The organism is Paenibacillus sp. BAC0078 (genome assembly GCF_054483875.1).
Genome location: NZ_JBTLRW010000017.1, coordinates 1 through 115,343, shown reverse-complemented (window position 1 = coordinate 115,343; position 115,343 = coordinate 1). Strand labels below are relative to the sequence as shown.

The following is a 115,343-nucleotide window of genomic DNA, read 5'->3' as shown; positions in this document are numbered from 1 at the left end:
GACCGGGGCCCCCAGCAGCCGTCGGCGCTTTCTGAAGAGCTGCAAATTACCACTGGCGGTATTACGGGTCTAACCAGCAAGCTTGTAAAGGAGGGTTATGCGAACCGGGTATTCAATGAGAAGGACCGGCGGACGGTCATTCTGGAAATTACAGACCTTGGCAGAGAGACTTTGAACCTAGCACTGCAATATAGAGATAAGATGACCGAAAATTTTCTGGCGGAGGTCCCCACATCGGATATACATGAGCTAAGAAGAATTCTCGAAGTGATTTTGTCGAAATGAGCATGAACCGCAAAGGAGACGATCAAATGAAGACGGTAATAGATGCTTCGTTGTATCCCAATATGCAGGAAGTAACGACTTGGCTCGAAGAGCTTAACGGCTTCGGTCCCAGATATACGGGCAATGCTGCACATAAGCAGTCTGTGGACTGGTTGCAAGCGGAGCTGGAGAAGCTGGGGCTGACGGTTAGCAGAGACCGGCATTATTTTACAAGATGGGAAGCGAAGAGCTGGGGCTTGTCCATCATGAATGAGGCTGGCAGCTTCGAAGATGTGCCTGTTACGTTCTATTATCCCTATTCCGGAGAAACCCCGGCAGATGGTGTAGTCGGAGAGCTGGTCTATTGCGGCAAAGGCTCGGCGAATGCTTTTCAGAAGGCTGCCGGCAAGATTGCTGTGGTTGAGGTTGCGAATCCGAAGCTTCCCTCCAGGCTTTTGTTCTCGACAAGATCATCTTATCCGGCTGCAGCCGCCAAATCTCCATCATTCATCATGAACCCTTTGCTGGGGGCGATACTGAGGGGGCCCAAGCTGGAGGAAGCGCACAAAGCCGGGGTACTGGGCGTAATATGCATCTGGAACAAGTTCTCGGAGCCCAATGCGAAGGGACAATATTTGCCTTTCACTACTGCCCATCAGCAATGTCCCGCACTTTGGGTTGGCAAAGACACCGGAAAGCAACTGAAGCAAGCGGCTCTGAACAAAGTTAAAGCAAGATTGATGCTGCAAGCCACGGTAACTCCCCACGATAGCAGCGATACGATCTATGCCGTTCTCCCCGGGACGAATAAGGAAGAGACCCTCCTTGTAAATACTCATACGGACGGGCCTAATGCCTGCGAGGAGAACGGCGGAGTGGGTCTGCTTGCGATGGCTAAGTACTTTTCCCGGCTCCCGCTTGAACGCCGCAACCGCAGTATTGTTTTTGTATTCGTGACCGGCCATTTTCAAATTCCCCAATTCGGTGTTCATGGACAGGCGACAACCCGTTGGCTGCAAGATCATCCTGAGCTGTGGAATGGTGAAGGAAACCACAAGCGTGCGGTAGCAGGAATCACACTGGAGCATCTTGGCTGCAAGGAATGGCGGGATGACCGCCTGCATGAGCACTACAGCTACACCGGCAATATCGAGCATGAATTTGTGTATACGGCGAACCCGGAAATGGACCGGATCTATCTGGACTGTGTAAAAGAACGCTCAAAGGTCCGGACCACCACACTCAGACCTAAAGGCTCACTTTATTTTGGCGAAGGGCAACCCCTGTATAACGCGAAAATTCCAACGATCTCGCTGATTCCGACACCCGATTATTTATGCGCGGAAGCAGAGGACGGGTTCATGGATATGCTGGATCTGGACCTGATGATGGAGCAAATTGAGACCTTTACGAAGGTGGCAGCGACCCTGGATGCTTCCCCTACTGAAGAATTAGGCGTAATAGAAGCTCCGGCCTTCAGTGTGCTGGAATTGTTCGTTAAAACAGAGTAGTAGCAGTTTTGTCCTGTTGGCTGCGGTTTGCTATACTCTCAGTTGCTTTTGCTCCTCAAGGGTGAAACCTTCCCGTTTCACCCCTCTAGCCCGCCCTTCTACCCTTTCTATATCACATCACTCATAATAGGCAAAAGGCTGATCTTCCCTATCCCTGCTCCCTGATTGGTTTATCCTAAATGTTCTGTGTCAATTTCGAATTTAATAGATTATAATGTCGATATATGGAAGGAAAGATACATTTTTGATGGGGGACAGCAACGTGTACTGTCATGCATGCGGAACCAAAAATACAACAGGGGCAAAAGTATGTACCCGTTGTGGCACAAAATTATTATCAAACGAAACACAGCGGGCGCCTGGTGCGCAGACCCGTGCTGAAACGGCAGCGGGACTTGAACCGAGAATGTCGCCGGGAGGACCGGCAAGAACACCCGCACCAGCGCCTAAGTCCAAGGGAGCAGGCCTTGCTTTTGCCATAATCATTCCGATGCTGCTGCTTGGCGTGGTCTTTGCCGGCCTTGCTCTTTTGTACAAATATGAAATGCAGATGAACCGCGATGTGGAGGCGCTGCAAGAGAAAGCCCAGACTGAAGCGCTGGAAGGCCGATATGCGGAGGCGCTCGCGCTGCTTAATTCTGCGGTTGCCAAGCGGCCGAATTATGAGGCGCTCACTCAGGACAGAGCAGTCACGGCTGAAGCTGCCGAATGGCAGGGAAAGCTTAAATCAGCAGCAGAGGGGCTGAAGAAGCAGAAGCTTCAGGCCAGCGAGGCTACAATCAATACCCTTGCGAAGGCGCTCGCTGCACGGAAGGAACCGGTATTTACTGCGCTGCGCAAGGAGCTGGCAGCCGATCAGACCTTGCTGGCAGTGATGAAGGTGAAGAGTGAGCTGGATAAGCTGAATACGGTGGATAAACTAGCTGCCAAGCTGGATTCAGTTGCAAAGCTGAAAGGTAACGAAGCCGAGGCTGTGAAGAAGCAGATTATCAGCAAGCTGGCAGGGCTCAGCTACAGTACAGCCGAGAAGCTGCTGAAGAAGAAGGATTTTGCCGGTGCACTGCAAGCTGTGGACAAAGGTCTATCCTACGCACCGGAGAATGAAAAATTAAGCACCTACCGCAAACGAATTCAGAGCGAGAAGCAGGCTTTTGAGCGGGCTGAGCAAGAACGCATCGAGCTTGCTGCGCAGCAGGCTGCCGCAGAGGATCTGAAGAACCGTACAGCAGCGGTTGAGGTAAAGGGGATCCATATCATTCTCGACGAATATGGGGACCTGCAAATCAGCGGGACCATCCGCAATAAAGCGACAAGAACGATCTATTCCGTTGATTTAACTCTGGGGATTTATGATGAATCCGGCGCTGCCTTGGGTCAGACATATGTGAGCGTGAATCCATATCGTATCGCACCCGGTGAGTCCGGCGATTTTACGACTACCTATTACGGAGTCTATGAGCAGGCACAGGTGTCTGTGGTCAATGCAACATGGTATTTGGAATAGGAGGCCGTAATTTATGTCTGCAAAAGTATGGGTAAGTATGCTCTCATGTTTATTTATTCTGGGGGCAGGAACAACAGGAGCGATGTACATACATAAGTCTGCCGAACAACAGTTGGATCGTGGACCGCTGCTTGCTGCAGCTCCGGCGAATGCCGCGGCCCCGAAGGCGACTACAACGTCCGTTCAGGACAAACAGCCCAAGACACGCAAAGAAATCATTGAAGCCAGCCAGAAACGGGTCGTCACCATTGAGAGCGGGGATTCGCTGGGCTCGGGATTCTTGTACAACAGCCAAGGGGATCTTTTGACAAATGCGCATGTGGTCGAAGGGGCAACCGAGGTTACCATCCGCACATTGAGTCATGAAGAATACCAGGGTACGGTGATTGGAGTCGGGGTGGATACGGATATTGCTGTAGTCCGTGTACCCAAAATGAAAGGCATGGTCCCCTTGACTATTGCCCGCACACATAAGGCGGAGATTGGGGATGAAATTCTGGCCCTGGGCAGTCCGTTAGGCTTAGAGAATACCGTAACCACCGGGATTGTCAGCGGGGTTGACCGCGATTTCGATATAGATCCTTATGTATACAGCAATATGATTCAGATTTCCGCACCCATTACCCACGGGAACAGCGGAGGACCGCTGGTGGATGCCATCACCGGAGAAGTACTTGGCATTAACTCCGCCACCGCTGGTGAAGGTCCGGGTATTGGCTTCAGTATTCCAATCTCCAGTGTGCTTAATCAGGTGGAGGAATGGTCCAAGAATCCGCTGACGGAAGCGGCTCGCTCAAGCAATGAAACAGCAACAAATTCAAATGCAGGCACAAATACCAATTCAAATACAGGTTCTGATGCAGGCACAGATGAAGATTATGATGAAGATTACTCTAATGCCGAGGAAGTGGTGCTCTATTTCTATGAGAGCCTGAATAATGGTGATTATGTAACAGCTTACTCTCTGCTCGGCAGCGGTTGGCAGAGCACAACAAGCTATGAAAATTTCCGCAATGGTTACCTGAAGACCAATTATGTAGCGGTCTATGGAATCGAGGCAGTTGAAGAAAACGAAGACAGCGCCACGGTGAATGCCTTCATTACAGCGGAAGAACGCCGTGACAGCGGAACCGTCAACCAGAAATATCAGCTCACCTACACGCTGGGAGTAGAGAACGGCGAAATGAAGATTTTGCATGGAAATGGCAAGAAGGTGAAGTGAAGATTTGAACTTAAAAAAATCATATAAAAGGTAGGAGTGCGGAGGGGAAGTTTGGAACTGGAGGAGCGATAGCGTCCGCCTTTGTCTGCGGATTTCCACCGCGAACAGCGGGTCAAATCAAGAAATCTGCAGACAACAGCGGCCGGAAGTCCAAACATTCCCCGGAGTCACGACCAGTACCCTAATAAGAAAATCAAAAGTTCAACTTATATGTGTGTTAATTATTCATTTATTTTCTTCTGGTATTTCAAAAAAATCATATAAACCCGGCATATCATGATGCCCTAAGGTTGTGCTTTTACCCTCTTGATCAATAAATCCATAATCAGCCTCTCCAATAGGTAAATACTGCTTGAAGAAGGTAATCCGGTTAGAAGTAATCGTCGGCTGCTTACCCACCTCTTCTGCAATGTTTGGGAGAAAAAATGGCCCTTTTATTGTTCCCTTTTCATCAAACCGTGCCACCCACTTTTGCTCCAATCGCCCATTTACTGCTTCAAGGTATTCTACTCCATTCCCCATAGTCATGAATACTTGGTCAGCCTTTCCTTCAGGAAAATAGTAATACAGAGTGTGACTTTCAATGCTTTGGGTTATTGTTTTAAGTAAACGTACAGTTGGAAGTTCTAAGGTCGCTTGACGGGCTTCTGCCAAATTGGCTGATTTCGTTTTTGCGATCATTTCTTGAGTTGGTTTCACTACATAAACATTACGTTCATAAGGATTCCAGGCAATATAGGCATCTGCTGCTTCAGCAATAAAGCGCAAAGGTACCATTACACTTCCATTTTTAATTAGAGAAGCCACAGGCAGGTTTACCTTATTTGAACCTATAGTTGCTGAATTCTGACCTGCAATAAGTGTAATTGTTTTATTATCATGAACAATGGTGACCGTTTTATTTGAGTTGTTCCATGTAACGCTAATACCAGGGATTTTTTTTATTACACTTAAAGGAGCTATAGTCGTCCCGTGGTCAATGTACGGGGATGCTTCCGTAACTACAAACTCGTTATTAACAAAGATAGAAATGATACCGGAACTACTTGCCGCCGCTGTTCCTGACACAGTTGCAAATACTAATATGGCGAGTAAGCACGTCTTTAAATATTTTCTCATTATTTTACTCCTCCTTCATAATATTGGTATACTTCATAGCCGTGATATATTATAAAATGGAAAGCAACGATTTGCTATTTTTCTTTAATTAAGTCAAATTAATGTAAAAACACCTTCAAGATTTTCTTCCTATCTAACGATAGGTTTCCATTCTCTTGAAGGTGTTTTGATTGTCTCACGTTACGGGGTCATTCCGGACGCAAAATATCAATATGTGCAAACTGAGAGAGGTCCTCTACAAAACCCGGATAGGATACGTCGATACAGCCGCAGTTGCGGATAATCGAAGGTTCATCCATGCTGCTGGCCAGCACAGCGGCGGTCATGGCGATCCGGTGATCACCGCAGCTCTCTACAATGGCAGGTGATGGACACTGGCCGCCATGAATGACCATTTCGTCTTCACTGCAGGAAGTTTCCACACCAAAATTGCCCAGCACCCCCGCAGTAGTCTGAATCCGGTTCGTATCCTTGTCTTTTAACTCCCGGCAATTCCTGATCACAGTATTTCCTTCCGCAAACGCCGCTACCGCAGCCAGCAAAGGCACCTCGTCGATCAAGCTCTGTATCCGCTCATTGCCTTCAGCCAGGACTGAGGACAGCCGGGTTCCAGGTGTACAATGGATATCGGCAATCGGCTCCCCGGACATCAGCTCCTCTTCCTTGTGCAGCGTCAAGCAAAGTCCCATCTCTCTGAGCAGGTGGATGAACCCGATCCGGGTCGGATTGACGCCCACTCGCTTAATCGTCAGGCTGCTCTTGCGCTCCATTCCCCGAATAGCATATGCGGTCAGCAGAAAAGCCGCTGAGGACAAGTCGCCCGGAACAATCACATCCTTGGCGGAAAAGGGACTGCCTCCCCTCAGGGAAGTAACATCGCCCTCCGTATGAATGTCTATCCCGAAATACTGCATTAAGCGTTCGGTATGATCCCTGCTCTGGCAGCTTTGCCGATAACGTGTGACTCCATCCGCGTACAATCCCGCGAACAGCAGGGCTGACTTTTCCTGCGCGCTGAATACAGTGGCTTCTACGTCTATGGGAGACAGTGGCGCTGCCCCTTGAATCCGCAACGGCAGACAGCCTTTTGTACCCAGATATTCAATAACAGCCCCCATGTCCGACAGCGGCTTCACCACCCAATCCATTGGTCTTGCCGAAAGCAATGCGTTCCCTCTAAGTTCTGCTGCAAAAGTCTGTCCTGCCAGAATAGACAATATCAGCCGGGCCGATGTGGCCGTATTTCCGATCTCGAGTCTGCCCTCCGGTTCCTGCAAGCCCCGCAGCCCTCTTCCATACACAGACAGGTCAGCACCATTCCATGCAAACGTTACACCTAATTGGCGCAAAATAGCGGTGCAGCTCTGAGTGTCACGGGAGCGCAGCACACCCCGCACGGTGCCTCTGCCTTCAGCGATAGCGTTCAGAACAATGGCCCGCTGGGAGATGGATTTGTCTCCGGGAACCGAATCGAACACCAGGGAGCCCACCTCACGCTTTGCTCTGATTCGCAAGTCACACTTGGCGGGTAGTTCGACTCTGCTCTGTACCAATTCCATTTCTGATCACCTCGTCATCCGAGAGTATTTGCGAGTAGTTCATATCTCTTCCGGGAGCCAGCGGAATCCGCCGGTCGCCCTTTGCCGCGTAGCTGCGGTAACGCTGTCTTTTGCGCTCCAGTCCAAGGTTGTTCTCAAACGTATAATCGGTAAGTTCAACCGCATTCCGGCGCAGCGCAAGCGCAAGCAGATCAGCGCCCGTCTTCGTACGCACCATTACCGTGGATGAAGCTTTGGCGGATACTCCGGCCTTGCTGGAATCAAAAATGTTGGGGTCTCCATCCGAAATGGAGATATCGGCAATGCCTGACCACCAATCCGGGCAAGCGAGGCAGCGGAACGTCTTGAACTTCTTGAATTCCTCCACCAGCCTGTAAAAGGGGAGAAAATGCTCCTCACCCTGCCGGGTTCTGACTACAAATTGCCCCGGATATTGCCCTTCCCGGTAACGCATAAAGACAACATCAGCCAGGTTGATGCCGAGAATCTCTGTAATCAGATGCTCGGTACCGCCAAGGGAGGTATTGGAGGCACAGCCAAGCTCAATCGTGAACGCTACCTTGTCTGCCAGTATAGAGGAAGGCAGATGCTCCGGAAGATTCAGCAGCCTGTTGATTCCTTGAATCTGGCAAGGCACACCGATAATGCCGATCTTATCGTATCTGCCATCCTTCAACAGATCCAGATTGGGCGTAATGCAGTAGCTAGTCTGCGCGCACTCGATAATCCGGTCCACCGAATCGGCAAGGTACGCCTTCGGCACCCAGGGGCGTTCCTGCTCCCTCCCCACAACAATCACCGCGTCGGCCACCTTCTCCTCCAGCGCCGTGATCGCCAGAATCGTCCCTGCCCCGCCGGCCGCCACTCGGCCAAGGATCGCCGGATCTGTTGCCGATAATTGATAGGTGGACAGGTAGATACCGGTCCAGCGTTCAACCTCGGACCGGTTGCGGCCGAAAATACGGCGCTCGGACTCCATCACGCCTGTATCATACCCCGGGCACACCTCTGAACAGAGGTTGCAGCTTCCGCAGGTGTCGGCCGCCTGGCTCTCCTGGCCCTGAAATACGGGAAGCGGAACGGAGTCCCCGTTCATCGAGAGCAGCCCTTGAGGGCATACTGCGGCGCATAATCCGCAGGAAGCACAGAGCGATAGATCAAGAATCTCTTCTTTGAGGGTTATAAAAGATGTCATCACAGCACCTTGCCTTCCTCATAATCTCACGCCGCTCAGCGCGGAATAAACTTCTCTGGTTCTGTCAGCAATAGGCTGCCAGTCATACCGCAGCCGGACTTCCCGCCGGGCTGCCTCCGCAAGATGCTCCCCCTCCTCAGGATCACGGAGCAGATATAGAATCCGGTCCGCAAGCATATGCGGATCTCCGGGAATGCTGGTGAGTCCGGTCCGTCCGTGCTCCACAATCTCGCCAAGTCCTCCTGCATCAGACACAATTACCGGTGTACCGCTTCCCATCGCTTCAAGCGCTACAATACCGAAAGGCTCGTACAAGCTGGGAAATACACAGACATCGGCGATGTCCAGCAGATAGCTTTTCTCCAGACTGTCCACGAAGCCTGTGAACCGTACGCTTGTACCCAGCTCAGCCGCACTGGCTTCCAGTTCGGCGTGCATAGGGCCCCGGCCTGCAATAATGCATGTACAATGTGGAAACTCCCGGAGCACCTCATGCATACTTTCGAGCAGCACCTGTACCCCTTTTTCCTTGACCAGCCTGCCAATGAACAAGACAATCTTCCCGCCCTCCTGCGCATATTGCTCTCTTCTGAAGGAATGGGCAGGCATAAGCTCCAGGGAACGAAGATCAATGCCGTTAGGAATCACCTCTGTCCTCTGCTTGTCCAGGGCATGCACGGCGCAGACCTCTGTCTGCATGTGCAGACTGCATACAATAACCTTGTCCGACGAAGAGACCAGTTCATGTTCAATGGAATGGATGTTATGCTGCTGCGGGGTGAACAACCCCTGATTTCTCCCATGCTCTGTAGCATGGATCGTCGTCACGAGCGGCAGCTTATAGCGCTGGCGCAGAAGAAGAGCCGCATAACCAACCAGCCAATCATGCGCGTGAATCAGATCGAACCGTATGTTCCCGCTTAGCTGGGCTGTAACGTAATCCACAATCGCCAGATTGAATTGAAGCACCCAATCCTCGAAGTCAGTCAGGTTCTCATAGGAATTCACACGGTGCACATGTACGCTGTTCTCCACCTCTAGAACAGGCCGCCCGGGCGCGGTATTGGTGACTACATGGACTGCCGTCTGCCCGACCTGCAAATGCCTGGACAATTCATAGACATGCGGGGCAATCCCTCCAATGACCAAAGGCGGATACTCCCAGGACAGGATTAAGACAGATACGCTTGATTGCATAGGTTGTCCCCTCCGAATCTCTCAGTGTGCCATAAGTGAATAACCCGTGAAATATTCCCACCACGTATTCTGCTCCAGCAGCGGAGGCGAGGAATGGTCTCTTTGGAAGGAGAGCCAGTCCAAAGACTTCGTTCTGCCATCGTCAAAAACATATAAAATATTCGACCTCGAAATTGGTACAAACGTTTGCACTTTTTTAATAATCCCCAAATCCGCGTAATAGTAGCGGTTTTCCGGCCAGGGAATTTGCATGTCCAGCGCTTGTCCAAGTGGGAGGTCCACCGGGAACAGGAACTGGGCAAATTTGTTGTCGGCGGAGAGAGCGGTAAGGCGGACAGCCTGCTGCAGCTCATGCCAGCCACTTTTAAAATGCCAGGCGATCATGCTCCTTGTGTCTTCGTCCAGCGCAGTCTGGAAGACCAGCCGCGCCCCATCGAACTGCAATCTCTCATCCATACGCAGCATCTCCTTTGGACAACTGGATGAATTACTCTCGGCCATCACTCCTGCCACTCCACAATCATTTCGGATACGCCTTCCGGAGGTGATTGGAAGCTATGAGCCATTCCCTGCTCCCAGCGCACAATCCCGGAATCACTTCTTAGCAGAAATTTGAATTCAATCCGGCAATCCGCCGGCAGGCTGATGTCACAGTACCAGGTGGGATACCGGTAGACAATATGGTTATAAAATGGCCCTGCGGCCCTGTCCGCCTCCCATTCTCCAAGCTCGTACACATTCCCTGACACAAAGACCTGTGAATCATAATCCGTGTGTATGTTCTTGACCACCAGCCTTACTGTAACCAGCTTACCTGTCCATACGGTCAGCTCTTCCGACAGCAGGAACTCCGTCTTCCCGCCTCTAAGCCCTTGTATCCGGTGTTTGCCTGCCGGTATCTCCGGAACTTTACATACGATCCCGCCGGTTTCCCATGAGAGGACATCTGCAGCATACCCGCCAACCGTCAGACTGCCTGTGTCCCCCAAATGTCTTCCCTGAATAATTAGCTCGCTCCCCGGCGACACCGCTTTGGGGTAGAAGTGCAAGGCTACCGGCTCCTCCGAGTCAGAATCAGACTCATACGCATAGACATAAGCAGACCGCGGAGCCAACACTGCATTCTGTATGTCCCCTTCGGCCCCTGCAGCCACTTCACGATCCGGGAAGACTTCTCTCAGGAGGCTGGAATATGCGCCTTTCGGAAGGGAAGTCGCCAGTGGCGGCAGGACATGTTCGCTCTCTTCCAGACTAATCAGGACCAGGACAGCAGCTCCCCTGTAGCCGCGCTCGAATACCAGCACCCTGTTGTTCACATACAGCAGCTTGGTACTGCCATAGCCAATCGCAAGATTACGTGCTCTTAGATTGTTAAGCTCAGCCAGAATCCGATAGGCAGGTGTCTCTCTGCTGAAGGAGCTCATCATGGGACGGTTATGCGGGTCATCCCCTCCGCTCATGTACTGTTCAGTTCCATAGTACACCACAGGCAGGCCCGCGGAAGTCAGCAGCAGTACAAGCGCCAAATCCGTAAGCGAAGGGTCCGCGTCCTGAGTGAACCGGCTCATATCATGATTATCCAGAAAAATAAGCTGGTCGAACAAATGCTTGTAGCTCCTGGAGGCTTCACTCAGCATGCCAGCGAAAGCTTCGAATCCCCGTTCGCCGTGAAAGCTCTCCCGTACGGAGTGTGTGAACATGAAATGCAGCAGGCTCATCCCGCTGCCATTGGCAAAAGCAGCATTATCCTGCGAGCTGCCGTGTGCCTCAAGGAACCATTCTCCGAAAACATAAGCCGGTTTCCTGGCATGAATGAATCCACTCAGCGATGTTAGCCAGCCTGGGGGGATATGTTTGGCGGCGTCAATCCGGACACCGTCAACCCCTTGATCCAGCCAGTAGGCAATTCCTTCGCGTAAAAGCTTATCTGCCTGCGGATTCATCTGATCCAGTCCGGCAAGGTCATACAAGTTGCGGTACAGCGAATCCTCAGCATTCAGGAAAGATGTGCCGCCGTTATGAAGGAACACCCGCTCCATATCTCCCGAGTACGCTGCCACAAGCTCTCCGGCGCGGTACAATGCGCCATTCTCCATGTAAGCAGGCTGCAGCTCCAGTGCCGGGGATGTATGATTGGGCGTAAAATCAATGATGACCTTCAGTCCATGCTCATGTGCAGTGTTCACCAGGGCTCTGAAGGTGTCCATTGAACCAAAATAAGGGTTGGGCCTGAGGAAATCCCTGGGCCAATAGCCATGATAGGAAGCCGTGCCTGCTTCATCGTCCATGCATACATGGATGTTCTCTGCCGGCTGTGAGATCAGAATCGCAGTGATGCCCATTCCCGTGAGATATCCGTCCTCAATTCTGGCGATAATTCCTTCCCAATCGCCGCCGAGGTATTTCCGCAGATTGCTTGAATCCGCACTGAATAGCTCAGCCGGTGGACGGATGCCAGGATTGCCTTCGCAGAACCGGTCGGTAACAATCTGATAAATGCATTCGCCCGGATTCAGCATATTTACGCACCAGAACCGGCCGGGATGGCACTCGCTGCCTGCAGCAGAAGGTCCAGCGTTTCTTCCGCCTGTTCGATAAAGAGTACATGAATTCGGAATTTCTGTTCCAGCTCAAGCTTGCGGGCTATTCGCTGTTCATGGGGATAGGACTCATAGTGCCCGTAAGAGGTCTCCAGCTTGTCCGGCAGCAGGAGGGCAAGCGGCCGCCTGGAGTAGATTCTCAGAATCTCAATCGCATCATGAATGTGCTCGTCATCGTCATAACCGGCAATCAGCAGTATAAAATCCGGGTCAAATGTCCGCAGCATCGCGTATCTCAGCGAGTTGAAGGCAATATTCATCGTCGGAAGGATTGAGCTTTGCCCCGCCATGATAATCCACTCGCTGCCGCTGCGCTCTGCCTGATGAATCACAGTGTCTATATAATACGGATACTGCTGAAGCGGACGATGCCCCAGAAACTTGAAAATATCACCTTCGGGCTGCCGGAAGAGAAAGCCGGTTGGTTCCGTGATGAAGGCTGTCGCCGGAATGCCCTGCACTCCAAATTGCCGGTAGAGATTCATTTGCACGGTAAACTTGCCGATGCAGCCCCGGGTGGCAAAAATCCCAACTCTCTTAATCGTTCTAGGGCGGGAGAACATCAGCGCCTCCTTCTGGAATTGTCCCAGATAGCTCTCTATTTCCGTGTCGCACGTACCGTAGCGCTCGTCCATCTCTTGAATAAGCTGCTCCCTTGGACTATGAACCACATCAATCTTGATTTGCTGCTCCGTCATCCAGTTCAGCGTATCCCGGTCATAAATTTCATGCACACTAACCACCCTTAGGCCCCGGTGAGATGCATACAAAACCAGCTGCCGCCATAATCCGGCCAGATCATGTTCAGCGAATACACCCTTGTTCCCGCCAAAAGTGGTGCCCGGATCATTCAAGATCAGGGTGTCCGCACCCTTCAGCCCGGCTTCCATTGACCTAAACATAAGTATCCCCGAGCGCTTCCCGTCCACTTGTTCTCCGGCATCCTGCCCGTTCTCCTGCACGAAGTCGATCACCGAGACAATCTCCACATCCAGCAGGTCACGAAAGCGAAGCAGCCCCTGCGTTATTTTATTGAATGGATACAGCACGACTCTCTGCATATTCACCGCCTCCGCCCGGTTCATAATTTGACAGTCTTCTTATACTGGGACAGCTTGGCGGCCAGTCTGCCAATGTCCAGCACAGATTCGACATGCTCAGCTTCAAAGCGGCTGCGGATCTCTTCCTTGCGGCGTTCTATTTCTTCAGGGCTCTTCAAGACGTATTCTCCAAAATCAACTTCGTATTTATCTGGAATCAGAATGGCGAACGGCCGGCTGGCATTGCCGTATATGCGAAGAATGTCGAGGCTGTCTCTGATCTGCTCATCATCATCATAACCTGCAATCAGGATTGCCAGATCCGGCTGGAAGGCGCGCAGATAAGAGACTTTGGTTGCAGCAATCACGAAGTTCTCATTCGGCAGCAGGGAGCCTTGGCCTGACAGCAGTACATAATCGCAGCCTTCGCTCTCCGCCTCACGGACGGCTGCATGAATGTAGTACGCGTATTGATTCAGCGGCCTGTGGGCGATAAATTTCATAATATCTCCGCCCGGCTGGTTGAACAGTGGAGCTGTAGGCTCGGTTATAATGGCCCGGACCTTCTCGCCTGCCTGCTTAAGCTCTCTGAATAACGACATTTGGGCGGTGAACTTACCCAGGCAGCCTCTTGTTGCGAATATCGCTACCTTGCAAATATTGTGGTTGTATGCGGCTATCTGTGCGTCTACATCAAAATAAGATAGATAAGTGGCTACTTCGTCTCCAGGGGAAGGAAATACATATTCTGCTTGAAGCCGGTGCTCCAGACTTGCGGGGATTTGCGGCTGAACCTCAATGGTAATTCCATGCTCGAACAGCCATTTCAGAGTAGAACTGTCAATAATCTCGTGCACACTGATGATCCGCAGCTTCCGCTCATGGGCCGCAATAACCAGCATTCTCCACAGCTGAGTGAGATTATGCTCGCCGTATACGCCTTCGTTATTGCCAAATGAAGTTCCCGGATCATTCAGAATCAAGGTATCGGCAGCCTCAAGCACCTCTTCAATATTGTCCGTGACCGGAATACCCGCCGCCCTGCCTTCAACCAGCTCTGCCGCATCTGCACCCTTATGCAGGACAAAATCGACAACCGCCCTTATCCTGAAATCCGTCAAATCCCTGAACCTGATCATCCCTTGCGTGATCTTATTGAAGGGATACAACACCACATTGTCCATGCATAACCGCCTCCCATGATAGAGTAGAGATAGACAACAACCGGTACACTTAACCGATTAAGCTGATACTACAATATTTTACCTATTAGATCAATACAAAGTAATAAAAGTATTTTTATCCCACATAACATCTATGATTGACTCCTGACCCGCCCAAATGTTAATCTTTAGAAAATTGACGGATAGGAGACTGGATTGTTGAAAAAGACGACTATGAAGGACATCGCCATGCGGGCCAATGTATCCGTTGCAACCGTGAGTTATGTGCTGAACCGTGTGGATAATCAGACCATTCCTGAGAAAACGCGGCGCCAGATCATAGAACTGGCCGAGGAGCTCCGCTATATTCCGAATCTCGCAGCCCGTTCTCTAGCAAACCAAAAAACCGGTCTGGTAGGCGTATTGGTCCACAAGTCCGAGCACATGCCCTACTGGAAGCTTCATGCCCAGCTCGCCTTCATCCATGCTCTGGAGCAGCGGCTTACAGCAGCCGGTTACCATACGTTACTCTACTCTTTGGATGCCGATAACCCTACGCTGGATATTATCGTCGAACGCAAGCTGGAAGCCGTGTTTCTCATTGATGTGCGGGATGCGTCCTTTTACTCGATTTCCAGACACTTTGTTGAGGGGATTCCCCTGATTCTGATCGACAGCATGATTGAGGATAAGCTGTTCAAGCAGGTGGTGTTCAATTACCGCCCGGCGCTTGAGAAAGCCCTGCCGGACGATCTGTCGCAGGTCTGTTTGATTATGGAGAGCTTCAACAATTCGCTGCTGACCCGTTATATCCGCAGCAGTGTTCCTTTGGCTGACGATGCGGTTTTCGAGATCCGCGAGCTTCACGATTTGCTTCCGGCAACAGATCACCGCCGCTTCAAGCAGGCGATTGTGATCAATGAATTCATTGGCAGCCACATCGAGAAGACCGCCCGCTTCGAGCACCTGACTGTAATCTGTACCTGTAATTCTCCGGAAATGCTGGGTGAGGGTGTGGAGAAGGTTCTTTTTCATGGGGATAAATCGGAAGTGGCATTTGATCTCATGCAGAAGTTATTGCATCATTCTGACTACTCCGAGCAAGACAATAACTGCTATTATGTTGATTAAATTTTTTTTGAGGATTAACTTAAACGCTTAAGTTGAAAGGAGAATCGCTATGTCCGATCCGGTTTTGGCCAGACAGGCGGCTTCTGCCGCCCCCTCCTACCCGGGGCTTTGGGCCAACAAAAAATTTCTGCTGCTGCTCTGTTCCTTTTCCATTTCTCTGTTCGGCAATACCTTTCACAGCATCGCCCTGAGCCTTTGGGTGCTCCAGACTACCGGCAGCGCCAAATTAATGGCTGTGCTGACGATCATTAACCTGTTGCTTAGCTCGCTTATCGGGTCAATTGGAGGAACGTTCGCGGACCGGATCAACCGGAGAACAATCATGCTGGTTACAGACCTGATCAGCTCCGCGCTGGTTGTGACGCTTGCCCTGGTTATCTCCGTTCCATCCTCTTCCTTCATTATCGTAGCCGTACTTACAGCGATGACTACCGTGTCGGCCCTCTTCCAGTCTCCTGCCTACCAGTCCTCCATTGTTACCGTTGTCGGCAAAGAGCATGTTCAGCAGGCCGTTGGAATGCTTAACCTGTCGGAAAATATTTGCCGTACAGTCGGCTTTTCGGCGGGAGGGATTTTTGTAGCGACCTTCGGTGCGGCGGACGCCATTTTATTCGATGCCTTCACGTTTGTTGTCTCCTTCCTGCTGGTTCTCGCCGTCCGTTCCCTGCCGATGCCAGCCCGCGTCGATCAAACACCTCAAGAGAAGAAGAATTTCATTCAGGATCTTGGAGAAGGCATGCGGTATATCTGGAAGTTTCCTTTTGCCAAGGCAGTTATCATTATGCTTCCGACGCTTACGTTATTCTTCATGCCTTCACTGATGCTGACCCAGGTCATGGCCGTCAAGATATGGAAGTCCAGCCCGTTCCAGTTCGGACTCATGGAAGCTTGCATTCCCCTCGGCTATATGATTGGCTCAGGCATGATCCTGCTGCTCGGCTCCAGAATCAGACGGCGGGGCTTATTGATTATGGGCAGCCTGCTCTGTCTGGGCCCGATGTACGTCCTGTTATCCTTCATCCCTTCTGCAGCCGCAGCCATTCCCATCATTCTGCTGATCGGATTCATCTTCTCGTTCTGCACTCTGCTGATCAACACCGTTCTCCGGCTGGAGGTTTCGGAAGAGCTCCAGGGCAGAGTCTTCGGTGTACTGGGTTCGATTATGAGTGTAGCTCCGTCGATTGGCCTGACCGTTGTCTCTTACCTCTCTGATCATTTCAGTCCCGGCCCGGTTATGGGCTCCATTGGATTGCTGCTGCTCCTGTTCGCCCTATATGCCTCCACCAGGCTCAAGGTCATTCGAAGCTATAGATAACACTTATGCGGGCGCACCTGCAAAAGAGATCAACGATAGTAACATCATTGATCTCTTTTGTTCATCTAATTATTCATTTTTAGCGCAATCACTGGCATCTATTATTTCACCTGGGCTAGAAGCTCAGACACTCCGATTTCGTAAGCAGGCTGGAAGTCTGCGGACTTCACATAGCTCAGCAAGCTGAACAGGAACTGTCTGCCTTCCGGTGTTGCGGCTGCCTGCTCGGTATCCAGCGGACATACCAGCAGATTTCCCGGGCCTACCTTGCATTCGAACAGCAAGCCAAGCTTATGGTTTCGTTCGAAATTGTCGATGGTCTGGACAATCGGACTCCATTCGCTGCCGGTTCCGTCCATGATGAGCGACCGTGAATGGGACACAATACTCCACCAGGGATAGGTAGAATATTCTTGGCACGGGAAGTGCTTGAATACCGGGTGCTCATTGCGGATCAGAAGTCCCATAGTGCCGACAGGTACCGGCCGGTTCATGCTCTCTGAGATCGAACGAAACATTGGATAACACCAGAAATCCGTACTGTAGAATCCTTCTATAGCATTGCTTATGCTTTCCGGCTTAGGCATTAGAACAACGTTCTCTCCTTGTTCCAATAGAGCAAGGGCTTCGCCGGACAGCTCCTCGAACCAATGGACACCAGTGGGGTCAACAGGTACATGATTAGGATAAATCCAGAGATCATACGTTTTGCGGATATCCGTATTTCCGATCCTCAGGGACAAGGCAACCTGCGTCATGGTGTCCACGGCAGGCATATCTATCGCCAGATCACAGATATCAATGTAATTCTCACCTTCAGGAACAGACACACTTGCTGTCCCATCCGCCAGCGTCTTCTGTCCATCACTGAGCTCCCAATACAGATCGGCCTGGCCAAGCGGCTTGCTCAGGTAGCAGATTAGCTCGATATGCGCATTGAAGATCTCCTCTGACACATAGTTATACTTCTCGAATCTGGCCATGAGCACAGCATTGCTGCAGAAGGTACGCCATTCTTCGGGTGTGATGAGTCCCTTGGAATCCATGAAAGCGTCAAGAATGCCAACCAGTGCTGTTCCCTGTCCGCTGAAATCCTGAAGATCAAGCAGCTGGAACCCTGCGAGCTTCCTGGACCGGAAAGCGGCTTCCAGCTCTTCCTTATAGCAGGCCACCGCCAGCTGTCCGGAACACTCGAAGTATTTGGCGGCCAGGTGGCCCAGCCCTTTTTGCTCCAGCCGCTCGCGGAATATTTTAAAATTCTCGGCCTTCAGCGGCCCTCTATACTTTTCAATTTCATCAAAATTAGGATAGGTCGCATATTGTCCGATCTCATGGGAGATGACTGGAATATGGGGAATCCATTCTGTCGCCGCATCACTTACCTTAACCGTCTTGGCCTCGGTCCCGAACTGGATTTGCACACTTCCATCGCCCTCTTCAGCCGCCTCTTCCCCACTATGGAAATCCGGAGGGATGATCTGCGCATCATAATCAGTCATGGTGCCTGGCACATCAGTCTGAACGTGGCCCAGCGGTGCATCACACATCGCATAAGAACCTCTGAAGAGCCGGTCTCTGGAAAAACGCACACCGCAGAAGAAATCATCATGCTCTTGAATAGAAGGCACCCATTGATGATTATTGGAGCCCTGAGTATACAAATGGCGATTGTCAAATGCCTTATAGTCTTTCAAAAAACCATCAATTCTGGACTTGCTGCCCCAAAGCTCGTTCCCCATCGACATCATCACAAACGAGGGATGGTTGCCGAATGCCTTAAGAATGGCATAACCTTCGCTGATCAGGTAATCCTGTTCCTCCTGATTATGCTGCTCGTCGGTCTCCTCGGTAATCGTTCCCCAGAACGGCAGCTCCGGCTCCATGTAGATGCCCAGCATGTCTGCAGCGGTAAAAGCGGCCTCCGGCGGACAGCAGGTATGGAATCTGTAATGATTGATGCCGTAGGATTTGGAGATGCCCAGAATTCTGAGCCACTCCTCCACCGTGGTTGGTGCATAACCGGTCAGCGGAAAGATCAAGCCGTCGTGCTTTCCACGGAGAAAGGTTCTGGTTCCGTTAATGGTGAACTTGTCCCCATCCGCACGGAAATCCCGCAAGCCCACCAGAATCTCATGACTATCCAGAACTTCTCCATTCTCATTCTTCAGATTAACTGTAAGCTTATACAAGTCAGGATTCTCATCACTCCAGAGTAATGCATCCTTCCCCATGGCATAGTCAATGGAGATATCCTTCCCGGAGAGCGCAAATTCCTGCTCCATCACTTCATGCACCGGCTGAGAGCCGCAGCTTCTTGCAGAGACGGCAACGACTCCTTTTCCCTCGCCTTCCAGCCTGGAAGTAATTCTAACCGACCGGTTCCTGATGTCCGTGTACACTTGTATATCCTTTAGGTAGGATTCCTTGAAGAACTGAAGCTCTATGCGGCCTGTGATTCCGTTCCAATTGGTCTGTGTATCGGGCGAGGTCAGATGTCCCCCTTTGGTCGGGTAACCGGTATTGTCTACGCGAATAGTTAAGGTATGTATACCGTGAACCAGTCCTTTCAGCTCATACAGGTGCGGCGTATTAAGACTGTTCTGTGTACCGACCTCTTGGCCATCCAGCCAGATTGTCGTCACGCGGGTTCTCTCCAGATATAGAAAACAGGTGGAGCCGGCCAAATGCCCGGAAATCTCCACTTCTCTTGAAAACCAGGCATATCCTTCAAAGTGATATTCATCCGTCAAAGCTTCCACCAGAATAGTCTCATTCTTCGTCCCCTTACGGGCGTATGAAGTGGTGCCTGGAAGTGTAATGGAATCTTGGAACGGCAAGGATAAACCCTGTTTCAGGGTATCCAGCTGCAGCTTCCAGACGCCTTCCAAATTCATTTTCGCGTACATGTTATCTATCACTCCTCGTATAGTAATAGTCTCTGAATTCCTGCGGCGTAGTGCCAACCAATTTCTTGAAGAGGAAGGTGAAGTAGGCAGCGGTCTGAAAGCCCACCTGCTCCGCCACTTCGTATACCCTGATATTCGGGTCCTGAAGGAGCTCCTTTGCCTTATTCATACGTGTCTCCTGTACAAAATCAGACAGGGTCCGGCCCATCTCTTTTTTGAATAGAACGCTTAAATAGCTTGAATTGAGATGAAACTGCTCGGCGAGCTGCTTTACCGTCACATTCTCCTGAAGATGCTCCTCCAGATACCGGGCGATATTTTGAATGAGATGATGCTGCTGTGCGGTTTGCTCTTTCTGCTTCAGACCGGCATATTGCGAAAGGTACTCTAAAACAACCCCCCGGACCCCTGCCGCATTCGTGCAATTAATTAGACTCTGCCAGATCAGGATGTTGCTTTGCGGATCGTCCGGTTCCCTGGTTCGTCTCAATTTGCGGGTCAATTCACTGATAAGTCCCATCCCAAAAGCCTGAATATATGAAAAGGACACTGGCTCCTGTGTGAGAAGCATATCAAAAGCGTTAGTAAAAAAGACAAGCGCCTGCTCACTATCCCCGTTTTCCAGCAGCTTGAGTATTTCGGGAATATACTCTTCACGCAGCCGGAAACTACAGTAATCCCTCATTTCCACCCGGTCAAAATAAAGGATTTGACCATAACCGGCCAGTCTGGCTCCCGCTATCATATGCTTTACTTCTTTATACAAGAGCGGAACTTCCCCCCATTCCCGGCATTCCCTGCTAATACCTACCATAACGGAAGCATTGAATTGTTCCTTCATTACATCTTTAATAAAAGAAAGCTGCTTTTCGAGCTTCGCCCGGTTGCTGGGAGAGGTATTCAGATGAATCACTGCCGCTTCATCCGCCCCTGTTTTACCGATATACGTGTTGGCAAAACCATTCAGGCCCACTTTGATGCTTTTCATCAGCCCTTCGCTGAACATAATCCGCTCCCTGGCATCGTTCGGGTTCGCCAGGAACAACCGGTCATAGCCAAACAGAAACAGACTGATTTGGCATGCTTCCGGGGGCAAATCCAGAAGCCGTTGCCAGGAATCAAGCAGTTCGTCACTATGTATCCATCCTTCGATCAGGTCATTGACGAACCGTTCCTGAAGAACATCGTAACTGCCCGTAACCTTTTCCTTCAGCTCGCTTGTTTCCTGTTCGATCTGGTTCTTCTTCTCGATGGATTCCCGGATCAAGGCAAGCTTTTCTTCCAGTTCTCCTGTCTTGATGGGTTTAAGCACATACGCTTTAGCGCCGAGATGAATGGCCTCCTGAACAAACTCAAACTCGTCGTACCCGCTGATCATCAGGGTGTGAAGAGACTGGAGCTGGGGATAATCCGACTTGCATCTGGCGAGCAATTCTATCCCTGTCATCCCGGGCATAGATACATCTGTGATGAGAACATCTACCTTGTCTACAGCTAAAATAGCAAGAGCCTCTTCACCTGATCGGGCGGTTAAAGGCCTAGTATACCCTAATTTGTTCCAATCTGTATGTTGAACAAGTCCTTGAATATGCATAGGCTCGTCATCTACAATTAACGCCTGAATCATGACCCATCACCTCTTTTGATTTCAGGAGACTCCTCGCAAACCGGAATCTGGATCGTTACGGTCGTCCACTCGTTCTCCATACTGTCAATTTCAAATTGGCCTTCTGAACCGAAATACAGGATCAACCTCTCCCGGATATTATTCATACCGAAACCGTTTCTTGTACCGGTGAAGCTGCCAGCACGTATTCGTTCCAGCTGCTCGCTGTTAATCCCTTTCCCGTTATCAAAAATTTGAAATTGAACCGCATCCGTTAATCTCTGAATTGAAATTTGAATGTACGCATTCTCTTTCTTCGTAATGCCGCCATGTAAATAGCTGTTCTCAACGATCGGCTGCAGCAGTAATTTGATGGTGTATAAATCGAGAACGCCTGGATCAACCTGCCACTCCACATGTACCTGATCCGGGTAACGCAGCTGCTGAATTTCTGCATAGGCCTTCACATGTTCAAGCTCATCGCGGATTCGCGTCACATTCATCCGGTTGTGGAGCGCAAGGCGATAGAAGGTCGTCAGGGCATCAATCGTACGCAGCTGCATCTCATCCTGCATGTCCATGGCCCGCCACCGAATTAAACTAAGTGAATTATAGATGAAATGCGGATTGATTTGCGCTTGCAGTGCTTTAAAAGACTGCTCACGCTCTTTGAGTATCACCTGCGTGTTCTCTTCAACCAGATTTCTCAAGCGGCCGGACATGGAATTGAACAGGACTTCGAGCTCTCCCAGCTCATCCTTGTCACGGTTTTTCACCTTTGCCTCGAAATAGCCCTTGGAAATATCGGTCATCCGGTTTCCTAATTTGCGTATCCGCCAAATGACATTTTTCAGTACAATCATAATCAGGAAGATCGACAACAGCAGAAAAAAAGCAATGCCCCCTACAATACAATATAATATCCGCGTCGATTGCTTCTCCATCCTGTCGAGGTGAACGAGCGCTGCGACCGTCCAGCCGGATTTCATTTTTTGCGTAATCAGTACCCTTCCGTCGATGGTCGTTTCCACCCCGCCCGAAGTACTCCAATACGGCCTTAAAGAAGATGCCTCCAGCCGGTTGCCGATCTCATCCGGCTGCGAAGAGGCGATAATCTGCTCATTCTGGTCTACGATATACATCTCGCCCGCCCCGTTAAAGGGATGATCGAACGATTCCGCAAAAACCTCATTATAATTCAGCAGCAAATAGACGATTCCATAGACATCTCCATAAGCATTCAATATTTTGTGGGAAATGACAAGCCCGTTTTTGTCGTCCAGGGCGTTGGACCAGGTCAGGTTATCCGGCAGTTGAACCCTCTGCTCGAACCATTCCCGTTCCCTAATGCCGGAGAGCATGCGGTCTTCCGGTTTCCATAAGAGCCCGCCATCCTGGACAAGTGTATCGTTGGTATGATAAATGCGAAAATTCATGATCCCCGGCAAATACTTGCTCGTAAACAGAAAGGAACGGTCCACGTATTCGACCGTACTCAGCTGTTCGGAAATATCTTCATAATCCCTTGATAATCTGGAGATCAGCTCACCATCGGTCGCCGTTCGGGTCGCCAGGAGATCATAACTCTGCTTGCGGAACTCAATACTAAGAGCACTTTGCCGAACCGCCTCTTTTATGGTAAGCATGTAATTGTCCCTTACGGTATGGAGCGTTAAATAGCCTGCGCCCATCGCAAGAAGAACCGTTGGAATAAATACAATTACTGCGTAGAAGAGCACGATTTTACTCCTCAGGTTCATGGAACGGGTCATACGAATGATCCATTTCTCTATTCGTTGTCTTAGCTGCATAATCTCCTCCATGAACCGGAAAGGGAGCCCCCCGCGCACAGCGGGGCAGCTCCATCAACCGTTATTACTCTCCGTTTGCTTTCAATTGTTCCTGATAAGATTCATTCCATTCCTGTTTCACTTCAGTCCAGTGACCGCGTTTTTCAAGGACTTCGCGGAAATTGTTCCACTCTTTTTCAAACCGGGCATCATCCTTGGCCATCAGCAGCTTCGCTCTGTATTCCTTCCGGATGTTCTCCAGCTCCGGCCAATATTTCTCCCAGACTCCGCCTTGCTTCGTCTCAACCAGATCGTAAGGCTCAGCGACCCTGATCGTGCCCATTTTTCCTATGGCTTCTGTGAATTGGATGGTTTTGGCTGCGCCTGCTTTTTCCCCATCAGCGGTGTTCCACCAAGGATACCACTTGTTGCTGTAAGAGGAAGCCATGTATAGTTCCGGTGTAACCTTAGCCTTTTGGGCTGAATCGCCCGAATTGCGGCTTTTCTTATACGTTTCATCAGTAAACTTCCATTTTCCCAGCGGCTGGTCAACCCAATCCCAGTACAATCCTGCAGGTCCTTCGTTGATAACCTGCTGCTGTTCCGGCTTCGGCTGCAGCGTATAGTCGAAGAACTTCAGGATGGCGTCCAGGTTTTTCGTACCTTTGCTGATGTAGACATCATAGCCCGGATTCGGATTAATCACCTGATTCACACCGACCTTGTCTACACCATTAACCTTGGGGAACGAAATGGCTTCATAATACCATCCGGGTCCCGTAGGACCATCAAGGGTTTCCCAAGCCCCGGAGGGAATATTCCAGAAGCTGCCCACATTCAAGGCAACACGGCCGGATTTATTTTTCTCATTGTACTGCTCTTTTTTGCTGGTAACCACTTCGGGATCAATCAATTTTTCACGGTACATTTTGTTCATCCATTGATAAGCAGCCTTGTAATTAGGGTCATCATAAGCAAATACAAATTCGTCGCCTTTTTTCTCAACACCATTGCTGGCTGTCGACACTCCGAAGGCAGTCAGTACAGTATTTTCATCGTTCCAGCTTAGCGAATCATTCGTATCCATCAGGAACGAGAGAGGAATCAGGGCTTTGCCCGTTTCATCCTTTACCCCTGCAGCCTTCTTTAAGAAGGCTTCAACGCCTTCGATTGTAGACAGATCAGCAGTAGTCATGCCTACCTTCTCCAGAACATCAGATCTGACCATCCAGGCTTGCGAGGCCCAGCCTGGCCACGGGTCATCCGGATTCTGGTCGAACCAGGTGGGAATCGACCAGATATGGCCATCCTTATCCTTCATCTTATCCAGATAGGCTTTCGGGATTGCCGCTAATCCGGGGTATTTGTCCGGCATATCAAAGTACTGTTCTACGGACAGAATCTGTTTGGAACGGTTCATGGCGCTTTTGACCGTTTCGTTCCGGCCGAAGATAGCCGCATCCTCAAATCCGCCCGTATTAATCTTAAGATTGAGCGCGGTCATCGCATCTCCCTGGGTTGTTTCCAGCGTTACTGCAACTCCCGGTTCCTTCTCCTTCCAATTCTTTTGGACCATACTATCATTATTGATTGTTGCCGTCCAACCCAGCCATAGATTGAATGAGTTGGAAGCGGCAGTGGACTGATTCTTCGTTGCTTGCTGTCCCTGGTTGGCAGTATTCGAAGCCTTATCCCCGCCCGAGCCGGAACACCCTGTGACTACAGCCAGCATTGCCGCGACCGTTAATGACGCCCACCGGATTCTCTTAGAATTCACTGAACATTTCCCCCTATTGTTGTAATGATGGTATATAGAAGTTGCCGTATACCCTGAAATCAGCCTTTTACCGAGCCTACCAGTACTCCCTTGACAAAATACTTCTGCAAAAACGGATACACACATAAGATCGGAAGCGCACTTACCATGACTACGGCCATCTTGATCGACATCAGCGTAACATTCTGAAGCTGGGAGCTTCTTGCCAATGCTTCCTGATTGGAGTTCGAGCCAAGTATGGCAGATAGATCCTGTGCCGCCAGAAGCTGCTGTAAAAACGTCTGAACCGGGATCAGATGCTGGTCGGTTACGTAGAAGGCGCCGGAAAACCAGTCATTCCAATGTCCGACAGCCGTGAACAGCCCTAATGCGGCAAGCATCGGCTTCGATAGCGGAATAATAATTTGCATCAGAATTCTAATAGGACCTGCGCCATCGAGCTCCGCTGATTCAACAAGCGCTTCGGGAATACCTTGGACAAACTTCAGCATGACGAACATATTCCAGACCGAGAACAGGCCAGGGAAGATGTATACCCAGAAGGTATTAAGCAGACCCAGGTTATTTAGCTGGATATAGAATGGGACCAGGCCGCCGCTGAACAGCATGGTTAACAGAATGTATACAAGGATTGAATTTCTGAACGGAAGGGCCCGATAAGACAATCCAAAAGCCACCAGCAGAGTTACGAACAGTCCGACAAGTGTACCGAGTACTGTTCTTGCGATCGTTATGAGATAAGCATTTCTGATGACCTCATTTCCAAGCACAATCTCATAATTGATAAGCGTGAAGTTTCTGGGCCACAAATATACGCCCCCCTTGGAGGCATCCGCTCCGTCATTAAGTGAAATTGCCAGCATGTACAAAAAAGGGTACAGTACCGACACGCATAACAAAGCGAGTAGTGTCACGATCAAGTATTGTGCGAATTTTTCAATTCCGCTCTGTTTCATAACCCATCACCATAACCCCTCGCCATTTATTTTTCGGGATAACTTATTTGTAGAAACAACCAGAATCAGGCTTAACAGAGAGAATAACAGCCCTACTGCAGTCGCCATGCCAAAGTATCCTTGTTGAAGACCACTGCGGAGGATATATATATCCAGCACATCTGCGACCTCTTGATTGGCTGAATTCAGGAGCGGGTAGATTTGATCCATACCCACGGTGATCAGACTCGGAATACTCAAGATCAGGACGATTGAAATCGTCGGCATCATCCCCGGTAGGGTAATATGTCTAATCTGTGCCAGCTTCCCGGCGCCTTCCACTTTTGCAGACTCATACAATTGCGGGTCGATGGTTGTGATCGCAGCCAGATAGAGAATAGTGTTCCACCCCGTCTCTTTCCATAAACTGCTGAATATAACAATGGGCCGGAACCATTCCGTAGAGCCTAAGAAGAATATCGGGTCTCCGCCTGATTTTTCTACGAGCTGGTTGACAAGGCCCCCATCAAGCGTCAGGAAGGATTGCAGGATGTAAGCGATAACAATCCATGAGAAAAAATGAGGCAGGTAACTGACCGATTGGACGAAGCGTTTGAATACCGAATGGGTCACTTCATTAATCAGCAGTGCCAGCAGAATGGGTGCCGGAAAACCAAAAATAAACTTCAGCACTGAAATATAAAGCGTATTCCGCACGACGTTAGAAAATTGGGGGTCCTGTAAAAACGAAAAGTTATCAAGCCCGACCCAAGGGCTGCTCCAAATGGAACTCCCAATTTGAAAATCCCGGAAAGCGACTTGTATCCCTGCCATCGGGATATAGCTGAATAGAAACAATAGAACGGCACCCGGTAAAATCATCAGATATTGCCAGCGATACTTGTGCAGCTTTGCATACATGTGCATTCCCCCTTGATATGTATATCATAATGTGGAATTACACATCGGACTATATAACAGCGGTTGGATATCTATCGTTCTCATTAGATTATAGAGCGCTTTCTTTAAGCGCACACAAAGAACCAGCCACCAATGTTCGGTGGCCGGTTCTTGCTGCACTTTAATCTTCGATTCTTCTTAACGTCATACTCAGCTTCCTATAGTGCTCCTACAACCGGATGCGGGACATACGGCTCTTCCAGGAACGTAATTTCTTCGGGTGTTAACTTAACCGACAGGGCGGCAAGCCCATCTTCGAGATGGGACATTTTCGTAGTCCCGATAATCGGAGAAGTCACCGGCTCCTTCTGCAGTAACCAGGCAAGCGCGATTTGGGCGCGGGGAACGCCGCGCTGTTCTGCGATTGAAGCCACTCTTTCCACAATTAATCGGTCAGCTTCTGCCATCGCATCATATTTGCTTTTCTGCACCTGATCGGTTTCAGAACGGCGGGTCGTTTCCTTCCAGTCCCTCGTCAATCTTCCGGATGCAAGCGGGCTGTAAGGAATGACGCCGATTTTCTCTTCCTTGCACAGCGGCATCATTTCCCGTTCCTCCTCACGGTAGATGAGGTTGTAATGATTCTGCATTGTTTTAAACCGTGTCCAGCCATGTTTCTCAGCTACGTGATTTGCCTTGAGAAACTGCCAGGCATACATTGCCGAAGCTCCGATGTACCTTACTTTTCCCGCTTTCACCACATCGTGGAGGGCTTCCATCGTTTCTTCAATCGGCGTATTATAGTCCCAGCGATGAATCTGGTAAAGGTCCACATAATCCGTTCCCAGCCGTTTGAGGCTTTTGTCGACCTCGCTTATGATCGCCTTCCGGGACAATCCCGCTCCGTTCGGACCTTCATGCATGCGGAAATATACCTTTGTCGCGATGACCACCTCATCCCGGTTAGCATAATCCTTAAGCGCCCTTCCGACGATCTCCTCGCTTGTCCCATCCGAATATACATTCGCCGTATCGAAAAAGTTGATGCCTGAATCAAGGGCCTTTTTGATGATAGACCGGCTCTGCTCCTCGTCCAGCACCCACGGATGAACCCAGCGCTCCGCAATGCCGAAGCTCATACAACCGATGCACAGCCGCGACACATCCACGCCGGTATTTCCGAGTTTCACATATTCCATTGTTAAGCACACTCCTCTTCAAGGGATAAGCTAAGACTACCCCCTGGAGTTCACTCCAAGTCAAGCGCAATTAAATATCAAATCTAGCGGAGCCTATTGATCTCACGATTGCAGGATCATTGTGTGAGAAGAACACGCTCTTCTTCGTATCCAGTGCGGCAATCTGCTCCATATCCTCACTGCTCAATTCAAAGTCAAAGACCTCGAAGTTTTCGATGATTCTTGCTTTATGGACAGACTTTGGAATGACAACAACATCTCTTTGGATCATCCAGCGCAAAATCACCTGAGCAACGGATTTCTTATGCTTCTCAGCCAGCGACACCAGAACCTCATTCTGGAACATGTTGTTTCTCCCTTCAGCAAAAGGCCCCCAGGACTCGATCTGAACATGGTTCTCTTTCATATAGCTGCCACTTTCAACCTGTTGGCAGAAAGGATGCGTCTCAACCTGGTTAACCGCTGGAACGACTTCATTATGAACCATCAAATCTGCCAAACGATCCATCTGGAAGTTGCTGACTCCGATTGCCCGGATTTTTCCTTCACGATACAGTTCCTCCATAGCACGCCAAGAGCCATGCACATCACCGAAAGGCTGATGAATTAAGTACAAATCCAAATAATCGAGCTGTAATCTCGCGAGCGATTTGGCAAAAGCTTTCTTGGTGCTCTCATAGCCGGCATCCTGTACCCAGAGTTTTGTAGTAATAAACAGCTCTTCTCTTGGCACGCCGCTGCGTTTGATTGCTCTGCCAACCGCTTCTTCATTCCGGTAAGCCGCAGCCGTATCAATTAGACGATAGCCTGCCATGATCGCGTCATAAACACATTGCTCACATTCATTGGCATCTGCAATCTGATACACGCCAAATCCGAGTATCGGCATCTCCAGGCCATTGTTCAAAATAACATTCTTCATATGAAACCCTCCTGTTACTAATATGATGATTCAAGTCACCCGTGTTTATCCCTTGCATGCAACTGTAAGTCTATCACCTTCGAGTAACACGAAGTCAAATGAAGTTTTTAGCTATGAATTTTCAAGAGTTCACTCAACAGATTTTAACGAGGTCCGTATTTAGAGACCCTCAATATAAATCTCATCCATTATGCTTCCAATGCGGTATGAGTGCCCAGGCAATTCAGATTCGATAAATGCCTTCACACCACTTTTTTCAACATCATACATAACCTCTATTTCTTTCGAAAAGAGAACCTGCCCTTTTTCCAGTACCTTTGACAAGCTTGATATCTTTTTAGGTTTAAGCTCATCTTTAATGATTTGCTGAAGCCCCTCTCTATAGGTTTCCAAGGTTCTGGCTCCAACAATTTTTACACCTTTATTTTCTTCATTGACCATAATAATGGTTGGGAATCCCCGCACACCAAGGCGGGAGGACATTTGGAAATCTTCTTCCAACCGATCCTGAGCTGACTCAAGAGCGGATTCCTGAACGATTGCTTTTCCATCCATGCCCAGTTTGTCAACGATATTTACCAGTACATCCTCTTCACCAATATTTTGATTGAATGCAAACACTGCTTCACGGGCGTATCTCAAGAATTCACTTTCTTTGCCCTCTTGTTTGCGTTGAATTACTTTAAATACTCTGGAAGGAGGATAGGATGAAAGGACCGGATTGGTATGCCACAATGATCCATCTATTGGCATACGGGAGTGTTCCCCCACTTCTCTCCAATGTTGGGCAACATCTGAAGGCTGCTGAATTCCGTTGCTACTATCCGAGAATCCCTTCCAGCTGGCCAGCAAACCTCCCATAATCGTTTTCACATGAAAGTACTGGCCGTATTCCCGGTTAAACCGGTTCAGGACAGGCTCTAAAGCCCAACAATGGGAACAAATCGGATCGGTAACGTAGTATAAAGTCACCTTTCTCTCTATTTGATTCAAGTCAATTTCTTGCACAGCATCTTCATCCCCGGGGCCGCATACCCCGGTCTCAAGATCGCACATCATATTTGGATCGCTCATGATTTCCCCCTGCCTTTCATATTGACCATAATTAGCAATTTAGTTCTTTGAATAGTATAATTATAAAATCCACACACTTTTAAACAAGTACTATTATTTTTAATACCTAGTATATAAAATGAACTATTGGAGGAACCAAGATGAAATATGAATTTAGCTTAGAGCAACGCTGTCCGGCAACCTTCGCATTTCATGTTATTGGAGGTAAATGGAATTTACCCATACTTGCTTTTTTAAGTGAAGAGGAATCTATCCGGTATAATGAATTAAAAAGAAAGCTTCATGGCATCACAGGAACGACGCTAACCAATTGTCTTAAAGATCTTATCGACAACGGAATTGTTCATAGAGAACAATACAATGAGGTGCCTCCGCGGGTTGAATACTCTCTTACCCAATCAGGAAAGGAATTAGTGCCCCTTATTGAAGAAATCGTTGCTTGGGGTGAACGAAACATACAAGTGATTTTGAAGAGGGGCGATTGTTATTAGTTGGTTAAGTGATCTCTATAAATTACAGAAGCGGGAGCCAAAAAAGGACACCGAACCCTCTTTGGTTAATGCCATCTTCCGGATGTATGACAGATTTCCCAGGATTGGACTTAGGGAGCGGATCGGTCAGCAGGATATGTCGCTGGATATCGCTGATGCCTATATCAATGGCCGAAACGCCATGATTGAAGCTGGGGTTGGAATCGGCAAGTCCTTTGGATACCTAATTCCCAGCCTGCTCATTAATCAGGCGTCGCGGCAGCCGGTCATTATTGCAACCTCCTCCATTCAGCTTTCAGAGCAGATACATAAAGACCTGAGAGTCATCGGAAGCCGGTTAGGATTTACAACGGTCCGTTCTGTAGTCGGAAAAGGCATGGGCCAATATGCCTGCCGCCACAGGGCAGCGGGCTTGTTCGGGCCTGATGATTCAGGCTCCCCCCTATCAACCCTTGCGCAGCGTATTTTGAATTTTGAGATTGATGAAAGAGCGGATATCAAGGGCGGGATTAGCGATGCCGAATGGTCTAACGTTTGCGTGAATGATTGCATATTTGAACGCTGCCATTATAAAAATGCCTGTTTGTTTTATGATATGAGAGCAAAAATTAATGCCAAGGCTTGCGATATTGATTTCATTATCGTGAACCAGGACCTGCTCATCCGGGATTTGATTAAGAAAAAAGAAGGCACAAGAGGCATAATTACAGACCTGCCGGCTCTGATCGTGATTGATGAAGCTCATAATCTGGAGGCAAAGGTCAGAGATGCAGGAACGCTTGAGTTTACTTTCCGGAGAACCTGCCGTATTCTGGATGATGCTTTGCAGATTCTCTTTAAGCAGTCTGGGGATAAGAGCCTTTTCTCACAATCCAAATTTTTAAAAAGCTGCGTTGAACGTATTTTTAGACAGATAGACGCTGATTTGCTCCTTGCAGCCAAGCAGGATAACGACCGTATAAAAGTATCGGAGGTTAAAGGTGTTCCGTTAAGCCGGGCGTCGCGTGATTTGAGAGACCTTAGTCTTAGCCTCTCAGTATTAACTTCCCGGCACGAGCGGGAGATAGATGATGTTTTTGAGGCAATGAACGGACTTATCAACCTCTTTGATGTCTTGGCTGGAGTAGAGGACAACTATCTCATATGGGCAAGCAATACCCTGCGTGAAGCGACGATGAGCATCTGCCCCAAAGCGATAAGCCAGTTTCTAAAATACACATTATTTAACGGCAAGACACCTGTTATCTTAACGTCAGCAACCATGTGTCAAGGCGGAGAAACGCTGGAGGAACAATACGCTTATTTGACGCAATCCCTCGGTTACACGGGTGATTATATGGATCGGCAAGCCTCACCCTTTGATTACAGCAGCCATGCCATGATGTACATCTCGGGCAACATTCCGTACTACCATCATGAAAAGCGGGAATTATATCTTGAAGCAGCCTATACAGAAATAATTAAGCTCTGTAATTTGACACAAGGAAGAACACTGGTCCTTTTTTCGGCCAAGGAGGATATGAAGTACATTCATAAGAAGCTGATTTCGGGTGCGGATGAGCTTAAATGGGCGTTGCATGTTCAAAAAGAGGGAGCTTCCCAGGACGGAGTGATCGCTGAATTCCGGCGCAGCAAAGGCGTACTCCTTAGTACCGGTGTATTCTGGGAAGGCGTGAATATCGAAGGCTCCGACCTGTCGCAGGTCATTATTTTCCGTCTGCCTTTCCCTGTTCCGGCTGATCCTATCTATGAATATAAGGCAGCTTTAGCTCAGAATCCTTTGAAGGAGGTTTTTGTCCCGGACATGCTTCTTCGGTTACGGCAAGGAACCGGACGTCTGATCCGCAGCGAAACTGACCTTGGTGTGCTCAGCATACTCGATTCCCGCCTCAGCGCCGCAGCCAAAAAGGATTACCGGGATAAGGTACTGGAAACTTTACCGTTTAAGAAGGTTACCGAGGATTTCTCGGTTCTGGAGAAGTTTGTTAAAGAAAAGGGAATAAAGCGTACTGTGTGAAAATGGAACAAGCCGATTACGAATCCAGCTTACCCCGAACAAACTAAGAAAAGCTTGGGATAGGAAAAGACAGCACCCCTGAAGTACCAGCGGTGCTGTTAACATAGGATATATACTAAACGTTATGCGTACAAAATTGTCTTAGAAATATTCAATATTTCCTGATGAAGTTCCTTACTGGCCGCAAGAATACTACTCCCTGACTGATATATATTTATCGGATCTCCGTTTAAACAAGTAAATTTACCGCCTGCCTCTTCGATTAACAATTTACCTGCCGCAAAATCCCACGGTTTCTGAAGTGAGCTAAAATACGCATTGAATCGTCCGCAAGCCACATAAGCCAGTTCCAGAGAGCCGCACCCAATCATACGGATTCCTCTGGACTCATTAGCTATATGATATACAAACCTTTCAAATCCAAGTTTCTGTTCTTCCTGATCATATCGAATATACGTAGAAATTAATGAATTGGTTAATGCCACTGATGTAGAATTAAGCAAAAGCCGTTTATTGTTCAGATATGCACCTGTACCTTTCTCTGCCCAAAAAAGTTCATCAGTAGAAGGATTATATATGGCCCCGCAAATCCCTTGACCATTCTGGTATAAAGCGATTGAGATCGCAAAACTTTCTTTTTGATGCAAATAGTTAGTTGTCCCATCAATCGGGTCAATAATCCAAATGAAGTCATCCGGCTCAAAAACTTCCCCTGTATAAGTTTCTTCTCCCATAATTTTGTGATGAGGAAAATCTTCCTTTATTCGTTGTACTACCATTTGCTCATTTTGGCGGTCTACGAATGTAACTAATTCTTTATGCGATGCTTTCGAACCTACACTAATGTGTCCTTCTATGTGCCGCAAACTGTTTTTTCCTGTCTCGATAACACATTCTTTGAGAACGTTAAGGTATTGTTTAGACATTTATATACCTCCGGAAAATATGGACATAATTGCTTGTTGTATGGCGTTACTTCAGCCTTTCTCCTTAATATAACCATATTTAGTGGAGTTACATTTTAATACATTCAGTTATTACGGAGACTCGCCATTATTATTTTCGGGAACAGCGTCTTTGCGGCTCCGAATCCATGCCGTTAGGGACAGTAGAAGACCGAGAGCAATGTTGCAGAAATCAAGAATAACATGGGTCGTTCCCAAATATGTTTCGAATTGTTCAACGCCGGAAGTTTGCCACATACTCAACACTAGCGTAAGCAAGCCTATTGGAAGTACAAGCTGGCGGTAGTTGTTGAGTCTTAGCCACTGGCTAGCCCCCAACGATGCTGTGTACAGATAGGTGGTTAACTGAATGAATGTTCCGGGGAGCCAAACGATTAGCAGCAAGGCGTCCACGTGCTGGATAAACTTACCTATTCCTATATACCGGACAACTTCAATAAACGGATAATTCAATGCGCTGACATGCTTGCCGAAGAGAAATACGGATACGAGCCCAGAGACAGACAATGTAACCATGAGAGTAAACCAGGTTAATAATACATACGCTGTCGTTTTCCTCTGATTCGACACGAACGGAAAATATATACCGAGCATCATATAACCAGAGAACCAACTGAACGGGATAATGGCCCCTTTAAGGGAAGGAACGATCCCTTCGCCCATAACGGGGAGGATATTGTTTACGTCCCATTCAGGAATTGATAAGATGATCAGCAGTCCAAACACCAGGAAAGTTAGCGGCAGGAACAGTTGTGCCAGCCTTCCTAGAACCTCCACCCCTCCTCTGACGGCGTAGGATATAAGTAAGACAATTCCGCAAACGGCAACAAAGGGTGGCGTTTTTTGTAAAAAGACAGCCGAAATAAAGTCGCCAAACTCCCTCAATATAACAGAAGTCAGATTGATACCGTAAAATATGACGGCAAGCCCCGCGGCTCTGCCGAGCCAAGGTCCAAGCAGCCGCTCGCTGTACTGAATGATGGTTTCCTTCGGAAACATACTGTTGAGTCGGAGCATCATAAGCACAAACAGCAATCCGGGCAGGTGAGCCCAGATCGGTGATATCCATAAATCGTGCCCGGCTTCCTTTCCCGTTATTTTCGGAATATACAGGATTCCGTCGTAGGCAGTTACCGAATAAAAAAGAAGACCTAGCTGCGCTGCGGAAATCTTCCCTTTCTCTATCATAAGTCAACTCTCCTCCCTTCAACCCGAAGTCAACCGCTTAAATATACTGTTATACATATCGATCGGTCCTGGCATATTGGGAAATAGAAGGATGAGCACAGCCATAAGCCATGCAACACCTGCAATGGCGATCAGCGACACCCGCTCTCTCTTTTGGTTGTTTCCCAGACAACGCCATTCGGCCCAAACCATTAAGGCGGTTGCAAACGTTGCTCCCGCCACCTTCACCCAAGTCACTTGGCTTCACACCTCTTTTCAGGATTCGCCGACAGGCACACTGTTCATCCCAATTTGTCTGATCTTCACCTTAACCTGCACGTCTGTTTGCATCGAAGGATAAATTTGCTTCCAGTGGTCATGTATATGTTTCCATTTCCGGGGATTGTGGCGGTCAATCGCATCGCCGAAGCCAAAAATATCGGCTCCCATTCTTTGGGCTTGCTTAATTGTTGCCTCCGTCTTATGGCGGATGTCTTCGACCGCCACCTCTTCAACATTGTGAATAAACTTCGAATCAGATGTTTTAAAGCGGGTCGTATTTTGAACAATGCTCATCTCGGCTTCGATCAAAATGTCCATATGCGGTATTTCTCCCTTAAGATTAGGAGCGAGCCGGGTGCTGGAAGAAAGGACTCCAAGCGAAATGAGCGAAGAGGAGGGCCGCTCCAGCTTCACCGTCTCAACGTCGCCTCTCATTTGTTCCAATATCCATTTAGCCCCGGAGTAAGACTCTCCTTGAATCAATCCGGCCATATGGTAACCAGAGAAGGCAGCATAACCTTTCACATATGGGACGTTTTCCTCGCCGTCATGCGTGGTATCAACGTAAGGTATAAATGCCTCATTTGAAATATTTCCGAGTTTCTGTACGAGGCTATTAAGCGTTATTGGTCTGCGGAAGAGACGCTCGGATTCACCTTCCAGAAAATCCGCTTTGGTCCGTTCGAGCGGAGAGGTGGAAGCGAGAAAATCGCGTGCTGTTCCCTTGCTGACGAATGGCTTAACCCGCAGACGAACATTGCTGTCGCGCACGAGATAATCCAACTGTTCCCTAAGCTGGCTATGAGACAACGCCTCTCCAACGACCAACATTTCAAGCTGCCCCCAATAGATAGTGCGGGACAGCTTAGTCTGCAGCTCGGAAGCAGCATCCGCCGCAGTTGCTCCTGAAGCGGTCCAAATCAAAGATGAACCGCTACTTTTTGAGTTATTCTTGCCCTTTTGTGTCTCACTCCCTCTCTCCTTAGGAATGACAATCTCCAGTGATAATTCAATCTTCCCATCTTCATTTAGGTCCAAACCGGCTGTAGTCACAATCGCCAGATCATTAACTTCCTCACGATCCCAGCAGCCCGTCACAAACAGCAAACCGGCTACCGCCATTACGAGCAATACTCTCCTACTTCTCTCCATAATCCGTCAGTTCCCGCCTCCTCTGTCTGAGCCCGGCTTCTGCCCTCGGGAAAGCCGCTGGAGGTTCCGCAAATTCGCAAAACCGGGACGCCTTGTCATTTTCCATCGGGGAGCCCGAATCATGAAATCCTTCATTTCACTTGCCACAAAAGGCGCTAAAGGAGACAAGTAGGGGACACCGTAAGAGCGAAGCATACACAAATGAATGGCAATAGCTATAATGCCAAACGTCACACCAAGCAAGCCTAGCGTCCCCCCAAGTATAATGAGTGGCAGTCTCAATAGACGAATGGCGAACTCAAGAGAATAATGAGGAGCCGTGAATCCCGCAATGCCCGTAAAAGCAATAATAATGACAATCGGGGCCGACACGAGCCCGGCCGATACAGCGGCTTCTCCTACGACCAGCGCACCGACGATTGTAACAGCGGAACCGATTTGCCTCGGAAGACGGAGCCCGGCTTCACGCAGCACCTCGAACGCGAGCTGCATCATTATAACTTCTACGAAAGTCGGAAACGGGATTTCCTCACGCGCTGAGGCAATGCTGGCCAACAGCTTACCCGGCACCATTTCATGATGAAAATTCAAAATCGCGACGTACACTGCCGGAAGTATCATGGACAAGAGGAGCGTCCAGTACCGCAAAAAACGCAAAAAGCTGGCGTATACTGTCCGGTTATAATAATCGTCAGCAGCCTGGAGAAGCGTAGCCAGCGTCGAAGGAACAATGAGCACATCCGGCGTGCCGTCGACCAGCAGAACGATACGGCCTTCGAGCAAGCCCGCTGCCGCCACATCAACCCGTTCCGTAAATTGCTGCTGCGGAAACGGCGAGTATGGATTGTCTTCCGTCAGTTCTTCTATGTACCCGGTCTCTAGTACGCTGTCAATATCGATGCGCCCGAGCCTGGTTTGTACCTCATGTAATAAGGAAGTCTTAGCCAAGCCGTCTATATAAGCAATGCAGACTTCAGTCCCTGTATAGCTGCCAATTCTGTGCGATTTTACTTGCAGCTTCACACTCTGGATCCTCCGCCGCAATAGCGAGAGATTGGTCTTGATCGATTCGGTGAAGCCTTCGCGCGGCCCTCGCAGCGATGTTTCAGTCTGAGGCTCTTCTATACTACGCTTCTCCCATTGATCGAGTCCCAACAGTAACGCACCGGTACAACCGTCAATAAAAAGCAAAGGATTTCCTTTAATCAATTGATCAGCGCATTCCTCAACAGTCGCAGCCTCATCAACAGAAATGACAGGTAAAAGGCGCATTTTGACGGATTGCAAATCGTTGCTTAATCCATCCCCCGATTGCATGAGAGGCCTCAAGACGCTATTGTCGATCTCCTGCCTATTCGACATGCTAGGAATATTGACGAGTTCAGCCCTGATTGTTCCACCAACCAAAAAAGAGCGAAACGAAACGTCATCAGCTTCACCTAGTATTCCTTTAAGCGCCTCTACATTGCGGTCTAATTCAGCAACGAAAAGAGTTCCGTCTTTTAATTCGCTGTTGCCGTGCGAAGCAGAAAATGTCTGCACCCCCACCTCCTCCTGTCGCTAATAATGGTTATGGCAGTTCAGGTTAAAGTACCGTTATTTTAACCATATAAGCGATTTATATCCTTTCAGGATTTGTAGCGATTTAACTAGTTCAAAATAGTCTAGTCAGCTTGCCGCCAGTTAGTTCCACAGGAACGCCGTCCATACTTACCCAAACGCTTTGAGCAGACGGATTATGGACCATGCGACAATCAGCAGAGAATCGAAGCCTTTTTAACGCTTGCATATACGAAACGATTTCAGCGTTCGTTGCATACCAAATATCCTGCTTTCCCGCGATGATTTCCCCTAACCGGTCCAGCAGCTCCCAGTTGCCCTCATCTTCAAATTCATAGCTATGGCCCCACACATAAAGTAATGCCATGCGGCTGGGCTTTTCCTCTAATGCAACAAATTGAGATGCGTACTCCATCGCCATATTATGATGGCAGGTTGGATGCCACCTGAGCAGATCCTTCGGCATATCAAACCTGCCGTGGCTTTCTATAGTCCGAGCATATTCTATTCCTAAAGCTGCCAATAACGATACCACTTGATAGGAATAGGTCCCAAATGGATAGCTCAGCCCACGTACAGGATAGCCTACAATATCTTCTAATCTTATCCTGTCCTCTACAATTTCTTGAATGATCTGTTCGGCCGGGGTTTGTTCAAGAAAAGGATGATGAACCGTATGGCATGACACTTCATGGCCTGCATATAACGCTGCAACTTCAGAAGTTGAAACGACCCCATCCGTTCCAAAACCGCCGCTGTTTAAATGAAACGTTCCTTTGAGACCATACTCATTCAACTTCTCTACCAGTCTTCTATCATAAATTCTACCGTCATCGTAACTAAGCGTCAGAGACTTATGTGTTCCACCTGGAAAACAATCATATTGAATTTGCATTTTTCTCCCCCTTTGCTTCACGAAAAAGGCTCTCGGATAGAGAGCCTTTTTCTAGTATCCACACGTCTACTCTAATTTTTTTACATTAGCTGCGATTTGATTATTTCTTTCTTCCACCAATTTATCGTAGCCATTATCCTTGCGGTATTGGACAAAATCGTTCATCGCCTGATCGATTTCGCTATCCGATTTGGCATCCAGGATCTTGGCGATCGTCTGCGACCAGTTCTGATCGATCTTCTCTTTATTTCTGGAGGATTCTTTAGATAAATGTACATCCAGACTCGCTAATTCAAATTGCGGCACCACGTAATCTTGAGTCCATTTCTTCGGTTGCTGCAGAGCCTTCGGGAACTGCGAAATTCCCATTTGCCGGGAGAGCAGAGCGCTATCCTGCAGCCACAGATGAGTGGTCAAGCCAACCTTCTTCTCGAAGCCGGCAGGATCGCTCTGCTTGAACTCGAGCAGATCTGCATTCAAGACAGGAATTCCGTCCTTGATGGTATAGGTTTCGCCCTCGCGTCCAAAGTCCATTACGTTGTTGCCGTACTCGCTGACCAGGTAAGTTAAGAGTTCCATCGCCTTTTGCGGATCCTTGGCATTCTTGGTAATAAAGGTCTGTGTCCAGCCTTCAATGGAAGTGCCCGGCAATGCGGTTTTATTTCCTACCGTAGAAGATGGTCCGTTAACGGCAATGTACTCTTTGTCCGGGTGCTCCTTCGCCCACACGGACAACGAATCTGGATCACCATTCAGGTCTGCAGCGAAATAGGCGAAGTAGCTGCCATTCGTTAGCCGCGCATTCTTGTCGTCTCCGGTCATCGTAATCATGTCCCGGTCTGTCAGCTCTTTCTGCCGGGCATGGACGATCACTTTAACCCATTTCTGATAATCTGCATCTGTATAACGGTCATAATATTTGCCGTCTTTCGTCAACACAGGGACCCCGATAAAATCAGCCAGCGTTTTACTGAAAATCCCGGTCGGATCAACGTTTTCTTTAAGGAAATTAGTCATCCCCAGCGGAATAACCGTTTTTCCCTGTTCATCCTTCACAGCCAGCTTCTGCGCGGCTTCCAATGCCGAAGTAAATCCTTCAGGCGTGGTCATATCAGGCTTGCCGAGCTGTTCATAAATATCCTTCCGCACCAGAAATGCCGAGTTGCCATAAACCCCGCCTTTCTCATAATCCGTTTTCGTGTTTGAGAAGTTAGGATATCCATAAATATGGCCGTCGTCCTGTGTGAAGAACTTGAGCGTTTCCGGCTTGGCTGCTTTATCCAGGAAATAAGGGTCATACTTCTCGGCCAGTACATCCAGCGGAGTCGCGAATTTAGCGGCATCCTTAACAAAAGGGCTGTCTCCTCTGATAGTAATGATGTCCGGCAGATCTCCGGAGGCCATCATCGTATTCAGCTTGTCGTCGCCGCCGCTTGAGTAAGTGATGTTCACTCCCGTATCCTCCGTAATATACTTGGTAGCCACATCATTGCCCCAGGTTTGGGCGAACCAATCGAAATTAATGTACCAGTTAAGATCAGCCTTTGCCTTGTCGTTCTTCCAGCTAGGCGTATCTTTGGTCACTTCAATCTTCGAGTCCGGCAAATTTTCACTTGTCTTCTTGTCGCCACAGGCAGTCAACGATACTGCTAATGCAACCAAAGTCAAAAGGGTGATCGATTTCTTCATAACATTCTCCCCCGCTTTTCTCATTATTCTTTAACTCCTCCAACCAGCATGCCGCTAATAAAGTATTTCTGGAGGAAAGGGTAAACCAGCATAATAGGCAAGGTCGTAACAATCATCGTAGCCTGCTGCAAAGATTGTGTCGTAAATGCCTTGGAAACATACACTCCCGCTTTGGCAGAGCTCGCAGCTCCTGCGCTTGTTAACAGCTGATATAAATAATATTGAATCGGATACAGCGATTTATCCGTAATATACAGCTTAGCCACGAAGAAATCATTCCACTGGTACACCCCGTGGAACAAGGCAATCGTCGCCAGCACCGGGAAAGAAAGCGGGACAATAATTTTGAAGAACACCTGAAATACACTGGCCCCGTCAATCTTAGCTGATTCTTCAATCGATTCCGGCAGGTTCCTGAAGAAGTTCATTAAGATGATCATGTCGTAAAAGCTGAATAGCACCGGGATAACGTACACCCAGAAGCTGTTCGCCAGGCCCAGCGACTTGGCTACCAGAAATGATGGAATCATCCCGCCGTAGAAGAACATCGTGATGACGCCCATACGGATGAATATCTTTCTTCCCAGCAAATAAGGCTTGCTCAGAGCATAGGCTGCGGCCCCTGTAATGACCAAATGCCCGATGACACCGATTACAGTTTTGGCTACCGTAACTCCAAACGCCGTGTAGATGGTCGAATCCTTCAATATGGTCTTATAGTTAACCAGCGTAAATTCTCTAGGGAACAGATAAATGCCCCCTTTCATCGCGTCATACCCGTCATTGAACGAGAGGGCGATGATATTGATTAACGGAAATACGATGATGCAAATGAAAAGCAGCATGAACAGCACGTTAAAAACGTTAAATATTTTCTCGCCTCTATCCAGCCCCATATAGTTTTTCCTCCTTTCTAAAAAATTGTGGTATCGCTAAGCTTCTTGGTTAAGAAATTGGCTATCAGCAACAGTGTGACCGATACGACGGACGAGAAGATTCCGACCGCAGTCGCGAATGAGAAGTCCCCTTGTGTCAGACCTAAATGATAAACATAAGAATCGATGACTTCACTGCGCAGCATGTTCGAAGAATTTTGCAGGACGAGCGTCTGATCCAGGTTCGCTCCCAGGATAGAACCTACACGCAGTAAGAACATCAGTACGATAATATTTTTGATACTGGGAATCGTGATATACCAAATTCTCTTCAGGATTTTCGCCCCGTCGACCTTCGCCGCCTCATATAGCGATGGATCAATTCCTGTAATGGCAGCGAGATAGAGAATTGTGCCCCAGCCAACCTCTTTCCAAATATCCGACAGCGTCGCTATCCACCAATAAGCATTCGAATTTGACAGGAAGGAGAGCGGTTCAGAGATGAGATGCGTCGACAACAGGAAGCTGTTCACCAGTCCCGACGAGCCGAGCCAGGATATAACCATGCCGCCAAGAATAACCCATGACAGGAAGTGCGGTAAATAAGATATTGTCTGCGTGAACTTCTTGAAGATTCCTAGTCTGATTTCATTGATTAATATAGCCAGGACGATCTCCAGCGGGAAACCGATCAACAACTTCATCAAGCTGATGCCTAGAGTGTTCGTCAGCACATTGTAGAAATCTTTATCCCCCAAAAAAGCTTTGAAATTATCCAAACCTACAAATTCCGAGCCTGTAAAACCGGATAACGGAGAATAATCCTGAAAGGCGATAATCAATCCGAGCATCGGGACAAAAGAGAAAACAATCATCAATATAATGCTCGGCCAGACCATTGCTTGAAGCTCCCACTGGGATAAAAATTTATATTTAAATTTGGACATCATCCGTATGCCTCCTCTCTCTTCAGGTACAGCATTGGCAGTTCTTTTTGAATCATGTAAGCGTATCCCAAAATCTGCTAGGCCCCCTCAAAAATTCTGAATTTGTGCATGAATAAATTTTACACAATTAATTAATTTAATTTAATAATTGAGCGAGCCTAGCGATTATTTCGGACAAATAGTTCTGATTCACGGGATTTTATTGATATTCTATGGTGAACACGGGATGGTCAAGATCATTGATAAAAATATTGAATTTTCCCGGTTCAACCGTTTGCTGCAGGCTGGTATCCAAATATTGAAGATCATCCAAGCTCAGAGTCATCTGTACGGTAACTGTCTGATGCTCTGGCACATCCACGATTTGATACTTCTTCATCTCGCGCACAGGACGTACTGCTTTGGAGACAAGATCTTCAATATATAGAATTGCGATTTCAGAATATCTATACCCGCTTGGATTGCTCACCTGAAAAGAGATGGTCAGCTCCTGATCGGCTGTCAGATGATGACGCGAAATTTGAAAATCAGAATACTGCGCACCGGTATAAGTCAGCCCGTGCCCGAACGGGAACAAAGGCCCGGCCTCACAATCCTGATACCTGCTGCTATAGCTTGTTTCATTAGCCGGACGGCCCGTGCTGTACTCATTGTAATAGATCGGCGCTTGCGCCGAATGACGCGGGAACGACATCGTCAGTTTCCCCGATGGGGTATCTTGGCCCATAATCAGCTCCGCAATCGCGCTGCCGGCCTGTGTACCCGGATACCAGCACCACAAGAGGGCGGGGATTTCATTGATAATGTTCTGCAGCGCGAGTGGCCGTCCTGAGTAACAGACACATGCAAACGGCTTGTTCGTCTGTTTGACTTCACGGATAAGCTGCTGCTGGCTGGCCTCCAGTTCGATGTTCACGCTGCTATGTCCTTCACCGCTTAATTCCCAGTGCTCTCCAACCGCCACAACAATATAATCGCATTGCTCCAGCTCAGCTTGAGGACAGTCCTTCAGGGATTCATAGACCTCAAGATCGAGTGAATCATCCACCCGCTTCATCCCTTCCGCTAAAGTAACTACGTCTTCAAAGCTTCCTTTGCACTGCCAATTGCCCAGCAATTGATTGCTGCCGGCAAACGGGCCGACAATGATGATCTTTTTACATTCCTTGCTTATAGGCAGCATTTGTTCATTTTTCAGCAGCACACAGCTTCTTTTGGCGGCGTCCTTAGCGTGCTCCAGAAAGCGCGAATTCAGAATGACTCCATGCTCACGAGCTTCGTCTGCATAAGGATTTTCAAATAAGCCCAGTTCATTTTTAAGCTGCAGGATTTTCAGAACGGCCGCATCTATATCCTGCATCAGCGAAGGATTCTCTTCTAGAATCTGTTCATAATGCTCAAGATACAACGTCGAGACCATTTCGATGTCAATGCCTGCTTTTAAAGCCAGTTCAGCAGCGTCCTTGCCATTGCCGGCAACGCGGTGGTTCTGCAGTTCGGTAACAGCGCCCCAATCTGAGATTACGATGTCGTCAAATTGATAGGCCCCTCTTAGGATTTCCTTCATCATCTGCTCACTCGCGGTTACAGGAACCCCGTTGAAAGTGTTGAATGAGCTCATCACAAATTTTGGCTTCTCTTGAAGCGCTATTTCATAGGGCTTGCCATAATAGGCGTAGAATTCTCTCCAGGACATATCGACAGCGTTATAGTCCTTACCTCCAATGGCGGCTCCATACGCGGCAAAATGCTTCAAACAGGCTGCTACTCCCGACTCGGCAATCTCTCCGTTCCCGCCTTTCTGATAGCCTCTGATCATCGCCCGGCCAAGATTGCCGGACAGCAGATGGTCCTCGCCAAAGGATTCCATGACTCTTCCCCATCTGGAGTCGCGCACAAGGTCGACCATCGGCGAGAAATTAACATGTATGCCCGCAGCCCGCAATTCCGAAGCGGTATCCGCCGCTGCCTGCTGCACGATTCCCTCATCCCAGGTACAGGAGAGTCCTAGGGGTATCGGAAAAATTGTCTTGTATCCATGTATCGCATCATGCATGAACAGCAGAGGTATTTTTAGCCGGGACTTCTGTAAATATTCACTTTGAATCAGGTTCGTAATCTTGGCGCTCGACGCGCCGATGATACTTCCTATCGTAAATAACGCGTCTCCCTCAAGCATTTGATCTGGAAATGCCGGACCAGTCTCAACCATTTCATTATCGATTTTGCCGACATAATGTTCCCCGGTTGTCTGAGAGAGCTGTCCGATCTTCTCGGCCAGCGTCATCTCCTGAAGCAGTTCGGTGATTTTCTTGTTGTCCATATAAACCCCTTATTTCCATTCTAGCTTAGGTAAAATATCTTGCTGCAATTTGCACATTTCGTCGATCATTGCTGAGGCCTGGTAATAAGTTGGAGACTGAGGATCTAACAGGATCGCCTGCAGCAGCTTCGTCTTGGATTGCTCCACAAAAGCCTCGAGCAACAATTTATGGATCGTGCCCTGAATATGAATCGTTCCGATAAGCGCAGTCGGCAGTTCTACCGTCATCGGCTTCAGCGTAATTCCTCTGCCGTTAACGATCGCCTGGGTCTCAACAACCATATCGTCAGGAAGTCCCTTAATCGCACCGTAGTTCGGTAAATTCACCGCGTTCAGTTCAATCTCATCATCGAAGAAAATTGCCTCAATGATCGGAACCGCATATTCATTGCTGCGGCAGACCTTCGACTTATCGAAGATATAGGCCTCTTCCACCCAGAGCTCCTGCGTCTGAACCTTCGAGAACAAGCCTTGATCCAGATTGTTGCCGCTTGCACTGTATACGAACTCAGGGGTTCTGGAATCCTTCTCCCACAGCTTCTCGCGAATTGGATCGTAGCGGTATTGCAGGGACAAGCCCGCATAGAAATCCTCTGCATAAGTGATATATTCACCTACATGGTTGGTGCCTGGATAAGGGTAATATCCATAAGTGCGGTACATCGTTCTGGATAGCGCGACATGCTCGAATTGCGCCAGACGGTTGGCCTTCCGCTCCTTCTCATCAAATAACGGATACAGATCCTCACCTGTTTTCTTGTTCCAGATCTTGGTGAAGAACCCGAAGTGGTTCAAGCCACCGCCTTCAATTCCGATATCTGCGATATCCATCTCCAGGAATTGGGACAGCTGCTCGATCCCCATATCCAGTCCATGGCATAGACCGACAACTTTGACCGAGGTAAGCTTCGAGATCGCCTCAACCAATTTCGCTTCAGGATTCGTATAGTTAATGAACCAGGCGTCCGGGCAGACACGTTCCATCATGCGGGCGATGTCGAGCATCGGGCCCAGATTTCGCAGTGTATGGAACATCGAGCCGGGACCGCCGTTCTCACCGTAAATTTGCTTGCTGCCGAAGTTGCGGGGAACATGGAAATCCTGCGACCAATAGAAGTAGCGGTTTACCTCGATTGCCACGATGACGAAATCGGCTGCCTGCAGAGCCGCTTCCAGGTTGGTCGTCTGCCAAATGTTCGCCGGATGCGAAAAGGCGGTAAACATATCTGTTGCATATTTATAGGTTCTTGCCACATTCTCTTCTTCAATGTCCATCAGGGCGATCTCAAGCTGGGCCTGAGTTTTCAAACGCTCGGACAACACCATATCCTGAAGTGCTCCCAAAGCAAAGGACACGCTGCCGGCTCCAATTAACGCAACTTTCATTTTTTTCATGTTGTTCATGCTCCTTTATTGTTTTTTATCGCCATGTACCCCGCCCCGATCACTCCTGCATCCGGGCCGAATTTAGGCAAGACTACCTTGACTTTGTCGCTTAAATGCTCAAATACTTTGGTTTTAGCGCTTTCAATGATTTTATCAATCAACCATTGGTTGTTGTGAATGACTGCTCCTCCAATGACAAATATACCCGGATCAATCGTCTGCATTAATGAAGCAATCGCGTTGGAGAAGTACTCGACCCAGGTATTCACTATACCTGCCGCCATCTCGTCATTCTGCTTATATTTCTCGAACAATAAATGCGCCGTAGCCTCGTTGCCGTACAGATTTCTGCTCTCTTTCTCCAGGGCTCTGCCGCTGCACAGAGCTTCGAGCGTACCGGGATGTAATGCCGAATGGCTCTTGACTTTATCAGATATAACCATGCTGCCAATCTCTCCGGCATAACCATGCGCTCCGTGGAGCACCTCGTTGTTCAGAACGATTCCGCCGCCGATCCCCGTACTGACCGTAATATAGATCGATTGATCATACGCCTGGGACGCGCCATGCTCCGATTCAAGCAGGGTCACGACATTTACATCATTCTCGAAATGAACTTCATAACCGGGAAAAAAGCGCTTTATAAAATCGGTATGAACCCCTTCCAGGCAGGGAACGTTCGTCGCATCGCATATAATCTCGGTTCGCTCTTTCCAGGGAACAGGCAAGGCAATCCCTATCTTGTCAGCCGTCTTGTGAGGATCCACTTTCCCGATCACCCGCTTGACATAGTTGAAAACTTCATCAGCAGTTTGGAACTCGCTAGTCAATGCCGTCTCTTTTCGAACCAGTTCCAGCTGCTCATTGACTAACCCGACCCGTATGTTCGTGCCTCCAATATCCACTCCAATGACACTGTTACTCATAATGTGTACTCCTCAGTTTTTATCGCTGTTTATATATTTCGCTGCCTCCGAATCCAGGAAGAAGTCAATATGTTCATAACCGAGCAGCTCCTGAGCAGGCAGCTTCGCTTCAGGATTTGAAAATATTTCTTTGACGATCCCGGCTTTGCGTTCACCGGTCACCGCTACAATCACCCGCTTACTGCCCGCCACCTGACTTAGTCCTAAGGTGATTCCTCTGTCCAATACCGTAGGCTGCCGGAAATATTTCTGGGCCACGGTCTTGGTCGTCTCCGACAAATCTACGACACTGCTATGATCCAGCACCGGACAACCTGGCTCATTCAAGCCGATATGGCCATTCATTCCAACCCCCATCAAACTGAAAGTTATGGGATTCTGACCGATAAAGCGGTCGATTCTCAGACATTCCTGCTCCAAATCCGGTGCTGTCCCATCAAAAAATTCGATCTGCCGGGGGTCCAAATGAACAAGCGAGAATAAATCCTGATTCAGCATTTGATAGCAGCTTCCCTCAGACTCTTTGCTTATTCCGACCCACTCGTCCAGGCTGACAATTTTCAGTTGCGGAATCCTTGCATGAATCCCGGCGTCCCCGGCAAATTTCAAGTAGCTCTTCTGGGGTGTGCTGCCCGACGCCAAGCAGAACACTGGATGCTGATGCGATAGATGCTCTTTCATCTCTCTGGCAATGGCGTCTGCAACTTCCTCTTCCGTCGCAAAAATTTTAATCATCACGTTCACTTCCTATCCGGAAATTACTTTTATCATCTCATGCTGAAGCGAGAGTACGGCAGCTCCGACAGCCGACGAATGATGCAAATCACTGTAAGTTATCGTTGGAGTACACTCCGCATACTGCCCGACATAATATCTTGTTCTCTCAAGAATCCGTTCAGGGAACAGTGCTGCCGTCTTGCCGCTAATAATAATCTGCTCGATGTCCAGCATGCTGATGATATTAACTATCGCCAGGGCAAGATGCTTGCCTACATAATCTGCGCACGCTTCAATGTCATCTTCAGAGCTAAGATCATAGTTGCTCAACAAATGCTGAATCCCCAGCCTGCTCTCCAGCCAGCCGACAGAGGACGGTGATCTTCTGTACTCCGGGTCAAAGCACATATACTCCAGCTCACCCGCGCTTGCATTGAATCCTCTATGCAGTTCCTTATTGATAATCAGGCCGCCGCCGATCCCATCCCCTACTGCGATATGGACCAGATCAGCCAGCGCTTTCCCGGAGTTCTCCAGATTGCGGAATTCAGCAACTGTAGAAGCGTTTACATCATTCTCAAGGAAAATTGGCAATTCAACCTGGTCAATCAGATTCTTGATGATCGGCTCATAATTGTAATCCTGCTCCTTATTGTCCTGAACCCTCATTCTGATCGTTTTCTTCCTTGTGTTTATCGCCCCGTCGACTCCGATACCGATGCCTAAGACAACGCTGTTTGTTTTCTTTGCTGCATCCTTCATACGCTCGATGATGTCTTCAAAAATCGAGATAAACTGCTCGTTATAAAATGGAATATCCGTCTCGATGGAGTACGAATCAATAATTCTGCTGGATAGATTGATAAGTAGAGCCGTGATTCTGTTGCCTATGATTTGAATTCCAACGGTTACATAGCTGTTCTCATTAAACCGGTATACCGTTCTTTTTCTTCCCAAGCCGCCGGAGCCTTCCCGGCTTTCTCCAGTAGCGGTCAGCAATCCGATTTCTTCAAAGAAATTGACGATCTTGCTTACGGTTACAAAGCTCATCGCTGTCTTCTCCGCGATTTCAACCTTCGCCAATTCCGGATTCTGCATCACAATATCAAAAATGATCTTTCTATTCTCATCTTTAATGTCATTCGGCAAAAACGACTTCATCCTGTCACTCCTTTCGATTTATTCAAGATAATTAATTAATGTTCTTAAATAATTGAGGAAAAGTATAAAGGCCGTTTCTGACCTTTATATGACAATATTATATGCGTACCATGCTCTTGTCAATGGATTTTTTTCTGAACTCCAACATTTTCTATTGTATACTGTTCGATCAACCGGGCGAATATGGCTCTAGCCTCGTTTGTTAGACGGTTCCCTGATATCCAACAGGCAGATGGGTTCAACCTTAACGAGCATTTGGCCGCTTCGGCCACCGGTCAGTCCTTGAAGAGTCTTACTATGTGCGATTATCAATTACCAATTGTTCTTCCGGCAATATTTAAAATCAATTTTGCCTCTTCTTCCGGTGACTTCAAGCAATCTGAGAGAATCCATTCTTTAAGAAGTCTTACTGTTCCATACTGAACATACGAAGCAATCGCCTTCTTTTCCTCCAAATCCAGGTTTTCTGGTAAGTGTTTAATGACCATATGATCAAATTGCGGTAGTGAGATTGTGATGTGGGAGATTAGGTCATAATTATCTAAATCTAATACAAGTTTTGTAAATTCGAGATTGTCTTTTATATATTGAAGAATCCCAGTCAGACTTTCAACGATATTTTTGCCTGCTGCAAGATCATTTATAACGGTAAATGAAGTGCTTTGTATGTACGTCTCAGCAATTTCATTTAATACATCATATTGACTTCCATAGTGATTATAGAATGTAGTACGGTTAATTCCTGCAACTTGGCATAATTCCCGTATGGATATTTTATTAATATTACATGTCTTTAACAATTTTAATAAAGCCTCACCAATCAAGCGTTTTGTTAACATAACCCTCTGGTTGACATTATTTTTTTCTGACATAGATCCTCCATTGCATTCGACATTTCCAAAGAATCTGTCGGTTGTAAAATAGACAGATGTTGATATCATTGTAAAGTACAAATGAAATAAGTCAACGAAACGGAGATGTGAAAATGAAAAAAAGCAGGAAAAAAATATTAACAGTACTCATTGGGTGCATTAGTCTCGTGATAATACTTATTGCTGGTTATGAATTCAAAGAAAATATCCGAATTAATAAAATTATGAAATCACACAAAATAGAGCAAAGCGCAGAACCAAACAATGTTGTAAGCAGCAATGATGAGAACCACTCTGGGCATATTACGACTGCAGTTCAACAGATTATGATAGGAACGATGAGCAATAATTATGATCATGCTTTGCAGACATTACTTAATATCAAAAACGCAGGATATGAATCCATCGAATTGAATGATTTTATGATTCACAAGTCTTCTATGCTTGTCAAACTAATGACAAAGTTCTCAGGAATGCCTATTGGCAATGGCGGCAAGCTTGATTGGCCTAAGCTGATTGAGGAAAGTGGACTAAAGGTCATAAGCTTACACAGTAATCTGGGGAGCATTGAGAAGGACGCGAAAGCGATCGCCGATGAAGCGAAAAAATTCGGGACCGATACTGTAGTTATTACTGGTATGTACAGATTTGATTACAGTAATTTAGATGACGTGAAAGAACTTGCTGGGCGTCTAAATAAGGCTGGAAAAGCTCTTTCGGAAGAAGGAATACGTCTTTTGTATCATAATCATAATGTTGAACTTCAAAAGGTAACCCCTGAAAAAAAGGCTTACGACATTATAATTGAAGAAACAGATCCTACATATGTCAATTTCGAGTTTGATAGTTACTGGATGGCCGATGGTGGTGCTAATGTTCCGGCTTTGATGGAAAAACTGGGCAGCCGAATGAAATTATGGCATATCAATGACCGTGGTCATACTAAATCAGGTCCTTATATGACACCAATACTGAAAGAAAATGCTACTGAATTGGGCAATGGGAATATGGATCTGGATACACTCTCAGCAATTGCTATAAAAAACGGAGTAGAAGGTGTTGTATTAGAAACTCATAAAAATTGGGTAGATAACGATCCCATTAAGAGTCTCCAGGTTAGTGCAAAATACATGCAGGAGAAGTTTGGTGACACCGAATCATTTTCAGAAAAATGATGATTAATTTGAAAGAGTTCACATGTCGTCTATGTGAACTCTTTTTATAGTACGCCCAGCATAGGCGTCATCTCTAAGGTGAAAGTCCCATTTCAGCGTCTTCTCATCGAGGTTTGACTTCTTTTCTGTCCGAAATGTGCTCCAATCAGGCCCTTCACCATAAACTGTGGCATTAAACTACTTTTTTTGAAACACAGCCTTCCGTGATACCTTTCTCATTAAAAGCATCCACTCTAACATAAAGGGACTGGTCTTTGACCAAGGCACCAATATCAACCTGATTCTTACCAAGAACCATATAGCTGTGATACAGTTTATCCGGTGCGAAACCCCAAAGCACATTGTATCCCACAGCATTTGTACTCTCCCATGATACCGAAAGGTCCAGCTCGCTTAAGAGTTTTGTAGTAACTCCAGTTATTTTGTCCGGCAGTTCACCTTTGCCAATCCCGAACACCCGGAGACCGGAAATGCAAGCATTCTGTTGATAAGGAAGTTCCTTAACGGTGCATCTGATAAACCGCGCTTTAACTCCAGCTTCTTTTACAACAAGATCATGCGGCAAATCGGAATCTGCTTCTGATTTATCTTCGATTACGAAATATTCGGTTCCGTCAACCGATCCTTCCAGGAGCCATCTGGTCACATGCTGCCGCTCGTCAATGTATCTTTTCGTTTTATGCAATTCTCCGTTTTCCATTGGAGTTACACCCTCAGGAATCGGGAGGTTCAACTGGTCATCCGCAAAATTAATTTGCACGGCATGTACATCACATACATGTTTCAGATCAACTTCAAGCCATTCTCCCGGCCCATTGGACGCCGCTTTCCACCAGCTCTGAATGTTTTCATCTGTAGCCTTCGAAGCATCTTTTCCTTCTTCACAGGAAGAAGCGCGCGCCGGCTTGCCATAGGAGAGCAGCAGCCACTCGGGATTGCTCCATGGGTTCATCGCTGCTTGTTCGATCTTCATAGGCCAATCGCCATATCGTTGATTGCAGAATAATTCCCCATCCTGGTCAAAGCCTGCCGGCCACAATCCCATACGTCTTTCAAAAGGGTGATTGACGCTGACTCTCATACTTGCGGCATGCCACCGGTTCCCAAACTTATCTTCGAGCGTGGAGCCATGGCCGGCTCCGGGTATAAATCCGCCCGGCTTGTATGAGTAAGGGTTATTGCGGGCTAGAGCGAACGGTCCCAGCGGTTTATCGGATACGTACACGCCATCGGAGTAAACATTAACTTCCGTTGCCGGGCTGGCATACTGCAAATAATACTTACCGTTATATTTGTCCAGCCACGGCCCCTCGATGTAAGGATCACTGCCGAGGGCAAGCCTGAGCAGCTTCAACCTTTCCTCGGGCACGTTTCCGCTTTTCGCATAGGCTTGAACCATTTCTTCAATTTGTCCGGGAGTTCTGCTGAAAACATGATGTTCACCATTTCTTTCATAACCATGCACTGTTGGCTTGCCAAAAATAAGTTCAACCGGCTCACCTATCGGTTTCATGTCTTCGGGATTTAGTTCAACTCCATAAATCGGCGTTACGTTGGAACAGCCCCAGTAGAAGTAAATCCGGCCATCATCATCAACGAACAGATTCGGGTCCCAAAAAGAAAAATCCCCCGGGATTTCTTCAAACTCCCCTTTCATTGGATCTTTTGTCCTGAAAAAGGAGCAGTTTTTACTCTTAGATGATGCGGAAAAATAAATGTATTCCCCGATTACCCGTACATCTGGAGCATAATCATAAATCGGCACGTCTTTCAGGGGATGAAAAACCCAATCTGCCAGATTATCACTTGTAAGAAATCCGGCCGTCATTGATGGGAATAGGTAGTACCTCCCTTTAAACATAATCAGCGATGGATCCGCTGCTTCTCTATAAATACTCATCTTGTCTAATTCTACAAACTGATATTTATATTCTATATTCATAGGGTTGCATACGTATTTCACCAGAGACTTCCCCCTTCACGTTGAGTATTGTTTCAAGGTTTGACAATTCAGTCACTCCATTTCCCTATAAATAAAATAATCAAAATCGGCATGCCTGCGGGTGCCCCCTAAATCCTGGACACACACTCCTACGAACGTGCCGGTGAACCGCAGAGCAGCCGAAGCCTCGTCTGAAAGATGCAGAATATTTATAGCCTCACCGACGGGACGCCAGCCGGCAGCATCGGTTGCATAGAAGAATTGCAGTGTTTCCCGATGAACTACAGCCTTAAGCTTGATCGCTCCCGATTGCGGCAGAATCAGGTCTGCGGCGAGCGGCTCATCGTATACTCCCTGAACCGTGTGGATAATTCCCAGTACTCTCCCATACTCCTCATGATGAGTAATCCGCAAATACACGTAATCCTCCGTGTCGTAATACAGGATCAGGCCCGCCATCTGCTGAAAGTTCTCAGGATCATAATCAATAAGCGTCTCCGCTTCGATATCAAAAGCTTGCTGGCGGCGGGCGACAAGGCTTTGCCGATGCAGGGAGCTCAGCGATTCCATGCCTCTTAAGCGCAGAAATCCCGGTCTCTCGTCAAGAGACAGCCAGCTTGAATCCGGCGGAATACGCAGCGTATTCCACTCGCTCCGCAGCTCAGGCCCGTCAAAGTCATCCCGCTGCGGTACAGGTTCAAAAGGATATTGCGGCAAGTCAGGCGCCTGTACTTCTAGCGAAGGCTGGTTTCCACCTCCCTCGAGACGGAGCCAGCCCTCCTTGTTCCAGCAGCACTTTTGCAGCGCCGTCTCTCTGCCCAGGGTGCAGTTGTTGTCCGCCGTCGGCCGCCCGGTCAAATGAGCGATATACCATTCCCCCGTCTGCGTCTCCACCAATGAGGCATGCCCCGATTTCTGCAGAACCAATTCAGGCTTGCCGCTGCTGGTCAGCATCGGATTCTGAGGGTCTACTTCGTAAGAGCCGAAAAGCGAAGCAGAGCGCGCAACCGTAACGGCGTGATCATAGCGGGTTCCGCCTTCTGCAGTAATCAGATAGTAGTACCCGTTGCGTTTGTATATATGCGGGCCTTCGGTGAAGCCGAGTTTCGTTCCCTTAAAAATAGTGGTAACAGGTCCAACCAGCTTGTTCTCGCCCGGCGAATACTCCTGAATGACAATGCCGCCGAATTTGTTTCTCCCTTTGCGGAAATCCCACAGCATATTGACCAGCCACTTGCGGCTGTCGTCATCGTGAAATAAGGAAGGATCGAACCCGCTGCTGTTCAGATATACCGGATCGGACCAGGGCCCTTCAATATCGGCGGCTGTCACCAAATAATTGTGGGTATCCTTAAAGGCACCCTTATGTGATTTGACATCGGTATAGATCAAATAAAACAGTCCGTTATCATAGCTTAAGCATGGTGCCCAAATGCCGTCCGAGTTCCCGTTGCCCAGCATGTTCAGTTGAGATTCCCGGTTCAAGGGGCGCGCGAGCAGACGCCAATGGACCAGATCCCTGGAATGATGAATCTGCACTCCCGGAAACCACTCGAAGGTAGAGGTGGCGATATAGTAGTCGTCCTCTACGCGAATAATGGATGGATCAGGATTAAATCCGCGCAAGACCGGGTTTGAAATGAACTTCATTTGCTGCTTCCCCCCATGCTGCTGATGTGAACCGGACCGATCAAGCCGCTCGGCTCCTGCTGGGAGAAGGCTGACAAAAAGTCGTGTTGGTCCTTAACCAGCGTATTGGTGACTTCAATGACAAGCTTGTTAATCCCCTCCCGGACTAAGCCGCCTACCTCCAGCCGATAAGGAGGACAAAGTCTCACCCCCGCTTGCTCTCCGTTCAGCCACACTTCAGCCGTTTCATAAACCTCACCCAATTCCAGCAGCACGCTGTCTGAGACTTTGTTCCATACGAATTCAGTTTCGTAGCGGAAAGTTCCGGAGAAGCGCGGCAGAACCTCCGGTGCGCTCATATTTTTGAGAGTGGCCAGCTTCCCCCACTCCTTAAATTGAGGATAATGTACCGCATCGGCAGTAGATACCGTCCATTCTCCTTGGATTTCAAGGCTTGATCCTCTTGCAATTGGAGATGGTTCGACCGCATAATCTTTACAGCCCGGCCCATGCAGCAGCACAATGGATTCATATGGATGCAGCACCAGTCCAGCCTTTGTAATTCCATCCTGTCTCGGCGCATTCATGGTGGATAGCCTGTTAAGGAAGGCGTCATACATATAAAGCTCATCTTCAGCCGGCAGATCAACGGTTGTTGTAATGATCCGATGCGGACTTTCATTAAAGAACATATAGACATTCAGGTCATTATGAATATAGTGATAATTCCGGAGATAGGGTTCATACCCGTCAATACAGAGCTCGTAAAATCCATCGGCAATCAGCTCATGTGCAAGGTGATCCAGATCTGTAAGCTTTACTTGCGGGGACGCGCTAAGCCCTGACAGTGCCGCCGAGACGTCAATGCCCTCACTCGACCGCACCGGCAACGCCTCCACAAAGCGAACCGGTAATCCTTGTTCGGCAAACCGGACCAGACATTGAAGCATTTCGGCGGGAAGCGCTTCGGCATAGGGAACAATTAGACACTGATAATCTTCTCCGTTGACGAGCAGCTTGCCGTCCGCCACTGTCCCCGCTTCCAGAAGAATATCTACCGGAAGAACGTCGCAGTCAATCTGATGCTGCATCAAGGTCTTTACGGGCTTTTGGAAAAGCATCGCCGGGCCGGACCATTCGGCCTCGGCATGGTATAGGACGGCTGCAGTTGCCACATGTCTCCCCCCGGAAATCAGGTGGCTAATCCGGTTGATGTACTGATTTAAGTGCATATAGTACCGGTACTGCGGATTCTTCCCGCCCGCATACATATGCGGCGGACAATCCGGATCGGGGAAGGCTTTTTGGGTAAACGCATGCGGCACAAAATAGTTGACACCCCGGACAAGCATGTGGTCGGTAAGCCACTTCATCAGCTTTAATCCTTCTGTCCAGCCATACGCCCCATATACTTCAGCCATGGTCCTGCCCATCTTCCGGGGATCGAGATGCCCAAGCGACACCCCAAGCTTGGCGAGACCATAGTGGAAAAATTCACTGTCCGTCTCCCCTGTCGGCTGGCGGTAGGAGACTTCATCGAAGCCGGGAACGATCTGCCACAGCACCACATCAAGGCCCGACATGTCCTGTCCCTTGAGCGCGCGGAAGAAATGCCCGGCGCCGGAACCAAGCCTTGCATGCACGTTGTTGTCCTCAAGGACATGCCCGATGTACTCCACTCCGCGGGCTCTGCACCACTCACCAATTTGACCGCAGAAATTATCCCCATATAGCCTGCTAACGATATTCATATAAGTGTACCGGACAATGTTTGATTGCTCCCCTGCATCATGCCAGAGGAGATACAACTGCTTCTCGTAATCCTCGCCGAGCACCTGTTCCAGAAGAGCGGGCATTTCACTGCTCCAGGGAAGCGGCACTCCCGGTTTACCGGGCTTCGAATTGAAGTCGAAGGTGGTCATATCATTATAGAAACCGGGCTCATCCGAGAAGAAACCGGCAAAGGTATGTCCAAAATCCGCTTGATAGCGCTCGTACACAGGCTCATAAACGGTATCCAGCAGAATCCGGACGGACTCCCGGACAAGCGGGTTCAGATAATCCTCCTGCTGCTTGCTGCCGCCATCCTTATTCTCTGAAATAATGAAGATCCGCCAATACCCGTCAGGGATATCCCAATAGAGCACTCCTTCATGAACGTATCCGGACAGATCAATGCAGTCATTAAGCAGCGTTCCATCAGACGGATTCCGGCGGACCGCGATCACGGACACCAATTTATGTTTACCGCTTGCATATGAACGCAGAGAGAACGTCGGCCGGAGTCCGGTCATCAGCAAGGTATCCAGCAGCAGAGAGGTTCCTTTCGCCGGACCGATGGTGTCGATGTAGCGTTCACCCAGGAACTTGCGGTGCAGCTCCTCCGGAGCCTGCTTCACCCGGCCTGCCGCATGTCCTGTCGGAAAATGGTCGTCGTCAAGCAGCCATACCTTCATGCCGCGCTTTCGCGCCTCATCCATAATAATGTCCATATCCTGCCACCACTTCGGTCCCAGAAAATCCGGATGCGGCCGCGCCTCAACGCAGAGCGCCCCGATTCCCGATTCGTGGACACGGGCGATTTCTTCCCGGATCACTTCTTCCTCCTGACCATGCTGCCAGAGAAAGGGGAGTATATAATTAGCTTCCCGGCCTTGCAATACTTCTGCTATACGGCTTCCCATAAGTACCTCCTGAATATTATCCTGGACAAGTAGAAACGGCTTCGCCGTCCTTAAAAGGACGGTATCCGTTTCAGCGAGAAATATAAGGATGATTTATGGTGTAAAACATATAAATCCTTATATTTTAAAACATCCGCCCGACTCAGCATCGAACCCGAGCGGATCATCTCCATTTACATTTTACTTTTTCACTTTCGCATACCACTCTCTGGCGCGTTTGGTAACCTCTTCACCGCCTGATTTGTTCCATTGTTCAACGAACTCATCAAACTTGCTGATTGGATACTGCCCCAGAATGATCTTTGTGGCATATTCAACATACAAGGTGCGGTTGTTAATATCAGGGAAGCCGTCATATACGCTGGCCGGCATCCCGTCCCCGGCGATATTCTTGGCATATTTCTGGGCTTCCTTCATGTTCCGGTTCACCTGGTCGATCGCCCACATTCTGTCTTCCGAGGCTGTGCTCTTGTTCAAGTCCATCATGAAATCAAGGGTTGATATTTTGGAGTACGGATCAAGAATTAGATTCTCTTGTGTACTTTTGTCATCGGGCAATTTAACGGCTTTACCGTCCTTCATTGTATAATGCATGCCTTCCACACCCAGGTACAGATCATTCCAAACCTTCTTGTCGTACATGTTGTTGAGCAGCTTCAGCGTTGCCATCAGCTTCTTCTCATCCTTGTTGTTCTTGACTACCCAAGCCGGAGGAGTGAATCGCTTCCAGGTATAAAATCCTTCATAACCTTCGACCTTCGGTACAGGCAGTACGGTGAAGTTAGCCTTTACACCTGTATTTTTATTCAAGTTTTCAAGAGGCAGGTAGCCGCTCTCGACCCAATGAAAATAGTTTCCTACTTTATCAGACTGAATTTTTCCGTCCCATTTATCCTTTGTGTTCAGCAGCGACTCTTTGTCGATCAGCCCTTCCTTGTAGAGCTTCGCCACAAACTCTAAAGCAGCCTTCATATTCGGAGTAACTGCGGAGTAGGTTAACTGGCCATCATACAGATCCCAGTCGGGATAACCTTCGAACATGGCGACTCCGTACATGGCGAATAAATGGTCCATCCAGCGGGCCTGCTCGCGGCCGCCGGTAGGCAGTTCATCCTTCCGGCCATTGCCGTTCGGATCCTGATCGCGGAACGCCTCCAGCACTTTGACATATTCTTCTTGCGTGGTCGGCATGGACAGCTTTAACTTGTCAAGCCAATCCTGGCGGATCATGCCCGCATATCTTCCGTAATCCACCATGCCCGGGATATAATAAATCTTCCCTTGGCCGGTGGGATCGTTCGCCTTGACGATATCCCACATATCCTGTGGAATGGCATTCCAAAGATTAGGAGCATACTTAGGCAGCAGTTCCGTCAGATCTGCAATCGCACCATTCTTGGCCAAGCTGTCTTCAAGACCCTGCTGGGGCAGGAACAGGTCCGGCATCTCGTTGGCCGCAATTTTCATGTTGAGCTGGTTCAGGTAATTGGTGCCTCCGTTCCATTCCACATAAGGGTGAATGACGCCGACACCGAGCTTTTCCTTATAGAACTCATACAGCTTGCTGCCCTTGGTAATCGGTTGATAACCGATGTTGGTCCCCCAGACTTCAATGTCTACAACTTCTTCTCCACTGGCATTTTGGCTCTGACCCGCCGGAGCCGCAGCATTCGAAGACTCATTGTTTCCGCCGCAACCGGTTACAGCTATAACAGAGAGAATACCGGCGGACAAAAGTAACCCGAGCTTTTTAAATTTCATGAGCGTTTCCCCTTTGATTTGTTTTTTTATGACTTAACCTTTCACAGAGCCGATCATGGCTCCTTTGACAAAGTATTTCTGCAGGAACGGATACACCGCCACAATCGGTAGGATGGCAAAAATAACGGTGGCCGCCCGCAAGGTCCGCTCATTGTAGTTGAGGTCAACGGTAGATACGGCGCCTGCCATAATCGCATTGTCGTCGGTAATGAACTGCCGGATCTTGATCTGCAGCGGGAACCAGTCCGGGTTCTGCAGGAAGAACAGCGGATGCTGGAACTGATTCCACAGCACCACACCGTAGAACAAGGCAAGGGTTGCCAGCACGGCCTTGGACAGCGGAAGAACGAATTGGAACAGCATCCGGAAATATCCGCAGCCTTCCAGGAAAGCAGCTTCCTCCAATTCCTTGGGGAATTGCTTAAAGAATGTTCTCATAATAATCAAGTTAAACGGATTCAAAATATGCGGAACAATCAGCACCAGCGGATTATCATAAAGACCAATGCCGCGTACCGCCAGGAAGTACGGCACAATCGGCGCTTTAAAGATCATGGCAATGACCACGCACACCATAATTACCGAACCCCAGCGGAATTCTGGCTTCGACAGCGGATAGGCGAACAATGCGGTCATCAGAAGCGCCAATACTGTACCGATGAGCGTTGTGCAGAGCGTTAGAAGGAAGGATTTCCAAAGGTCCGGACGGTCGAGGATATACTTCCAGGAGTCCAAGGTGAATTGTTTCGGCCATAGCGTGACCAGATTCATGTCCACGGCACTTTTCGAACTGAATGAGGTCGCGATGACGGACAGGAGCGGCACCAGCGCTATGATTGAAAATATAATGAGAGCAACCGTAATTACGGTAGCAAAAGCCTTTTCCCCTCTCGATACAAGCATATCTACCAGAGCCCCCCGTCCGAAACTTTCTTGGAAATCTTATTAAAGGTGTACACCATGATAAATCCGATCACCGATTGGAACAGCCCTACCGCCGTAGCATAGCTGTATTGTCCCTGCTGAATGCCGGTCCGGAATACATACGTATCCAGGATATCGCCCACGTTGTAGGTCATCGGAGTAAGCAGGTTATAGACCTGGTCGAAGCCGAGATCCAGGAAATTCCCGATTTCGAGCAGGAACAACACCAGCACGGTCGGCAGAAGAATCGGAAACGTAATGTGGCGGATTTGTCTGAATCTGGAGGCCCCGTCGATCATCGCTGATTCATAGAGCTGCGGATCAATAGCACTGATGGCAGCCATGTAGACCACGGTTCCCCAACCGGCATCCTTCCAAATGGACGCCAGCACATAAATCGGTCGGAAATATGCGCTTTCTTGCATCGCAAGCACTGGATCAACACCAAACCATCCGAGGATAATGTTGAACAGACCGCTGAGTGAGAAGAAGTCGAACAGAATCCCGCCGACTATAACCCAGGACAGAAAGTGCGGAATGTACAGAGCGGTCTGAATCCCTTTCTTCAGTGCCGATTTGCGGATTTCGTTGATCATCAGCGCCAATAGAACGGGCACCGGGAAAATCAATACAAGCTTGAAAAATCCCAGCATCAGCGTGTTGCCGAATACCTGAACGAAGTCAGGATGATTCAGCAGCGTCTTAAAATGCTTGAGACCCACCCAAGGGCTGTCGATAAACCCCTGGAAGACGGAATAGTCTTTGAAGGCGATTACAGCGCCGGCCAGCGGAATGAATTTAAATGCGATAAGAAAAGCAATTCCCGGAATCGCCATCACATACAGTGGCCAATACACCTTCATTTGATGAATTGCAGTAGCTTTCAATGTGTCCCCCCCTGATTCTTGTTGTTGAATTCGCTTTCATCGTTACTATACTGCCGGGGGAAACCGCTCTCAATTGGGCATTTTTAAGAAAAACCGGGTCATTTTTAATATCACAACCGACATCACCGTTGAACGATACGGCTGGAAACGTTACATATCCGGCAAGTTCTTCCGGTATTCTTTGGGCTTGCACCCCGCTATCTTTTCAAACATCCGGGAAAAGTGCTGGGGATCCGAGTAGCCGACCATTTGACAGATTTCGTACATTTTCAGATCGGTGGTTTCCAGCAGCTCTTTGGCTTTGCCGATACGGATTTGCGTCAGGAAATTCAGGTAGGTATCCCCTGTCTTCTGTTTAAAGATCTGGCTTAAATAATAGGGATTGATGAAAAAACGTGCCGCCAGATCAGCCAGGCTGATTTGTTCATTGTAATGCTTCGACACGTATTCCTTGATTTCCGAGATCATATCCTTCTTGTGGGGAATGTTGTGCTTCTTCTTAAACGCAATAATCCCCCGAATCACTTGATTCATCCATTCTTCCAGAGCCTCCAGCGTCCGGAAACTCGAAATTCCTTCCAAAGACAGCAATTGGCGGCTGAGTAGCTTATTCTGCTGCAACTGCTGAATAGACATCTTGCGGATGCTTGATAAAAGAATATATAGGCACTGCATCTGGAGTTCCGACGGACTTAATCTGGGATTCCTCTCAATTCCCCGGAAAATCTCGCGGATGATAGCGGCACACTCCTCCTCGTCCATGTTGTCAAGGGCAGCGTCCAGTCTATCAATAATCTCTCCATGCACTGGATCGCATGTACCGGCTAAATTCATGATCTCGGGAAAAGAAATGATGGCATCTGCTCCTTTGAGTAATTTGTAGCTGAGCGCACTTCTGGCCTCCTCAAACGACTGGCTGATTCCTGTTGCCCGGTCCTTCGCGGTGCCGATACCAACAGTAACAGACAAGCGCAGTTGCCGGTTGACCGTTTCCCGAAAATGCTGTACTGCACGAATGATTCCTCCGTTCTCAATGGTGCTGGTATGGGCGATTACAACAGCTATCTGGGTTCCTGAATAACGAAATTTGTACACCTGCTTGTACTGTCTCAGCGCCAGGTCTATGTGCTTGAAAATGGGCTGAAAACCAAACTCCTTTAAGTAATCAATGCTTCCGGCTTCAATAATTACAGCCGCAAACCGTTTATACTCCACTGGAATTCCGGCTATCTGCAGTAATTCTTCCACAAGGTCTGATTGCTCGCTGCCCAGATCAATAATATCCCGCAGAGCCTTTTCCTGGATGCCTTTATGAACTTCCTTCTTCAATTCATTTACTTCTTTCAGTTTGGTTCTGTCTGCACGGATGGACTCCATGACCTGCTTGAGGCACTCGCTCAGTTCTTGCTCATCTACCGGTTTATTAAGATAGAACTCCACTCCAAGCTGTATGCCTTTCTTGGCGTACTCGAAATCCGCGTAACCGCTAAGCAGAATATATTTTGCGTGAATGTCTGCGGATTTGAGCATTGTAATCATATCTAGACCATCGGCTTTCGGCATTCGTATGTCCGTAACAACGATGTCCGGATTAAGCCTTTGAATGAGTTCAAAGCCATCCAGTCCATTATGGGCTGAACCCACTACCCTGCATTCAGGAACAGAACGGCCGATCATTTTCTTCAGACCTTCCACAATGCCTTTTTCATCGTCTACTAATATAATTTTCAATTTCAGCCTTCCTTTCGTCATAGGTCTATTCTGGGGAGCAGGATTTCAATTGTTGTTCCGTTTCCGTAAGGCGGGAGAATGGTCAGATAATAACGGTCTCCATATTGGAGCTTGATTCGCTCGGCTATATTTATTATTCCCAGCCCTTTGCCTGCCGGAACTTCAGTTTGATCCAGCTTGTATTTATTCAATTCCACAGCCTCCAGGAGGGCCATAAGCTCAGCCTGTTTGGCCGCCAGCATGCCGGCTCCGTTGTCCGAGATGCGGATGAGCAGGTCGCCTTCATCCGTCCAGACTCCCTCAATCCCGATTTCCATAGGCCGGTCATAATCTGCAAATCCATGATTGATGCTGTTCTCGACAATCGGCTGGAAGATAAGCGGGATTACACGGCAATGCAGCATCTCATCGGGTATGCGGACATTCAGCTTGAACATATTTTCAAAACGAATATTTTGCAGCTGCAAATAATTGGTGGTGTACTCCAGTTCATGATATACCGAATGAGCCATCCCCTCTTTGCCCAAAGCAAGCCTGAACATCCGCGCCAGAATCCGGATCATTTCTGCCGCCTCATCATCGTCATTCACGATCGCTTTCATACGAATGGATTCCAGAGTGTTATACAGCATGTGTGGGTTGATCTGATTCTGAAGCGCCATGAACTTGGCTTGACGCTGCTTAATTTCCGCAATATACACATCTTGAATTAACTCACGGATTGTCAGGATCATCTTGTTGTAGCTATGAACCAGACTCCCGATCTCGTCATAAGATTGCTCCTTCTCTATCGGGAGATACTGGCCCAACTCCGCCTGTTTCATGCTTCTGCGCAGTGACTTGATCGGTTTGGTGATCGTGTAGCTTAGAGCCAGTGAAATCAGGGTTATGAATAGACAGCTCAACACGATAATAATGACGGTCATCCCTTTGATATGATTAATCTTTTGCAGAAGCTTTGCCCGCGGAATTTCCGTTTTGATGGATAACTCCCCGTGCTCGGTGCTGCCCAGCAAGATGATACGTTCTTTGCTCCCGTTATCCTCAATGTAGCTATCTCCTGATTCGAGTACCTTCTCCCAGGACAACTGGCCGCTGGCGGCGTCGGAATGATAGACAATCTCCCGCTTCCGGTTGCTGATGATTACGCTGATGCCGTACTTGTCCCGGGCTATGATAAATTCATGATCGAGCTTCAGCAGTGTAAACGGATCCATATCTATAAGCAGCAAGCCGGCATACGCTCCATTGGAGCTGAACAGCACTCTTCCCACGGTGACAACCGCTCCCGCTCCTTTATCCTCATAATAAGAACGGTCATGCAATCCGGTAATGAAGAAGGTTTCATTGGAACTGTCGATCTCTCTATACCACTGCCGGGACAGCAGTGCATTCTCATTCACCCGGCTTGTTGTCGATGTATACTGATACACACTGTTGTCGCGGCTGATTAACATCACGGTACTAATCTCGGATTTAAGCAACGCAACACGCATCAGCAGGCGCTGAACGGCGAGTCTCTGATTCACCTGCTCGTCCATAGGTAAATTCCGGGCTTCACCCAGCCCGTAAATCAATTCATTGTCGACCAGCACTGACTTCGTGACCTCGTCATATTCATTAAGGAACTCGTTCAGGCTCGTCTTGATCTGAGACGTATATAATGAAGCAAATTCCTGAGAGGAATTTTCCAGACCGGCAGCCGCCTGATGAAATATGAATACGCTTACAAATAATAGGGGAATAACACAGGCCAAGAGGTACCCCGCCATTAATTTATTTTGAAACTTCATGTTTCTTATCTTCGCCTTTGACTTTCGTGTCCATTGTTGGAATTCCATGCTTTGCCCTTCCTTTACTTAACGACTTTATTAATGATTGTACATAACCTGTTCCAAAGGCGCTATCAGAAAATTATTCATATACTTAACTCCTTCCCGCTGATAAACGAAAATATACCCCTATTAATTTTGAAGTCAAAGGGATGATTTATAGATTTTACAGGGCATTTTTAAGAGCTTGCCAACATCGTGTTTCAAAGAAATATACAAACAACAAAAAGCAACTCATCCGCAGACAAGTTGCTTTCTGTACCGAGGCAATGTCAAAAAAATGAACGCCCCTTACTCTTGCTCCATCGTGCTGATGTCGATTACAAACCGGTACCGGACATCTGAAGCTAATACGCGCTCCCAAGCTTCATCAATCTGGTTAGCGGAAATAACTTCGATCTCAGAGGCAATATTGTGTTCCGCGCAGAAGTCAAGCATTTCCTGCGTTTCTTGAATTCCACCGATCATTGATCCGGCAAACGACCGGCGCTGGCCGATCAGTGAGAACACGTTAACTGCTAACGGGTCCGCCGGCGCACCGACATTGACCAGTGTGCCGTCCAGCGCCAGGAGCGATAGATGGGCACTCATATCAATCTTCGCGCTTACTGTATTCACGATAAGGTCGAACGAACCAGCAAGTATTTTAAACGTCTCTGGATCGCTTGTGGCATAATAATGGTCGGCTCCTAATTTCAAGCCGTCTTCTTTCTTCTTGAGCGTCTGTGATAGAACAGTAACCTCTGCTCCCATAGCATGAGCGAGCTTCACTGCCATATGTCCAAGCCCGCCAAGTCCAACAACAGCTACCTTCTTGCCGGGAGCGGCTCCCCAATGGCGCAGCGGTGAATAGGTTGTGATCCCTGCGCATAAAAGAGGCGCGGCAGCATCAAGCGGAATACTGTCAGGAATTCTAACTACAAAGCCTTCCGTTACGACGATGTGGGTGGAATAACCTCCCTGCGTATAATGTCCATGCCGGTCAATTGCTCCATAGGTGCCCGTATTCCCATTAAGGCAATACTGCTCCTCTCCTTTACGGCAACTACTGCACTCTCCACAGGAGTCAACCATGCAGCCTACCCCTACCCGGTCGCCGACGGCAAACTTTGTGACCTCGGAACCAATCTGGCTGACAATGCCGGCGATCTCGTGTCCCGGAACGAGAGGATATTTCACCGGTCCCCACTCCCCGCGGGCTGTATGGATGTCTGAGTGGCAAATCCCAGCGTATTTAATCTCAATGAGAACATCGTGCGGCTGGAGATTCCGGCGCTCTATCGTGGTCAGCTTGAACGGACCCTCCGGACTGAATGTAGCACGTGCATTAACTTTCATCATATCTGTCAAAACCTCTCTTCTTATTTGATTTAAAAGATGTAACGCCTGTATACAAACCATATGTTATTACTTAAAGTTAACTCTAAGTCAAGTGATAATTTTATTTTGCTTATAACTGAAACATGACAATCAGCAAATACCGTGATAAAATCCCTGTTAGAGTTAACTCGAAGTCAATGAAATTAGAGATAGGAGATACATGATGAAGACATATTCCATAAACGAAGTTGCAGCACACTTTAACCTGACACCCCATACCTTGCGTTACTATGACAAGGAGGGACTTATACCTTTTATTGAAAGGACCTCCAGCGGGAGACGCGTATTTAAAGAATCCGATATTGAAGCCTTAAAAGTAATTGAATGTCTGAAAGCATCCGGGATGCCGATTAAGGAAATTAAATATTTCATTGAGTGGTGCTCTGAGGGGGATTCTACCTTGCAGCAAAGATATGACATGTTCCTGGAGCGGAAAGCTTCTGTAGAAGCACAGATGGAGGAGTTAAAAAAAACAATGGCAGTCATTGAACATAAATGCTTATATTACAAGACTGCCTTGGATTGTGGCACGGAGGATGTTCATAAAAGCAACAAAAAATAAGCCCAAGCAGGCAATTCAGCCTCCAATATAGGGTTTACCCTCTTTTTCCAGAAGCTTCTTCGTAAAATTCACATCAAAAAAATGAATGATTGGTCCCAGGCCTAATGCGGACACCAGTGTTCCCAAACCTATGATGCCACCGAATAGGAAGCAAATTAAAGCACAAAGGGCATCTGTAAACATACGATGCCAAAAATAAGAGATTTTTGGAAAGTAATTTTTCATAATCAGGGACAGGCTGTCATAGGGGGCTATTCCCACATCCGATGTCTGATACAGGGATACCCCAAAACTGCATACCACCACGCCAATTGCCACGATGACCACCCGCTGCCATAACAGCTGAGGTTCACCGAGCAGATTTAGCCAGGTACTATGAAAAAAAGTAGCTATGTAGCCCAGAAGAATTGCATTTACAAAAGTTCCGGCTCCGATAAACTTTCGTCCCGTTATGAATTCGATTACAAACAATACAAGGTTCAGTAAGATCAGAAAATTTGCATAGGTGATACCGCTGGAATCTGCAAGTGCCATCACCATGCCGCTGAAGGGATCATTCCCCATGCCAGACAGCTTAAAAATACTGATTCCCATGCCCAGAAATACATTGCCGAAAATCATAATGATCAATCGTTTTTTATCTACTTTTTTAATATACCCCTTCATATGGTCCATCCTATTTTCATATTATAGTTCTGCTTTTCACAAACAACGACGTCATTATATCACAATTTCAATGTTTAAAAGCACAAAAAGCTAACGTCCGGAATTCCGGACGTTAGCCTCATTTACTGTATTCTATCCTGAAATAACGATGTCCGAACAGAGAACATTGTTATGGAAGCCTCGAATTTGGCGAAGCCAAACCCAAGGCCCTTCTATGAAATTTCATCGTCTGAAGTGCCGCGAAAGAGCGGCATGGCTGTCTATTGCTGCTCAACCTTCTTAATCAGTCTAAGAACCATTGTTATGGCTTCCGCTCTCGTCGCCTGATCATTTGGAGCCAACCGGTTATTGTCCTTGCCTTCGATCAGACCAGCATCATATGCGGCTGCTGCATACGGCTGCCCCCATGAAGGAATGCGCTCCGCATCTGCAAAAGGCGCCTTTGCCTTCGAGTCCGGCTTCCAGTCCAGCGCCCGGACGATCATTGCAATCATCTCTAAGCGCGTAATCTTTCCATCAGGCCGGAAGGTTTGATCTGTGTAACCTGTAATCCAGCCGGATTTAACCGCATTTGCAACATACGGCTTCGCCCATGACGGAATGCTGCCTTCATCGTTGAAGGAAAGCCCGGATTGCTCAAGATTTACATTTAACGCACGGCCAAGTATTACCGCAAATTCACTGCGGGTAACCTCTCCGTCCGGACGGAAGGTGCCGTCTTCATAACCTTTCACTATATTACGTTCCACCGCTGTTAAGATATTCTCTTTAGCCCAATGCTTATCAACATCCTTAAACTTAGGCTGATTGGTAGTTCCGTTATTGCCCGGATTACCAGTGCTGTCATTGTTGACAATGGTTCCGGGAATTACCGTATTACCCGCGGTGCTGCCCGAATTGCCTGTACTGCCGCTGTTCCCCGTGTTGCCAGGTTTGCCGGGGTTGCCGGGGTTGCCGGGGTTGCCAGGGTTGCCCGGATTATCCGTGCCTCCGTCAGGCTTCTTGTCAGCCTTTAGAACCGTTAACACGAAACTTTTCTGCGCCTCAGTCCCATCTTTCTTAAGGATTGCTGTCAGAGTCACCTCGGTTGTGCTGGCCGGGCGCTTAACTTCCCCCGTGCCAGAGATGATACCGGGGTTGCTTGAAGCCCAGGTGATCACACTTCCATGCTCGCCTATAGCCGGTAAAATAACATTCTTCGTTACAGAGGTACTGAGATCCCCTGCCGCATAACCGATCTCAAGTCTATCCTTGTCTAAGTTCACATCCAGCGGCTTAGGCAAATCGCCTAAAGTGATCGTTACCGAGGCTGTATTTAGCGGAACAGTAACGATACCTTTTTCGTTATCCATTGTGCCTGTGGATACAGCAGCGATGTTGTTCACCATACTAGGCAATTGAACGCTAAAACTGGCCTTACTTGCCTCAATCTTAGCTTGATTCAGATCGCTGTTAAATGTAACAACTAGCTGATTGTCCTTTCTTACCACACTGTATCCTACTCTACCGCCTTGAAGAGCGGGATAGTTCTGCACACTTGCCACTACATTATTATTCTTCGCCGCATCTATGACCCACTCCTTAGGGATACCGCGGCCCACGATAATATCATACTTTTGATTCTGGTCATAAATTTTCTCGGCAATCAAGGAGTCAAAGAGCACCTTGGAATTAACGGATTGCCCCCACATATGCTGTGCCGATCCGCCGCCGCCCGGTGCATTTTGAATATTCAGATTATCATTCGTTTGTGCCCAAGGGCTTCCCGCGACAGGATAATTAATGCCTTCCCACCAGCTGAACGGTCCACTCATTGAATTTTCAATCATGAATTCGTAAGCTTTAATTCCCATATCCCGGTATTCTTCTCCACGCAGCGCAGCGCTTCCATAACCGGCGTTATATGCGCTTGAATAGAAGCCATGCGGGTAACCTCCGAAGTTATACGGAGAATCTGTGGTATCCTCCTGAATACGTCTGTTTATTCCATAAGTATAAGTATCGTCCAGCATCTTCAAGTTAATATTATCTTCCGGCTGCTCCGCTCCGTACAAATATCCGTCCCAGTGCCATCTGCCGAACAGGAACATGGAAGCCCAGTTCGCATCCCTTGAATCTTTCATGCGGTTCTGGTCATTGCTTTCCACGACCGACGCCGGAATATAATCAAGCCCTTTATCCGTTATCGTTTGCTGCAATTTGGCTGTGAATTTTTCTAATAAATCATCATACCGGGCTTTTGCCCACTCCGCCTCATGCAAATAATATTCGTCATTCTTCAAACGATATAATTCACGGGTTAGATATTCATAGGCGGTCAGACCGGTCAGGGCGGAATAATTGTCAATGGTCCAATTCCCCTCCGAATCAATCGCATACGTTTTCTTCATAATCCCGTCAGCGTTGCGGTCACTTTCAATGCTTCTCGCACCAAATTTAACTCTCTTCTCAAATACGGTACCGTTAGATCCGTCTTCAGCAGTCATCTGTTCATCAAAAATAGAGGCGTCACCAGTCTTGCTTAAATAAACAGCATAAGCCCATGGAATCTTCCAGTTGGTGTCCCAATACAGATTGCTGTCCACCTGACCCGTCTCAATATTGATTCCTCCTGTCAGAGGGATACTCTTCAAATAATCCTGCGCATATTCAAAATCCCCACTCTGAATCAAGTCCACTAATATCCCCAGCGTATCATGAGAAAATAACCGGGCATATCCATTTTCACCCACATGCAGAAACTTGTCATCCTTGATAATCAGAGTATCAATATAACCTGACTTGAACGCATTCTCAAGCTCTTTATTCGGCAAACCGATATCCACTACTTTTGAAAGTCTGGTTAGCCAGTAGTCTTTCATTTCATTGTAGTTATCTTCAAACGTTCCCTGACCGGCCACCTGCTCCATGGTCAATGAAGTAAACTGGGTAACGTTCTTATCGAAATATTCATATTTATCCGCTTCAATCGCGTATTCTCTGACAATGCTCTCACCGGGCGCAACTGTATACGTATTTATAGCGGCCGCATTTAATGGAACCAGATTTCCTGATACCACTGGCAAAAGCATGATTTCGCTTGAATGATTCGTGACCGTTATTCTGGAATAGTCGATAACATAATCCTTGTTGTTTACCGTATGTTTGTTAGCGAAGGTTTCAATTTTGTAGTCCATTTTATTTTTCGTATATTCACTGACAAATACCGGTAAATAACCTTCCCCTTTAGTCCATTTAATGTTGCTTACATCGGTCACTCCGAAGGTTACCATTTGTTTGGGGGCAACAGGGCCATGCTGTTCAGGACGGCTTCCGCCAATTTGATACGAGCCATCCAGAAATCCAAGGGAAGCATTCTTATCTCCTTCAAAACCAAAGGCTGCTGTCATTTGCTCATTGGTCTCGTACTTATATTTGCCCGAGACTTTTAAGTTATGAACCGCTTCCAATACAGCGGAGAATGCAGCTAACTTCTCGGTTTCCGAAGCGTTTGCGTCCAGCGACTTGGCGGCTTTTACAGCCTCATTCAAGGCATTTAGGGAACTGATGGTGTAGCCTTTAATAACTGCCCGGCTAATTTTATCAATCTGGCCAGCAAAAGCAGCCATATCCATATTGATTTTCAGGCCATTCCTTGCAGTCTGTAATTGACTGAGAGCCGCATTGATTTCGTCCTGCTTTGCATCAAAATTATTTACATACAGGTTGGCGTTATATAGTGCGGCTTCCAGGGCAGACCATGACTGTACTGTATACAGCTTGCTGTTATAGTTATAAGCTGCAATGTCATTGATCAAGGCCTGTAAGGCAGTTCTATCCGTGTCCGACTTTTTAATAATTCTTAATATTCCTGTACCTAGGTGTGCTTCTGATTTGAAGACTCCCGAGACACTTTTGCCGAAATACTCGGTTGCTGTTTCTCCATTCTTCTTCATTACCATCCAGCGGTATTTTCCGGAATACAGATTTTTCTGTGATAAGACCATTGCATAACGTGTATTACCGGCGAGATTATAGCTGAGAGGAATGGTGGTCATTTCGCCATCCGCAACACGGTCCCTGCTAACTACCGTTTCTGCAAGAGGCGCACCTGCTGGTAATCCGGATTGATCTGTCCCATATAATTTCACGGTTAAATCGCTTACATTATTGGACATTTTCCTCACATTTACTTGTGCATACTGCATTTCAAAGCTCTCAGCAGCCGTAAAGGTCTGATATCTGTCCTGCTGATCCCCGCTGCTGCCAAATTCGTATTCATTTTCTGCCGCGCCTGTGAAATCAATCATAAGGTTTGTTTCTCTTTTTACCAGAGCGGCTTGCGTACTAATGAGAAGGGCTAATGCACTGTCAATTTCCGCTTGAGAAGCGCCCGCTTTCTCCAGAATACTCTTGGCCCCTTCTCTTGCATTTACAAAGTACTTCCAGGATTCATCCGTGTAAAGACCTTGAAGTTTGTCCTTCACTTTATTATATTCATTTTGCAAAACACTTTTGTCGGCCATCTCCCGGCTGCTTACGGCCAGCCCTGAGAATGACATATTTCCATATCGTGAAAGGGTTTCTGTCTGCAGGCCTTCAACTTTTAGCTCTACATTGGCCGGCACCTTTATTTGATACTTGTAAACCTCCGAAGTACCTCCTGCACTTATTTCCTTAGTCTCAACAAGGTTCATGTCTGCATAGATCTTCACAGCAGCTTTAGACTGCCACAGCCCGATTCCAAATACGACCGTCGACTCCTGCGGCTGTGGTGAAACCCTGACTGTCCAGCCTACATTCTCGTATTTTCCCGAGTCCCTGTTCTTTGGAAAAAACACACCAAACCCTGTATCCTTGACAGCCCTTTCATACCCGGCCATACCGTCATTCCAGGAATAAGACAGATAATTCCCGTCACCGCCCCTATCCGGCTTACCCTCAGTGCCCGTAGTATCGTTTCCATAGACGCTAAACGTTACAGCGCTCGGAGCAGCCTTTTTAATCTGGACGATGTTATCCGGGCCGTTTCCTTTCAGATGCAGCCAATCCACATTGCCAACCTGTGACAGATCAAGCGAAAATTCACCTTGTACTTTACTTTCGGTGATATTAAGTGCGGCGGTCCCTGTACCGGCATCCGTTCCGTCTGCTCCATAGGCGACATTAGGCTGGCCCAGTGAAGCTGATGTTATAACCAGAGAGATCAGCAATAACACGGCTGTCATTTTTTTGACTGGTATTCTGAGCATTGCATTACCTCCATCCGGTTTCTGTCTTACTTTTGTCCATACTTCTGTTGTAATTCATCAAGCAATTCCTTGACAGGCAGCTTGCCGTTTTTGAAGATGATTTCTTCCACGCCTTTCAGCAGATCCGCATGGAATGCTTTGGTCTGTTCCGGATAAGCAAAAGGCATACCCGCCTTTTCCATATTATCGAATACAGGCTTTAGCTCAGGATATTTCTCCAGATATTTCGGAAGGAGTGCCGATACGGCAGGCGAATAGCCTACAGTTTCAATCGCATCGGCTTGTGCTTCGTCACGCAATGCGTAAGAAATAACTTTCATAGCCGCTTCTTTATTCTTGCTTCCTTTAAGAATGGAAAGTCCATGCGAGTAAGCACTTTGTGCATCTACTGTACCTTTAGGCATTGGCAAAGCGATCATTTCCAGCTTCGGATTTGCCTCTTTCAAATAACCGACATACCATGGTCCCGCTGTTGACATAGCTCCCTTTTCTTTCGAGAATACCTCGCCGTCCCAAGGTGCGCCGATTTCTATCGGTGCAATAGCTACCTTGGACTCTAGGTACATATCCACGAAGAACTGCAGGCCTTTAACGTTCTCTGCAGAGTTGATGGTCTTACCGAAATTCCAGCCTCCGCCGAAAGCGTGAACATATTGCGTGATATGGAACGGATCAATACTGCCTACAATCCCTTTAACGCCATCCTTTGTCATCGCTTTAGCTAGTTTCAGCATTTCATCCATCGTCTCCGGATATTTGGTAATGCCGGATTGATCGAACATTTTTTTATTTATAGCGAGCATTGAAGTGGAAGAGTCATAAGGAATACCGTATAATTTACCGTTATCCGTCCAGCCTTTATACAGTGAGGTCGTAATCCGGCTCTTGTCAAATCCCACTGTCTTAATAAGCTCATCCAAAGGCTCAAGCACACCCTTCGCAATGTACTCGTAGTTCCCTTCATCGGACATGGCAATAATGTCGGGACCCACTCCTGCAGCAATAGCAGCCGGTACAGCCTTCCAGAACTCATCGCTTGTCGGGTACTGCTGAAGCTTCACCTTAACCTCCGGATATTTTTCTTCTATGCCTTTGACCATAAACTCGAAGTTCTTTTGTTCAGCGGAGTTGGCCCAATAAGCCATACTTACTTCAACCGGATCGGCAGGCTTTTCTGTTGACGATGCAGCAGGTGTTTCGTTGGTCTTCCCCTCTGCTGAATTATTGGTTGTTTTAGAAGCACAAGCGGCCAGCAGACCTGTGAGCATGATGCAGCACAGTATGAGTGTCATTGCTTTTTTCATCTATTTAATCCCCTTCGATTCAATTCGCCAACATTGTTGAACGTACTTTTATCATAAGGAATCGGACATATCGGCTAAACAGAGGATCTTTACATGCGACTGAAAATTTTTACATCGTTTCGGATTCGCGGATTAAATCCGGATTTTTGCGAACCTCATTTGGGGGATAGCCGATCAGTCTTTTAAACGCGATATAAAAGTTATCTGTGCTTTTAAAACCGACCTTCTCCGCAATTTCATAGGTCTTCATTGTACTGTTAATCAACAAGTCCAATGACTTGTTCACACGATATTGATTGATATACTGGATCAGAACCATGCCTGTTTGTTCTTTAAACAAGCGGCTCAAATAGGAATGATTCAGTCCTGCGTAATGTGACAATTCCTCCAAATTCAGATCCCGGTCATAATATTCATGAATATAGTCAATAACCAGCCTGATTTTATGATTCATTTTTTGGGAAGCAGCATTCAGATTCTTCTTATACTGGACATACTCTGCCTCTTGCATCAATAATTCGTATATTTGCTGCTGGGTTTCCGCTTCGAAGAATTCTTCAACCGCAGGAAATCCGGCTATAGGGAGGCCTGCTTCTGTTTCACAGGCTCTGCTGAACGCATAATGAAGATACGTTGCAATCCTCAGCATTTCCTGTTTCGATAGCTGCCGGTTCTGCCGGAGTTCCTCAAACAACTGCTCCATAGATACAAGTATTTGTTCCCACTGTTCATTTTCAATTTCTTGTTTGATCTGCTGAAGCTTTTTTTCAAACACATGTTTGTTCAAATCCTCTTTCTTTCCTGGTACGGAGCCGGAGCCCTCCAATTGATAAAAAGTCACACCCGACTCTTTATCATAGAAATTGCTCTCCAGGACCTTCTCCGCCTCTTTCAATGCGATGGGGGCATCCAATAAGCTCTGATGCAGCGCACTGATTCCGAAGCTGACATTTATATTCATGAATTTATGCAGGGCATTCTGCACCGTTTTAATCAGATTCCATTGTTCATTGTAAATACTCTGTGCGCTTCGAAGGCTGGAATACGATTTAAGGATAGCAAAGCCGTTCTGGCGGTGCTGAAAAAACTCCACTTCGTCGAACTTGCGCAGGACTTCACCCAGGATATTTTGGATTGAAAAGTAAAGCAAATACTCCATATCCTGTTTGTATCTCTTCCTGACTTTCGAGAACTGGTCAATATGAAGGGCAAAGCACACGAGATTGGGCTCCTGAAGCCGGATATCATATTCTTTTATTTTTTCTTCAATCTCCCAGGTATGCCGTATGGCTCCTTCCGACCATTCCTTAAAAAAAACCGCTTTCATATTTGGCTTGACACGTTCAGCATTTTGCCGCAGATTCTCTATTTCATCCGTTTGCTTCCGCTCCCGCATAATAGTCTCCCGGGCACGCCGCAAGGCATCAAATATGCCAGCCTCATTTAAGCTGGGTTTGTGGATATAATCCAAAGCACCGAGGCGCATTCCCTCCCGCACATATTCAAATTCCTTGTAGCTGCTCAGCATAATGACCTTTGGCGGATCATTCCAGCCCTGGAGCTTCTCCAATGCCTGCAGGCCGTCCATAATCGGCATTTTGATATCCATAAGTACAATGTCCGGCCTCAGCTCGGCGATTTTGGCCAGCGCATCCTCACCGTGAGCGGCATCCCCAACCACTTGAAAACCATACGCTTCCCAGTTCAGTGATGTTTTCAAACTCATTCTCATATAAGATTCATCATCCGCAATAAGGATCTTCATCAACGTATGCCCTCCTTGGCTGAAGGTTCTTTTAATGCAGGAATATCTATGAAGATCGTAGTTCCTTCCCCGGATAACGTATGAATTTGCACTCCATATTGAGGGCCAAAATGAAGCTGTATACGTTCTGAAACATTCCGTACGCCGATAGAGTTCATCCCCTGCTGCCCTTTGCTCTTATCCATCAGCCGTTCGATCTGCTCCTGACTCATGCCAATTCCGTTATCCTTGATCATAAACCGGACTCCCTTCTCATGGCGGCGGACGTCAATACTTAATTGATAGGTGCGTTTTTCATCGGCAAAACCATGGAATATAGCGTTTTCAACAAACGGCTGCACGATAAATTTCAGTGTCTGATAGTGCAGGACCTCATCAGCCATTCGAAAGGTTGCCTCAAAGGTGTTGTAGTACCTGAGTTCCAGCAGGGATACATAATTCTGAATGAAGGCCATTTCTTCTTCTATAGATATGAACTCTTTCGTATTTCGGGCGGAGAAGGCCAGCAACCCAATCAGTGAATCCAGTGTTTCAGTGATGTTATCCGCCATTTGTGCCTGGGACATCCACCTTACTACTGACAATGTATTATAGAGAAAATGCGGATTGATCTGGGCTTGTAATGCGTTCATTTCTGCACTCCGCTTCTGATGTTCCTCTTCCTTGATCCTTGCAATCAATTGCTGAATTTCTTTGGTCATCGCATTAAAGGCGTAGCCGAGCCGCCCGATTTCATCCTGTCTGTTCATATCAATGTTGACATTAAAATCTCCTATTTCGACTCTCCGCATCATTCGGCTTAATTGTTTGATCGGGTTCGTAATTCCTCTGGATACAAGGAGTGCGACGCAAAAGGCCGTAATAATGGTAATGCCCACGATGATCGCGATAAAATTCCGGATCTGGTATACTTCGTGGAACATTGCTTGCTTGTGAATAACGGAATAGAATTTCCAGCCGCTGATTGCAGAGGTATTCTGAACAATATAGTATTCCGGGTCATCCCGCCTTACCTGATCTTCTAAATTCAGACCTATAGCCCTGCTGACTGTACTGAACAGAATTTTATTATTCTCATCTACAATCAGCTGTTCCGCTTCGGGACCGGGGTTCAGCCCCTGATATAATCTGCGGAGTGCGCCATCCTGGAAGTTCACGATAAACGTACCCAGCTTCTGATTGGTAGCCGGATCAACGATGACCTGCCCCACGGACATCACGGAGCTGCCCATGCTGATCTGTTTCTCCGAATGAAGGCCCACTACGACCGGCTGTCCCCGTTTTTCCTCAATTTGCCGGAACCATGGTTCGTCAAACGGCTTATAATCATAGTTATAAATAACCTGGTAGCCTTTACGGTACGCCACTTCGTTGTTGTCCGCATAAATAACGAGAGAATCAATATCGCTGTTAAATAGAAATATGTTCCGGAAGAATTCGTCATTAATATATTTGTAATCAGAAGATTTCTCATAGATCGGGTACTCAAAGGTCCCATAATCTTTCGACAAAATATTCAGGAGCTCCTGATCGTAGAATGGGCTCTCCGAGACACGAAGCATGTTCTTCAAAAATGCATCTGTACTTGTCGTCATCTGCCTGTTCAGTTCCTTAAATGAATTTACAATTCTTCCTTCCAGAAAAGAAATCGAATAGTAGTAGGAGATGGAACCGATTAATATAAGCGGAATAATGATCAAAAACACATAGGTAAGAAACAGCTTCTGATTCATGCTGCGATCCTTGAACTTGATTAATCTCATTGGCTCCCCACCGTTCGCTGCAAGTAGAAACGTATATTTAAAAAAAGATTGAGTCCGCATTTTCGGAATCAATCATAGCATATTACACTTTGTGATAAAATTCGACAAATAGATAGCTTTAATCGAACTGCTTAAGCGGCTCGCCCCTCTTTGTTAAAGTAACGGTAATAGATTCTTTAGCTTCCAGCGAATAATTCTGTCCCTCAATCGACAGGTGGAGAGAAGCATTCAGCCCGGTCAGCCTCGTAACCTTAACAGCATCATGCGTGATATGAATCGTCAAAAGATCACCCTGCCAATATAAAGGATAAGAAAGAGAATCCCATTCTTCCGGAAGCCGCGGCTGGATTCGAAGCTGACCACCCAGCGCACGCACTCCGCCAAAACCGAACACGACACACTTCCATATTCCGCCGATGGACGCTGTGTGTATGCCTTGATCGGATGACTTCATGTTCCGGCCAAGATCAATGCCTGCCGCCAGTTTGAAGAGCCGGTATGCAAGCTCCGATTCTCCCAGATCCGAGGCCAGAATGCTGTGAGTTGCCATACTGAGTGAAGAATCATGGAGCATCATCGGCTCATAATACTTCCAGTTCGCCTGCTTCACCTCATAGCTAAAACTATGCTCAAGGAGGTAAAAGAGCACCATTACATCCGCCTGCTTGGACACTTGGATCTGATTCACTTGATCCATATTATAATCTTCCAGGATCAGAGCCACCTCTTGCTGATTGCGGTACTTCGTTAAATCAATGAGCTTTTTGCTCAGATAGGTATCATCCTGCGGAATAACCAAATCCTTCTCCCGGGGCCGGGGCAGATAAATGTTCTCTGCCTTCTGTTTCCACTCTCCATAAGCCTTATCCAGCTCCAGCCGGTCTCTCAGCTGTATCCACATACCAGATGGATCGTGCTGCAGTTTCTCATAACAAGCAATAGCTGTCTGTAAGTTCCAATGCGCCATATAGTTTGTAAAAGCATTATTGTCAACATGCTCCTTGTATTCATCCGGTCCGATTACATCTTTGATTTCAAAGCATTTACGCGTATCATTCCAGGTCAGGCGGCTTGCCCAGAAGGTGGCTGTCTCCATGATCATCTCGTACCCTTTCGTATCCATGAAGAGCTGATCCCCCGTAGCCAAATAGTACTGCCACACCCCGTAAGCCACATCGCTTGTAATATGCTGTTCAATCAATCCCGTCCATATCCTGGTAGGTGTTCCTGTTACCACATCCACGGGTCCCCATTCCGGCGTCACTTCGTCTCCGGTCAGGGCAGATTCCCAGGGATACATTGCTCCTCTGTAGCCGTTCTCCTTCGCTTTCCGGCGAGCTCCGTCCAAGGTATGATACCGGTATTCAACCAGATTGCGGGCCATACCAGGGTCGGTGAACAAGAAGTAGGGCTGAATGAAAATCTCTGTGTCCCAGAAGGAATGGCCTTTGTAACCTTCGCCCGTCAAGCCTTTCGCAGCAATGCCAAAACGGTTATCATGCGCCGGAGCCATAATTACAAGATGATATTGCGCGAACCGGATCGCCAGCTGATCGAACTCCTGCAAGCCCGTGATCTTAATATCCACCGCTGCCCATTTCTCCCGCCACGCTTTTGCGCTGTCCTGCAGAAGCTTCCCGTAACCCTTCATGGCCTCAAGACGCAATTCATAGAGTGAAACCTCACACAGCTTCGCGTCTTCCTGCTGCCCGTGCTCAAGATCCAGCGAGGTATGAATGTTCGCAATTTTCTCAAACACCAAGGTCTGACCTGCTTCAACCCGAAACGTATACTCTGTTGACACCTTTCTCCGCTCTATGGATAGACGCGGCTCTGCGGCAACCTCCGAGTCATCTACCAGAAAACGGTGATGGCAATGAGTTACTACATGAATATTGGACTCTGTTGTTACGGCCGCATACTGAATAATTTGTTTATCATGAATGCGCTTATCTCCTTCTGCAAAATGCTGTGCTCCGGAATTTGTAACCTGCCCGTTAATTCCGGAGCGTATAGAGATTTCTGCAGCTGCCGTACATGGTGTCAACTCGACCCGCATGCCCAGCAAATGCTTATTATGTAACGACACGAATCTGCGGAAGACCATTTCAAAGCTATTTCCTCGGTCATTGCGCCAAATGACACGGCGGTTCAGTTCAGCCGTGTGGAGATTCAAGGTACGCGAATACTCTTCAACATTTCCTTTTTCCAAGTGAAAACCTTCACCGTCTAGCCAAATGCCCAACTCCGTAACATCTGCGATATTAGGCAGCTCTGTTACCTCTGAGGCACCGGATATATTAAATGTTCCGGCAACAAAACAATTGCGGGTTTCTTTGGGGTAGGACTCCTCCGTACAGGATCTAACCCCCATATATCCGTTACCCAAACTCATAATCGCCTCATATTTGGCCAAATACCGGACATTAAATGAATCTTCGCCAATGACCCAGTTTCGCAGCTCTCCTTCGCCCATATCATATCTCAGCATAAGAGTAACCTCCCTCTCTTTCTTTGGCAGTCTGTTTTTTCCTCAGCCCTTCAGGCCCGTCGTTGCAATCCCTTGCACAAGATGACGCTGGAAGATCAGAAACACAATGATGATTGGCAGCGTGAGCAGCACAACCCCGGTCATTGTCAGGTTGGGCCATTCAAAATAACGGTTCTTGAGCGTATTCAGTCCCACCGTCAATACATACCATCGGCTGTCGTTTACCAGCGTGACCGGCCATACGAACGAATTCCAGGTTCCCGTAAAGCTGAATATAATCTGTGTCCCGATCGCTCCCTTGGACAAAGGCAGAATAATTCGAAAGAAGATACCGATTTTGGTCAGACCGTCTACCTCTGCCGCCTCTTCCAATTCCTTGGGAATACTCATCATAAATTGCCGCATCAGAAAGACAAGGAAACCTTGGAACATAAATGGAATAATCAGACCCTGATAGCTGTTCAGCCAGCCTAACTTCACAATCATGGAGTAGATTGGAATAATCGTGACCTGATACGGAATCATCATCATACCGATAATGATAAAAAAGATCAGTCCGCGCCCGGGATAGTTCAATCTGGATAGAGAATAGGCTGCCATCGTGTTAATAACGAGATTGCCCACCAGGATGCCGAGTGTAACAACAATGGAGTTAAAATACCAGACCGTCATATCAGAGTTCACAAATACATCTTTATAGTTCTCCAAGGTCAACCGGGCCACACCAACCCAATGGCCGATGTCGCTTTTGCCTAATAATGAGGTGTATATGGCATAGCCAAAAGGGATGATGAAAAAGATGGAGCATAAAGATAACAGGACATAGCGGATAATTGACTTTCCCGGATTACTCATCTCTTAAATATCCTCCTTTACAAAGCGTTTTTGAATGATGGTTAAGAGGATAATCAGTGCAAAGATGATGAATGCCGCCGCACTGCCATATCCGGCCCGGTTGAAGCTGAACGCCTGACTGTAAAAATAAATCACAATGGTACTCGTTGCTCCGGCGGGACTGCCCAGTGAACCGTTTCGGGCGAGTGCATAGGGCTGGTCAAACAGCTGCAGCGCATAAATCAACCCGGAGGTCAAAACAAGAAAAGTTGTCGGCTTCAGCATCGGAATCGTGATATACCGGAGGCGCTGCCAAGCATTGGCACCATCTACCATTCCCGATTCATAGATATCATAAGGAATGTTCTGTAAGCCGCCCAAATACACCACTACATAGAAACCTATATAGGTCCAAACAGTAATCAATATTAAGAATGGCAGCGCATATTTCGTACTGGCGTACCAGGATACGTCCTCCATTCCGAACAGCGTAAAAAATTTCGTCGCAATCCCATCCTGCTGCATAAATAAATACATGAATACGGTCGTAACCGCCACTGTGGATGTGATGTAAGGCAGGTAGAACAATGTGCGGAACGTCGTCTTCAAGCGGGTAATTTTGTTCAGACCCACGGCGATAAGCAAGGCAATAGCGGACTGCAGCGGCACCGCAATCACCGTTATAATCGCAGAATTTTTTAATGCTCCCCAGAAGTCACTGTCTTTCAGCATCTCTGTATAATTTCGCAAGCCGATAAATGTTGCAGCATCGGGATTTAAGAAGCTGATATCCTGAAAGCTGTATACAAAAGACCTTAATAAAGGATAGTAAAACCAAATCCCCATAAAAATAAGGATAGGCGCTACGAATAAATAACCTACAAATTTAGATGAAGAAGCTAACCTCAACCATATTTGTGATGCTGAACGCCCCGCTTTCAAATTTGCCTCTCTGCCATGCTCCATCTCTGTATCCTCCTTCAAGTTTCCCTGTTTACATCATAAGAGGTGGCAGAACCTGCGAAAACAGAGGATATTTACTTGACGCCGAGGATTTTTACTTGGACCTTTTCAACTGGAAATAAAATAGAAAAAACGGTGTGCCCCCTAATTGTAATTAAAAAAAAGCAACTCATCCGCAGACAAGTTGCCTTCTGATCACTCTATTGTTAGAGTTTGCTTTTAAAAGCGGTTATTTCGTAGACATTCCTTCATTATTCCAGAAGCCTTCAATGTTACTTTTCCAAAATCCCCCGCTCAAGTGCAACAGCTACCGCTTGAGAACGTGAATCTACTCCAAGTTTATTGTAAATGGTCGTTAAATGTGCTTTTACTGTACGCTCGGAGATTCCCATATCAATGGCAATCACTTTGCTTTTGAACCCCCTGGCAACAGCTTGTAGAATGCTTATTTCCTTGTCGGTCAAAGGAGTAGCTTCATTTTGAGAAGAGATTGAACCTTTCTCATGTGCCTTGGCTGTAATTACGCGTTCCATAATATCTGCTGAAAGCAAGGTTTCTCCATGTACTGCCGACTCAATATTTCTGAAAAGATTCTCACGGCTGGTATCTTTTAATAAATAACCTTTCGCTCCCATGGCCAAACCGCTGATCATTAATTCGTCTTCGTTATAGGTCGTAAGAATGATCACCGGAATTGAGCATTCTTGGTTCCTTAACTCTTGCATGGTTTCCAGTCCGCCCATAACTGGCATATTCAAGTCCATCAGAATTACGTCCGGCTGCAGTTCCTTAATCATTGGCAGAGCCTGTGAACCGTTCTCGGCTTCACCAACGACTTGAAACTGCTCGCTGGTCTCCAGAATCAGCTTCAATCCTTCCCGGACAACAAAATGATCATCTACAATCAGAATCTTATATAAATTCATTTGTGTTCTCCTTCAATGAATGGTATTTCCAGTTTAACACTAGTTCCTTCCGGGTTACTGTTCACGTAAATTTCTCCTCCTATTAGTCTTACCCGCTCATTAATGCCCAGTAACCCATAGTGTCCGGCATCCTTGCCAATATCATCTGTTTTAAATCCGATACCATTATCCCTAATTTCAATGATTAGCCTGTCGTTTTGCGCAAAAACAAATACCCATACTTTATCAGCCTTTGCATGGCGGGCAATATTAGTCAGACATTCTTTAACAATATGCAAGCTGTGTTCCATCTGCATTCTGGACAATCGTTTATTCAAACGGTAATCCGTGGATACGACGATACCCGTAGCCTCTCTAAAATGTTCAATTTCATCGGCAATTGCCTCTTTGAAATCTAACTCTGGAGCTGATTTTGACCGCAAATTATCAATCGCTCTCCGGGCTTCAGCCAATGTCCGGCGTGCCTGCTGCATGGACTGCCTAATAATTTCTTGTGCCCGCTCCGGATGATTTTGTGACATATGGGCATCTGCAGCCTCAAGCCGCATAATGAGTCCGGCGACACCCTGTGCCAGTGTATCATGCAAATCCCGCGCCATACGCTGGCGTTCATTCGCAAGGGTTAATTCCTCTACCTTCTCATGGGCTTCTCTCAAATCCTCCAGAAAGCTCTGAACTCTGAGCCGCTCTTGAACCTGCTTGAAGAATAATATTGCATAAGCCAGCACAATAATAAGCATCAGAACAAAAATAGGAAGAAACACGATCAGTTCATCCCTATCCCCCACAGTCAGAGCAGAATCAAAAAAAACAATAATACTGATCAGTGAAACGAACACTACTCTCTTCACACGGAATGAATAGCTAAGGCTCTGAGCTATCAGTACAGGCAGCAGCCCGATTAAAACCGCCTGATACCCGTCTCGCATTAAAATGGCACACAAATAGATTAAAGCTGCTTGAACTGAGAAGTAAATCCAGAATTTTTTGTTTGTGACTCTGTAGGAGTTCCAATGTAATAATACGTGAATTGTAAATAAACTTGTAAATACAGCACTCTCTAAAATCAAGGGTTCCTTAAGAAATTGCAATATCATGGTTCCAGCATATACGATTGATACCCAAATTAAAGTCGGCAGCCTTGAAGCGAATAAATCGCTAATACTCTGCATTCCGTTTTTTTCGTTCAATTTCTTCCCCCTCATCTGGACCAAGCTTAGCTTCTCTCTTCTCTACTTTTCATCGGGCTCTCCTTTATTATCTTCATGTATGATCAGTAGCGCTATTAAGATTGTGTATTCATCCTACGCAATCTCTTTCGAAGGTACGATTATTGCGAGACCTTGTGGGACAATCTCTATATTTTCAATTGAACTGCTGCGCTTCTCGCCATCAATTCCAATATGGGCTGCATTTAGATCAAATTGCGTAATGCTTAATCGTTTGGTTTTAAAATATAGAACATCTGAACGTCCAATGTGTGTGCCATTTTTAATATCAAATAATAGCTGTATGGTGTTAAATAACGAGCTTTTCTTTATAACAAGTACGTGAAGATGCCCGTCATCCATTCTTGCACCCGGGACCATTCCCTCATGTCCGCCTACTACAGACGAATTAGTAACCAGGTATAATAGTGCTTCTTGCTCTTTATGCAGTTCATCACTCTCTATCTTTATGTGTGTGCCTTGAAATATTTTGGCTAGCTTAGGAACAGCAGATAAATAGTAGGCCTTTTCTCCAAACATGTTTTTCAAATATTGATTGGTAGTATAGCTAATTGTATTTATTGCACCTCCGGCAACCACATAATGAAAATATTCATCTCCGGCTAAACCAAGATCAATCTTTTTTATTCTCGCTCCTTCCAGCATTTCACAAAACTTTTCCGCCGTGTATGGCAGACTCAAACAATTCCCAAAATCATTTACAGTTCCTGTTGGAAGATATGCGACTGGTTTATCTATACCAAGTTGTTTTATAGAATTGACAGCATAATGAAGCGTTCCGTCACCACCAGCCACTACAATTACATCGCATTGGTCGAAAAAAGATTTTTCAATTGGTTTACTACTCAGGGAGGTAAAGAAAATATCTTTATCTTTTAATGCATGCTTTCTTTTCAAATGGTCAATTACGTCAGCAATGATGTTACGCGCCTTAATATGTCCCGAAACTGGATTTATAATCATTTTTAGTCTCATATAATATCGAAGTTCCCTTCATCTTATATTTAAGTTCTCTCGTTGAATACCATCTATATCTTTGCTGCATCCTCATCTTACAATACTGGAGATCGGGCAACATCGTCCGAAAGGGAGCTTGAGTCTGCCCTTTTGGGCAGTACGTCCGGAGGTTCTCAATATATAAAAAAAGGACAAGAGTTTCTCACTCTCGCCCGTTCTTCGTCTGTACCCCCTCCAGTTTTTCAACAATCCATAGATGAAAATACGGCGGGCATTGAATGTTGTTCTAATCAATGCCTGCCGCTTCTTAAGCCAAGCTATTCTAATGGCTTAGCCAAAAATCTGATGTTAGATTCCTTCGCAAAGTCCCGCTGTTTCTTCTCTACTTCCTCCATCACTCCCTCACCTTCCACATCGAGATTCGGAAGCAGGCGGTCCAGCCACTTCGGAAAATACCAGGCCGACTTCCCAAGCAAGGTCATTACCCCGGGAACGATGAGCATCCGGACGATAAAAGCATCAAAGAGAACACCAAAGGCAAGCGCCAGACCCATGACCTTAACCATAGGCTCCTCTGCCAGAATGAATCCGGTAAAGACGGCAACCATGATGAGTCCTGCTGCTGTTACGACTCCGCCGCTGTGGCGGATACCGGCAAGAACGGATTTTTTGGCATCTCCGCTCTTCTTGAATTCCTCGCGCATCCGGCTGACCAGGAATACTTCGTAATCCATCGCCAAGCCGAACAGAACACCGACTACAATGATCGGCAGGAAATTAAACACCGGGGCCTTGGCATAGAACCCGAATAGATCCTGGAAATGGCCGTCCTGAACAACATAGGTGACAAAACCCAAGGTTGCGCCGAGCGACAGGATAAATCCGAGTACTGCCTTAATAGGAACCAGAATCGAACGGAACACCAGCATAAGCAATACAAAGGCCAGCCCGACAATGATCAGGCAGAATTTAGGCAAGGCTTGATTCAATTTCTGCGTGATATCTATATTGACTGCCGTGCTGCCGGTTACACCAATCTTGATATGATCCTGCTGCTCTATTTCCGGTGCCTTATCACGAATCAGATGGACAAGGTCTATGGTTGCTGAATCATTAGGGCCTGTTGTTGGCATAACTGTAATCAGCGATACTTTTCCGGAAGGCGCGGTGACCGCCGGGTTTACCATCGCAACATTGGGATAAGTTTTTACTTCCTCAATCACCTTATTGAGATTGGCCGCAGCCTCTTTCCCGCCATCCGTTTCAGCCAAAATCACTAACGGTCCATGATACCCTTCGCCATATGCTTCAGAAAGAAGATCATAGGCCCGGCGTTCGGTTTTATCCGGCGATTTATGGCCATCATTTCCAAGACCCGTCTCCATGTGGAAGAACGGCAGAGCAATGGTTGCCAGCAGCGCTATACCCAGCATGACAGCTACTAAAGGCTGACCGGTAACAAATCTCCCCCACAAATTACCGCGGCTCTCCGGCTTCTGTTTGCTTCCTGCCCGCTTGGCAGGCGCTTTAACCTTGCCCCCCAGCAGGTCCAAAATCGCAGGTACAACGAATATCGTCATAAGTATTGCGGTAAATACAGTAAGTGCACCAGCCATACCCATAGCCGTAAGGAACGGTACTCCAACGAAGGAAAAACCGACCAGAGCGATAATGACCGTTACTCCGGCAAACACAACCGCACTCCCGGCCGTTCCGTTCGCAATGGCAATTGCTTCACGTCGTTCATAGCCTTCTGCAAGCTGCTGACGGTATCTGGCAATAATAAACAGTGCGTAATCTATGCCTACGGCCAGTCCCAGCATACCGGCCAGCGACAAAGCAAACGAAGGAATGTCAAGCATACTCGTTCCGATAATAATCAGCATAATGCCGAAGCCAAGGCCTAAACCCGCTGTAAGAATCGGCAAAACGCCCGAAATGATAGAACCTAGAGCTACTGCAAGGATTACCAGGGCCAGCAGTACCCCGAGCCCTTCCGTCGGACTGCTGGTTGCCATTTTCACATAGCCGTCTCCGATCAATTCAGCCTGCCAGCCAGCATCCCGTAAGGTATCCGCAATCTGGTCAAGTGAATCCTTCGATTCCTGTGTTACTTCATCACCCGGCACTTTATAAGTGATTGCGGCATAGCCGATGGTGCTGTCCGCATTCAACGAATGGTTATCATACGGGCTTACGACTGAGGCAATCTCCGGATCTGCTGCCACTTCCTTGAGTTTGGCGGTAATGAGCTGCTTTGCGGCCTCAGAGGATAACGTTTCATTGTCCGGAGCCTTCAGCACCAGTTGGGCTTTACCGAGTCCACTCTGCGGGTTTGGAAATTCCTTTTCCATAACCTCCAGTGTTTTTTGCGAGGCAAGCCCGGGAATAGAGGTCTCCTCACCAAAATGGACTCCCATCGACAGCGCCACAATAGCTGCTGCCACCAAAAGTGTAATGCTTCCCAGAAGGACTTTAAGCCGGTTCTTCGCCGACCAAAACCCCAGTCTGTATAATATTTTTGCCATTTCAGTATCGTCTCCTCTTTGCTAAATGTTTGTCTCTGTGCCCTAATCTTATAGATTGGGAGTTCTTCTGCCATCGTCCAAAAGGGCAGACACGCTCTGCCCTTTTGGGCAGCCTTTTAGTCAAAAAGAAAAAGCCCCACAATGTTAGACATTTTATTGCAAAATAAAAAGGATAGAGGTTTCAGAAAACAATCTGAATCTCTATCCATTTCTTTTTATGTGCTACAAATACATTATTTTGTTGGAATTTCTCAAAGAATCTGGCGCGATTAGTAACTTGTCAGCCCTTCGCACAAGGTCCACAGTTTGTTGCCCGCTCCATTATCAAACTTGGTGTGAATCGGTACGATCTGCTTCTTATCATCGAAGAATACGCCATTTGCGCGCTCTATTTCTTTTGCAGACGCCAGATAAACCCCGATCCCGCATTCTGCTTTGACACGTGCATTCATGAGAGGTGCAGCGGCCCTCAAATACCAAGGCGCGTTCCTCGCGAGATTGGATTTCACAAATCCTGGATAAAAAGCGTTGGAGGTCACTCCCGTTCCTTCCAAACGCTTTGCCAATTCGAAAGCAAATATCGTCCTGGCGAACAGCGACTGGCTGACGGCACGCATCGTGCTATACTGGTGCTCCATTTGAATATCATCGAAGTTAATGACGGGATTCTTCAGAAATCTAGGGTTACCCGACACTGTAATGACGCGTGCAGGTCCGCTTTCCTGGAGGATGTCGAGCAGCCGGTTAGTCAGCAGATAATGACTAAGCACATTGACCGCGAACATACGATCAATCCCGTCAGCCGTCAATTCCTTCTTAAAATAGACTGCACCACAAGCATTAATAAGCAAATGCAATTGACAGTATAAGCTATTTCAATCGTGTTTTTAAAAAGGCATATGGCGTCACACCTACAGCTTTTAGAGTGGGAAAATCGGCCGCTTCAACCTGCTCCCATGAAGCTTCATTGTCAACGCTTTCATAAATTGGGAATACTCTGCAGCTTAGGTTGATTTCATTACCTTCTTTGTCCGTACCTATAGGATCATGCAGGGAAACGTCCTTGCGGGTTTTCTTGAGCGATCTCAAGTGCATCAGAATTTCGTTCTCTATACAACGAGCGGCAAAAGTGGCCAGCTTCGTGCCTTTATTCGGGCGATAGCTCTCGATGGCATTGATCAGACCAATCGTGCCTATGGAGATCAGGTCCTCCATGTCTTCGCCGGTGTTGTCGAATTTCTTGAGGTTATGGACACGATGTGATGTAAAAAAAGTAAACCATTCGATCGGTTCCGATTCGAAAGGATTTACTTTTTTGTTTTGTCCCTCGCCTGTAATTGTGATCAATTATTTGCACCCATTCAGGCAATTCATCTGAATAATATTTTATTCGATTTTTATCTGTACCAAGAATAATTTCACCATCTGCTTGACTATTATCAATAACGACTAATAGATCTATTGGGTCCATGTGAGATAAGAGATTGTTCATGCTCGTTACATTCCGCCTAATAATATCCTCGGTTTCAATATGATGACCACCAAGTCGAACATCCCCTAGTACCTTGACCGCATCAAATTTCAGGATACAAATGTTTCAATTTGCCTCTAGCCTGCTGAGTGGTAAAGTGCCACTCCACGGACTTCTGTGCCTGGTTACGGTCGACTTCCCATGCCGTGATTTCGCGTTGCAATTGTTCTATAGAGCCGATGCGCCGGTCCAGACACTGGATCGTCAGCGAGCTCAGTTCAATTTCGGCCATGTTTAGCCAGCTTCCATGCTTGGGGGTGTAGTGGATTTCCAATCGTTTCGCTAAAGATAAGGCCTGTTCTGGCGGAAACGTTTCATATAACGAGGAGATCGTGTGCGTGTTCAAGTTGTCCATGACGAGCCGAACCCGTTTCGCGTCGGGATAGTGAATATCCAGTAATTCCTGGATTTGAAGTGCCCAATCTGCTTTCGTTCGTCTTTCGCTTGCATGTACGTGGCGCCATCCGGCTAAAGGTTCAGTAAACAAAAACACACTGCAGCTTCCCTTTCGTACGTATTCATAATCTTCGCGCTGCACTTGCCCAGGTTTCATCGGTTCTGACGGACGGGAATCTTCCAAAAGCTGAACCGGCTGCTCGTCCATACAGATCAGCGGGATTTCAGGATCGTAAGGCAGGGCATACGTCTCCAAAACATCCTCCATTCGGGCGACAAATTCGGCGCTGGATTTGGCGGGAATACACCATTGTTTCTTTAAATGAGGCTTAAGTTTCGTTTTTTTAACGTAGTTCGAATGGTCTCTCGTCCCACCGATTCCATGATGTTCAGTTCGATGACCCGGCCCGTCAACAGACGAACGGTCCAGCGAGCATAGCCCACCGGCGGCTCCGAACAGGCCAGCGCAAGAATCCGAGCCTCAAGTTCTCCGTTAATCACAGAGGGACGCCCAGGTTCTGAGCGTTGTCGGTACTGCAACGTAGCTTCTAAGCCGCGGGTACAGTAACTCTTCACGGTATGATGAATCGTGACGTCACTAACACCGACTCGCTGGGCAATTTCCATCTGCTTGGGAATGGCTCCTTGACTTTCATCGGCCAGCATGAGGATGAGGCAGCGATTTCGTATTCCTCGTGAAGTCTCCTTCGCATGAAGAAATTGCTGAAGCCGTTCGCGTTCTTCGTCTTTCAGTTTAACCATGTATTTTTTGTTCATTGGTAAGCTCTCCCATTTGACTCTATACGGAGAGCTTAAAGGTAAATTTATTCGCGGTCAAGGTACTAGTCCTGCATAAAACATAATAATTTCAAAGCCTTGTTCCTTTGCATCTCGCATTTGTCGAATAACTTTACATTATTATCAATTCTACGAGACAGTGCATTCGGATCAATATTCACAATTACCCCAAGTCGGTCAACGATCAAGTTGCGGATCATACTCTTACCACTTCGATTATTACCAACAAACACGAGCATGGTTGCAACTGTCTCATTCATGGTTAAGTTCCTGTTCATTCATTTTTCTCAATCTCACCCGTGCTATATTCTTTAACAATTTGCCCTTCATCTGTTTTATAAAACGCGATTTTCATGTCCAATGACTTTGCTTCCATGTTGACTAAGTATATATTTACTCCCCGGACGCACTTGGACAGTACATATATTAAGATTTCTGGTAGCTGCGGCGGAAGGCACCGGGTGTGAGCCGTTCCAACTTCTTGAAGATTGCTCCATAATAGCTGGCAGATTCGAAGCCGACTTGATGAGCAATATCCTGCATCCCGCGCTGCACATTGTCGAGCAGCAGTTCCTTGCTCTTGTTGACCCTTACCTGATTGACATAGCTGATGGGACGAATGCCTGTCGTCTTCTTGAACAAATGGCAGAAGTATTCCGGTGTGACGCACATCAATCCGGCGAGCGTCTGCAAAGTAATCTCTTCGGCATAATGCTGGTCAATATAGTCTAGGATCGGCTTTAACCGCTCATACTGCTGCCCGACAGTATCGCTGCCCTCGACAGAGATGCGCTGAATAATCTCCGTCAATAAGGTATAGAGGATGGCGGAGCATGCGTAATTGCTTAACGTTTGCTCTTGCGGGGTAAGGGCAGCCTTCAGCAGTTCCTTCATTCCGGATAGAAGGTATTCGGGCGATGCGAGCGTGAATACGCATGTGTCTACAATGCCGACTGTTTCAAACAAGCCTGCTGACCCGCTGCCATCGAAAATGATCCAGTCGACTTTCCAGCTCCCCGATAAAGCATAGTATTCGTGCTGCTGGCCGGGGAACAGCAGCATACCCATGCCTTGCTTGACGATATGCTCCGTTCCACTTAGCTTGAGTTTGCCCTCGCCACTGCGGCATTGAATCCACTGATAATCCTGAATGCCCGGGTCTCGGTATATATGCTCCTGTTCATGATGCAGACCAATCCCTAGCAAATAAAATGGGAGCAGCTTGTCTCGGGCGGATAGTACCGGAAAAGCGCGATTTGGATGAGACATGCGACCAACTCCTGTTATCTTAATATTATTATATCGTATTAAATATTTAAGATATTCACTCCAATTAATATAGCATATAATCGCAATATATTGATAAACAAAGGAGATTAAGGATGACGATTAAGATCGGAATTGATTATTATCCAGAGCAATGGACTCCCGAGCAATGGGAGAAGGATGCAGTGCTTATGCAAGAGACAGGTGTTGCTGTTGTGCGAATGGCGGAGTTCGCCTGGAGCAGAATGGAACCGACCGAGGGTGATTATCGGTTTGAATGGTTGGATGCGGCTATAGAAGTATTCGCCACACACGATATGGAGATCGTGTTATGCACACCTACCAATACCCCGCCGAACTGGATGACAACCCGTTATCCGGATGTGCTGCCAATGGATGAGCAACGTCAAATCATCCGGCCGGGTGTGCGTGGACATCGTTGCAACAACAGCTATTCCTTAAGAATGCTGGGATCCAAATTTGTGGAAGCGATGTCACAGCGCTATGCGAAGCATCCCGCCGTCATTGGCTGGCAAATCGATAACGAGATGCACTACCAGGAATGCCATTGCGATACGTGCAATCGTGCATTTGTCACTTGGCTGAAGAAGCGTTATTCCAGTCTGGAAGAGTTGAACCGGGAGTGGGGCACGGTTGTCTGGAGCGGGGAGTACAGCAGCTGGGCCGAGGTAACGACACCGCTCGGTTCCAGTAAGCCGATGAATCCTTCCTATCTTCTGGAGTACAAGCGGTTCTGCTCGGACAGCGTAGGCTATCTGCTGGGATGGCAGCTTGATATTCTGCGCAGCAACTGTCCGGGCCAATTCGTGACGCATAACATGTGGCAATACCCGAATAGCCTGGACTATTATGATCTCTACAAAGAGCTGGACTTCGTCTCTGTCGATTATTATCCGAATGAGCTGTATCGCGATTATGGCGACCGGTTTCCGAGGAACGGAGCGTTGACGCTGGACTTGGTTCGAGGCATCAAGCGCCGCAATTTCTGGGTAATGGAGCAGCTGAGCGGAGCGCAGGGCGCCTGGATGCCTATCCAGCGCACCCCTTATCCCGGACTGATCCGGGCCCGCTCCTGGCAGACAATCGCCCGCGGTGCCGACATGGTCGTCCATTTCCGCTGGCGGAGTGCTGCCGTCGGAGCCGAACAGTTCTGGCATGGGCTTATCGACCACAGCAATGTTCCTGGACGCAGGTTCAGGGAGTTCGCGGAGCTTACTCGCGAGGTGAACCGACTAGGAAAACTGCTGGCCGGCTCGACAATCGTTACCCAGGTTGCGATTTTGCATTCACATGATCAACATACGGCGCTTTCCCTTCAGCCGCAAGCAGAGGGGGGAATGCACTATATAGACAACTTGTCCTCTATGCACAATGCATTTCTGAAAATGGGCGTCGGTACGGACGTTATCAACTGGACCGAGGAGCTCGATGGCTACAAGCTGGTCATTGTCCCTTCCCTCTTTCTGTTAAATGAAGAAGCAGCACAGCGGCTGGAGCGATTCGCAGCCAGGGGCGGCACGGTCGTCCTCACCAATCGGACAGGCGTGAAGAACATGAGGAATGTATGTGAGATGCTGCCTCTGCCGGGGCTGCTGGCGGAAGCGGCGGGGGTTGTCGTTAGTGAGTATGATGCAATCGGCAACAGCGAGCATCGGATTCGAAACGCGGAGGGCCAGACATTCGCTGCGAAGCAATGGAGCGATCTGCTGGAACTGCGGGGAGCAGAACCGATTGCCTGGTATGACAACGACTTTTACGAGGGTGTGCCGGCAGTTACCGTCAATAAGCTTGGTGCCGGTGAAGTGTATTATATCGGCACTTGGCCAGAGCCATCGTATTTCTATCAGCTGTTCGAAGGAATAGTGAAGGAAAAGGACTTGGCACCCAAGCTCCAGCTGCCGGAAGGTGTCGAGCTGTCGATTCGAACGAAGGGTGAGGAAAGCTTCCTGTTCCTGATCAATTTGACGAATGAGCAACGAGAGGTTACGCTTGACGTTCCCTATCGCAGCTTGTTGACGAGCAAGAGATCGGAGCAGAAGGTGATGCTGCCAGCTATGGGAGTAGATATTCTTACTTTATAGAATCAGCGGCTTGTATCTTTGCGAAGGGCTGTCTCACAAGGTTGAATACCTTGAGGGACAGCCCTTTACCGCACTATTTTGAAAACGATTTCACTATTGGTGATCATTTGCCACAAACGTATGTAGCAGTTGATTATGGAGATCATAAACATCTTTATATGTCATATCAATGCTCCTTTGATAATAACTTTATGAACAAAAGCGACTCATCCGCAGACGAGTCGCTTCCTATACCCTGTTTTTCGGCACTATTTTGCAGCTTAAACTTTCACCGCTTCGCCTTATAAAACTCATGATACAGCTTCATGAGCGCTCTCTTTTCAATTCGCGACACATAACTCCGCGAGATCCCCAGCTCCTTCGCAATCTCCCGCTGCGTGCGCTCTTCCCCGCCGGTATCCAGGCCAAAGCGGCCAACGACCACCTCTTTTTCCCGGTCATCCAGGATGTCGAGGTTGCGGTAGATTTTGCTCTTCTCGATCTTGAGATCGACTTCCTTGATAACATCGTCTGTTTCCGAACCAAGGATATCTATAAGGGTGATTTCATTTCCCTCTTTATCAGTTCCTATAGGATCATGCAGGGATACGTCCTTGCGGGTCTTTTTCAAGCTGCGTAAATGCATCAGAATTTCATTTTCTATACAACGAGCCGCAAAAGTAGCCAGCTTCGTGCCTTTATTCGGGCGGTAGCTCTCAATGGCCTTGATCAGACCAATCGTGCCGATGGAGATCAAGTCCTCCATATCTTCCCCTGTGTTATCGAATTTCTTGAGGTTATGGACACGACACGATGTCACTTAAGTAAAGAAGAAACCGTTACTTTTTATCTCATTGTCTCGCTTCATGAATTAACTGACGTACAGTATATTTTGATAAAATTTCTCAAAAAACATTTTTCACTGCGTCTTCTTTTAACCAGCCACAATCCTTTTACCGGATTAGGATTCGGGCTATACGGTGGCAGAAACACCAGATGATCAGAGGATTCTTTTCAAAAGGACCTGTAACTCCGCAGGCGAATCAGGCTATTATTCAATCGCTATCTTCCCCTTTGGATACCTAGATGATCGAAAAGAAATTGAATTTAGGCCGCGAAATGTGCTTTTTCTACTTTCTGGCGATGTATATGCCACTTTCGCAAGTTAGTGGTCGAATAATTCGGACCCTGCGTACAACTTTCTAAACAATATTACCTTGCGTTCTTTCCACACTTGGAGACAATTAGATTGTAGCGCCTAGTAGTTCCTCTTCATACAGCAAGATAATTAATCACTTCTGCTTCGGGCCTCTCTTTAAGCCACATAATGGTGTACTAGCGAAAAAAAGCTTATTTTGTATCAAAAACCAAAAATATGTTATAATTTTAATGAAATTAACTAATGGTGGTGTTTTATATGGTTATAGTTACTGCAATAAAAGTACCGAAATACATAGAACCTGAAATATACTCTTTTTTTCTTAGTAACGTTGATACCCAAAAGAGAGAAAGGATTAAGCGTTTTCATAGAATTGAAGATTCTTATCGTTCTCTCTTAGGTGATGCCTTAATTAGATATAAAATCAAACAATTAGCTGGTCTTTATTATAATAACCCAATAAAAATAAAACTGACCAACTATGGTAAACCATATGTTAATCCTCTTTTTGGAATTCACTTTAACATTGCCCATTCGGGGGATTGGGTTGTCGCAGCCTTTGGAGAGAAAAACGTTGGAATAGATATTGAACAAATAAAAGCAGTTAACTTTAGTATAGCTGAAAGTTTTTTTTCGTATAAGGAATTTTCGGATTTAATATCTCTCACTGATGCAAATGAAAGATTATTATACTTTTACGACCTTTGGACCCTAAAAGAAAGTTATATTAAAGCAATTGGAAGAGGGCTATCTATCCCCCTTAACGAGTTTAGTATATACATGAACTGTGATAAAGAAATATTTATTGATGGCGCAGAGAATACAGTGTTTTTTAAGCAGTATAGCCTTGACTGTTCTTATAAACTCTCAGTATGTTCTTATCTCTATAAATTTTCTAATAATATAGAAAAATATACAATCAACGAATTAATATAAATACATAACGCCCCTGAATAACAGGGGCCGTGAAAAATTAGAAGCCTCAAAGCGAATCTAATATAGAATAAATAAATATAATTTATTGTATAAACTTAAGAGGAAACCGTTATTGTCCTCTCTTGGAGAGAACGACGGCGTCCTTGTTCTGTTTCATTCATTTATTTATTCAAAACTAAACGTATTTCCTCGATATATTTCTCCCGCTCTTCATCAGGAATCATATGCCCTGAATGATGGAATATAATAATCTTGCAAGAAGGGATTGATTTTCTATACTCGTCCAGCATGCTGTCTGTCAGGTCCGACCCTATTTTACTGTCTTTACTCCGACCTACAAAAACTGTAACGGGAATATTCAATTCAGGCAGGCGGGAGAGAAAACTGATCTCTTTGGCCTCCTTTCCTAGCCCTTCAATAGCCCGGGCACGCATAAATTCGGTAATGGGAACTCCTTGATATACAAGGTTACTCCAAAACTCCACTTTCGGAAGTCTGAGCGCTTCATGTATTGGAGGCTGGTCTACCACAATCAGCACCCTCAGCATGAAGGCCGCAAAGCTTGACCACAGTCTCTATATCCGAAAGATGTTCGTTCAGCCCATAGCCAGTCTCAGGTGTGGAGCTCTTCCCCTCCGTCCCCGGAAGCTAAAAGCTACGACATGACCGGAGAGAGCGGTGAGCAGCGGGATTGCCCTCTCGGCAGATTCCCATATCCCACCAACGACCAGGAGTGATGGAACCCCTTGAACTGCTTCTCCTTTCTCCAATACATGCAAGCTCACAGAACCGTTTTGCACATAGAAGCTTTTCATCGTTCTGTTGTCCTCCAATTCCTTCCGTTTTTCCAGTTATAACATACTCAACTATACCAGGCTGTTCTCCAGTTCATCCTCCAGAAGAATATTCTCGATATTGTCTGCAAGAGTTTCTATGGTTGGGAATAGAAAGATTTCCTTCAGCCCAAGATTTAAATACAGCAGCCTGTTGATTTCAGCGATAATCTGAAAGCCGAGCAAGGAGTTACCCCCTATATCAAAAAAGTTATCCTCGATCCCAAGCTGTTTCAGATGCAGTACCTTGCTGAGTACGTTATAAATCAGCGTCTGAATTTCCGTTGTGGGCTGAATTGCCGCTTGTAGCGAATGCATTGTCCTTCCAAACACCAGCGAACAATAATCAATTTTGCCGGACCGGGTCATGGGAATTTCGTAAACAGGATCGTTCCCGGCAGGAATCATATATTGCGGCAGGGTCTTCAGCAGGTACTCTCTCATCTCTTTGACGGAAATACTAGTCTCACTTGACGGAATATAAAAGGCGACAATCTGCTCATCGCAATTGCCCATTTTATGTGTCTTTACCGCAGCCTTTTGAATACCCGGCATCCGAGACAAGGTTTGCTCGATTTCGTCCAGTTCCACTCGGAATCCCCTGACTTTAATCTGTCTATCTTTGCGCCATCCAAACTCAATATATCCTGCTGGAAGATATCTACCATAATCGCTGGTCTTGTAAAGCATGTATCTACTCCCGCTGCCAGGCTCCCTTTTAAAAACCTGGTTCGTCGTTTCTTCTTGCCCGAGACAGCCGTAAGACAGGTAAGGAGTTCTAATGCAGATTTCCCCCGGTTCCCCTACTCCGCACAGCGTGCCGCTCTTGTTTAGTATCAAGAGCTGCGTATCACGAATTCCCTTGCCAACGGAAATAATATTTTTTTCTACCAGTACTGACTCGTTCACCTCCAAGAAGCTACGGACTTGCGGGGCTTCCGTAGCGCCATAAAAATTCACAGCTTTCGCTTGGGGTGCAATTCCGGCAAAGCTGACAACATGACTTCGCCGCAGGGATTCTCCAGTAAAACACACTAATCTTAATTGATCTAGCACATGACTGTGGTCCTCCCAACTGATACTCAGAACCTCCGCCAGGCTTGGGGGTATATGTGCGATTATAGTGATTTGACTGTCATACATCCAATTTCCAATCTTGGCCAGCTTGTCCAGAAGACCGGCTGTTGGAATAAACAGCTCAGCGTTGGCACATAAAGGGACAAAGATATCACGTATCAGCGGATCATGGGAAACATCCGCCAGATTGGCAAAGCGATCATTTTCTTGTACTTCAAAATGATCGATAAACCATTAGAGTGATTGAAATACTGATGCATGTGAAGATACCACAGCTTTGGGAACCCCGGTAGAGCCCGATGTAAAGCAAATGTACATGGGCATATCCGGATTAACGGTAGCGGCCCTCTCCAAAGCGTTATTCTCCTGCAAATCGACGCAAGGCACAGCATCACTGCAATCCATTATGAAAAGTTCGCTGGATTCCGCAGACAATGTCGGGATGAGATCACTTGAGTCTTCTCTGATAACATGAACCAAGCGAGTGCATCCGATTACCTTCAAAAATGTCTGTACTCTCTCGCAGGTGTAGTCTGCGTCAATAATAGAGAAGCAGCCGCCCAGCTTCAGAATAGCCAGCATATTGATGATCAGCTCCGGGTTGCGCTCGGCAAGAATCGGGATGATACCCCCTTTTTCAAACCCATACTCCACGAGGCGCTTCATCAGGCTACTTGAACGCATATCAAGGTCTTGATAATGAAGCTTTTCCGTTCCATAGCAGATCGCAGTCTTGTATGGATTTATCTTCCAGTTCCACTTGAACCTGTCGAGCACTGTACCAGAGTTTTGTATTCCAACCTTTCATGTCTATTGGGAAGATGGAATCCGGCTAGAAATCAATTTCGGTTTAATGATTGTTCTATCGGAAGAGACCGAAAACTCGGCAAGCAGGCCCTCAAAATCTTTCAGTAGAAGCTCCATTCTTTCTCTCTTAAACAAGCCGGATTCATAGAACAAATCCAACTTCAGACCGGATTCCACTTCCATGGCAGGCAATGTGAGATCAAACTTCGAACCCGGGAGAGCGTCCCAGTGAATATCTGCATGAAGTGATCCCAAGTGCAGCTCTTCTATTTGATTGTCCAACCAGTTAAACATCATCTGAAAAATAGGCGTCTGATCCATGCGTCTCTCTTGTTTGGGAAAATCCAGAATATATTCAAACGGAATGTAGCCTAAACGATACATTTGCAGAGAGCGGCTTCGAACCTGACTCAACAGCTCGTTGAAGCTCATATCATCCCTAATGTCGGTGATATTTACAAAGATTATTTACGAAGAAGCCAATGACATTCTCGAACTCGCCACCTTCTCTGTTGGTCATTGGTGATCCTGTATCGATCTTCTTCTGAGCGGTCATTCGGTAGATCAGTGCATGGAATACTACCAGTATAGTCATGTTCAAAGTGGCTCCATGTCTCTTGGCAACTCATACCTGCCATGGTTCCAAGCGCAATTTCCAGGCTTGTCCGTTCAGCCTTGAATTGCTTCTGTTCCGTTCTTGCATAATCGCCCGGAAGCAGCGTGCTGGATGGAAGATCCTCCAGTATCCAGCTAAGCTCACCCATATCAGATTTGAATTCGGCAGAACCCATTTTATCTTTCTGGTATTGCACAAAATCCAGATAATCGTATTGAAGTTCGGGCAACGAATATTCCGTTTTGTTCGCAATGGACTCGTAAATGGGAAAATTCCTTGAGATAGATTTCAAAGGACCAGCCATCTGAAATAATATGATGCATGGTAACCAGTAAAATATGAAATTCTTCATGGATAGCAAGTAATTGGTGCCTGATCAAAGCATCAGCTTCCAGATTGAATGGTCTCTGGATTTCCTCCGCTACAGGTGTATTCAAGCGCACCACCGGAAGCTGCCACTGCGTTGAAGGGCGGACGATTGGGTTCATCTTTCCTTCCTTTGCTTGGAAATTGGTGCGTAATGACTGGTGTCTGGAGATGAGGACATTAATTGTTTCTTCTAATGCCGTGATATTCAATTTACCTTTAAGCTCGAGTTTAATCGGCATGTTGAATATCCGTTGATCTTGATTCAACTGGTCAAAAAGCCATAGTCTTTGTTGAGAAAAAGAAAGTTCCCCGTTATCGGCCAGTGCCGATTTCCTTGCTTCCAGTGAGGCAGCAGATGCCAGTTGGATAATTGATTTACGATAGCTTCACAAATTCCTTGAATGGTAGAATTCTTATAAACCTCCGATAGACCCAACTGAATTTCAAATTAAACTTTTTTACGGATTCTACATGAGAGTTGGCCACTTCTAGCGTAAATCTTGGAACAGAATTATTCTCAAAGAAAAGATTGAGAGTTTATCAACATGATTTGGGGCAATATAGAATTAATAGGCTGCCTTACATATGGCAAGGACCATTGAACAACCGCTTGCAAACTCATCCTCCTACTCACTCGAAGGAAGAGGCCGAAGTTATAATCGAGTGGATATGCAAGGTGGTTACAGAGGAAGTCAGTCGTTAACGTGTTGCTTGTTGCCATCGGCATATAAATCTCCTTCTCAAATTGAGTGCAAAAAAGCCGCCATAACTTCGGCGGCAGTGGTTGGTAGGTTTATACCGATATCGAGTGTTCGCTCGTATTCATTCCGATCATCCTCGAAAAAGATACGATGCATCAAAATTTTGACAGCCTGTATACCGGCCACAATACCAGCCTCAAAAACTTACGAAGATAAAAAGCCATTATTGTCTCTGCGGTCCATGAACTGCGCCTGTTGAGGAGGTATTGATCATTGATAATATAAGTCCGAGTGGAAGTAGGGCTCTTCAGACCGAGCTTTTCCAACATCGCCAGATCATTCGAGCCTTCGAGCCTTTCAAGCATATTCTCCGACGCACTATTTACTTTATCCGGAATTTGCTCGTATGCTTGGGTGATTTGCGCATGAAATTCGTCGATAGGATTGCGGCTGGCAAGGCTCTCCAAGTGGATGCCTTCGCGAAGGTAAGAAACGTATGCCAGATGGTCTGCCCAGAACTGGTCAATATAAAAAAGCCGTACCCGCTGCTCCAAAAGGCTCATCGGCTGCTCGCCTTTCAATATTCCAAGCCGCTCCCTGTATAGAATTCGCCTCTGATCCTCCACCATATCCGAATAACAGTTTAGTTCCTGGCAGATATCGAAGTTTTGGCCCATAATAACACGCTGAATATGCGCGATTTGGCTGCGGAGCACCGGCTCTTCAAGAGCCTCATCCTGCCTGTGAGCGCGAATCGCTTTATGGATGCCGAATCGGAGCAGCAACTCGTCCTCCAAGCTTACAAAAAATACGGAAGCTCCCGGGTCGCCTTGGCGGCCGGAACGCCCGCGCAGCTGGTCGTCGATCCGCACGCTTTCGTTCACATGTGTACCAATTACGTACAACCCGCCCAGCTTGGCGACAACTTCTGCCTGCGCGGGGTTTCCGCCGCCGAGCCGAATGTCGACGCCGCGTCCTGCCATATTCGTAGACACTGTCACAGCACCGATTTCTCCAGCTTTGGCGATGATCTCGGCTTCTTTTGCATCGTTTTTTGCATTCAGAACATGGCAAGGTACGCCGGCAACCGCCAGTGCCTCCGCCAGCATGTCAGACTCCTCGACGCTTGACGTACCAATAAGAATTGGACGTCCCATCCGATGGACGGACGAGATTTCTTGCACAAGCGCCTTATATTTGGCTTCTTTACGGGTATAAATCCGGTGCGGATGGTCGATCCGTATGTTTGGCCGGTTCGGCGGAATTTGCTGCACCTGCAGCGCATAAATATTTTCGAATTCCATTGCAGAAGCGTATGCGGTAGCCGTCATTCCACAAATCCCCGTATACAGGCTGATAAAGTGTTGAAGGGTAATCGTCCCGAGAATTTTCCCGCCAGCGTTCCACTGCAGCTTTTCTTTGGCCGCAAGCGCGGCTTGCAGACCGTCCGGCAAATACCTGTTCTCTGCCACGCGCCCGGTATATTCTTCAATCAGCTCGATTTTACCGTCCCGGACGATGTAATCGATGTCTTTTTGTAATAACGATTCCACATGCAGCGCGCAATTCAATGACGTTAACAAGTGACTGTTATGGCTGTCGTACAAATTGCCGCATCCCAGCAACGACTCCACTTTCGCAGAGCCTGCTTCATTCAAGTAAACGTTCCGCTGGAACTCGTCGAAGTCGTAATGCTCATCTTTCTCGAGCTGCCTCGCCACTTCAGCGAAACGGATGTCGCCGCTCTTGGTAGAGCCAGACTCGCCGGCGATGACTAACGGCACCCGCGCTTCGTCGAGAAGCAGTGAATCCGCTTCGTCGACGATGACGTAGTGGAAAGGACGATGCACAGTATCGGCTTCGTCCAGTGCGATCGTGTCGCGCAAATAATCGAATCCCGCCTCTTTGGCCGTAACATAGGTTATATCCGCGGCGTACGCTTGCCGTTTCTCGGACAGGCTCATGCCCGCTTGAACCGATTTTACCGTTAACCCGAGGAAACGATAGATCGGGCCCATCCACTCCGCATCCCGCTTGGCCAAATAATCGTTAAAGGTCAGCACATGAACGCCTTTGCCGGTCAGCGCATTTAGATAAGCAGGCATAACCGCAGAGAGCGTTTTTCCTTCACCGGTATGCTGCTCGATCAAAAATCTCTCATGCAGAGCGATGGCAGCCATGATCTGGACATCGTAAGGCTGTAATCCGAGCTTTCTTTTTGCTGCATCGCAGACTAGCGCATAGGCATCAACAAGCAGCTCATCCAAAGGCGTACCCGATTTTGCTTCTTTTTGCAGCCGGAGTGATTCTGCTTGAAGCTGTCCATCGTCCCATGCTTCCAAATTCCGTTCCTTGATGAGCACCGCTTTGTCCTGATAGACTTTCAGCTTATTCTTAATATCGCGGTCTTTTAATTTTCGCATCAACTTGACAGCTAAATTCATCGGAATTTGATTCCTCCTCGATAGAACTACGCGATTCTATAATGGCTAAAGTATAATCAAATTCTATAAAGATAGCAACATTTGGAATAACTGTGAACTTCTTTTGCTTCATTACGGCACCAGTTGCCGCTAACACTTGCTCTCTTAGCCGCTGACAACCTTCACTGTAACACCATAAGACACAAGTGGCATTTGGCTCGGAATACGTCTTCTCACAGGCGCACTTGCTCCGATCCGAGCAAGTGCAGCGTTGGTGCTTGTATCCGTTGACGTTGGCCCAGATCGGCTTGGAATCGATGCCGGTAAGCATCGGCAGTAGAAAATCCTTTAGTTTCAATGCTTGAGCTATGAGGTCGAAAAGAATAGCATAAAACATTTTCGGCACTAACCTTGGTTCAAAAGGTGCTCAGACGCACGGGCACCTTTTCAAGTACCGATAAAGTTACGCCATGCCTGATTTTTCGGCTCTTTTAATTGCCTTACTAGCTCCCGAAACGAAGAGATCTCCGGACGTATAAAGTACAGATAATGCTTCTGAAAACAGATTCTTGGATCAATTGGAGGACGACCGCCATTCTTGCAGAGCGGAGCAATCCTCTCGAGCACAATGGAGTCATCGACATGATGGATATAATCAATGAGTTCCGCATCAAATTCGAGTGTGCTATAGTAGTGATAGTGCAGCAGTTCAAGCTGCAAGTCCATGAAAATGCACCTCGCTGATTGGTAATTTTGGTTGTAGGGATACCACCATTTTACCATTTTTCGCATAGGTGCATTTTTGTTTATTACGAACTTTTTGAACAGGCTCTTTAACCTGAATTACGAAAGTAGAGCCTCCCGAACATTCCATTCTCGATTTGGATTCATCCGTAGAAACCGCCGTTTATGGTCATCAACAAGCCGCAGCTTTGGCGTCAACAGTCATAAGCGAGAACGTAAAAGTTATCATCCGTTGCTCGTTTAGTTAGGCGAACGAAAAGTCAGCCATGTCCGATTCGACAAAGTCTTTGGCGGCGAAGACTTCTATGCACTCTGGGAATCGAAGTCCATCGGCTATGTAGGCAAGCTGAAATGGATTAACCCCTTGCCGAACGTGCGAACACTGAACTCGCTTCGTCGATGAGGATTGGATCATTGAAGGCATCGTCCTTGTTACTAAGCCACAACCTAGAACAAAACAAGCTGTCATACACAAAATGATGCGTTGCCATGACGATCATCCACATGAGAACTACATCAAGGAAGGGAAGAACGGATTTGCCATACACCGTATCCCGACCCAATCTTTTGCCGCCAATGAGATTGATCTATTACTCAAGTTGCTAGCTACAATCTGTTCGAGCGCTTCAAACTCCAATGTTGTGTTCCCATTCATCGTTCCTTTACGATCCCCGGTTTCGGCGGGAATTCATTCACAGTGCCGGCGTACTGGTACGAAGTGGTCGTCAATTCACCTTTAAGCTGGCCGAATCGTTCCAAAACCGAAAGACGTGGCTGCAAATGGAACGAAAAAGTATTTTATTGGAATGATCGATAATCCTAAAATTAGTCTTGGTAATGCGGTTGCCTTTCTGTGCCGTCCGCCGAATACTCTGGGCCGGATTTTCGGGCGATTGCTCCGAAGTGATAGACATGACATCGCCTTCGGTAATATCAATGTTATCGTTTGTACTAATCACGCCATAGATTTCCGAATACTGCAACACGGACTCCGGCATAAAGTGAGCTGCTTTTTTACAATTTGTTCTACTCATCCTTTAACCGTCGTTGATACAAAACAACAGATACAATCGTTAATACAACCGTCCATACCAAAGTAATGAGGAGGGGTTTTATTAACTCTCCCGTCGTAAAGCCTATATTGCGTAAATCTAGCAAATGCACAAGTTGACTGCTTGGTACATAATCCAGCACTTTGAAGATCGGATAATCCTTCTCTAAAACCGCCCCCCATGGTGCCCCAGTGAATACGAACGCCACAGGAATTATAGAAAATGATGCGTTAAGCAACGTCTTGGAGAATAAACCACATATCGTCCCGACTGCTATGTAAAGAAAAATCGACAGAATGATTGCTACCGCAAACGCCCATATACTAGCTGGCTCATAGCCCAATATATACGTAGCAATAGCCAGAGTAACAGCAGACATTACAAAGACTAAAGTACTTTTACCGATTAAAACATCCATGGTCGTGGCCGGAGTCAGCATTAGTGATCGTAAAGTGTTACGCTCCTTTTCTTCCGCAATCAAGCCTGCTTGTGCTAAACACGTTAGTAAAACAAACGAAGTATTAAGAACAAAACCTACAGCTAAAGTCAAAGACAGGCCATCTCGAAGAAGAAGTGCGAAGATAATTGGAAAAAGCACAATAATGGAGAACGCATAGTTGCGTGAAAACTCTTTATAATCCTTCACAAATATCGCTCGAGCACGTTTTAATGAGATACTCACAATAACTCACTTCCTGTCATTTTAATAAAGATATCACCTAGACTTGGCTCTTTCGTTTCTAATCGATCAATTAACCCTCGTTTCATCCAATCGGCTATTTGATCAGCCGTTCCCTCACCTATTGGGAGCTCGTATGATTCCCCATTTATTAATTCAATATATACTACGTTTTCTCGATACTGTTTTTTAATTTCCTTTGGTGAGCCGATTGTTTGAATTTGTCCTCGATACAAAATCGCTACACGGTTACATATCAATTCTGCCTCAGCCATATCATGCGTAGTTAAAAAAATCGTTGTCCCTTTCTCATTTAAGTAGCGTAAGCCTTTATAAATATGTGCTGAGTTTACTGGATCTAAAGCCGAAGTAGGTTCATCTAAAAATAATAATTCTGGCTCATGGATAATCGCGCATGCCAACATGACACGCTGACGCATCCCTTTCGATAAGAGATTGACTTTCTTTTTGCGCTCTCCGCTTAAGTTTACAAACTGCAGCACCTTATCGATCGAAGATCTAGGAAGATCATATAATTGGTGATACAGTTCTAGATTTTCCTCTATAGTTAATCTCTCATATAGACCACTGTTATCCGTCAAAATGCCAAAGCGCATCTTCTGTGAAGACTGATGCATCATCTCCGCTGGCTGATTAAAAACACTAGCCTGTCCACTTGTCGGATTTAACTGCGCAGTTAAAATCTTTATTAATGTTGTTTTTCCTGAACCACTTGGACCTAAGAAACCAAAAATTTCACCTTTCGGAATTGAAAAAGATACATCTGCTAACGCATCCTTATTTCCAAATCTCTTTCGAATATGTTCTACTTGGATAACTTCCATAAACACCACTTCCTTAGAGTTGATGACTTAAACATATACAGATTTAATGCTTCTAGCTATCAAAACCCGCCGAAATGTAGCTGTTATCGCCTGAATGGTACCATTAAATGCTTATTGTGTCGACATTACTCCGGAAATTAAATGTTAAGAAGTGCTTTTAATTCATGCAATTTTGAACGAGATAACGGAACCACGGCATCTTTTCCTGTATTTAATCGCAAGCTGTAGCTATTCTTCGCCCATGTAATAATCTCTCTTACTTTTTGCAGATTAACGATGTAGGATCGATGACACCTAAAAAACCCGAAATTGAACAATCTCTGCTCGAGCTCGGTTAGCGTCAAGGTACAGTCATAATTTTCCCCACTCGCATGAACAAGGATCGAACCATCTATACTTTCTATAAAATCGATTTCAGGCGGATTAAATAAAATCAATTTGTCATTTCTTTTTGTAGATATCTTCTGCAAGGTAATATTGGCCTCATCTTGTTTCTGTTCTTCGTGCTTATCCTCTTCTAAGTCCCGAATATCCAATTGATGAAATCCGGATTCGTTCAATCGATAAATGGCATCACAGGAAATTATGGCATCCTCTAAATTCGAAGTTAAAATTAATACTTGCTTCTCTTTCAAAAGGTCAGCAAGAATCCGTTTAAATTGACGACGATCTTGCTCTTCTAAGTAAAAATAGGGTTCCTCCAGTACAAGTATAGGCTGATGCGCAAAAAAGATACGCAGCAATGTCACATACATCCTTTTCGATGAGCTTAGATCCTTGATTTTTACCTTCCGTACTTCTTTTAAAGTAAAATAGTCCATTAACAAAGCGACACGCTCATTCCTCTTCGTTACTTGGATTAGAAAAGTGATTAGCTCTTCCACCGTTAAACGCATATACTCGCTTTGTTGAGCTCGAAATAAATAATATTGGGAATGATTCACTAATTGATTCATTAAAAACTGCTTTCGCTTCAAGTCCGTTATAATGCCAATCGATTGGTTCGATGTCATATTTAATTCGATCTTCGGTAGAAATAATTCTCCATTATAATACATTGGTTGAAATTGCATGCCGTCCTCCTGGTCAGTGCAGCTAAGTTAAGATGATGGTCGTTGGATTGATATTTAGTTTCTTCGAAACCGTTTTTCGAATAAGCAATTCCCCGGTCAAACTCCGTTGCAAGTCCTCCTTAAACCGAAAACGAAGCAGTCTATTTCTTTTTTCCTCACTTACGCATTTTAATAATTCTTCCACTCGTTCCATCGGGAAAGAAGCGATAGAAACAGCAACCAATTCAATTGTATGCTTCATCCGACCGCATTTCCCGGACCATTTCGTGGATCATTTCAATAATTTGGTCTTTGTATTCATTAATAAAGAAATGCCCCCCTTCATACTGCTTTATCCGAAAGGCTTTTCCAGCATGTCTTATCCATTCGGTAATATCACTCAACGTCAAACTAGAATCTGTGGTGCCGGTTAACGCTGTCATATCACAGCCGACTTTCTGCGTCTTGAAAGTGTGATGGTGGGTTTCAACCATTTTGAAATCGGATCTAAGGATCGGAAGAAAAAAATGAAGGAGTTCATCATTCTGGAATATCAGAGCCGATTCTACATCATAGTCCATAATGTGTTCTTGAAACTGTTTCAGCGGCTTGTCATGGTAGATGAAGCGCCGTTCCAGATGGGGAGCCTTGCCCCCGGAAACATACAGATGAAGCGGTTCACGGAACCCCTCCTCCATAAGCTTGTAATACAGTTCAAAGGCAAGCAGACTCCCCATACTGTGGCCGAACAGGATGTATTCATCACTCCGGTCCAATACTTTAGCTGCTTCCCGATATAGATCGTCGACAGCCTCGCTCAGATTATTGTACAAGGGTTCGTCGCATCTTCTTCCACGACCAGCTGGTTCCAAAGAAATTAATTCTATATTCTGTAGTAACTTTCTCTTCCACTTACTATAAATCGATGCTGAGCCCCCAGCATAAGGAATGCAAAAAAGCTTGATTGTGCGCATAAAATATTCACTCCATTAGTAAGAATATATAATGGGCTATCCTTTCGCCCCTAACCTACTTCGGGATAACCTTTTAGATATCCCACAAATTGGGATTCACTCAGCTACGACGGTATTTTCACGTACATGTGCACATGATCCGACTAACGCTCCCCTTTGACGAGTTCGACATTTCAATACAATACTCGCATAACGTTCGCAGGATCTCTCCGACTTCTTTCCAGATCTCCTTGAAGAAGACCTTACAGCACTTCCTATTCAGTTCCCCTAGGCATAGCCTGGGGCTTTGATAAAGATTCTAAACGACTTGGTTTCAAGGAGACAGTGAGAAATACGCCGCCTGTCCGCTGTAAGACCTTTGTGAGAAGCAATTTAGCTATTCCTTTGAAGAGAATCCGTTTTTCAACGGCCCTGTACCGCAAGGGAGTGCGCTGCAAGAACAAATGTTGAATTTCCGCAAGCAGATGGAAATAGCGTTTGCTCAGGATTCGAATCGATTGACTTCCGTCATGAAGCAGAAGAAGTTGCCTGTTCGCACAACTGAACGCGTCAAGAAACGGTTTATCTAACGGGATATGTTTCGGATGATCGAGCTGATGATCGCTCATGTTCGGGAGACCATTCTGCCTCCGAATCATGTTGTGGCCATCAAGAAACTGCAAGAGATACAAGGGAAGCAATTATCACTGTCGTTGGCAGGGTAAAAGCCTCCCCTAGACCTTACTTCAAAGAAGGTCAATTACAGTCCAAGGGCTACGTCTGTCCAAAAAAAAGGGGGGGCCAAAAGTGATTTTCAGCAAGCGTGATTCAATCACGCCTCCCCCCCTTTCATTCCCAATTTTGGAGTTCATAACGGCCGATTTTGCTGATATCCTTACGCTATAGTGATGCTATTTGAACATAATATTGAGTTAAAAGACGTTTTGGGGTTAATTTAAAAAAGAAGTTGATCGGGATCTACTCCAAAACGCAAGTCGAGATTCATTTGGTCTATACGATTCATATCTGATGTACTCAATTCAAAATCAAAAATTTGTGCATTCTCGCGAATTCGTGATGGTGTTACTGATTTAGGAATGGCGACAACGCCGTTCTGAATGTGCCAGCGCAACACAATTTGCGCCAATGTTTTTCCGTATGTTTCACTCAATTCTGCTAATAGAGGCCAGTTTTTTAGTCTACCTCTCATCATCGGACTGTATGCTTCCATCTGAATACCTTGTTCATTACACCATTTTCGCAATTCACACTGCGACAATAGAGGATGACATTCCACCTGATTAACAGCAGGAACAATCTCACTAGCAGAAATAAGTTTTTCCAGATGATGAATTTGGAAATTACAAACACCTATAGCCCGAACGGAACCACCCTTATATAATTTCTCTAATGCACGCCATGTATCTATATACTTGTCTTTGCCTGGCCAATGAATAAGATACAAATCGATGACATCCACATTTAGTTTTCGGCGGCTCAATTCAAACGCCTTTAATGTCGATTCAAATCCATGGTCTGTATTCCATACCTTAGTCGTAATAAATATCTCTTCCCTAGGTAAGCCGCTTGATTTTATTGCTTTACCAACTCCAACTTCATTTTCATAGATCATCGCTGTATCAATGCTACGATACCCTTCCTCGAACGCCTTCTGGATAACGTCTTCAACCTCTTTATCTTCCGTGATCTGATATACGCCTAATCCAAGCAGAGGCATTAATACGCCGTTATTTAAAGTCCTTTTTGCTGATACTGCTGTTTCTTCTTGTAAAATATTCTTTTTCATTTAGACCACCCTCCGCTGTAGCGTAAACATTTAATTGTTCCTTGAATTGGGATGAATAAAATGAACGGCCATCATATGTTTAAGCAACTTAACTAAATACTCTTCATCTAAATTCGGATATTGAAAACCAAGTTGTCGTAAGTAATGGACGGTAAATGATGAATCAACCATCACATTCGGTAGATTTGTATTCGCATTGCCACTTGCCAATTGCGCCATCCAGCCAATCAAAGCCTCACTTCTAAATTCATCGTTTAATAATGATTTAAGATACTCGTTAGCCTCTTCCACGCTCATTTGTTTAAAATTGAAACCAAGCATTTGAAGAGCTTCGTAGATCCGCCCAAATGATACATAGCGATGGTTACACAGATGGAAGACATTTCCTACAGCCTCTTTAGATTGCATAATGTCTACAATGATCCCCGAACAAAGATCGACAGGTGTGAACTCTACCATAGATCCTAATGCTTCCGGAAACATCAATTGAACTTCGATAAACGATTTTAATCGAAGGTAAAACATATTTTCTTCAATATTTTTTTGAAAAACTCCATCTGATATCCTTCCCGTTAAATTACCTACTCTGTAAATAGAAGAACGCAAATCGTTAGTTTCAAAAATAAGCCTTTCTGCTTCAAACTTGCTGCGAATATAAACATTATCACCATAGTTTTGCCCAATAAAGAAATCACTCTCGGTAAATATATGCTCTCTTCCGCCTTCCACATAGGTACCTGAAACACTTGTTGTAGATACATGGTGCAATGGTATTTGATAAGCTAAACAAAAGTCGATTGCATGACGTACTCCCAGCACATTGGTCTTTTCAAACTGCTCATAGTAACCGTAATGTTTGACTATTGCCGCAGCATTTACTACAGCATCCACAACATCCCCCAAACTTTGATATACATCGAATTCGAGCCCAAAATCAGGCTTCGATACATCACCTACGTATACTTGAATTCTTTTTAACCAAGCAGGAAGTTGCTCCGAATGAGAAACGCCAAAGTAGTACCTTAATTTCTCATACAATCTGTTTTGAGCGTTTGATAAGCTATTTCCCCTAACAATGCAATGAATGAAAGACTCCGTTTTTGTAAGAACATCATAAAGTAGATGAATACCGAGAAATCCTGTCGCTCCTAAAAGCAGAACATTTTGGTATGAAACTCGCTCCATGCTAAGTTCCTTTGGTATTTGCGGAGTTTTCCGAAGAAGCCGCCACTCATCGTAATATTTAATCTTGTTGGCTTCGTATATAATTATACCATTATTTTCATCTTTTTGTATAATCACACCATCAATTTTCCCTGCTAGTTCCTCTATTGTTTTGTAAATGTAAAAATCGTTAATATTTAAATCCCAATTTAACGCATACGTCCTTGTCAATACCTTTAAAATGGTGAGCGAGTGACCACCTAAGGCAAAAAAGGAATCATGGATGCTAATCGAATTCTCCTTTACCCCTAGCACACTCGATATAATCTGCAAAAGTTTTGCCTCTGTGGCATTACGAGGCGCGATATAGCTTTCACGCGCCTGTGATATATTGTCGAGACGGGAAAGTAACTTACGATCGATCTTTCCATTGGGCGTTAATGGCAAGCTGTCCATCTGAACAAAATGCGTCGGCACCATATAGCTTGGCAAGCGGTCGCTCAAGTAGTCCCGCCATTCCTGCACACTGCCTTCTCCGACCAGATACGCCGTAATCTGTTTCTCGCCCTGTCTGTCTTCTTGCACGATGACTGCTACCTGTCGCAAAGCCGGATGCTGGCTCAGCATCACTTCAATCTCCCCTAGTTCAATCCGGAATCCTCTAATCTTCACCTGATCATCGTTCCGGCTTACGTAGCTCAGGTTGCCATCCGGCAAATACTTCACGGTATCTCCCGTGCGGTACATTCTTGCTCCTGGTTCGCTACTGAAAGGGTCTGGGAGGAATCTCTCTTCGGTCATCTCTGGACGGTTTAAGTATCCGCGAGCGACTCCGGCTCCTCCAATATACAACTCGCCGGTGACGCCGATTGGTACAGGCTGGCGATGCCGATCCAAAACATACAATCTCGCATTCGCTATCGGTCTTCCAATCGGCGGCAAGCCCTCCTGCAAGGGGTTAACCACTGCCGCTGTGGCTACGACTGTGCATTCTGTAGGACCGTAGTTGTTGACCAGCGCAAAAGGCAATGAAGTTGGCGGCGACTGCCGTAGCAAATCTCCCCCTATCAATAGGCAACGCAACGATGTATGCGCCGGCCAATGCAGATGCATCATCATTTCGGCCATTGGCGTCGGCATACAACCGATCGTAATTTGCTGCTCAACGATCCATTCGCGCAGCGCTTCGTGATCCGTTCTTACGCTCTCCTTACACAGATACAAACTAGCGCCTTTGCTCAGACAGGGCCATATTTCCGCTACCGCGGCGTCAAAGGCAATGCTTACGATCTGCATAGCGCGATCCTGTTCCATGACTTGATAGTATTGCTGGTGCCAGAGCACCATGTTAAATAGTGATTGATGTTCCACCACAACTCCTTTCGGGTTACCGGTAGAACCTGACGTATAAATCACATAGGCTATGTTTTTAGGCGTCGCGACGACTGGCGGGTTCTGATCGCTCTCCTGCGACAGCATCTCCCGATCAGCGGCGCCGTCCAAGCAGATAAGCGAGATGTGCTCCGGCGCCCAGCCACTGACAGTGCTTCTGGTCACCAGAAGCTCAATCCCTGCATCCTCCGCCATATAATGCAGGCGCTGCTGCGGATACGACGGATCCATCGGCACATACGCGCCCCCTGCCTTCATAATGCCCATGATCCCGATGATTAGATCGACTGAACGATCCATGCAAATCCCGACCAGTGTCTCCGGTTTCACGCCTTGGCTGCGCAAGCGGTGTGCCAACCGGTTCGCCCGTGTGTTCAGTTCCCCATACGTTAGTTGCCGCTCGCCGTCTACGACAGCCACCGCTCCCGGTATCCGCTTTGCCTGCTCTTCGAACAGCATGTGAATCATCTTATCCTTCGGATACTCCGCCTTCGTGTCGTTAAACGTCTCCAGCAGCTGACGCTTCTCTTCTTCACCGGCCAGCTCGATTTCCTCCAACCTCATGTCCGGCGTTTCGACGATCTGCTTCACGATTGCCGCCAGATGCTTGCCCATCCGCTCAACCGTTTCCTTCTTGAACAGCGCCGTGCTGTATTCCCAATCGAAATACAACCGCCCTTCCTGCTCCACCGCAGCTACGGTCAGATCGAATTTAGCGACCCGGTATTCCTGCGGATACGGCCGAATCGTCAGCCCTTCCGGCTTCCATTCGCTCATCTGCATGTTCTGCAGCACCAGCATCGTGTCGAACAGCGGGTTCCGGCTCGTATCCCGCCTTACCTCCGCCTTCTCCACCAGCTCCTCGAACGGATAATCCTGGTTCTCCATCGCCCCCAGCACTGCGGCCTTCACTTCCGCCAAGTATACGTCGAACCGTTTGCTTCCCGCCGGGCGGCTCCGCATCGCCAGCGTATTGACGAACATCCCGATCATCCGTTCCGCATCCGGGTGCCTTCTGCCTGCCACCGGAGAACCAACGACCACATCTTCCTGCCCCGCATAGCGTGACAGCAGCACGCCATACGACGCCAAGAGCGCCATGTACAGCGTAACCCCTTGCTTCGCGCACAGATGCTTCAGCCGTTCCGTCTCCTCCTCGTTCCACCATTGGCCCGCATGGTCCCCTTCGAACCGGCGGACTACCGGCCGCGCGTAATCCGTCGGCAGCTGCAGCACCGGTGCCTCTTCCTCAAACGCCTGCAGCCAGTATTGCTCCTGTACCCGGTACGACTCGCCCTGCATCTTCTCCCGCAGCCATACCGCATAATCTTTATAGTGGATCGCAAGCGGCGCCAGCTTCTCGCCCGCATACAATCGCGCGAACTCGTCCACGAACACGTCCATCGACGTGCCGTCCGAGATGATGTGGTGCATGTCCAGCAGCAGCACGTGCCGCTCTTCTTCCAGGCGGATCAATCCCGCTCGCAGAAGCGGCGCTTCGCTCAGATCGAATGGACGCACGAACGCCTTCACCCGCGCTTCTGCTTCTTCCTCCGTGCTTTCGGTCACCTCAAGCGGTACTTCCACACATTCGGCGATGCGCTGCATCAGCTGATCTTCCTGCATCGCAAACGACGTGCGGAACGATTCGTGACGCTCCGCCAGCAAGTTCAAGCTCTCCCGCACGCGCTCCGTATCTAGCTCCCCTGCGATCTCCAGCGCCCACGGGATGTTATAGCCAATCCCCTCCGCGTCCAGCTGACTGACCACGTACAGCCGCTGCTGTGCGGGCGAGGCCGGATACCACTCACGCGGCTCCGCCTTGCCGATCGCCTCGTAGCGTTCCTTGGTAGCCGCCACTTCCAAATACCCCGCAAGCTCCTCCACTGTCGGACTTGCGAACACTTCGCCCAGCGGCACGCTCGCATCCAATTGCTTCTGGATGCGCGACACCAGCTGCGTCGCTTTGAGCGAATGGCCGCCCAGCTCGAAGAAGTTGTCCCGGATACCCACCGGCTGTGAAAGGCCAAGCACGTCCTGCCAAATTGCCGCCAGCTTCGCTTCGATCTCGCTCCGCGGCGCGACGTATTCGCTTCCGGCCTGCACCAGCCCCTGCGGCTCCGGCAGCGCCTTCCGGTCTACCTTACCGTTCGGTGACAGCGGCATCTCCGCAAGCGTCACGAATGCCGACGGAACCATGTATTCCGGCAGCTTCCGACGAAGTAATTCCCGCCATTCAGCTGTTCGTTCCGTATCCCGCTGCCCATCAATCGCTCCATTGAAGATGTGTTCCTCTGTTACCATTCTTTCAGCCACAACATAAGCAACAAGCCGCTGGTCGCCAGATCGATCCTCTCTGGCCATCACGTACGCATCCTTCACGCTGTCACAAGCGCGAAGCACCGCTTCGATCTCGCCTGGCTCAATCCGGTAGCCGCGGATTTTCACCTGATGATCGATCCGTCCCAAATACTCAATCGACCCATCCGACAAATATCGCGCGAGATCCCCAGTCCGGTACAACAGCGAGGCGGATCCGGCTTCATCCGACTTGTCCGCATATGGATTCGGCACGAACTTCTCCACCGTCATAGCTGCGTCCCCAACATAGCCGCCGCCAACCTGGGTACCTGCAATGCACAATTCACCAGGAGTTCCAGCAGGGACGAGACCCAGCCTTTTGTTCAAAATGTACAGCCGCGTTCCCGGTACCGGTCGCCCGATCGGCACCGCCTTGCCTACCAGCGAACGCATAGCCGTCAGCCTGCTGTACACCGTCACGTCCGTGCACTCCGTCGGACCGTACGTGTTCACGATCTCCGCCCGGCAGCCCGCAGACTCTGTCCACGCGGCAAGCTTGTCGGCTGCAATCGCCTCCCCGCCAAGGAACACATGCCGCAGCGTCCGCAGCGGCGCATACGCTGCTGCTTCCGTCTCTTCGAGCAGCGGGTAGAACGCGCTCGGCGTCCCGTTTAACAGCGTAATACAATGGCGTTCGATCAAGCTCGCCACTACGCCCGCATCGTAATGCCCGCTTGGCAGCAGCACCAGCTGCCCGCCGGTCATAAGCGGCGCGTATATGTTCTTCTGCGTCAAGTCGAAGCTTGGTGATGTAATAAGCAGCACCCGATCCGCTTCCGTCATGCCGAATTCACTGGTATACCACTGCATGAGGCTCTCGAAGCCGCGGCGATAGACACTTGCGCCCTTTGGCATCCCTGTTGAGCCGGATGTGTAGATCACGTACATCAGGTGATCCGGGCCTGCTGAACTTTGTGGATTAAGCTCTGGCTCCGCTCCCAAACCTGCCTCTGTGTCATCGACACAGACAATCGCCATATCTGCCGGGCCGCTAACGCCTTCCGCCCATATCTGCTTCGTGACGAGCGCCTTCAGTCCTGCGCGCTCGGCCATGTACGTCAGCCGCTCCTGCGGTAGCGCCGGGTCCAACGGCACATAGGCGCCCCCAGCCTTCAACACAGCCAGCAGGCTGTATACCAGCTCCGGGCTTCGGTCCATCGCGACGCCGACAAGTGTGTTCGGGCCGACACTGAGCGATTGCAGCCGGTGCGCCAACTGGTTCGCCTTCACGTTCAGCTCCCCATACGTCAGCTGTTCAGACTCGCATAAGACCGCCACCGCTTCCGGCATCCGCTCCACCTGTTCCTCGAACAGCGCGCAGATCGTTTTATCCTTCGGATACTCCGCCTTCGTGTCGTTGAACGTCTCCAGCAGCTGGCGCTTCTCTTCTTCCCCGGCCAGCTCGATTTCGTCCAACCGCATGTCCGGCCTTGCTGCCACTTGCTCCAGAATGGTCTCCAAATGGCTGATCACGCGCTCCATGTTAGCTCTGCGATGTTCCGACCCATTGAAATCGATTTTAATGACGAGCCGGCCCGCCTGTACATACATCATGACGCTTAACGAATAATTGGTGTGCTCGAAACTGTGAATATTCGTGATCTGGAAAGCCTGCTCCTCAGGCTGACCGTTAACTTCATAGACTTCCGGATAGTTTTGAAAGCTAAACAGGTGATCGATCAAGTTTTGTTTCAGTTCCGATTGCGCCTGAATCTCGGCCAAAGAGATATATCCAACCTTCTCCGAATCGAGGGCTCGCTGCTGTAACCGTTTCACTGTCTCG

At 47.3% G+C, this 115,343-nt stretch carries 85 protein-coding genes and 5 pseudogenes (1 of these 90 running past the window's edge); 14 read left to right on the top strand and 76 right to left on the bottom strand.

Translation table 11 applies throughout. From position 1 onward, the window contains the following. The 4 genes from ACX1DY_RS24630 to ACX1DY_RS24615 form a co-directional block, all read left to right on the top strand. Positions 1–285: the 3' portion of a MarR family winged helix-turn-helix transcriptional regulator gene (locus tag ACX1DY_RS24630; RefSeq protein WP_458966835.1), read on the top strand. The gene continues 87 nt to the left of window position 1, outside the view; the window shows 285 of its 372 coding nt (coding positions 88–372); the start codon falls outside the window, past its left edge; it ends in the stop codon at positions 283–285. A 26-nt stretch (positions 286–311) separates the two neighbouring features. Beyond that, positions 312–1,775 (top strand): hypothetical protein, encoded by a 1,464-nt coding sequence (locus ACX1DY_RS24625; protein ID WP_458966834.1) that lies wholly within the window; start codon positions 312–314, stop codon positions 1,773–1,775. 262 nt (positions 1,776–2,037) lie between these two features. Next, positions 2,038–3,279, top strand: coding sequence for an FxLYD domain-containing protein (locus ACX1DY_RS24620; protein WP_458966833.1), 1,242 nt, complete (start codon positions 2,038–2,040; stop codon positions 3,277–3,279). Positions 3,280–3,292: 13 nt separating this feature from the next. Continuing rightward, positions 3,293–4,501: a S1C family serine protease gene (locus tag ACX1DY_RS24615; protein ID WP_458966832.1), complete on the top strand. Its 1,209-nt coding sequence runs from the start codon at positions 3,293–3,295 to the stop codon at positions 4,499–4,501. 225 nt (positions 4,502–4,726) lie between these two features. On the opposite strand, the gene ACX1DY_RS24610 is transcribed toward ACX1DY_RS24615, so the two are convergent. The 8 genes from ACX1DY_RS24610 to ACX1DY_RS24575 form a co-directional block, all read right to left on the bottom strand. Then, positions 4,727–5,620: a copper amine oxidase N-terminal domain-containing protein gene (locus tag ACX1DY_RS24610; protein WP_458966831.1), complete on the bottom strand. Its 894-nt coding sequence runs from the start codon at positions 5,618–5,620 to the stop codon at positions 4,727–4,729. A gap of 188 nt (positions 5,621–5,808) precedes the next feature. Then, positions 5,809–7,179 carry a 3-phosphoshikimate 1-carboxyvinyltransferase gene (gene aroA / locus ACX1DY_RS24605; protein ID WP_458966830.1) on the bottom strand — a complete coding sequence of 457 codons (1,371 nt, stop codon included), beginning with the start codon at positions 7,177–7,179 and terminating at the stop codon, positions 5,809–5,811. Next, positions 7,136–8,374 (bottom strand): Coenzyme F420 hydrogenase/dehydrogenase, beta subunit C-terminal domain, encoded by a 1,239-nt coding sequence (locus ACX1DY_RS24600; RefSeq protein WP_458966862.1) that lies wholly within the window; start codon positions 8,372–8,374, stop codon positions 7,136–7,138. The genes aroA and ACX1DY_RS24600 overlap by 44 nt, the downstream gene beginning before the upstream one ends. 18 nt (positions 8,375–8,392) lie before the next feature. Further along, positions 8,393–9,571 carry a glycosyltransferase family 4 protein gene (locus ACX1DY_RS24595; protein ID WP_458966829.1) on the bottom strand — a complete coding sequence of 393 codons (1,179 nt, stop codon included), beginning with the start codon at positions 9,569–9,571 and terminating at the stop codon, positions 8,393–8,395. A gap of 21 nt (positions 9,572–9,592) precedes the next feature. Then, positions 9,593–10,027, bottom strand: a complete 435-nt coding sequence (locus tag ACX1DY_RS24590) for a hypothetical protein (RefSeq protein ID WP_458966828.1) — start codon at positions 10,025–10,027, stop codon at positions 9,593–9,595. Between the two features lie 44 nt (positions 10,028–10,071). Next, a complete protein-coding gene (locus tag ACX1DY_RS24585; RefSeq protein ID WP_458966827.1) occupies positions 10,072–12,090 on the bottom strand; it encodes an alpha-amylase family glycosyl hydrolase in 2,019 nt (672 codons plus the stop codon). A gap of 2 nt (positions 12,091–12,092) precedes the next feature. After that, positions 12,093–13,232, bottom strand: coding sequence for a DUF1611 domain-containing protein (locus ACX1DY_RS24580; RefSeq protein WP_458966826.1), 1,140 nt, complete (start codon positions 13,230–13,232; stop codon positions 12,093–12,095). A gap of 20 nt (positions 13,233–13,252) precedes the next feature. Beyond that, positions 13,253–14,395, bottom strand: coding sequence for a DUF1611 domain-containing protein (locus tag ACX1DY_RS24575; protein WP_458966825.1), 1,143 nt, complete (start codon positions 14,393–14,395; stop codon positions 13,253–13,255). 198 nt (positions 14,396–14,593) lie between these two features. On the opposite strand from ACX1DY_RS24575, the gene ACX1DY_RS24570 reads away from it, so the two are divergent. Both ACX1DY_RS24570 and ACX1DY_RS24565 read left to right on the top strand, forming a co-directional pair. Further along, positions 14,594–15,505, top strand: a complete 912-nt coding sequence (locus tag ACX1DY_RS24570; protein ID WP_458966824.1) for a LacI family DNA-binding transcriptional regulator — start codon at positions 14,594–14,596, stop codon at positions 15,503–15,505. 49 nt (positions 15,506–15,554) lie between these two features. Beyond that, positions 15,555–16,820, top strand: a complete 1,266-nt coding sequence (locus tag ACX1DY_RS24565; protein WP_458966823.1) for an MFS transporter — start codon at positions 15,555–15,557, stop codon at positions 16,818–16,820. Positions 16,821–16,921: 101 nt separating this feature from the next. Here the strand turns inward: ACX1DY_RS24565 and ACX1DY_RS24560 are convergent, their stop codons facing one another. From ACX1DY_RS24560 to ACX1DY_RS24520, 9 genes are all read right to left on the bottom strand, one after another. Beyond that, positions 16,922–19,726, bottom strand: a complete 2,805-nt coding sequence (locus ACX1DY_RS24560; RefSeq protein ID WP_458966822.1) for a glycoside hydrolase family 2 protein — start codon at positions 19,724–19,726, stop codon at positions 16,922–16,924. Position 19,727: 1 nt separating this feature from the next. Further along, positions 19,728–21,353: a response regulator transcription factor gene (locus tag ACX1DY_RS24555; protein WP_458966821.1), complete on the bottom strand. Its 1,626-nt coding sequence runs from the start codon at positions 21,351–21,353 to the stop codon at positions 19,728–19,730. Continuing rightward, positions 21,350–23,143 carry a cache domain-containing sensor histidine kinase gene (locus tag ACX1DY_RS24550; protein ID WP_458966820.1) on the bottom strand — a complete coding sequence of 598 codons (1,794 nt, stop codon included), beginning with the start codon at positions 23,141–23,143 and terminating at the stop codon, positions 21,350–21,352. Before ACX1DY_RS24550 ends, ACX1DY_RS24555 begins: the two co-directional genes overlap by 4 nt. Positions 23,144–23,207: 64 nt before the next feature. Further along, on the bottom strand, positions 23,208–24,899 hold the full coding sequence (locus tag ACX1DY_RS24545) for a type 2 periplasmic-binding domain-containing protein (RefSeq protein WP_458966819.1): 1,692 nt from the start codon (positions 24,897–24,899) through the stop codon (positions 23,208–23,210). 59 nt (positions 24,900–24,958) lie between these two features. Further along, positions 24,959–25,855: a carbohydrate ABC transporter permease gene (locus ACX1DY_RS24540; protein WP_458966818.1), complete on the bottom strand. Its 897-nt coding sequence runs from the start codon at positions 25,853–25,855 to the stop codon at positions 24,959–24,961. Positions 25,856–25,861: 6 nt separating this feature from the next. Continuing rightward, positions 25,862–26,755: an ABC transporter permease gene (locus tag ACX1DY_RS24535; RefSeq protein ID WP_458966817.1), complete on the bottom strand. Its 894-nt coding sequence runs from the start codon at positions 26,753–26,755 to the stop codon at positions 25,862–25,864. Positions 26,756–26,952: 197 nt separating this feature from the next. Then, complete coding sequence (locus ACX1DY_RS24530) at positions 26,953–27,933, bottom strand: aldo/keto reductase (protein WP_458966816.1); 981 nt, start codon at positions 27,931–27,933, stop codon at positions 26,953–26,955. 70 nt (positions 27,934–28,003) lie between these two features. Further along, the gene (locus ACX1DY_RS24525) at positions 28,004–28,855 is read right to left on the bottom strand and encodes an aldo/keto reductase (protein ID WP_458966815.1); all 852 of its coding nucleotides are present in this window, start codon (positions 28,853–28,855) and stop codon (positions 28,004–28,006) included. Positions 28,856–29,014: 159 nt separating this feature from the next. After that, positions 29,015–29,929 carry a DsbA family oxidoreductase gene (locus ACX1DY_RS24520; RefSeq protein WP_458966814.1) on the bottom strand — a complete coding sequence of 305 codons (915 nt, stop codon included), beginning with the start codon at positions 29,927–29,929 and terminating at the stop codon, positions 29,015–29,017. Positions 29,930–30,069: 140 nt separating this feature from the next. Here ACX1DY_RS24520 and ACX1DY_RS24515 point away from each other — a divergent pair, with 140 nt between their 5' ends. Together ACX1DY_RS24515 and ACX1DY_RS24510 are read left to right on the top strand one after the other, a co-directional pair. After that, complete coding sequence (locus ACX1DY_RS24515; RefSeq protein WP_458966813.1) at positions 30,070–30,420, top strand: winged helix-turn-helix transcriptional regulator; 351 nt, start codon at positions 30,070–30,072, stop codon at positions 30,418–30,420. 61 nt (positions 30,421–30,481) lie between these two features. Beyond that, entirely contained in the window at positions 30,482–32,437 is a 1,956-nt protein-coding gene (locus ACX1DY_RS24510) for an ATP-dependent DNA helicase (RefSeq protein ID WP_458966812.1), read from the top strand. Between the two features lie 122 nt (positions 32,438–32,559). Here the strand turns inward: ACX1DY_RS24510 and ACX1DY_RS24505 are convergent, their stop codons facing one another. The 15 genes from ACX1DY_RS24505 to ACX1DY_RS24435 all read right to left on the bottom strand — a co-directional run bounded on the left by ACX1DY_RS24505 (position 32,560) and on the right by ACX1DY_RS24435 (position 49,354). Beyond that, complete coding sequence (locus ACX1DY_RS24505; RefSeq protein ID WP_458966811.1) at positions 32,560–33,363, bottom strand: inositol monophosphatase family protein; 804 nt, start codon at positions 33,361–33,363, stop codon at positions 32,560–32,562. A 111-nt stretch (positions 33,364–33,474) separates the two neighbouring features. Beyond that, positions 33,475–34,590, bottom strand: coding sequence for a GerAB/ArcD/ProY family transporter (locus ACX1DY_RS24500; protein WP_458966810.1), 1,116 nt, complete (start codon positions 34,588–34,590; stop codon positions 33,475–33,477). Positions 34,591–34,608: 18 nt separating this feature from the next. Further along, positions 34,609–34,827: a hypothetical protein gene (locus tag ACX1DY_RS24495; protein ID WP_458966809.1), complete on the bottom strand. Its 219-nt coding sequence runs from the start codon at positions 34,825–34,827 to the stop codon at positions 34,609–34,611. A gap of 18 nt (positions 34,828–34,845) precedes the next feature. Beyond that, positions 34,846–35,973 carry a Ger(x)C family spore germination protein gene (locus ACX1DY_RS24490; protein ID WP_458966808.1) on the bottom strand — a complete coding sequence of 376 codons (1,128 nt, stop codon included), beginning with the start codon at positions 35,971–35,973 and terminating at the stop codon, positions 34,846–34,848. A gap of 36 nt (positions 35,974–36,009) precedes the next feature. Beyond that, on the bottom strand, positions 36,010–37,545 hold the full coding sequence (locus tag ACX1DY_RS24485; protein WP_458966807.1) for a spore germination protein: 1,536 nt from the start codon (positions 37,543–37,545) through the stop codon (positions 36,010–36,012). 112 nt (positions 37,546–37,657) lie between these two features. Continuing rightward, positions 37,658–38,458: a polysaccharide deacetylase family protein gene (locus tag ACX1DY_RS24480; RefSeq protein WP_458966806.1), complete on the bottom strand. Its 801-nt coding sequence runs from the start codon at positions 38,456–38,458 to the stop codon at positions 37,658–37,660. Between the two features lie 66 nt (positions 38,459–38,524). Then, positions 38,525–40,171: a type 2 periplasmic-binding domain-containing protein gene (locus tag ACX1DY_RS24475; protein WP_458966805.1), complete on the bottom strand. Its 1,647-nt coding sequence runs from the start codon at positions 40,169–40,171 to the stop codon at positions 38,525–38,527. Then, on the bottom strand, positions 40,171–41,043 hold the full coding sequence (locus ACX1DY_RS24470; protein ID WP_458966804.1) for a carbohydrate ABC transporter permease: 873 nt from the start codon (positions 41,041–41,043) through the stop codon (positions 40,171–40,173). Before ACX1DY_RS24470 ends, ACX1DY_RS24475 begins: the two co-directional genes overlap by 1 nt. 17 nt (positions 41,044–41,060) lie before the next feature. Next, on the bottom strand, positions 41,061–41,972 hold the full coding sequence (locus ACX1DY_RS24465) for an ABC transporter permease (RefSeq protein ID WP_458966803.1): 912 nt from the start codon (positions 41,970–41,972) through the stop codon (positions 41,061–41,063). Positions 41,973–42,168: 196 nt separating this feature from the next. Next, positions 42,169–44,292, bottom strand: coding sequence for a glycoside hydrolase family 3 N-terminal domain-containing protein (locus ACX1DY_RS24460; RefSeq protein WP_458966802.1), 2,124 nt, complete (start codon positions 44,290–44,292; stop codon positions 42,169–42,171). A 9-nt stretch (positions 44,293–44,301) separates the two neighbouring features. Further along, positions 44,302–45,687 carry a family 4 glycosyl hydrolase gene (locus ACX1DY_RS24455; RefSeq protein ID WP_458966801.1) on the bottom strand — a complete coding sequence of 462 codons (1,386 nt, stop codon included), beginning with the start codon at positions 45,685–45,687 and terminating at the stop codon, positions 44,302–44,304. A 5-nt stretch (positions 45,688–45,692) separates the two neighbouring features. Then, a complete protein-coding gene (locus tag ACX1DY_RS24450; RefSeq protein WP_458966800.1) occupies positions 45,693–46,604 on the bottom strand; it encodes an ROK family protein in 912 nt (303 codons plus the stop codon). Positions 46,605–46,616: 12 nt separating this feature from the next. Next, positions 46,617–47,339, bottom strand: coding sequence for a 6-phosphogluconolactonase (locus tag ACX1DY_RS24445; RefSeq protein ID WP_458966799.1), 723 nt, complete (start codon positions 47,337–47,339; stop codon positions 46,617–46,619). A 12-nt stretch (positions 47,340–47,351) separates the two neighbouring features. Beyond that, entirely contained in the window at positions 47,352–48,482 is a 1,131-nt protein-coding gene (locus tag ACX1DY_RS24440) for an ROK family protein (protein WP_458966798.1), read from the bottom strand. Between the two features lie 308 nt (positions 48,483–48,790). Further along, positions 48,791–49,354: a TetR/AcrR family transcriptional regulator gene (locus ACX1DY_RS24435; protein ID WP_458966797.1), complete on the bottom strand. Its 564-nt coding sequence runs from the start codon at positions 49,352–49,354 to the stop codon at positions 48,791–48,793. Between the two features lie 113 nt (positions 49,355–49,467). Between ACX1DY_RS24435 and ACX1DY_RS24430 the strand changes: the two genes are divergently transcribed. Next, on the top strand, positions 49,468–50,529 hold the full coding sequence (locus ACX1DY_RS24430; protein WP_458966796.1) for a sugar phosphate isomerase/epimerase family protein: 1,062 nt from the start codon (positions 49,468–49,470) through the stop codon (positions 50,527–50,529). 172 nt (positions 50,530–50,701) lie between these two features. On the opposite strand, the gene ACX1DY_RS24425 is transcribed toward ACX1DY_RS24430, so the two are convergent. The 9 genes from ACX1DY_RS24425 to ACX1DY_RS24385 all read right to left on the bottom strand — a co-directional run bounded on the left by ACX1DY_RS24425 (position 50,702) and on the right by ACX1DY_RS24385 (position 65,260). Beyond that, positions 50,702–52,492, bottom strand: coding sequence for a family 43 glycosylhydrolase (locus ACX1DY_RS24425; RefSeq protein WP_458966795.1), 1,791 nt, complete (start codon positions 52,490–52,492; stop codon positions 50,702–50,704). Between the two features lie 51 nt (positions 52,493–52,543). Continuing rightward, complete coding sequence (locus ACX1DY_RS24420; protein ID WP_458966794.1) at positions 52,544–54,121, bottom strand: glycoside hydrolase family 43 protein; 1,578 nt, start codon at positions 54,119–54,121, stop codon at positions 52,544–52,546. After that, positions 54,118–56,784, bottom strand: a complete 2,667-nt coding sequence (locus tag ACX1DY_RS24415) for a glycosylhydrolase-like jelly roll fold domain-containing protein (RefSeq protein ID WP_458966793.1) — start codon at positions 56,782–56,784, stop codon at positions 54,118–54,120. Before ACX1DY_RS24415 ends, ACX1DY_RS24420 begins: the two co-directional genes overlap by 4 nt. A 180-nt stretch (positions 56,785–56,964) precedes the next feature. Continuing rightward, on the bottom strand, positions 56,965–58,545 hold the full coding sequence (locus ACX1DY_RS24410) for a type 2 periplasmic-binding domain-containing protein (RefSeq protein ID WP_458966792.1): 1,581 nt from the start codon (positions 58,543–58,545) through the stop codon (positions 56,965–56,967). 33 nt (positions 58,546–58,578) lie between these two features. After that, entirely contained in the window at positions 58,579–59,448 is an 870-nt protein-coding gene (locus ACX1DY_RS24405) for a carbohydrate ABC transporter permease (protein ID WP_458966791.1), read from the bottom strand. A gap of 2 nt (positions 59,449–59,450) precedes the next feature. Beyond that, a complete protein-coding gene (locus ACX1DY_RS24400; protein ID WP_458966790.1) occupies positions 59,451–60,356 on the bottom strand; it encodes an ABC transporter permease in 906 nt (301 codons plus the stop codon). Positions 60,357–60,506: 150 nt separating this feature from the next. Continuing rightward, positions 60,507–62,087 carry a response regulator gene (locus ACX1DY_RS24395; protein WP_458966789.1) on the bottom strand — a complete coding sequence of 527 codons (1,581 nt, stop codon included), beginning with the start codon at positions 62,085–62,087 and terminating at the stop codon, positions 60,507–60,509. Between the two features lie 17 nt (positions 62,088–62,104). After that, on the bottom strand, positions 62,105–63,880 hold the full coding sequence (locus ACX1DY_RS24390; RefSeq protein ID WP_458966788.1) for a cache domain-containing sensor histidine kinase: 1,776 nt from the start codon (positions 63,878–63,880) through the stop codon (positions 62,105–62,107). A gap of 330 nt (positions 63,881–64,210) precedes the next feature. After that, entirely contained in the window at positions 64,211–65,260 is a 1,050-nt protein-coding gene (locus tag ACX1DY_RS24385) for an NAD(P)-dependent alcohol dehydrogenase (protein ID WP_458966787.1), read from the bottom strand. A 202-nt stretch (positions 65,261–65,462) separates the two neighbouring features. On the opposite strand from ACX1DY_RS24385, the gene ACX1DY_RS24380 reads away from it, so the two are divergent. Further along, complete coding sequence (locus ACX1DY_RS24380) at positions 65,463–65,861, top strand: MerR family transcriptional regulator (protein ID WP_458966786.1); 399 nt, start codon at positions 65,463–65,465, stop codon at positions 65,859–65,861. Positions 65,862–65,876: 15 nt separating this feature from the next. Here ACX1DY_RS24380 and ACX1DY_RS24375 read toward each other — a convergent pair whose 3' ends face one another. The 13 genes from ACX1DY_RS24375 to ACX1DY_RS24315 form a co-directional block, all read right to left on the bottom strand. After that, positions 65,877–66,527, bottom strand: coding sequence for a YczE/YyaS/YitT family protein (locus ACX1DY_RS24375; protein WP_458966785.1), 651 nt, complete (start codon positions 66,525–66,527; stop codon positions 65,877–65,879). Positions 66,528–66,787: 260 nt separating this feature from the next. After that, the gene (locus ACX1DY_RS24370) at positions 66,788–71,758 is read right to left on the bottom strand and encodes an S-layer homology domain-containing protein (protein ID WP_458966784.1); all 4,971 of its coding nucleotides are present in this window, start codon (positions 71,756–71,758) and stop codon (positions 66,788–66,790) included. A 26-nt stretch (positions 71,759–71,784) separates the two neighbouring features. Then, on the bottom strand, positions 71,785–73,062 hold the full coding sequence (locus ACX1DY_RS24365; RefSeq protein WP_458966783.1) for an extracellular solute-binding protein: 1,278 nt from the start codon (positions 73,060–73,062) through the stop codon (positions 71,785–71,787). A 109-nt stretch (positions 73,063–73,171) separates the two neighbouring features. After that, positions 73,172–74,827 carry a response regulator gene (locus ACX1DY_RS24360; protein ID WP_458966782.1) on the bottom strand — a complete coding sequence of 552 codons (1,656 nt, stop codon included), beginning with the start codon at positions 74,825–74,827 and terminating at the stop codon, positions 73,172–73,174. Beyond that, complete coding sequence (locus tag ACX1DY_RS24355) at positions 74,827–76,590, bottom strand: sensor histidine kinase (RefSeq protein ID WP_458966781.1); 1,764 nt, start codon at positions 76,588–76,590, stop codon at positions 74,827–74,829. The genes ACX1DY_RS24360 and ACX1DY_RS24355 overlap by 1 nt, the downstream gene beginning before the upstream one ends. A 118-nt stretch (positions 76,591–76,708) precedes the next feature. Then, positions 76,709–79,081: a glycoside hydrolase family 65 protein gene (locus ACX1DY_RS24350; RefSeq protein WP_458966780.1), complete on the bottom strand. Its 2,373-nt coding sequence runs from the start codon at positions 79,079–79,081 to the stop codon at positions 76,709–76,711. A 42-nt stretch (positions 79,082–79,123) separates the two neighbouring features. Then, on the bottom strand, positions 79,124–79,936 hold the full coding sequence (locus ACX1DY_RS24345) for a carbohydrate ABC transporter permease (protein WP_458966779.1): 813 nt from the start codon (positions 79,934–79,936) through the stop codon (positions 79,124–79,126). A 3-nt stretch (positions 79,937–79,939) separates the two neighbouring features. Continuing rightward, positions 79,940–80,881 carry a carbohydrate ABC transporter permease gene (locus ACX1DY_RS24340; protein ID WP_458966778.1) on the bottom strand — a complete coding sequence of 314 codons (942 nt, stop codon included), beginning with the start codon at positions 80,879–80,881 and terminating at the stop codon, positions 79,940–79,942. 269 nt (positions 80,882–81,150) lie between these two features. Then, positions 81,151–81,804, bottom strand: coding sequence for a response regulator (locus ACX1DY_RS24335; RefSeq protein WP_458966777.1), 654 nt, complete (start codon positions 81,802–81,804; stop codon positions 81,151–81,153). Beyond that, on the bottom strand, positions 81,801–82,994 hold the full coding sequence (locus ACX1DY_RS24330; RefSeq protein WP_458966776.1) for a sensor histidine kinase: 1,194 nt from the start codon (positions 82,992–82,994) through the stop codon (positions 81,801–81,803). The genes ACX1DY_RS24335 and ACX1DY_RS24330 overlap by 4 nt, the downstream gene beginning before the upstream one ends. 114 nt (positions 82,995–83,108) lie before the next feature. Further along, positions 83,109–84,008, bottom strand: a complete 900-nt coding sequence (locus ACX1DY_RS24325; RefSeq protein WP_458966775.1) for a diacylglycerol/lipid kinase family protein — start codon at positions 84,006–84,008, stop codon at positions 83,109–83,111. A gap of 299 nt (positions 84,009–84,307) precedes the next feature. After that, on the bottom strand, positions 84,308–86,518 hold the full coding sequence (locus tag ACX1DY_RS24320; RefSeq protein ID WP_458966774.1) for an MMPL family transporter: 2,211 nt from the start codon (positions 86,516–86,518) through the stop codon (positions 84,308–84,310). 269 nt (positions 86,519–86,787) lie between these two features. Further along, positions 86,788–87,375, bottom strand: a complete 588-nt coding sequence (locus ACX1DY_RS24315; protein WP_458966773.1) for an SDR family NAD(P)-dependent oxidoreductase — start codon at positions 87,373–87,375, stop codon at positions 86,788–86,790. Between ACX1DY_RS24315 and ACX1DY_RS24310 the strand changes: the two genes are divergently transcribed. After that, positions 87,375–87,503 carry an AraC family transcriptional regulator gene (locus ACX1DY_RS24310; protein WP_458966861.1) on the top strand — a complete coding sequence of 43 codons (129 nt, stop codon included), beginning with the start codon at positions 87,375–87,377 and terminating at the stop codon, positions 87,501–87,503. The genes ACX1DY_RS24315 and ACX1DY_RS24310 overlap by 1 nt on opposite strands. A gap of 20 nt (positions 87,504–87,523) precedes the next feature. Here ACX1DY_RS24310 and ACX1DY_RS24305 read toward each other — a convergent pair. The 5 genes and pseudogenes from ACX1DY_RS24305 to ACX1DY_RS24285 form a co-directional block, all read right to left on the bottom strand. Next, positions 87,524–87,805 (bottom strand): annotated as a pseudogene (locus ACX1DY_RS24305) (sigma factor); the annotation flags it as partial. A gap of 287 nt (positions 87,806–88,092) precedes the next feature. Beyond that, positions 88,093–88,749, bottom strand: a complete 657-nt coding sequence (locus tag ACX1DY_RS24300; protein ID WP_458966860.1) for an IS630 family transposase — start codon at positions 88,747–88,749, stop codon at positions 88,093–88,095. Between the two features lie 14 nt (positions 88,750–88,763). Beyond that, positions 88,764–89,222, bottom strand: a complete 459-nt coding sequence (locus ACX1DY_RS24295; protein ID WP_458966772.1) for a helix-turn-helix domain-containing protein — start codon at positions 89,220–89,222, stop codon at positions 88,764–88,766. A gap of 66 nt (positions 89,223–89,288) precedes the next feature. Next, a pseudogene (locus ACX1DY_RS24290) lies at positions 89,289–89,503 on the bottom strand (hypothetical protein); the annotation flags it as partial. Positions 89,504–89,669: 166 nt separating this feature from the next. Continuing rightward, positions 89,670–90,512 (bottom strand): AraC family transcriptional regulator, encoded by an 843-nt coding sequence (locus ACX1DY_RS24285; RefSeq protein WP_458966771.1) that lies wholly within the window; start codon positions 90,510–90,512, stop codon positions 89,670–89,672. Between the two features lie 113 nt (positions 90,513–90,625). Here ACX1DY_RS24285 and ACX1DY_RS24280 point away from each other — a divergent pair, with 113 nt between their 5' ends. Continuing rightward, positions 90,626–92,611 carry a beta-galactosidase gene (locus ACX1DY_RS24280; RefSeq protein WP_458966770.1) on the top strand — a complete coding sequence of 662 codons (1,986 nt, stop codon included), beginning with the start codon at positions 90,626–90,628 and terminating at the stop codon, positions 92,609–92,611. Between the two features lie 268 nt (positions 92,612–92,879). Here ACX1DY_RS24280 and sigK read toward each other — a convergent pair whose 3' ends face one another. Next, positions 92,880–93,410, bottom strand: coding sequence for an RNA polymerase sporulation sigma factor SigK (gene sigK / locus ACX1DY_RS24275; RefSeq protein WP_458966769.1), 531 nt, complete (start codon positions 93,408–93,410; stop codon positions 92,880–92,882). 597 nt (positions 93,411–94,007) lie between these two features. Between sigK and ACX1DY_RS24270 the strand changes: the two genes are divergently transcribed. Then, on the top strand, positions 94,008–94,685 hold the full coding sequence (locus ACX1DY_RS24270) for a 4'-phosphopantetheinyl transferase family protein (protein ID WP_458966768.1): 678 nt from the start codon (positions 94,008–94,010) through the stop codon (positions 94,683–94,685). 161 nt (positions 94,686–94,846) lie between these two features. On the opposite strand, the gene ACX1DY_RS24265 is transcribed toward ACX1DY_RS24270, so the two are convergent. The 9 genes and pseudogenes from ACX1DY_RS24265 to ACX1DY_RS24225 all read right to left on the bottom strand — a co-directional run bounded on the left by ACX1DY_RS24265 (position 94,847) and on the right by ACX1DY_RS24225 (position 102,237). Beyond that, on the bottom strand, positions 94,847–95,215 hold the full coding sequence (locus ACX1DY_RS24265) for a hypothetical protein (protein ID WP_458966767.1): 369 nt from the start codon (positions 95,213–95,215) through the stop codon (positions 94,847–94,849). A 66-nt stretch (positions 95,216–95,281) separates the two neighbouring features. Then, positions 95,282–95,500: a hypothetical protein gene (locus ACX1DY_RS24260; protein WP_458966766.1), complete on the bottom strand. Its 219-nt coding sequence runs from the start codon at positions 95,498–95,500 to the stop codon at positions 95,282–95,284. Positions 95,501–95,551: 51 nt separating this feature from the next. Further along, the gene (locus ACX1DY_RS24255; protein WP_458966859.1) at positions 95,552–96,109 is read right to left on the bottom strand and encodes a phosphopantetheine-binding protein; all 558 of its coding nucleotides are present in this window, start codon (positions 96,107–96,109) and stop codon (positions 95,552–95,554) included. Positions 96,110–96,292: 183 nt separating this feature from the next. Further along, a pseudogene (locus ACX1DY_RS24250) lies at positions 96,293–97,372 on the bottom strand (AMP-binding protein); the annotation flags it as partial. 33 nt (positions 97,373–97,405) lie between these two features. After that, positions 97,406–97,846: a condensation domain-containing protein gene (locus tag ACX1DY_RS24245; RefSeq protein WP_458966858.1), complete on the bottom strand. Its 441-nt coding sequence runs from the start codon at positions 97,844–97,846 to the stop codon at positions 97,406–97,408. After that, positions 97,842–98,015 (bottom strand): annotated as a pseudogene (locus ACX1DY_RS24240) (condensation domain-containing protein); the annotation flags it as partial. The gene ACX1DY_RS24245 and the pseudogene ACX1DY_RS24240, both read right to left, overlap by 5 nt. 179 nt (positions 98,016–98,194) lie before the next feature. Next, positions 98,195–98,710 (bottom strand): condensation domain-containing protein, encoded by a 516-nt coding sequence (locus ACX1DY_RS24235; protein WP_458966857.1) that lies wholly within the window; start codon positions 98,708–98,710, stop codon positions 98,195–98,197. A gap of 533 nt (positions 98,711–99,243) precedes the next feature. Further along, complete coding sequence (secA2, locus tag ACX1DY_RS24230; RefSeq protein WP_458966765.1) at positions 99,244–101,532, bottom strand: accessory Sec system translocase SecA2; 2,289 nt, start codon at positions 101,530–101,532, stop codon at positions 99,244–99,246. Positions 101,533–101,958: 426 nt separating this feature from the next. Continuing rightward, complete coding sequence (locus tag ACX1DY_RS24225) at positions 101,959–102,237, bottom strand: hypothetical protein (RefSeq protein ID WP_458966764.1); 279 nt, start codon at positions 102,235–102,237, stop codon at positions 101,959–101,961. 119 nt (positions 102,238–102,356) lie between these two features. Here ACX1DY_RS24225 and ACX1DY_RS24220 point away from each other — a divergent pair. Further along, a pseudogene (locus tag ACX1DY_RS24220) lies at positions 102,357–102,925 on the top strand (transposase family protein); the annotation flags it as partial. A 356-nt stretch (positions 102,926–103,281) separates the two neighbouring features. Here ACX1DY_RS24220 and ACX1DY_RS24215 read toward each other — a convergent pair. From ACX1DY_RS24215 to ACX1DY_RS24185, 7 genes are all read right to left on the bottom strand, one after another. After that, the gene (locus tag ACX1DY_RS24215; RefSeq protein WP_458966763.1) at positions 103,282–103,989 is read right to left on the bottom strand and encodes an ABC transporter permease; all 708 of its coding nucleotides are present in this window, start codon (positions 103,987–103,989) and stop codon (positions 103,282–103,284) included. Then, the gene (locus ACX1DY_RS24210; protein ID WP_458966762.1) at positions 103,986–104,831 is read right to left on the bottom strand and encodes an ABC transporter ATP-binding protein; all 846 of its coding nucleotides are present in this window, start codon (positions 104,829–104,831) and stop codon (positions 103,986–103,988) included. Before ACX1DY_RS24210 ends, ACX1DY_RS24215 begins: the two co-directional genes overlap by 4 nt. Positions 104,832–104,968: 137 nt before the next feature. Continuing rightward, complete coding sequence (locus ACX1DY_RS24205) at positions 104,969–105,904, bottom strand: LytTR family transcriptional regulator DNA-binding domain-containing protein (RefSeq protein WP_458966761.1); 936 nt, start codon at positions 105,902–105,904, stop codon at positions 104,969–104,971. 22 nt (positions 105,905–105,926) lie between these two features. Further along, positions 105,927–106,097, bottom strand: a complete 171-nt coding sequence (locus ACX1DY_RS24200; protein WP_458966856.1) for a hypothetical protein — start codon at positions 106,095–106,097, stop codon at positions 105,927–105,929. Between the two features lie 31 nt (positions 106,098–106,128). Further along, positions 106,129–106,857 (bottom strand): thioesterase II family protein, encoded by a 729-nt coding sequence (locus ACX1DY_RS24195; protein ID WP_458966760.1) that lies wholly within the window; start codon positions 106,855–106,857, stop codon positions 106,129–106,131. A gap of 934 nt (positions 106,858–107,791) precedes the next feature. Further along, positions 107,792–108,643, bottom strand: a complete 852-nt coding sequence (locus ACX1DY_RS24190; protein WP_458966759.1) for an aldo/keto reductase — start codon at positions 108,641–108,643, stop codon at positions 107,792–107,794. Between the two features lie 30 nt (positions 108,644–108,673). Next, positions 108,674–115,336: a non-ribosomal peptide synthetase gene (locus tag ACX1DY_RS24185; RefSeq protein WP_458966758.1), complete on the bottom strand. Its 6,663-nt coding sequence runs from the start codon at positions 115,334–115,336 to the stop codon at positions 108,674–108,676. Between the last annotated feature and the right edge of the window lie 7 nt (positions 115,337–115,343).

Excerpts from the sequence above, each read along its gene's own strand:
- ACX1DY_RS24625 (WP_458966834.1), top strand. The coding sequence starts at position 312 with ATGAAGACGGTAATAGATGCTTCGTTGTATCCCAATATGCAGGAAGTA.
- ACX1DY_RS24615 (WP_458966832.1), top strand. The coding sequence starts at position 3,293 with ATGTCTGCAAAAGTATGGGTAAGTATGCTCTCATGTTTATTTATTCTG.
- ACX1DY_RS24610 (WP_458966831.1), bottom strand. The coding sequence starts at position 5,620 with ATGAGAAAATATTTAAAGACGTGCTTACTCGCCATATTAGTATTTGCA.
- aroA (WP_458966830.1), bottom strand. The coding sequence starts at position 7,179 with ATGGAATTGGTACAGAGCAGAGTCGAACTACCCGCCAAGTGTGACTTG.
- ACX1DY_RS24600 (WP_458966862.1), bottom strand. The coding sequence starts at position 8,374 with ATGACATCTTTTATAACCCTCAAAGAAGAGATTCTTGATCTATCGCTC.
- ACX1DY_RS24595 (WP_458966829.1), bottom strand. The coding sequence starts at position 9,571 with ATGCAATCAAGCGTATCTGTCTTAATCCTGTCCTGGGAGTATCCGCCT.
- ACX1DY_RS24590 (WP_458966828.1), bottom strand. The coding sequence starts at position 10,027 with ATGGATGAGAGATTGCAGTTCGATGGGGCGCGGCTGGTCTTCCAGACT.
- ACX1DY_RS24585 (WP_458966827.1), bottom strand. The coding sequence starts at position 12,090 with ATGCTGAATCCGGGCGAATGCATTTATCAGATTGTTACCGACCGGTTC.
- ACX1DY_RS24580 (WP_458966826.1), bottom strand. The coding sequence starts at position 13,232 with ATGCAGAGAGTCGTGCTGTATCCATTCAATAAAATAACGCAGGGGCTG.
- ACX1DY_RS24575 (WP_458966825.1), bottom strand. The coding sequence starts at position 14,395 with ATGGACAATGTGGTGTTGTATCCCTTCAATAAGATCACGCAAGGGATG.
- ACX1DY_RS24565 (WP_458966823.1), top strand. The coding sequence starts at position 15,555 with ATGTCCGATCCGGTTTTGGCCAGACAGGCGGCTTCTGCCGCCCCCTCC.
- ACX1DY_RS24560 (WP_458966822.1), bottom strand. The coding sequence starts at position 19,726 with ATGTACGCGAAAATGAATTTGGAAGGCGTCTGGAAGCTGCAGCTGGAT.
- ACX1DY_RS24555 (WP_458966821.1), bottom strand. The coding sequence starts at position 21,353 with ATGATTCAGGCGTTAATTGTAGATGACGAGCCTATGCATATTCAAGGA.
- ACX1DY_RS24550 (WP_458966820.1), bottom strand. The coding sequence starts at position 23,143 with ATGCAGCTAAGACAACGAATAGAGAAATGGATCATTCGTATGACCCGT.
- ACX1DY_RS24540 (WP_458966818.1), bottom strand. The coding sequence starts at position 25,855 with ATGAAACAGAGCGGAATTGAAAAATTCGCACAATACTTGATCGTGACA.
- ACX1DY_RS24535 (WP_458966817.1), bottom strand. The coding sequence starts at position 26,755 with ATGTATGCAAAGCTGCACAAGTATCGCTGGCAATATCTGATGATTTTA.
- ACX1DY_RS24530 (WP_458966816.1), bottom strand. The coding sequence starts at position 27,933 with ATGGAATATGTGAAACTCGGAAATACCGGCGTGGATGTGTCGCGGCTG.
- ACX1DY_RS24525 (WP_458966815.1), bottom strand. The coding sequence starts at position 28,855 with ATGAAGAATGTTATTTTGAACAATGGCCTGGAGATGCCGATACTCGGA.
- ACX1DY_RS24520 (WP_458966814.1), bottom strand. The coding sequence starts at position 29,929 with ATGAGCGATCCAAATATGATGTGCGATCTTGAGACCGGGGTATGCGGC.
- ACX1DY_RS24515 (WP_458966813.1), top strand. The coding sequence starts at position 30,070 with ATGAAATATGAATTTAGCTTAGAGCAACGCTGTCCGGCAACCTTCGCA.
- ACX1DY_RS24505 (WP_458966811.1), bottom strand. The coding sequence starts at position 33,363 with ATGTCTAAACAATACCTTAACGTTCTCAAAGAATGTGTTATCGAGACA.
- ACX1DY_RS24500 (WP_458966810.1), bottom strand. The coding sequence starts at position 34,590 with ATGATAGAGAAAGGGAAGATTTCCGCAGCGCAGCTAGGTCTTCTTTTT.
- ACX1DY_RS24490 (WP_458966808.1), bottom strand. The coding sequence starts at position 35,973 with ATGGCGGTAGCCGGTTTGCTGTTTGTGACGGGCTGCTGGGATCGTGAG.
- ACX1DY_RS24480 (WP_458966806.1), bottom strand. The coding sequence starts at position 38,458 with ATGCAAATTCAATATGATTGTTTTCCAGGTGGAACACATAAGTCTCTG.
- ACX1DY_RS24475 (WP_458966805.1), bottom strand. The coding sequence starts at position 40,171 with ATGAGAAAAGCGGGGGAGAATGTTATGAAGAAATCGATCACCCTTTTG.
- ACX1DY_RS24470 (WP_458966804.1), bottom strand. The coding sequence starts at position 41,043 with ATGGGGCTGGATAGAGGCGAGAAAATATTTAACGTTTTTAACGTGCTG.
- ACX1DY_RS24465 (WP_458966803.1), bottom strand. The coding sequence starts at position 41,972 with ATGATGTCCAAATTTAAATATAAATTTTTATCCCAGTGGGAGCTTCAA.
- ACX1DY_RS24460 (WP_458966802.1), bottom strand. The coding sequence starts at position 44,292 with ATGGACAACAAGAAAATCACCGAACTGCTTCAGGAGATGACGCTGGCC.
- ACX1DY_RS24455 (WP_458966801.1), bottom strand. The coding sequence starts at position 45,687 with ATGAAAAAAATGAAAGTTGCGTTAATTGGAGCCGGCAGCGTGTCCTTT.
- ACX1DY_RS24450 (WP_458966800.1), bottom strand. The coding sequence starts at position 46,604 with ATGAGTAACAGTGTCATTGGAGTGGATATTGGAGGCACGAACATACGG.
- ACX1DY_RS24445 (WP_458966799.1), bottom strand. The coding sequence starts at position 47,339 with ATGATTAAAATTTTTGCGACGGAAGAGGAAGTTGCAGACGCCATTGCC.
- ACX1DY_RS24440 (WP_458966798.1), bottom strand. The coding sequence starts at position 48,482 with ATGAAGTCGTTTTTGCCGAATGACATTAAAGATGAGAATAGAAAGATC.
- ACX1DY_RS24435 (WP_458966797.1), bottom strand. The coding sequence starts at position 49,354 with ATGTCAGAAAAAAATAATGTCAACCAGAGGGTTATGTTAACAAAACGC.
- ACX1DY_RS24430 (WP_458966796.1), top strand. The coding sequence starts at position 49,468 with ATGAAAAAAAGCAGGAAAAAAATATTAACAGTACTCATTGGGTGCATT.
- ACX1DY_RS24420 (WP_458966794.1), bottom strand. The coding sequence starts at position 54,121 with ATGAAGTTCATTTCAAACCCGGTCTTGCGCGGATTTAATCCTGATCCA.
- ACX1DY_RS24415 (WP_458966793.1), bottom strand. The coding sequence starts at position 56,784 with ATGGGAAGCCGTATAGCAGAAGTATTGCAAGGCCGGGAAGCTAATTAT.
- ACX1DY_RS24410 (WP_458966792.1), bottom strand. The coding sequence starts at position 58,545 with ATGAAATTTAAAAAGCTCGGGTTACTTTTGTCCGCCGGTATTCTCTCT.
- ACX1DY_RS24405 (WP_458966791.1), bottom strand. The coding sequence starts at position 59,448 with ATGCTTGTATCGAGAGGGGAAAAGGCTTTTGCTACCGTAATTACGGTT.
- ACX1DY_RS24390 (WP_458966788.1), bottom strand. The coding sequence starts at position 63,880 with ATGAAGTTTCAAAATAAATTAATGGCGGGGTACCTCTTGGCCTGTGTT.
- ACX1DY_RS24385 (WP_458966787.1), bottom strand. The coding sequence starts at position 65,260 with ATGATGAAAGTTAATGCACGTGCTACATTCAGTCCGGAGGGTCCGTTC.
- ACX1DY_RS24380 (WP_458966786.1), top strand. The coding sequence starts at position 65,463 with ATGAAGACATATTCCATAAACGAAGTTGCAGCACACTTTAACCTGACA.
- ACX1DY_RS24375 (WP_458966785.1), bottom strand. The coding sequence starts at position 66,527 with ATGAAGGGGTATATTAAAAAAGTAGATAAAAAACGATTGATCATTATG.
- ACX1DY_RS24370 (WP_458966784.1), bottom strand. The coding sequence starts at position 71,758 with ATGCTCAGAATACCAGTCAAAAAAATGACAGCCGTGTTATTGCTGATC.
- ACX1DY_RS24365 (WP_458966783.1), bottom strand. The coding sequence starts at position 73,062 with ATGAAAAAAGCAATGACACTCATACTGTGCTGCATCATGCTCACAGGT.
- ACX1DY_RS24360 (WP_458966782.1), bottom strand. The coding sequence starts at position 74,827 with ATGAAGATCCTTATTGCGGATGATGAATCTTATATGAGAATGAGTTTG.
- ACX1DY_RS24355 (WP_458966781.1), bottom strand. The coding sequence starts at position 76,590 with ATGAGATTAATCAAGTTCAAGGATCGCAGCATGAATCAGAAGCTGTTT.
- ACX1DY_RS24350 (WP_458966780.1), bottom strand. The coding sequence starts at position 79,081 with ATGCTGAGATATGATATGGGCGAAGGAGAGCTGCGAAACTGGGTCATT.
- ACX1DY_RS24345 (WP_458966779.1), bottom strand. The coding sequence starts at position 79,936 with ATGAGTAATCCGGGAAAGTCAATTATCCGCTATGTCCTGTTATCTTTA.
- ACX1DY_RS24340 (WP_458966778.1), bottom strand. The coding sequence starts at position 80,881 with ATGGAGCATGGCAGAGAGGCAAATTTGAAAGCGGGGCGTTCAGCATCA.
- ACX1DY_RS24335 (WP_458966777.1), bottom strand. The coding sequence starts at position 81,804 with ATGAATTTATATAAGATTCTGATTGTAGATGATCATTTTGTTGTCCGG.
- ACX1DY_RS24325 (WP_458966775.1), bottom strand. The coding sequence starts at position 84,008 with ATGAGACTAAAAATGATTATAAATCCAGTTTCGGGACATATTAAGGCG.
- ACX1DY_RS24320 (WP_458966774.1), bottom strand. The coding sequence starts at position 86,518 with ATGGCAAAAATATTATACAGACTGGGGTTTTGGTCGGCGAAGAACCGG.
- ACX1DY_RS24295 (WP_458966772.1), bottom strand. The coding sequence starts at position 89,222 with ATGAACAAAAAATACATGGTTAAACTGAAAGACGAAGAACGCGAACGG.
- ACX1DY_RS24285 (WP_458966771.1), bottom strand. The coding sequence starts at position 90,512 with ATGTCTCATCCAAATCGCGCTTTTCCGGTACTATCCGCCCGAGACAAG.
- ACX1DY_RS24280 (WP_458966770.1), top strand. The coding sequence starts at position 90,626 with ATGACGATTAAGATCGGAATTGATTATTATCCAGAGCAATGGACTCCC.
- ACX1DY_RS24270 (WP_458966768.1), top strand. The coding sequence starts at position 94,008 with ATGGTTATAGTTACTGCAATAAAAGTACCGAAATACATAGAACCTGAA.
- ACX1DY_RS24260 (WP_458966766.1), bottom strand. The coding sequence starts at position 95,500 with ATGAAAAGCTTCTATGTGCAAAACGGTTCTGTGAGCTTGCATGTATTG.
- secA2 (WP_458966765.1), bottom strand. The coding sequence starts at position 101,532 with ATGAATTTAGCTGTCAAGTTGATGCGAAAATTAAAAGACCGCGATATT.
- ACX1DY_RS24225 (WP_458966764.1), bottom strand. The coding sequence starts at position 102,237 with ATGGACTTGCAGCTTGAACTGCTGCACTATCACTACTATAGCACACTC.
- ACX1DY_RS24210 (WP_458966762.1), bottom strand. The coding sequence starts at position 104,831 with ATGGAAGTTATCCAAGTAGAACATATTCGAAAGAGATTTGGAAATAAG.
- ACX1DY_RS24205 (WP_458966761.1), bottom strand. The coding sequence starts at position 105,904 with ATGCAATTTCAACCAATGTATTATAATGGAGAATTATTTCTACCGAAG.
- ACX1DY_RS24200 (WP_458966856.1), bottom strand. The coding sequence starts at position 106,097 with ATGGAACGAGTGGAAGAATTATTAAAATGCGTAAGTGAGGAAAAAAGA.
- ACX1DY_RS24195 (WP_458966760.1), bottom strand. The coding sequence starts at position 106,857 with ATGCGCACAATCAAGCTTTTTTGCATTCCTTATGCTGGGGGCTCAGCA.
- ACX1DY_RS24190 (WP_458966759.1), bottom strand. The coding sequence starts at position 108,643 with ATGAAAAAGAATATTTTACAAGAAGAAACAGCAGTATCAGCAAAAAGG.